This window comes from Acidithiobacillus sp. HP-2, assembly GCF_015100155.1.
Taxonomy (GTDB): domain Bacteria; phylum Pseudomonadota; class Gammaproteobacteria; order Acidithiobacillales; family Acidithiobacillaceae; genus Acidithiobacillus.
Genome location: NZ_JACKZA010000005.1, coordinates 1 through 113,201, shown reverse-complemented (window position 1 = coordinate 113,201; position 113,201 = coordinate 1). Strand labels below are relative to the sequence as shown.

Annotated in this window: 119 protein-coding genes, 4 tRNA genes and 5 pseudogenes; 88 read left to right on the top strand and 40 right to left on the bottom strand. The window is 53.3% G+C overall.

Translation table 11 applies throughout. The features are described 5' to 3' along the window. Positions 1 to 134: 134 nt before the first annotated feature. The 5 genes from H7F11_RS05360 to H7F11_RS05340 all read left to right on the top strand — a co-directional run bounded on the left by H7F11_RS05360 (position 135) and on the right by H7F11_RS05340 (position 4,724). Complete coding sequence (locus tag H7F11_RS05360; RefSeq protein ID WP_227485280.1) at positions 135 to 698, top strand: C40 family peptidase; 564 nt, start codon at positions 135 to 137, stop codon at positions 696 to 698. 43 nt (positions 699 to 741) lie between these two features. Beyond that, positions 742 to 1,917: a lytic transglycosylase domain-containing protein gene (locus H7F11_RS05355; protein ID WP_193650122.1), complete on the top strand. Its 1,176-nt coding sequence runs from the start codon at positions 742 to 744 to the stop codon at positions 1,915 to 1,917. 100 nt (positions 1,918 to 2,017) lie between these two features. Then, entirely contained in the window at positions 2,018 to 3,364 is a 1,347-nt protein-coding gene (locus H7F11_RS05350) for a TRZ/ATZ family hydrolase (RefSeq protein ID WP_300252273.1), read from the top strand. Continuing rightward, the gene (ubiG, locus tag H7F11_RS05345; protein ID WP_193650120.1) at positions 3,361 to 4,053 is read left to right on the top strand and encodes a bifunctional 2-polyprenyl-6-hydroxyphenol methylase/3-demethylubiquinol 3-O-methyltransferase UbiG; all 693 of its coding nucleotides are present in this window, start codon (positions 3,361 to 3,363) and stop codon (positions 4,051 to 4,053) included. The genes H7F11_RS05350 and ubiG overlap by 4 nt, the downstream gene beginning before the upstream one ends. Further along, the gene (locus H7F11_RS05340) at positions 4,050 to 4,724 is read left to right on the top strand and encodes an HAD family hydrolase (protein ID WP_193650119.1); all 675 of its coding nucleotides are present in this window, start codon (positions 4,050 to 4,052) and stop codon (positions 4,722 to 4,724) included. Before ubiG ends, H7F11_RS05340 begins: the two co-directional genes overlap by 4 nt. On the opposite strand, the gene H7F11_RS05335 is transcribed toward H7F11_RS05340, so the two are convergent. Beyond that, on the bottom strand, positions 4,683 to 5,597 hold the full coding sequence (locus tag H7F11_RS05335) for a DMT family transporter (RefSeq protein WP_193650118.1): 915 nt from the start codon (positions 5,595 to 5,597) through the stop codon (positions 4,683 to 4,685). The two genes, H7F11_RS05340 and H7F11_RS05335, sit on opposite strands and share 42 nt — an antisense overlap. 141 nt (positions 5,598 to 5,738) lie before the next feature. Here H7F11_RS05335 and dapC point away from each other — a divergent pair, with 141 nt between their 5' ends. From dapC to H7F11_RS05305, 6 genes are all read left to right on the top strand, one after another. Beyond that, positions 5,739 to 6,956, top strand: coding sequence for a succinyldiaminopimelate transaminase (gene dapC, locus H7F11_RS05330; protein WP_142086730.1), 1,218 nt, complete (start codon positions 5,739 to 5,741; stop codon positions 6,954 to 6,956). Between the two features lie 22 nt (positions 6,957 to 6,978). Beyond that, entirely contained in the window at positions 6,979 to 7,803 is an 825-nt protein-coding gene (dapD, locus tag H7F11_RS05325; RefSeq protein ID WP_142086732.1) for a 2,3,4,5-tetrahydropyridine-2,6-dicarboxylate N-succinyltransferase, read from the top strand. A gap of 12 nt (positions 7,804 to 7,815) precedes the next feature. Then, positions 7,816 to 8,964, top strand: a complete 1,149-nt coding sequence (gene dapE / locus H7F11_RS05320; protein ID WP_193650117.1) for a succinyl-diaminopimelate desuccinylase — start codon at positions 7,816 to 7,818, stop codon at positions 8,962 to 8,964. Then, positions 8,957 to 9,778 carry a septal ring lytic transglycosylase RlpA family protein gene (locus H7F11_RS05315; RefSeq protein WP_193650116.1) on the top strand — a complete coding sequence of 274 codons (822 nt, stop codon included), beginning with the start codon at positions 8,957 to 8,959 and terminating at the stop codon, positions 9,776 to 9,778. Before dapE ends, H7F11_RS05315 begins: the two co-directional genes overlap by 8 nt. A gap of 11 nt (positions 9,779 to 9,789) precedes the next feature. Further along, entirely contained in the window at positions 9,790 to 10,713 is a 924-nt protein-coding gene (locus H7F11_RS05310) for a sulfotransferase family protein (RefSeq protein WP_193650115.1), read from the top strand. A 65-nt stretch (positions 10,714 to 10,778) separates the two neighbouring features. After that, positions 10,779 to 11,777, top strand: a complete 999-nt coding sequence (locus H7F11_RS05305) for a L,D-transpeptidase family protein (RefSeq protein ID WP_193650114.1) — start codon at positions 10,779 to 10,781, stop codon at positions 11,775 to 11,777. A gap of 245 nt (positions 11,778 to 12,022) precedes the next feature. On the opposite strand, the gene H7F11_RS05300 is transcribed toward H7F11_RS05305, so the two are convergent. The 22 genes from H7F11_RS05300 to mtnA all read right to left on the bottom strand — a co-directional run bounded on the left by H7F11_RS05300 (position 12,023) and on the right by mtnA (position 35,905). After that, on the bottom strand, positions 12,023 to 13,591 hold the full coding sequence (locus H7F11_RS05300) for a peptidylprolyl isomerase (RefSeq protein WP_193650113.1): 1,569 nt from the start codon (positions 13,589 to 13,591) through the stop codon (positions 12,023 to 12,025). Between the two features lie 166 nt (positions 13,592 to 13,757). Beyond that, positions 13,758 to 13,834: transfer RNA gene (locus H7F11_RS05295), tRNA-Asp, on the bottom strand. 10 nt (positions 13,835 to 13,844) lie between these two features. Continuing rightward, positions 13,845 to 13,920 (bottom strand) — tRNA-Val (locus H7F11_RS05290). A 12-nt stretch (positions 13,921 to 13,932) separates the two neighbouring features. Continuing rightward, positions 13,933 to 14,205 carry an HU family DNA-binding protein gene (locus tag H7F11_RS05285; protein ID WP_193650112.1) on the bottom strand — a complete coding sequence of 91 codons (273 nt, stop codon included), beginning with the start codon at positions 14,203 to 14,205 and terminating at the stop codon, positions 13,933 to 13,935. A gap of 278 nt (positions 14,206 to 14,483) precedes the next feature. Continuing rightward, positions 14,484 to 16,874 (bottom strand): endopeptidase La, encoded by a 2,391-nt coding sequence (gene lon / locus H7F11_RS05280; RefSeq protein ID WP_193650188.1) that lies wholly within the window; start codon positions 16,872 to 16,874, stop codon positions 14,484 to 14,486. 132 nt (positions 16,875 to 17,006) lie between these two features. Further along, positions 17,007 to 18,281: an ATP-dependent Clp protease ATP-binding subunit ClpX gene (gene clpX, locus H7F11_RS05275; protein ID WP_193650111.1), complete on the bottom strand. Its 1,275-nt coding sequence runs from the start codon at positions 18,279 to 18,281 to the stop codon at positions 17,007 to 17,009. A 19-nt stretch (positions 18,282 to 18,300) separates the two neighbouring features. Then, entirely contained in the window at positions 18,301 to 18,945 is a 645-nt protein-coding gene (clpP, locus tag H7F11_RS05270) for an ATP-dependent Clp endopeptidase proteolytic subunit ClpP (protein WP_193650187.1), read from the bottom strand. A 52-nt stretch (positions 18,946 to 18,997) separates the two neighbouring features. Further along, positions 18,998 to 20,275: a trigger factor gene (tig, locus tag H7F11_RS05265; RefSeq protein WP_227485279.1), complete on the bottom strand. Its 1,278-nt coding sequence runs from the start codon at positions 20,273 to 20,275 to the stop codon at positions 18,998 to 19,000. A 73-nt stretch (positions 20,276 to 20,348) separates the two neighbouring features. Continuing rightward, the gene (gene pyrE, locus H7F11_RS05260; protein ID WP_193650109.1) at positions 20,349 to 20,936 is read right to left on the bottom strand and encodes an orotate phosphoribosyltransferase; all 588 of its coding nucleotides are present in this window, start codon (positions 20,934 to 20,936) and stop codon (positions 20,349 to 20,351) included. A 72-nt stretch (positions 20,937 to 21,008) separates the two neighbouring features. Then, positions 21,009 to 21,707: an orotidine-5'-phosphate decarboxylase gene (gene pyrF / locus H7F11_RS05255; RefSeq protein WP_193650108.1), complete on the bottom strand. Its 699-nt coding sequence runs from the start codon at positions 21,705 to 21,707 to the stop codon at positions 21,009 to 21,011. After that, positions 21,704 to 22,864, bottom strand: a complete 1,161-nt coding sequence (locus H7F11_RS05250) for a tetratricopeptide repeat protein (RefSeq protein WP_193650107.1) — start codon at positions 22,862 to 22,864, stop codon at positions 21,704 to 21,706. The genes pyrF and H7F11_RS05250 overlap by 4 nt, the downstream gene beginning before the upstream one ends. Further along, positions 22,865 to 23,167 carry an integration host factor subunit beta gene (locus H7F11_RS05245; protein ID WP_010638105.1) on the bottom strand — a complete coding sequence of 101 codons (303 nt, stop codon included), beginning with the start codon at positions 23,165 to 23,167 and terminating at the stop codon, positions 22,865 to 22,867. A gap of 133 nt (positions 23,168 to 23,300) precedes the next feature. Continuing rightward, positions 23,301 to 25,013, bottom strand: coding sequence for a 30S ribosomal protein S1 (gene rpsA, locus H7F11_RS05240; RefSeq protein WP_193650106.1), 1,713 nt, complete (start codon positions 25,011 to 25,013; stop codon positions 23,301 to 23,303). An 80-nt stretch (positions 25,014 to 25,093) separates the two neighbouring features. Then, positions 25,094 to 25,774 (bottom strand): (d)CMP kinase, encoded by a 681-nt coding sequence (gene cmk, locus H7F11_RS05235; protein WP_193650105.1) that lies wholly within the window; start codon positions 25,772 to 25,774, stop codon positions 25,094 to 25,096. Further along, a complete protein-coding gene (aroA, locus tag H7F11_RS05230; protein ID WP_193650186.1) occupies positions 25,771 to 27,072 on the bottom strand; it encodes a 3-phosphoshikimate 1-carboxyvinyltransferase in 1,302 nt (433 codons plus the stop codon). The genes cmk and aroA overlap by 4 nt, the downstream gene beginning before the upstream one ends. Continuing rightward, positions 27,072 to 27,953: a prephenate dehydrogenase gene (locus tag H7F11_RS05225; protein ID WP_193650104.1), complete on the bottom strand. Its 882-nt coding sequence runs from the start codon at positions 27,951 to 27,953 to the stop codon at positions 27,072 to 27,074. The genes aroA and H7F11_RS05225 overlap by 1 nt, the downstream gene beginning before the upstream one ends. Position 27,954: 1 nt before the next feature. Further along, positions 27,955 to 28,971: a 3-deoxy-7-phosphoheptulonate synthase gene (gene aroF / locus H7F11_RS05220; protein WP_193650103.1), complete on the bottom strand. Its 1,017-nt coding sequence runs from the start codon at positions 28,969 to 28,971 to the stop codon at positions 27,955 to 27,957. A 4-nt stretch (positions 28,972 to 28,975) separates the two neighbouring features. Further along, positions 28,976 to 30,073 carry a histidinol-phosphate transaminase gene (gene hisC, locus H7F11_RS05215; RefSeq protein WP_193650102.1) on the bottom strand — a complete coding sequence of 366 codons (1,098 nt, stop codon included), beginning with the start codon at positions 30,071 to 30,073 and terminating at the stop codon, positions 28,976 to 28,978. Next, positions 30,073 to 31,155, bottom strand: a complete 1,083-nt coding sequence (pheA, locus tag H7F11_RS05210; RefSeq protein ID WP_193650101.1) for a prephenate dehydratase — start codon at positions 31,153 to 31,155, stop codon at positions 30,073 to 30,075. Before pheA ends, hisC begins: the two co-directional genes overlap by 1 nt. Before the next feature lie 11 nt (positions 31,156 to 31,166). After that, on the bottom strand, positions 31,167 to 32,255 hold the full coding sequence (gene serC / locus H7F11_RS05205; protein ID WP_193650100.1) for a 3-phosphoserine/phosphohydroxythreonine transaminase: 1,089 nt from the start codon (positions 32,253 to 32,255) through the stop codon (positions 31,167 to 31,169). Between the two features lie 3 nt (positions 32,256 to 32,258). Then, a complete protein-coding gene (gene gyrA / locus H7F11_RS05200) occupies positions 32,259 to 34,799 on the bottom strand; it encodes a DNA gyrase subunit A (RefSeq protein ID WP_193650099.1) in 2,541 nt (846 codons plus the stop codon). Positions 34,800 to 34,867: 68 nt separating this feature from the next. Further along, positions 34,868 to 35,905, bottom strand: coding sequence for an S-methyl-5-thioribose-1-phosphate isomerase (mtnA, locus tag H7F11_RS05195; RefSeq protein ID WP_193650098.1), 1,038 nt, complete (start codon positions 35,903 to 35,905; stop codon positions 34,868 to 34,870). A gap of 150 nt (positions 35,906 to 36,055) precedes the next feature. Between mtnA and H7F11_RS05190 the strand changes: the two genes are divergently transcribed. The 5 genes and pseudogenes from H7F11_RS05190 to H7F11_RS17205 form a co-directional block, all read left to right on the top strand. After that, the gene (locus tag H7F11_RS05190) at positions 36,056 to 37,270 is read left to right on the top strand and encodes a class I SAM-dependent rRNA methyltransferase (protein ID WP_193650097.1); all 1,215 of its coding nucleotides are present in this window, start codon (positions 36,056 to 36,058) and stop codon (positions 37,268 to 37,270) included. Between the two features lie 70 nt (positions 37,271 to 37,340). Further along, positions 37,341 to 37,416, top strand: a tRNA-Thr gene (locus H7F11_RS05185). A gap of 79 nt (positions 37,417 to 37,495) precedes the next feature. Then, a pseudogene (locus H7F11_RS16665) lies at positions 37,496 to 38,161 on the top strand (site-specific integrase). 80 nt (positions 38,162 to 38,241) lie between these two features. Beyond that, positions 38,242 to 38,616, top strand: a pseudogene (locus tag H7F11_RS16660) (LexA family protein); the annotation flags it as partial. Between the two features lie 12 nt (positions 38,617 to 38,628). Then, a pseudogene (locus H7F11_RS17205) lies at positions 38,629 to 38,808 on the top strand (IS5/IS1182 family transposase); the annotation flags it as partial. A 152-nt stretch (positions 38,809 to 38,960) separates the two neighbouring features. On the opposite strand, the gene H7F11_RS05165 reads toward H7F11_RS17205, so the two are convergent. Both H7F11_RS05165 and H7F11_RS05160 read right to left on the bottom strand, forming a co-directional pair. Next, complete coding sequence (locus H7F11_RS05165) at positions 38,961 to 39,533, bottom strand: MOSC domain-containing protein (RefSeq protein WP_227485274.1); 573 nt, start codon at positions 39,531 to 39,533, stop codon at positions 38,961 to 38,963. A 101-nt stretch (positions 39,534 to 39,634) separates the two neighbouring features. After that, positions 39,635 to 39,976 (bottom strand): hypothetical protein, encoded by a 342-nt coding sequence (locus H7F11_RS05160; protein WP_193650093.1) that lies wholly within the window; start codon positions 39,974 to 39,976, stop codon positions 39,635 to 39,637. A 158-nt stretch (positions 39,977 to 40,134) separates the two neighbouring features. Between H7F11_RS05160 and H7F11_RS17200 the strand changes: the two genes are divergently transcribed. Both H7F11_RS17200 and H7F11_RS16655 read left to right on the top strand, forming a co-directional pair. Further along, positions 40,135 to 40,284, top strand: a complete 150-nt coding sequence (locus H7F11_RS17200) for a DUF29 family protein (protein ID WP_193650092.1) — start codon at positions 40,135 to 40,137, stop codon at positions 40,282 to 40,284. Positions 40,285 to 40,522: 238 nt separating this feature from the next. Continuing rightward, positions 40,523 to 40,711: a hypothetical protein gene (locus H7F11_RS16655; RefSeq protein WP_227485272.1), complete on the top strand. Its 189-nt coding sequence runs from the start codon at positions 40,523 to 40,525 to the stop codon at positions 40,709 to 40,711. Between the two features lie 157 nt (positions 40,712 to 40,868). Here the strand turns inward: H7F11_RS16655 and H7F11_RS05145 are convergent, their stop codons facing one another. The 3 genes and pseudogenes from H7F11_RS05145 to H7F11_RS16650 form a co-directional block, all read right to left on the bottom strand. Further along, positions 40,869 to 41,111 carry a hypothetical protein gene (locus tag H7F11_RS05145; RefSeq protein WP_227485271.1) on the bottom strand — a complete coding sequence of 81 codons (243 nt, stop codon included), beginning with the start codon at positions 41,109 to 41,111 and terminating at the stop codon, positions 40,869 to 40,871. A 32-nt stretch (positions 41,112 to 41,143) separates the two neighbouring features. Continuing rightward, a pseudogene (locus H7F11_RS05140) lies at positions 41,144 to 41,812 on the bottom strand (type II toxin-antitoxin system HipA family toxin); the annotation flags it as partial. 37 nt (positions 41,813 to 41,849) lie between these two features. Then, positions 41,850 to 42,119 carry a helix-turn-helix domain-containing protein gene (locus tag H7F11_RS16650; protein WP_227485270.1) on the bottom strand — a complete coding sequence of 90 codons (270 nt, stop codon included), beginning with the start codon at positions 42,117 to 42,119 and terminating at the stop codon, positions 41,850 to 41,852. A gap of 481 nt (positions 42,120 to 42,600) precedes the next feature. Here H7F11_RS16650 and H7F11_RS05135 point away from each other — a divergent pair, with 481 nt between their 5' ends. The 12 genes from H7F11_RS05135 (at position 42,601) to H7F11_RS05080 (ending at position 49,692) form a co-directional block, all read left to right on the top strand. Continuing rightward, a complete protein-coding gene (locus H7F11_RS05135; RefSeq protein ID WP_193650091.1) occupies positions 42,601 to 43,815 on the top strand; it encodes a tyrosine-type recombinase/integrase in 1,215 nt (404 codons plus the stop codon). Next, the gene (locus H7F11_RS05130; RefSeq protein ID WP_193650090.1) at positions 43,808 to 44,062 is read left to right on the top strand and encodes a DUF4258 domain-containing protein; all 255 of its coding nucleotides are present in this window, start codon (positions 43,808 to 43,810) and stop codon (positions 44,060 to 44,062) included. Before H7F11_RS05135 ends, H7F11_RS05130 begins: the two co-directional genes overlap by 8 nt. Then, positions 44,059 to 44,247: a DUF2283 domain-containing protein gene (locus H7F11_RS05125; protein ID WP_193650089.1), complete on the top strand. Its 189-nt coding sequence runs from the start codon at positions 44,059 to 44,061 to the stop codon at positions 44,245 to 44,247. Before H7F11_RS05130 ends, H7F11_RS05125 begins: the two co-directional genes overlap by 4 nt. A gap of 112 nt (positions 44,248 to 44,359) precedes the next feature. After that, the gene (locus tag H7F11_RS05120; protein ID WP_193650088.1) at positions 44,360 to 44,779 is read left to right on the top strand and encodes a hypothetical protein; all 420 of its coding nucleotides are present in this window, start codon (positions 44,360 to 44,362) and stop codon (positions 44,777 to 44,779) included. After that, complete coding sequence (locus H7F11_RS05115; RefSeq protein WP_193650087.1) at positions 44,724 to 45,215, top strand: hypothetical protein; 492 nt, start codon at positions 44,724 to 44,726, stop codon at positions 45,213 to 45,215. The genes H7F11_RS05120 and H7F11_RS05115 overlap by 56 nt, the downstream gene beginning before the upstream one ends. A 96-nt stretch (positions 45,216 to 45,311) precedes the next feature. Further along, positions 45,312 to 45,572 (top strand): helix-turn-helix domain-containing protein, encoded by a 261-nt coding sequence (locus H7F11_RS05110; protein ID WP_193650086.1) that lies wholly within the window; start codon positions 45,312 to 45,314, stop codon positions 45,570 to 45,572. Positions 45,573 to 45,575: 3 nt separating this feature from the next. Next, positions 45,576 to 46,073, top strand: coding sequence for a CHC2 zinc finger domain-containing protein (locus H7F11_RS05105; protein ID WP_193650085.1), 498 nt, complete (start codon positions 45,576 to 45,578; stop codon positions 46,071 to 46,073). After that, positions 46,064 to 47,704 (top strand): YfjI family protein, encoded by a 1,641-nt coding sequence (locus tag H7F11_RS05100; protein WP_193650084.1) that lies wholly within the window; start codon positions 46,064 to 46,066, stop codon positions 47,702 to 47,704. Before H7F11_RS05105 ends, H7F11_RS05100 begins: the two co-directional genes overlap by 10 nt. Before the next feature lie 675 nt (positions 47,705 to 48,379). After that, positions 48,380 to 48,619, top strand: coding sequence for a hypothetical protein (locus H7F11_RS05095; RefSeq protein WP_193650083.1), 240 nt, complete (start codon positions 48,380 to 48,382; stop codon positions 48,617 to 48,619). Continuing rightward, entirely contained in the window at positions 48,616 to 49,002 is a 387-nt protein-coding gene (locus H7F11_RS05090) for a hypothetical protein (protein WP_193650082.1), read from the top strand. Before H7F11_RS05095 ends, H7F11_RS05090 begins: the two co-directional genes overlap by 4 nt. 10 nt (positions 49,003 to 49,012) lie before the next feature. Continuing rightward, on the top strand, positions 49,013 to 49,309 hold the full coding sequence (locus H7F11_RS05085) for a hypothetical protein (RefSeq protein ID WP_227485269.1): 297 nt from the start codon (positions 49,013 to 49,015) through the stop codon (positions 49,307 to 49,309). Then, a complete protein-coding gene (locus H7F11_RS05080; protein ID WP_193650081.1) occupies positions 49,306 to 49,692 on the top strand; it encodes a hypothetical protein in 387 nt (128 codons plus the stop codon). Before H7F11_RS05085 ends, H7F11_RS05080 begins: the two co-directional genes overlap by 4 nt. 70 nt (positions 49,693 to 49,762) lie before the next feature. Here H7F11_RS05080 and H7F11_RS05075 read toward each other — a convergent pair whose 3' ends face one another. Beyond that, entirely contained in the window at positions 49,763 to 51,115 is a 1,353-nt protein-coding gene (locus tag H7F11_RS05075; protein ID WP_193650080.1) for an IS1182 family transposase, read from the bottom strand. 190 nt (positions 51,116 to 51,305) lie between these two features. On the opposite strand from H7F11_RS05075, the gene H7F11_RS05070 reads away from it, so the two are divergent. The 3 genes from H7F11_RS05070 to H7F11_RS05060 all read left to right on the top strand — a co-directional run bounded on the left by H7F11_RS05070 (position 51,306) and on the right by H7F11_RS05060 (position 53,149). Next, positions 51,306 to 52,292 (top strand): N-acetylmuramoyl-L-alanine amidase, encoded by a 987-nt coding sequence (locus H7F11_RS05070; RefSeq protein WP_300251218.1) that lies wholly within the window; start codon positions 51,306 to 51,308, stop codon positions 52,290 to 52,292. A 72-nt stretch (positions 52,293 to 52,364) separates the two neighbouring features. Continuing rightward, a complete protein-coding gene (trhA, locus tag H7F11_RS05065; protein WP_227485268.1) occupies positions 52,365 to 53,024 on the top strand; it encodes a PAQR family membrane homeostasis protein TrhA in 660 nt (219 codons plus the stop codon). Between the two features lie 49 nt (positions 53,025 to 53,073). Then, positions 53,074 to 53,149 (top strand) — tRNA-Glu (locus tag H7F11_RS05060). On the opposite strand, the gene H7F11_RS17195 is transcribed toward H7F11_RS05060, so the two are convergent. Both H7F11_RS17195 and H7F11_RS05050 read right to left on the bottom strand, forming a co-directional pair. Beyond that, positions 53,109 to 54,629, bottom strand: a complete 1,521-nt coding sequence (locus tag H7F11_RS17195; protein ID WP_227485290.1) for a recombinase family protein — start codon at positions 54,627 to 54,629, stop codon at positions 53,109 to 53,111. The genes H7F11_RS05060 and H7F11_RS17195 overlap by 41 nt on opposite strands. Before the next feature lie 283 nt (positions 54,630 to 54,912). Beyond that, positions 54,913 to 55,272, bottom strand: a complete 360-nt coding sequence (locus H7F11_RS05050) for a helix-turn-helix domain-containing protein (RefSeq protein WP_193650078.1) — start codon at positions 55,270 to 55,272, stop codon at positions 54,913 to 54,915. A 96-nt stretch (positions 55,273 to 55,368) separates the two neighbouring features. On the opposite strand from H7F11_RS05050, the gene H7F11_RS05045 reads away from it, so the two are divergent. The 5 genes from H7F11_RS05045 (at position 55,369) to topA (ending at position 60,353) form a co-directional block, all read left to right on the top strand. After that, positions 55,369 to 55,623: a hypothetical protein gene (locus H7F11_RS05045; RefSeq protein ID WP_193650077.1), complete on the top strand. Its 255-nt coding sequence runs from the start codon at positions 55,369 to 55,371 to the stop codon at positions 55,621 to 55,623. A gap of 16 nt (positions 55,624 to 55,639) precedes the next feature. Further along, a complete protein-coding gene (locus H7F11_RS05040; protein ID WP_193650076.1) occupies positions 55,640 to 55,867 on the top strand; it encodes a hypothetical protein in 228 nt (75 codons plus the stop codon). A 213-nt stretch (positions 55,868 to 56,080) separates the two neighbouring features. Further along, the gene (locus H7F11_RS17090) at positions 56,081 to 57,466 is read left to right on the top strand and encodes a DnaT-like ssDNA-binding domain-containing protein (protein ID WP_193650075.1); all 1,386 of its coding nucleotides are present in this window, start codon (positions 56,081 to 56,083) and stop codon (positions 57,464 to 57,466) included. After that, positions 57,450 to 58,259, top strand: coding sequence for an ATP-binding protein (locus H7F11_RS05030; RefSeq protein WP_193650074.1), 810 nt, complete (start codon positions 57,450 to 57,452; stop codon positions 58,257 to 58,259). Before H7F11_RS17090 ends, H7F11_RS05030 begins: the two co-directional genes overlap by 17 nt. 15 nt (positions 58,260 to 58,274) lie before the next feature. Next, a complete protein-coding gene (topA, locus tag H7F11_RS05025) occupies positions 58,275 to 60,353 on the top strand; it encodes a type I DNA topoisomerase (protein WP_193650073.1) in 2,079 nt (692 codons plus the stop codon). Between the two features lies 1 nt (position 60,354). Here the strand turns inward: topA and H7F11_RS05020 are convergent, their stop codons facing one another. Together H7F11_RS05020 and H7F11_RS05015 are read right to left on the bottom strand one after the other, a co-directional pair. After that, positions 60,355 to 60,768 (bottom strand): type II toxin-antitoxin system MqsA family antitoxin, encoded by a 414-nt coding sequence (locus tag H7F11_RS05020; RefSeq protein WP_065974586.1) that lies wholly within the window; start codon positions 60,766 to 60,768, stop codon positions 60,355 to 60,357. Between the two features lies 1 nt (position 60,769). After that, a complete protein-coding gene (locus H7F11_RS05015) occupies positions 60,770 to 61,072 on the bottom strand; it encodes a type II toxin-antitoxin system MqsR family toxin (RefSeq protein WP_065974585.1) in 303 nt (100 codons plus the stop codon). Between the two features lie 74 nt (positions 61,073 to 61,146). Here H7F11_RS05015 and H7F11_RS05010 point away from each other — a divergent pair, with 74 nt between their 5' ends. From H7F11_RS05010 to H7F11_RS04975, 8 genes are all read left to right on the top strand, one after another. Beyond that, positions 61,147 to 61,413 (top strand): hypothetical protein, encoded by a 267-nt coding sequence (locus H7F11_RS05010; RefSeq protein WP_193650072.1) that lies wholly within the window; start codon positions 61,147 to 61,149, stop codon positions 61,411 to 61,413. A 90-nt stretch (positions 61,414 to 61,503) separates the two neighbouring features. After that, a complete protein-coding gene (locus H7F11_RS05005; RefSeq protein WP_193650071.1) occupies positions 61,504 to 62,058 on the top strand; it encodes a lytic transglycosylase domain-containing protein in 555 nt (184 codons plus the stop codon). A 192-nt stretch (positions 62,059 to 62,250) separates the two neighbouring features. Beyond that, entirely contained in the window at positions 62,251 to 63,072 is an 822-nt protein-coding gene (locus H7F11_RS05000; protein WP_193650070.1) for a hypothetical protein, read from the top strand. Positions 63,073 to 63,090: 18 nt separating this feature from the next. Beyond that, complete coding sequence (locus tag H7F11_RS04995; RefSeq protein WP_193650069.1) at positions 63,091 to 63,639, top strand: hypothetical protein; 549 nt, start codon at positions 63,091 to 63,093, stop codon at positions 63,637 to 63,639. Positions 63,640 to 63,737: 98 nt separating this feature from the next. Then, positions 63,738 to 64,451, top strand: coding sequence for a hypothetical protein (locus tag H7F11_RS04990; RefSeq protein WP_193650068.1), 714 nt, complete (start codon positions 63,738 to 63,740; stop codon positions 64,449 to 64,451). A gap of 6 nt (positions 64,452 to 64,457) precedes the next feature. Then, positions 64,458 to 64,955 (top strand): hypothetical protein, encoded by a 498-nt coding sequence (locus H7F11_RS04985; RefSeq protein ID WP_193650067.1) that lies wholly within the window; start codon positions 64,458 to 64,460, stop codon positions 64,953 to 64,955. Positions 64,956 to 65,209: 254 nt separating this feature from the next. Beyond that, the gene (locus H7F11_RS04980; RefSeq protein ID WP_193650066.1) at positions 65,210 to 65,836 is read left to right on the top strand and encodes a hypothetical protein; all 627 of its coding nucleotides are present in this window, start codon (positions 65,210 to 65,212) and stop codon (positions 65,834 to 65,836) included. Between the two features lie 686 nt (positions 65,837 to 66,522). After that, complete coding sequence (locus H7F11_RS04975) at positions 66,523 to 70,194, top strand: hypothetical protein (RefSeq protein WP_193650065.1); 3,672 nt, start codon at positions 66,523 to 66,525, stop codon at positions 70,192 to 70,194. Positions 70,195 to 70,545: 351 nt separating this feature from the next. Here H7F11_RS04975 and H7F11_RS04970 read toward each other — a convergent pair whose 3' ends face one another. Continuing rightward, entirely contained in the window at positions 70,546 to 71,469 is a 924-nt protein-coding gene (locus H7F11_RS04970; protein ID WP_227485266.1) for an AAA family ATPase, read from the bottom strand. 162 nt (positions 71,470 to 71,631) lie between these two features. Between H7F11_RS04970 and H7F11_RS04965 the strand changes: the two genes are divergently transcribed. The 22 genes from H7F11_RS04965 (at position 71,632) to H7F11_RS04860 (ending at position 90,451) form a co-directional block, all read left to right on the top strand. Further along, positions 71,632 to 72,654: a hypothetical protein gene (locus tag H7F11_RS04965; protein WP_193650063.1), complete on the top strand. Its 1,023-nt coding sequence runs from the start codon at positions 71,632 to 71,634 to the stop codon at positions 72,652 to 72,654. A 60-nt stretch (positions 72,655 to 72,714) separates the two neighbouring features. Then, positions 72,715 to 72,897: a hypothetical protein gene (locus H7F11_RS04960; protein ID WP_193650062.1), complete on the top strand. Its 183-nt coding sequence runs from the start codon at positions 72,715 to 72,717 to the stop codon at positions 72,895 to 72,897. After that, a complete protein-coding gene (locus tag H7F11_RS04955) occupies positions 72,867 to 73,121 on the top strand; it encodes a hypothetical protein (protein ID WP_193650061.1) in 255 nt (84 codons plus the stop codon). The genes H7F11_RS04960 and H7F11_RS04955 overlap by 31 nt, the downstream gene beginning before the upstream one ends. Beyond that, positions 73,121 to 74,365 (top strand): hypothetical protein, encoded by a 1,245-nt coding sequence (locus H7F11_RS04950; protein WP_193650060.1) that lies wholly within the window; start codon positions 73,121 to 73,123, stop codon positions 74,363 to 74,365. The genes H7F11_RS04955 and H7F11_RS04950 overlap by 1 nt, the downstream gene beginning before the upstream one ends. Beyond that, positions 74,362 to 74,700, top strand: coding sequence for a hypothetical protein (locus tag H7F11_RS04945; protein WP_319803341.1), 339 nt, complete (start codon positions 74,362 to 74,364; stop codon positions 74,698 to 74,700). The genes H7F11_RS04950 and H7F11_RS04945 overlap by 4 nt, the downstream gene beginning before the upstream one ends. Then, on the top strand, positions 74,701 to 75,612 hold the full coding sequence (locus H7F11_RS04940) for a hypothetical protein (protein WP_193650059.1): 912 nt from the start codon (positions 74,701 to 74,703) through the stop codon (positions 75,610 to 75,612). Beyond that, complete coding sequence (gene traL, locus H7F11_RS04935; RefSeq protein ID WP_193650058.1) at positions 75,609 to 75,887, top strand: type IV conjugative transfer system protein TraL; 279 nt, start codon at positions 75,609 to 75,611, stop codon at positions 75,885 to 75,887. Before H7F11_RS04940 ends, traL begins: the two co-directional genes overlap by 4 nt. After that, a complete protein-coding gene (gene traE / locus H7F11_RS04930) occupies positions 75,884 to 76,498 on the top strand; it encodes a type IV conjugative transfer system protein TraE (protein ID WP_193650057.1) in 615 nt (204 codons plus the stop codon). The genes traL and traE overlap by 4 nt, the downstream gene beginning before the upstream one ends. Next, a complete protein-coding gene (locus tag H7F11_RS04925) occupies positions 76,495 to 77,679 on the top strand; it encodes a type-F conjugative transfer system secretin TraK (RefSeq protein WP_227485265.1) in 1,185 nt (394 codons plus the stop codon). The genes traE and H7F11_RS04925 overlap by 4 nt, the downstream gene beginning before the upstream one ends. Beyond that, positions 77,670 to 79,232 carry a TrbI/VirB10 family protein gene (locus H7F11_RS04920; protein ID WP_193650056.1) on the top strand — a complete coding sequence of 521 codons (1,563 nt, stop codon included), beginning with the start codon at positions 77,670 to 77,672 and terminating at the stop codon, positions 79,230 to 79,232. The genes H7F11_RS04925 and H7F11_RS04920 overlap by 10 nt, the downstream gene beginning before the upstream one ends. After that, positions 79,229 to 79,741: a type IV conjugative transfer system lipoprotein TraV gene (gene traV, locus H7F11_RS04915; RefSeq protein WP_227485264.1), complete on the top strand. Its 513-nt coding sequence runs from the start codon at positions 79,229 to 79,231 to the stop codon at positions 79,739 to 79,741. Before H7F11_RS04920 ends, traV begins: the two co-directional genes overlap by 4 nt. 55 nt (positions 79,742 to 79,796) lie before the next feature. Further along, a complete protein-coding gene (locus tag H7F11_RS04910) occupies positions 79,797 to 80,204 on the top strand; it encodes a conjugal transfer protein TraA (protein ID WP_227485263.1) in 408 nt (135 codons plus the stop codon). Then, the gene (gene dsbG, locus H7F11_RS04905) at positions 80,204 to 81,034 is read left to right on the top strand and encodes a thiol:disulfide interchange protein DsbG (protein ID WP_193650054.1); all 831 of its coding nucleotides are present in this window, start codon (positions 80,204 to 80,206) and stop codon (positions 81,032 to 81,034) included. Before H7F11_RS04910 ends, dsbG begins: the two co-directional genes overlap by 1 nt. Positions 81,035 to 81,037: 3 nt before the next feature. After that, positions 81,038 to 82,240 carry a GspE/PulE family protein gene (locus tag H7F11_RS04900; protein WP_193650053.1) on the top strand — a complete coding sequence of 401 codons (1,203 nt, stop codon included), beginning with the start codon at positions 81,038 to 81,040 and terminating at the stop codon, positions 82,238 to 82,240. After that, positions 82,227 to 82,967: a disulfide bond formation protein DsbA gene (locus tag H7F11_RS04895; protein WP_227485262.1), complete on the top strand. Its 741-nt coding sequence runs from the start codon at positions 82,227 to 82,229 to the stop codon at positions 82,965 to 82,967. The genes H7F11_RS04900 and H7F11_RS04895 overlap by 14 nt, the downstream gene beginning before the upstream one ends. Then, on the top strand, positions 82,964 to 85,627 hold the full coding sequence (gene traC / locus H7F11_RS04890) for a type IV secretion system protein TraC (RefSeq protein WP_193650052.1): 2,664 nt from the start codon (positions 82,964 to 82,966) through the stop codon (positions 85,625 to 85,627). The genes H7F11_RS04895 and traC overlap by 4 nt, the downstream gene beginning before the upstream one ends. Further along, positions 85,612 to 86,127 (top strand): hypothetical protein, encoded by a 516-nt coding sequence (locus tag H7F11_RS04885; protein WP_193650051.1) that lies wholly within the window; start codon positions 85,612 to 85,614, stop codon positions 86,125 to 86,127. The genes traC and H7F11_RS04885 overlap by 16 nt, the downstream gene beginning before the upstream one ends. Continuing rightward, the gene (gene lepB / locus H7F11_RS04880) at positions 86,124 to 86,654 is read left to right on the top strand and encodes a signal peptidase I (protein WP_193650050.1); all 531 of its coding nucleotides are present in this window, start codon (positions 86,124 to 86,126) and stop codon (positions 86,652 to 86,654) included. The genes H7F11_RS04885 and lepB overlap by 4 nt, the downstream gene beginning before the upstream one ends. 9 nt (positions 86,655 to 86,663) lie before the next feature. Then, the gene (locus H7F11_RS04875; RefSeq protein ID WP_193650049.1) at positions 86,664 to 87,692 is read left to right on the top strand and encodes a hypothetical protein; all 1,029 of its coding nucleotides are present in this window, start codon (positions 86,664 to 86,666) and stop codon (positions 87,690 to 87,692) included. A gap of 67 nt (positions 87,693 to 87,759) precedes the next feature. Then, entirely contained in the window at positions 87,760 to 88,587 is an 828-nt protein-coding gene (locus H7F11_RS04870) for a hypothetical protein (RefSeq protein WP_319803340.1), read from the top strand. Beyond that, entirely contained in the window at positions 88,584 to 89,849 is a 1,266-nt protein-coding gene (locus H7F11_RS04865) for a TrbC family F-type conjugative pilus assembly protein (RefSeq protein ID WP_193650048.1), read from the top strand. The genes H7F11_RS04870 and H7F11_RS04865 overlap by 4 nt, the downstream gene beginning before the upstream one ends. Continuing rightward, a complete protein-coding gene (locus tag H7F11_RS04860; RefSeq protein ID WP_193650047.1) occupies positions 89,846 to 90,451 on the top strand; it encodes a hypothetical protein in 606 nt (201 codons plus the stop codon). Before H7F11_RS04865 ends, H7F11_RS04860 begins: the two co-directional genes overlap by 4 nt. Before the next feature lie 10 nt (positions 90,452 to 90,461). On the opposite strand, the gene H7F11_RS04855 is transcribed toward H7F11_RS04860, so the two are convergent. After that, positions 90,462 to 90,740, bottom strand: a complete 279-nt coding sequence (locus tag H7F11_RS04855) for a DNA-binding protein (protein WP_227485261.1) — start codon at positions 90,738 to 90,740, stop codon at positions 90,462 to 90,464. A gap of 70 nt (positions 90,741 to 90,810) precedes the next feature. Between H7F11_RS04855 and H7F11_RS04850 the strand changes: the two genes are divergently transcribed. After that, a complete protein-coding gene (locus tag H7F11_RS04850) occupies positions 90,811 to 91,278 on the top strand; it encodes a hypothetical protein (RefSeq protein ID WP_193650046.1) in 468 nt (155 codons plus the stop codon). Here the strand turns inward: H7F11_RS04850 and H7F11_RS04845 are convergent. Then, positions 91,245 to 92,021, bottom strand: coding sequence for a hypothetical protein (locus H7F11_RS04845; RefSeq protein WP_193650045.1), 777 nt, complete (start codon positions 92,019 to 92,021; stop codon positions 91,245 to 91,247). The two genes, H7F11_RS04850 and H7F11_RS04845, sit on opposite strands and share 34 nt — an antisense overlap. Positions 92,022 to 92,051: 30 nt before the next feature. Between H7F11_RS04845 and H7F11_RS04840 the strand changes: the two genes are divergently transcribed. From H7F11_RS04840 to H7F11_RS04785, 12 genes are read left to right on the top strand one after another with little or no spacing between them, the layout of a single operon-like run. Beyond that, the gene (locus H7F11_RS04840) at positions 92,052 to 93,380 is read left to right on the top strand and encodes a TraU family protein (protein WP_319803339.1); all 1,329 of its coding nucleotides are present in this window, start codon (positions 92,052 to 92,054) and stop codon (positions 93,378 to 93,380) included. Beyond that, on the top strand, positions 93,380 to 96,379 hold the full coding sequence (traN, locus tag H7F11_RS04835; RefSeq protein ID WP_193650044.1) for a conjugal transfer protein TraN: 3,000 nt from the start codon (positions 93,380 to 93,382) through the stop codon (positions 96,377 to 96,379). The genes H7F11_RS04840 and traN overlap by 1 nt, the downstream gene beginning before the upstream one ends. 9 nt (positions 96,380 to 96,388) lie before the next feature. Continuing rightward, positions 96,389 to 97,387, top strand: a complete 999-nt coding sequence (locus tag H7F11_RS04830; protein ID WP_193650043.1) for a hypothetical protein — start codon at positions 96,389 to 96,391, stop codon at positions 97,385 to 97,387. Continuing rightward, complete coding sequence (locus H7F11_RS04825; RefSeq protein ID WP_193650574.1) at positions 97,384 to 98,514, top strand: hypothetical protein; 1,131 nt, start codon at positions 97,384 to 97,386, stop codon at positions 98,512 to 98,514. Before H7F11_RS04830 ends, H7F11_RS04825 begins: the two co-directional genes overlap by 4 nt. Further along, positions 98,511 to 99,854: a hypothetical protein gene (locus H7F11_RS04820; RefSeq protein WP_193650573.1), complete on the top strand. Its 1,344-nt coding sequence runs from the start codon at positions 98,511 to 98,513 to the stop codon at positions 99,852 to 99,854. Before H7F11_RS04825 ends, H7F11_RS04820 begins: the two co-directional genes overlap by 4 nt. Next, a complete protein-coding gene (locus tag H7F11_RS04815) occupies positions 99,851 to 100,744 on the top strand; it encodes a disulfide bond formation protein B (protein ID WP_193650572.1) in 894 nt (297 codons plus the stop codon). Before H7F11_RS04820 ends, H7F11_RS04815 begins: the two co-directional genes overlap by 4 nt. Next, positions 100,737 to 101,102: a hypothetical protein gene (locus tag H7F11_RS04810; protein WP_193650571.1), complete on the top strand. Its 366-nt coding sequence runs from the start codon at positions 100,737 to 100,739 to the stop codon at positions 101,100 to 101,102. The genes H7F11_RS04815 and H7F11_RS04810 overlap by 8 nt, the downstream gene beginning before the upstream one ends. Next, positions 101,099 to 101,596: a hypothetical protein gene (locus H7F11_RS04805; protein ID WP_193650570.1), complete on the top strand. Its 498-nt coding sequence runs from the start codon at positions 101,099 to 101,101 to the stop codon at positions 101,594 to 101,596. The genes H7F11_RS04810 and H7F11_RS04805 overlap by 4 nt, the downstream gene beginning before the upstream one ends. Next, complete coding sequence (locus tag H7F11_RS04800) at positions 101,593 to 102,126, top strand: hypothetical protein (protein ID WP_193650569.1); 534 nt, start codon at positions 101,593 to 101,595, stop codon at positions 102,124 to 102,126. The genes H7F11_RS04805 and H7F11_RS04800 overlap by 4 nt, the downstream gene beginning before the upstream one ends. Next, a complete protein-coding gene (locus H7F11_RS04795) occupies positions 102,123 to 102,449 on the top strand; it encodes a hypothetical protein (RefSeq protein ID WP_193650568.1) in 327 nt (108 codons plus the stop codon). Before H7F11_RS04800 ends, H7F11_RS04795 begins: the two co-directional genes overlap by 4 nt. Beyond that, the gene (locus H7F11_RS04790) at positions 102,449 to 103,228 is read left to right on the top strand and encodes a hypothetical protein (protein WP_193650567.1); all 780 of its coding nucleotides are present in this window, start codon (positions 102,449 to 102,451) and stop codon (positions 103,226 to 103,228) included. The genes H7F11_RS04795 and H7F11_RS04790 overlap by 1 nt, the downstream gene beginning before the upstream one ends. Then, positions 103,225 to 103,623 carry a nuclease-related domain-containing protein gene (locus tag H7F11_RS04785; protein ID WP_193658019.1) on the top strand — a complete coding sequence of 133 codons (399 nt, stop codon included), beginning with the start codon at positions 103,225 to 103,227 and terminating at the stop codon, positions 103,621 to 103,623. Before H7F11_RS04790 ends, H7F11_RS04785 begins: the two co-directional genes overlap by 4 nt. Positions 103,624 to 103,676: 53 nt before the next feature. Here H7F11_RS04785 and H7F11_RS04780 read toward each other — a convergent pair whose 3' ends face one another. Next, entirely contained in the window at positions 103,677 to 105,776 is a 2,100-nt protein-coding gene (locus H7F11_RS04780) for a putative bifunctional diguanylate cyclase/phosphodiesterase (protein WP_193650548.1), read from the bottom strand. Positions 105,777 to 106,053: 277 nt separating this feature from the next. Here H7F11_RS04780 and H7F11_RS04775 point away from each other — a divergent pair, with 277 nt between their 5' ends. The 3 genes from H7F11_RS04775 (at position 106,054) to H7F11_RS04765 (ending at position 107,289) form a co-directional block, all read left to right on the top strand. Next, a complete protein-coding gene (locus tag H7F11_RS04775; RefSeq protein ID WP_227485260.1) occupies positions 106,054 to 106,302 on the top strand; it encodes a thioredoxin family protein in 249 nt (82 codons plus the stop codon). Positions 106,303 to 106,387: 85 nt separating this feature from the next. Continuing rightward, on the top strand, positions 106,388 to 106,846 hold the full coding sequence (locus H7F11_RS04770; RefSeq protein ID WP_193650547.1) for a hemerythrin domain-containing protein: 459 nt from the start codon (positions 106,388 to 106,390) through the stop codon (positions 106,844 to 106,846). After that, the gene (locus H7F11_RS04765) at positions 106,843 to 107,289 is read left to right on the top strand and encodes a glycine cleavage system protein H (protein WP_193650546.1); all 447 of its coding nucleotides are present in this window, start codon (positions 106,843 to 106,845) and stop codon (positions 107,287 to 107,289) included. The genes H7F11_RS04770 and H7F11_RS04765 overlap by 4 nt, the downstream gene beginning before the upstream one ends. 200 nt (positions 107,290 to 107,489) lie before the next feature. On the opposite strand, the gene H7F11_RS04760 is transcribed toward H7F11_RS04765, so the two are convergent. After that, positions 107,490 to 109,211: a chloride channel protein gene (locus H7F11_RS04760; RefSeq protein ID WP_193650545.1), complete on the bottom strand. Its 1,722-nt coding sequence runs from the start codon at positions 109,209 to 109,211 to the stop codon at positions 107,490 to 107,492. A gap of 31 nt (positions 109,212 to 109,242) precedes the next feature. Next, positions 109,243 to 109,803 (bottom strand): HdeD family acid-resistance protein, encoded by a 561-nt coding sequence (locus H7F11_RS04755; protein WP_193650544.1) that lies wholly within the window; start codon positions 109,801 to 109,803, stop codon positions 109,243 to 109,245. Positions 109,804 to 109,876: 73 nt separating this feature from the next. Between H7F11_RS04755 and H7F11_RS04750 the strand changes: the two genes are divergently transcribed. Further along, entirely contained in the window at positions 109,877 to 110,386 is a 510-nt protein-coding gene (locus H7F11_RS04750) for a rhodanese-like domain-containing protein (RefSeq protein WP_193650543.1), read from the top strand. 527 nt (positions 110,387 to 110,913) lie between these two features. After that, positions 110,914 to 111,102 carry a TSUP family transporter gene (locus H7F11_RS04745; RefSeq protein WP_227485259.1) on the top strand — a complete coding sequence of 63 codons (189 nt, stop codon included), beginning with the start codon at positions 110,914 to 110,916 and terminating at the stop codon, positions 111,100 to 111,102. Positions 111,103 to 111,140: 38 nt separating this feature from the next. Here the strand turns inward: H7F11_RS04745 and H7F11_RS04740 are convergent, their stop codons facing one another. Beyond that, a complete protein-coding gene (locus tag H7F11_RS04740; RefSeq protein WP_193650542.1) occupies positions 111,141 to 112,475 on the bottom strand; it encodes a transposase in 1,335 nt (444 codons plus the stop codon). Between H7F11_RS04740 and H7F11_RS04735 the strand changes: the two genes are divergently transcribed. Beyond that, on the top strand, positions 112,468 to 112,617 hold the full coding sequence (locus tag H7F11_RS04735; protein WP_193651472.1) for a hypothetical protein: 150 nt from the start codon (positions 112,468 to 112,470) through the stop codon (positions 112,615 to 112,617). The two genes, H7F11_RS04740 and H7F11_RS04735, sit on opposite strands and share 8 nt — an antisense overlap. Before the next feature lie 238 nt (positions 112,618 to 112,855). Beyond that, positions 112,856 to 113,201, top strand: a pseudogene (locus H7F11_RS04730) (transposase); the annotation flags it as partial.

The following is a 113,201-nucleotide window of genomic DNA, read 5'->3' as shown; positions in this document are numbered from 1 at the left end:
CCAATCGCAGCCATTCAGGTCAACCAGCAGTTTGTCTCCCATGGTTAGCCTCTCTTGCCAAATCACAAGAATTAGGCTATTTACTTTCCTTAGAAAAAAGAATGAGGAAGACGCCTATGTCAAGGCAGTACTTTATGTTTGCGAATAGTCCCCTCAAACGGGGGGGAGTAACTCTTCTGTTTTTGACATTGACGCTCAGTGGCTGTGCCAGCATGGCCCCCAATAGCCCTTCTTCTTCCCCACTCCCACCCCAGCCCCCGGTACGATCCTCCGATTATGTGCAGCACGCTGAAGCTACTACTCTGGATGCTGTTCTGGTACATGCCATTTCGGAAATCGGCAAGGACTACCGATGGGGAGGAGACACTCCCCAGACCGGCTTTGACTGCAGTGGCCTCATTCAATATGTGCTGGAGCAGGCTGGCGTGGATATTCCCAGAACTTCTTATGCCCAGGCCGCTGCCCTGCCGTCCGTTCCCTTAAGTCGTATCCGCCCTGGTGATCTGGTGTTTTTCAATACCATGGGACAACCTTTTTCACATGTAGGGATTTACATCGGTGGGCAACAGTTTGTCAGCGCACTGAACCGACGCCAGGGTGTCGCCGTGCAAAGCCTGCAAATCCCTTACTGGGCTGAACGTCTGGATGGTGTACGACGGCCCATGCCCAGAGAATTACTGGCCATGCGCGATAACTGAACACGTATCCGATCCAAATTTCAACAAGACAACGAGTGAGCACATGCACCTCAAATCCATCATCCGAAGCATTTTCAGTACCAGCATCATGGCTATCCTGCTTTCGGCCTGTGCCACCGAAGTCGGGCCTACTGGTACCGTCAGCAACCCTACCGCCCAGACCATGCCGGGTTCCAGCGCTTCAACTTCCACAACTCAGCCATTAACCGTCCAACAGGCGCAAAACATGCTCCCTGCTCCGCCGGTTTCCTGCGTACGGGATGTTTATTTTCCCAATTTCCCTCAGCAATACCAACGGCAACTCCAGGAAATTGCCTGTCATTTACAGATAAACGATGACCTGCCGGCCAGTTATGTCATTCCAGCCATGCAAAACGCCCGCTTCAATGCCCGCGCCGTAACGCTGATGACCCCGCCGCCACCCAGCCAGCAGCCCTCAGCCCCGTATCCGTGGTGGCGCTATCGAGACCGTTTTCTGCATCCTGACCGGATTAACCGGGGATTGCAGTTCTGGAATGCGCACAGTGCCCTGCTTGAGCAGGTCAGCCAGAAATACGGGGTTCCCGGATCGATTTTGATGGGTATTCTCAATATTGAAACTGGCTTTGGTTCCTTCATGGGGAACTTTTCGGTACTGAACAGCAACCTTAGCCTCTCACTGGCTTTGCCGGGGCGCCGCCGGTTTTTTCTGCATGAAACTGCTGAAACCCTGAAATTGGCCCAAAAGCTGGGGGTGTCACCAGCAACCCTGATGGGTTCTGAAGCCGGGGCCATGGGGATGTCGCAATTCCTGGCCAGCAGTTATTTGCGTTACGGCATTGTCTGGAATGATCCTCCTGGCGGTCCTCTGCCCAATCTCTGGCAATCTCCCGCCGATGTGCTGGCCTCTACGGCCAATTTCTTTCTGGGCCATGGTTGGCAGCCAGGGCAACCGGTCATGGCCAGAGTGGCGGGTTCCAGCGGGGTTGACGCTACCGCCTTCCTGCACGGCAAGCATCCCTTGGGGCAACTGCTGGCCGCCGGAATTCAGCCGGAAGAACCCGCATCCTTGCCTGCTGACACCCCTGTTGGTCTGCTCCGCCTGCAAACTGCCGAAGGTCCTACACTGTTTATTGCCTACCCCAACTTCTACGCCATCATGGGCTACAATCCCAGCGTGTATTATTCAGCCACTGTCTGGGCTTATTCCCGGGCCATTCAACGGGCACTGGATGGCTGAAGCCGAAAACGGCACAGGACCAACCAACGGGACAATTGCCTCACGCCAGCGCCCCCGTGTTAAGATGAGGCACCCCTAATATCAGGTCATGAGGTCGGGTGTGCCATCACAACACGCTGCAAAACCAGTGGTCGATCAAATTATCAGTGCGCGCTGGGTCATTCCGGTGCGTCCCCGCGTACTGCTGCACCATCATGCACTGGCCATCCAGCAGGGGCGCATTGTCGCTATCGGTCCCCGGGACGAAATTCATGCGGCATATAGCGCAGCAGAAAACACGGCACTGGAGCAGCATGTGTTGATGCCCGGTTTCGTCAATGCCCATACGCATGCAGCCATGACCCTGATGCGCGGGCTCGCCGATGACCTGCCCCTGATGACTTGGCTGAACGAACACATCTGGCCCGTGGAAGGACGTTTTGTCAGCCCGGAATTTGTCAGCATGGGTACGGAACTGGCCATCGCAGAAATGCTGCGTGGCGGAACCACCACTTTCAATGATATGTATTTTTTTCCCGAAGCCGCCGCCCGGAGTGCTCAGAACATGGGTATGCGTGCCCACATCGGGCATGTCATCATCGATTTCCCCACGGCTTATGCCGCAAATGCCGATGCCTGCCTGCAAGCGGCCGCTGATCTTCTCCCCCGCCTGCAGCAAATGCCGCTGATCCGCCAAAGTCTCGCACCCCATGCACCTTATACCGTTGCTGACGCCGGTTTACGGGGTACCAGAGAACTGGCCGAAGCCGAACAACTGCCCGTCCACATGCATGTCCATGAAACCGCCCATGAGGTGGAAGAAAGTCTCGCTCAGCATGGTCGGCGTCCCCTTGCGCGGCTCGCGGAGCTGGGTCTTTTGAATCCGCGTTTTCTGGCGGTACACATGACCCAACTGGACGCTGATGACTTGACGATTTGTCGGGATAGCGGGCTGCACATCGCCCACTGCCCGGAATCCAATCTTAAACTCGGTTCCGGCATCGCCCCCGTGGCCCGTATTCGTGAGCAGGGTATCGCTGTAGCCATCGGTACGGATGGTGCTGCCAGCAATAACGATCTCGACATGCTCGGTGAACTGCGCACTGCGGCCTTGCTGGCCAAAGGTTTCAGCGGCGATCCGACGGCCTTCCCGGCCTGGGAAGTTCTGGAAGCAGCTACTTTGGGAGGTGCCGAAGCCATCGGCTGGGGGGACCTGACCGGCAGTCTGGAACCCGGCAAGGCTGCGGATTGCATCGCCATTTCCCTCGACCACCCGGCCACCTTCCCGGTCTATGACCCGGTATCCCAGGTCGCCTACTGTGCCGGACGCGATCAGGTTACCCACGTCTGGGTGGATGGCCAAATCCGTATTCGTCAGGGTCAGGCGGTGGATTGGGAAGAGCAGGCATTATTCAGCCGCGCGCAAACATGGGTTAAGCGCATTCGCGACAAGGATCAAAATACATGAACATGGATCAGGCCGAAGTCAGCAAATTTGATGCGCTCGCCAGCACCTGGTGGGACCCTGCCGGACCTTTCCGGACACTGCATGAAATCAATCCGTTGCGCGTGGACTTTATCGCCCGGGGCTGTCAGGGTTTGCGCGGTAAGCACGTTCTCGATGTGGGTACCGGTGGCGGTCTGCTGGCAGAAGCCATGGCCCGGCTGGGTGCTCACGTTACGGGCATTGATCTGGCGGCAGATGGCATTGCGGCGGCGCAGGCCCACGCCGAACTCGGGCGCTTGCAAGTGCAGTACCGCAGGGTGGCTGTAGAGGAGCTGGCCGAGGAACAGCCCAGGTCCTACGATGTCGTGACCTGCATGGAAATGCTGGAGCATGTCCCTGATCCTGCTGGCATTGTTGCCGCCTGTGCAAAACTGCTGAAGCCCGGCGGCAATGCTTTTTTTGCGACTCTCAATCGCCATCCCAAAAGTTACCTCCTGGCTATTGTGGGTGCCGAGTATGTGTTGGGTTTGTTGCCACGCGGCACCCACGATTATCAAAAATTCATTCGTCCCAGCGAACTCATTGCCATGACCCGCAAGGCACAGTTACAGAGCCTTACATTAAAGGGCATGCATTATGATCCCATCCGTCATTTGGCGCGCCTGAATGATGACGTGACCGTGAATTACCTCCTGCACACCCGAAAATGACCCAATTTGGCGCAGTACTTTTCGATCTCGATGGTACCCTGGTAGATACAGCCCCGGATCTGGCGGCGGCGGCCAACCGGCTGCGTGAAAGTCGCGGACTATCTGCCCTGCCCTTGGCTGACCTGCGCCCGGCAGCCTCCCAGGGCGCACGTGGACTTTTGCGGGTCGCGTTTGGACTGCAACCTGAAGACCGTGAATTTCCGGTCCTGCGGGAAATATTTCTGGAAGACTATTTGTCGCGGATTTGTGAACAGAGCACCCTGTTTCCCGGCATGGTGCAGGTTCTTCACTGGCTGGATGAAAGCAAAACCCCCTGGGGGATCGTCACCAACAAACCGGGGTTTCTGACCACGCCCCTAGTGGCGGCACTGGCGTTGCCGGTGGCCCCCGGAGTCGTCGTGAGTGGCGATACCACCGCCCGTGCCAAGCCCGATCCTTTGCCAGTTCGCTATGCCTTGCAGCAACTGGACGCCGAAAACACACAAAGCCTCATGATTGGCGATGATCATCGCGACATACTGGCGGGCCGCGCGGCGGGTACGCAGTGTTGGGCAGCTGGCTGGGGTTATGTGGAGGCGCAACATCCCCCGGAAAACTGGGAGGCTGATCAAATCATTACCCGTAGTGAATTACTGCAGCCCGCCCTTTTCCATGTCCACACCGCCCAATGAAACCGGATGCTGTTGGCTTTGGGTGATTTGCAACAGCGCGGCGGAAAGAATCAATACGCCGCCCAGCACTTCCAGCAAGCCGGGCTTTTCCCCTGCCAAGCACCAGGCAGACAGTGCCCCGACAATCACCTCAAAGGGCATGATCACGGCAGACACACTGACCGGCATGCGCGCCACCCCGTACTGAATGGCTATTGTTGCACCGGCAATCCAGAGCCAGGAAAACCCCAGTAAATAGGGATATTGCATTGGGGAAAGACTGGGCCAGGGTTGGAACCAGACAAAAGGCAGCGCCAACAGGACACAGCCCCACCACACCGAAGTGGCACGATGCATATCTCCCAGCGACTCATCGGCACGCAGCACCACGTTGCTCAGGGCAAAAGCAAAACCCGAGGAAATGGACAAAAGATCGTTGGTACTCAGATCACTTACAGAAAAGCCCTGACCATGACTGACAACCAGCGCCGACCCGCCAACCGCCAGGGCGGCAGCCAAAGCACCACGCCACCCCACTGCTTCCCGCAAAAAAATCCGGGCGGCAAAAATTGCCCAGACCGGCGAAAGATAAAAAAGCAAAAGGATGCGGACTACTTCACCATGGACCAGTGCCAGCATAAAAGCCACATTGGTCCAGCCCCCAAAAACCAGCAGTCCGATCAGGGTCCAATGATGCCCCCGCAAATCCCCGCGACGCTTCCAGGACCACCATCCTGCCGGCAGGGCCAGCAGCAGATAGATGGCCAGAATCAGCCAGGCACCATGCAGCCCCGCCGCATTAAAGTAGCGCAAAGGCAGCCACAGCACGCCCCACAGGCTGGAACCGATAAGTAATGCCATAATCGGCAAGTTCTGGATGATAATACGTGGCATCAGTCTGCTGAGAACCTGTCCCAAGGAGAATTTCGGAAAGAATTTTTCGGATTATATCGGGATTGGCAAGCTGCGTCTCAGTTCCTCCGTCGCTGATCAGGGCTTGTCATAAACGCCATCCATGCCCCAGAATCAAAACCTATGACAACACATTCCATGAATCCATTATTGGATACCCTGCAGGCTTATCCTTTTGAGCGGTTGCGGCAGTTACTGGCCGGAGTGACAGCTCCCGACCGGGAACTGATAGATTTTTCCATTGGCGAGCCGCGCCATCCGGCACCGGGGATCGTCAGTGAAGCGATTATTGAGCATCTGCATGGTTTGACGGAATATCCCAAGGTGTTGGGTGATCTGCGGCTGCGTCAGGCGATTGCCCAATGGGCCAGCCAACGCTTTCATTTGCCGCCCGGTTTTCTGAATCCCGAATCTCAGGTCATTCCTGCCAATGGCAGTCGTGAGGCACTGTTCAGTATTGCCCAGGCCGTGTTACCCGCCCGCGCAAAGCCTCAACCGCTGGTATTGCTGCCCAATCCTTTTTATCAGATTTACGAGGGTGCGGCTCTGCTGGCCGGAGCAGAACCCTATTATCTCAATTGTGGCACGAATGGTCAGCCCGATTTTAAAACGATTGATGAAGCAGTTTGGGCACGCTGTGCCCTGCTCTATATCAATTCACCCCATAATCCGACGGGAGCAACGCTATCCTGCGAAACCCTGCAGTGGCTTATTGAGAAATCCCGTCAGCATGAATTCGTCCTGGCCGCAGACGAATGTTACAGCGAGCTGTACACTGTTCCAGATGCCCCCGCTGGCATTCTTGAAGCCGCTGCACAAACCGGCAACCTCGACAATGTGCTGGCTTTTCACAGTCTTTCCAAGCGTTCCAGCATTCCCGGCGCGCGCAGTGGCTTTGTGGCCGGTGATGCCAAAATACTCAAGGCTTTTGTCCTGTATCGGACCTATCTGGGTGCCGCAATGCCGCCTTTTATTCAGGCAGCGTCCATCAGTGCCTGGCAGGATGAAACCCATGTCATTCAGACCCGGGCCAGTTATGCACAAAAATTTGCGGCAGCCCGGACTATTCTCGGTCAATATCTACCCATTGAAATCCCGGCTGGCGGCTTTTATCTCTGGCCGCTGGTCGGAAATGGCGAAGCCTTTGTGAAGGCCCTGTTTGCTGAAGAACATGTACGCTGTCTGCCGGGAGCTTATTTATCCCGGGAGGCGCAGGGCTGTCATCCCGGTCAGGATCGGGTACGCATTGCCCTGGTTGGCAGTCATGAAGACTGTGTCGAAGGACTGGAGCGGATTCGGCATTTTCTGGAAACCCATCCATTATCTTCATTTTCCATTTGAACCACTTTGTGAAGGAGCTTTTGTGAGCCAGAGTCTTGAAACCATTATTGATGCTGCCTGGGAAAATCGGACGGAAATTTCACCCAAACAGGCACCCGCCGATCTGCGTGATGCCGTTCACCAGACCATTGAAGGGCTGGATAAAGGCGTGCTTCGGGTTGCCGAAAAGCGTCATGGCGAATGGGTGACCCATCAGTGGATCAAAAAAGCCGTGCTCTTGTCTTTCCGCCTCCATGATAATAGCCGTGTCCCTGGTGCGGAGACCAATTTTTATGACAAGGTGCCGGGCAAATTTGCCGACTATAACAGCAACGACTTTCGCACCGGGGGCTTTCGCGTGGTGCCTCCTGCCACCGCCCGGCGCGGGGCTTTCATTGGCCGCAACTGCGTACTGATGCCTTCCTTTGTGAACATCGGCGCCTATGTGGATGAAGGAACCATGGTCGATACCTGGGCCACGGTCGGATCCTGCGCCCAGATTGGCAAAAATGTGCATCTTTCCGGAGGCGTCGGCATTGGCGGCGTACTGGAACCGCTGCAGGCTAACCCCACCATCATTGAAGACAATTGTTTCATTGGTGCGCGTTCCGAAGTTGTGGAAGGCGTCATTGTTGAAGAGGGCTCGGTGATTTCCATGGGCGTATTCATCGGTGCCAGTACCCGTATTTTCAACCGGGCAACCGGCGAAATCAGCTATGGAAGGGTGCCTGCCGGTTCGGTTGTGGTTTCCGGCAGCCTGCCATCTCCGGATGGTAGCTACAGTCTCTACTGTGCGGTTATTGTCAAGCAGGTCGATGCCAAGACGCTCAGCAAGGTGGGCATCAACCAGATCCTGCGCGACATCTGAAGGAAGCCGTACATGGAAAAAAGCAGCGTGCTGGCCCTGGCGGAAGACCTGATCTCCCGCCCTTCGGTGACTCCGGAAGATGCCGGCTGTCAGGATCTGATGATAGGGCGGCTGGAAGCCCTGGGTTTTCAGGTGACCCGTCTGGCAGCGGGAGGCGTCGAGAATTTCTGGGCAGAGCACGGGTCTTCCGGGCCTTGCCTCTGCTTTGCCGGACATACGGATGTGGTGCCCACCGGCCCGCTGGAAGCCTGGCACAGTGATCCCTTCACCCCCAGCATTCGCGACGGCATGCTCTATGGACGCGGTGCCGCCGACATGAAAGGCAGTCTGGCGGCCATGATCGTGGCGGCTGAACAGTTTATTGCCCGACATCCTGATCACCTCGGCCGTCTCGCGTTTCTGATCACCTCTGACGAGGAGGGTATTGCTACCCATGGCACCCGCCACGTCGTGGATTGGCTGCGTGATCAGAATACCCAGATTGACTGGTGCGTAGTGGGTGAACCTTCTTCGGAAAACCGTCTGGGCGATGTCATTAAAAACGGGCGGCGCGGCTCCCTGAATGGACGTCTGACCGTGCAGGGTGTGCAGGGTCATGTAGCCTATCCTGACAAGGCCGACAATCCCATTCATCGGGCTTTTCGCCCGCTGGCCGATCTGGTGGATCAACAATGGGATACGGGCAACCAGTTTTTTCCGCCCACCCGTTTACAGTTTTCCAATATTCACGCAGGCACCGGCGCCAATAATGTCATTCCTAGTCATCTGACTGCCGACTTCAACTTCCGTTTTTCCACAGAGTCCACCCCGGAATCCCTCCAGGCTGGCGTCCATGGTCTTCTCGACTCTGCGCAAATCCATTATCAGATTGACTGGCAATTGTCGGGACCCCCCTTTTTTACGGCTCCCGGCACTCTGGTGGCGGCCACCCAGCACGCTCTGGAAAAAATTCTCGGTCATCCGGCCAGCCTTTCTACGGGTGGAGGAACCTCTGACGGACGTTTCATTGCGCAACTGGGCGGCCAGGTTGTTGAGCTTGGCCCCATCAACAGTACCATTCACAAGCTCAATGAATGTGTGGCGGTGGCAGACCTGGAAGATTTGTCGCGGATTTACGGCGAAATCATGATTCATTTATTGGGGCCCCGCCGGGATGATTAAGCCCGTAGCGCACTCACTATATGGTCTGCTAAGCGTCGCTGCGTTGCTGATCAGTGGGTGCGCCGGCGTCAGCCAGAAGGCCCCTCAGGGCAAGCTCACCGCCCCGGCGGCTGCAGCAAGCTGCAGTGCGCCGGCTCCCAACCTGCGGGCTGCCTATAATCGCAGCTATCAGATTCATGGACGGTTTTATCACCCCCTGCAAAGTGCCGCCGATTACAATGTGCGTGGACTGGCTTCCTGGTATGGCTGGGAATCCGGTTCCAAAACTTCCATGGGAACCCCCTTTCGTCCCCGGGCTTATACGGCGGCCAGCCGTGACTTGCCGCTCCCTACCTGTGCCCGGGTCACCAATTTGAGTAATGGCCGGAGCATCGTTGTTCTGGTGAATGATCGCGGACCTTTTGTGGATGGACGCAAAATGGATCTCTCCTATGGAGCCGCCAGCGCCTTGGGGATGACCCGCCAGGGCACGGCGGCAGTGCAGATTGTCGCGCTCGCCCCCTCCAGCATAACCCCGACCGGGGTAAATAATTCCGAAGCCAGCCCAACAACCATGCATACCCAGGAAATTCAGGGGCCAACCCAAACCTATTTGCAAACCGGCGCATTCAAGGTATTAAACCACGCCACGCTGGAGCGAAATCGTCTTTATGCTGCGGGTTTCCGGGATGTACTGGTTGTTCCCGGGCTCGTTAAGGGACAACAATATTACAAGGTGCAGGTAGGCCCCCTTCCCGATGGCGTTGCTGCCGTACAGGCTGTCGCCGCCATGAAAAAAATGGGTTTTCATGATTTTTATCCGGTGGAACAATAAGCGGCTTGGTAATGCGTGACTTCATCTGGCCGAATTTTTATATTGTTGGTGCGGTAAAAAGCGGTACGACTTCCCTCTATGCCTACCTGAAGCAGCATCCTCAGGTTTTTCTGCCTAACATGAAGGAACCGCACTATTTCACCCAAGCCCATCCGCGTCCCGAACAGGATCACTTAATCCAGCGGGTGTCCAGCGAACGTGAATACCAACATTTGTACCGGGGATCCGAAAATTATATACGCATAGGAGATGCCAGCCCTTCTTATTTATGGTGCCCTGAAGCTGCAGAACGTATTCATAAAGTAAGGCCGGATGCCCGGATTATTGTCATTTTACGCGATCCGGTGCAGCGTGCTTATGCCCAATACCTCATGGACTATAATGAAGGCGTTATTGACTTGCCATTTCTAGACGCTTTGAAAAAAGACTGGACGCGCCCTGACAAGGGTTGGGGAGTGTCTCAGCTATATCTGGAACTCGGCCAATACGCCGCACAGATTTCCCGATACCAGCAGCGTTTTGGTACTAAAAACGTCCATATTTGCCTGCTGGAAGACCTTAAGAAAAATCCCGCAGATGTCCTCAAAAATATCTGCGAGTTTCTGGAAATTGATCCGCAAGCTATCACTCACATCAATCTGCAATCTATTCATAATGCCTATCGCCTGCCACGGGGCAACTGGGCCCGCACTCTCGCCAGCCATCCCATCAGTCGCCGCATTGGCGAAAACTTTTTCCCCCGGCGTTGGGGTGATTACATCTGGCGCCACATTTTCCTGATGAAAAGCCACAAACCGCCTATGGATGCGGAAGCTCTGTATTTTTTAAAGACTTTTTACGAACCAGAAATCCAACAACTGGAAAAACTGCTTATTCGACCACTACCGGAGCTGCGTAAATCCTGGGAGATGAAACAAGGAACTTATAAGTACTGATTTAAGACTAACAGTCATCTAGAATTTGACTGACAACCACCGCAAACACTTAGGGAAAAACCGATATGCTGGTATCAGCACCCCCCACTGCTGCAGTAATTTCCAGTGCATCCCCAACGGTCCTGCAAGCCCGAAAAGTTCGGCATATTCTCATCCGTCTCCATTATCTCCCGCTGATTCCGGAAGATTATCTGGGCGCGCATGGTCATATCCATAAAACTTACCAGTGGCGTTTTAAAATCCCGCGTGCCTTGCAGGCCCTTGCCGCATCTGATTCATGGCAAGATCCCTGGAATCCATTGGTACTGGGTGCCTTGTACCAGTTCGAAGCTGTGCATAATCTGCCGATAGTACCTGGCGGAATGGGCATACGTGGATTACCCCTGAACATAGAAAAAGCCCTGTTACACGCAAAAAAAACTGATCCGGATCCCTGGACCTGGATTCTGGTGACCAAATTTCCCCGCCCGGAAGAAATTCATTTGTTTATGGGCGGACATGGCTGGATTTTCCAGAGCAAAGCTAATACCGGCGTCATGCATGCCACTCCGGATGGGACCTGGCCGGTTTATGCCCGTGATACCCATACCGCCATGGTTGGCCGCTTTCCCATACCAGTATCCCACGCGCAAATACGCTTATATGAAGCCGCGAAGTCGGCAGGTTATGCCCTCCAGTCCGTGCATTATTCGCGCTATCATCACCACTGGGTGCAATACCAACATTATGATGACCCGGATATCCGTTGGGTCAATTATTTCGACAGAGGCCGTGCCGTACATTTTTATCCCCGGACCAATTACGGATTTCCGCAAAGTGCGGGCTGCGTGGAGCTTCCCAAAAGCGCGGCACGCAAAGTGTACGGACTCATCCATTATGGAACACCGGTTACTGTCAGCCACGGCGCAATCGGCCCCTGGGATCCGCCAGGAAGTAAATACCTGAAAGAAGCTCTGAACATCAAACCCATCCATTTGGTTTATCGAGAAATCGCTACCAAATCCACAGCACTTAGCGTACATCTGCAATTGGTGGAAACGAGCGCTTCAGAAAAGCACCAGTAGAGCGCAAAACAGGCAAAGGTTTCGTAAGCTTTGCAGCGACTTTGGCCCGCGCCGCTGTTGTTCTTTGTGAAATCCTGCGCCCGTCAGGAGAGCTGTTTGAGCCCAAAGGGCGAGTTCTCTCTTGACTGCAGGATGAACCTTATAACAACAGGCAAGGGGCGTTGGAGCAAAAAGCTTACGAATCCTCTGCCTGTTTTGGGGAGATAACCTGTATGCGACCTCTGACGTGGATACTTTACCGATAATTATTGGCTGGTAGCAGCCGCGAGCTTCGAATCGTCAATTTTTACCTTGGCATGATCGCGCAGATCACGCAAATAAGCTGCCGACAACAATCTGCCCCGTTGTTCTTCCAGTGAGGCACGAATTTCAGCCGTCACCTTGGGATTGACAGCTACTGAAGAAGGTGCAATCACCTGAGTCACCGCAAATATCGTGTATCCATCCTCCCCACGAACCATACCCATGGAAGGTATATGCTGGACAGGAGCTGGAGCATCAAATGCTGCGCTCAGCAAAGTTGGAGACAAACCCCGAGCATCTTTCCGGGCAACATTCAAATGGACTTGGACAGGATAAGCGCCATCCGCACTCAACACCTCCACCTTACCGGCTTTCCTGGCCGAAGCCAGCAAGGCTTCTGCTTGACTTTTAGCCAGTTGCGTGGCTTTTTTTGCCGTTAATTGAGCCACAATCTGATTTTTGACTGCCGCTAAAGTCTGGGCTCTACCCGGGGTGTAATGGAGCAGATGGACGGCCATCAAATCTCCATTTTTCAGAGTCAGGGCTGAGCTGTTTTTACCAGCCAATACGGCTTTACTAAAAGCCAGATCCAACGCCTTAGGATCAGAAAAGGGACCACTGGATAATTGTTTTCCGGCGGTGAGCTGCCCACTCGATTCAATGGTTAAGTGATACGCTTTCGCCACTGACTGAAGTCCATCGGGACTACTGAAAAGGCGATCCTTAAAGTTTTCAACCTGGGCCTGAAAAGCATTTTCAGCGGCCTGATCAGCCTGTTCTGAATTTTTGCTTCCGGAAGCAGCGGCTGCAGTAACATCTTTTGCCGATGTCTGGTTCGCGCCAAGGAAAGTCTGCGGTCCCATAACTACGTAGTGCACTTCAACTTCAGCAGGCAAATGGAATTCGGATAAATGCGACTGATAAAATGACTGCACTGCCGCCGCATCTGGCTTGGCTTGCTCAGCAAAATGCGCATCACTGATGGTCACTGTGCTTATATCCCGATATTCCTGCGACCAACCCCATACTTCAGTAGCTGCCTGATCAGAAGCATTGGCAATAATTTGAGGAACAACCTGAAGTTGCTCCAGCCGCATACTCTCCCGCAACATACCTTCAAATTGTGCAGGTGTCATCCCGTTGGCGGCCAATAATTTCTGGTATTTTGCCTTGGAAAAAACGCCTTTTTCCTGAAAGGCAGGAATAGCTTCAACTTTTGTGGCCAAGGCCGTATCTGGCACCTGTAAGCCCAGACGTCCAGCTTCGGTGCCCAATAATATATTATCAATCAATCCATTCAGTACATCATGCGCAAAGCTGCTCTGCTGTACCATTTTAGCAGCCGTTGCCGCTCCAAAAACATGACTATAACGTTCTTGCGCTTCTTCGAGGCGCTTATGAAATACTGCTTCAGTTATTTTTTGGCCATTTACAGAGGCCACAGCGGCAGGTCCGGAACTACCAGTCATCAAATAGCCACTAACGCCCCAGAGGACAAAAGACAAAGCAATGAGTACCATAATTATTTTGGCAATAAATGATTGTCCAAAATTACGAAATACATCCATCATAATTACAATCCTCGCGAAACGTCACTCTGGTCTACATGACCACTGTAAAGGTTGGTGAAAGCCCCTCTGACTACGAATTACACCTGAATATAACCGCAGCGAATCAGGAAATATCCACCTTAAAATAACAGAAAGGCGCCCGCTTGCGAGGGCGCCTTTCTTCATTTGGCGGGGCGGACGGGGCTCGAACCCGCGACCTCCGGCGTGACAGGCCGGCATTCTAACCAACTGAACTACCACCCCAATAAATTGGTGGTGGGCGGTGAGGGGCTCGAACCCCCGACATTCGGCGTGTAAAGCCGACGCTCTACCAACTGAGCTAACCGCCCTAACCAGACGCGCTAGTTTACTGCATCACGCAGTGCTTTACCAGCTTTAAATTTAGGTGTGCGACTAGCAGAAATCATGATTTCTGCACCTGTTGCAGGATTCCGACCCTTGCGCGCTTCGCGTTCAGAAACCAGAAAAGAACCAAAACCTACCAGCGTGACCTGATCACCCTCTTTCAAGGCAGCGGTAACCACTTTGATGGCGGCATCCAAGGTATGTCCTGCGGCGGCACGAGTAACACCTGCTTCTTCTGCAATTTTTTCGATCAATTCGGATTTGTTCATAATTTCTTTCTCCTGTTATAGACCCAGATACTGCTGTAAAACTACGAACCAGCTAAAGCTAGTAGAGGTTATAGCAGGGTAAAAAAACACTTGTCAAGATCATCAACAAAATCTACAAACGATTTCACATGTTAGACCCTATCCATCTTACAGTTTTCGTCGTGATTTAGCGACGGTCACGCATTAATCAGCAGCAAATTATCAACAACGCCAGTTAATAGCAGAACATAATATAGCCTCTGAAAATAATCATATTCCCAGAGGCTGATAACTACAGCCTAGTGAGCTGTCGCCTTATCTTCCGCGTTATCTCCACCAACTGGTGGTACGACACCCAGTAGCGGCTCTCCTTCATCAGGCAATGGCGTTGGTGACGTTTCCAGAGCAATCGCTAACACTTCGTCGATCCAGCGTACCGGCTTGATCGTGAGTGCATCACGCACATTTTTGGGGATTTCCTGCAAATCCTTTTCATTTTCTGCCGGAATCATCACCGTACTGATGCCTCCGCGATGTGCTGCCAACAGTTTCTCTTTCAAGCCTCCAATAGGCAGAACCTCACCACGGAGGGTAATTTCACCCGTCATAGCCACCGTAGCTTTGACCGGAATACCGGTCAGCGCAGAAACCAATGCCGTGGCCATGCCGATGCCAGCGCTGGGGCCATCTTTGGGGGTCGCACCTTCTGGAACGTGAATATGGACATCCCGATTCTGATAAAAGTCAGCCGGAATCCCCAACGCACGTGATCTGGCACGCACCACACTCATGGCTGCCTGAATGGATTCCTGCATAACGTCACCGAGTTTGCCCGTAATCAGGAGTTTACCCCGACCCGGTACAACCACGGCCTCAATGCTCAGCAATTCACCCCCGACTTCCGTCCAGGCCAAACCGGTGACTTCGCCAATACGATTTTCTATTTCCGCTTTGCCATAATCAAAACGCCGAACACCCAGATATTTGTCCAGATTACGATCGGATACCTGAATTTTGGTGCGCTTCTTATCCAGCAATAGCTCTTTGACGACTTTACGACAAATGCGCGCCAGCTCCCGCTCAAGATTCCGCACCCCCGCTTCGCGCGTATAGTAACGGATGATGTCCCGAATTACGGTTTGCGAAACCTGCATTTCCCCGTCTTTCAGACCCGCTTTCTCGATTTGCTTAGGAAGCAGATATTTAGTGGCAATGTGGATTTTTTCATCTTCGGTATAGCCGGAAATCCGGATGACCTCCATACGATCCATCAGCGGCGCCGGAATATTCAGGGTGTTGGCGGTGGTGACAAACATCACCTCAGACAAGTTGAAGTCCACTTCCAGATAATGATCATTAAAAGTGGCATTCTGCTCCGGATCGAGCACTTCGAGCAGCGCAGAGGCCGGATCGCCCCGAAAATCCATCGCCATTTTGTCGACTTCATCCAGTAACATCAGCGGGTTGCGAGTTGCCACCTTAGCCAGACTCTGGACAATTTTTCCTGGTAATGCGCCGATATAAGTCCGCCGGTGTCCGCGAATTTCTGCCTCATCACGCACTCCTCCCAGAGACATCCGCACAAATTTGCGATTGGTCGCTTCCGCAATGGAGCGGCCCAGACTGGTTTTACCAACACCGGGCGGGCCAACCAGACATAAAATGGGGCCACGACTGTTACCCACACGTTCCTGCACAGCGAGATACTCCAGTATCCGCTCCTTGACATCTTCCAGACCATAGTGGTCGGCATCCAGGATGGCCTTGGCGCGCTTAAGGTCTTTAGTAATTTTGCTACGCTTACGCCACGGAACACCAACCAGCCAGTCGATGTAATTACGCACCACCGTCGCTTCTGCAGACATGGGGCTCATCATCCGCAGCTTCTTTAATTCGGCATCTGCCTTGGCCCGCACATCTTTGGGCATTCCGGCTTTTTCAATTTTACGGGCGAGCTCATCCAGTTCACTGCCGCCCTCTTCGGAAAGATCGCCGAGCTCCTTCTGGATGGCCTTCATCTGCTCATTCAGATAATACTCGCGCTGGCTTTTTTCCATTTGCCGCTTGACGCGTCCACGAATCCGCTTCTCTACCTGCAGCAGATCAATTTCGGATTCCATCATGCCCAGCAGATGTTCCAGCCGCACACGCGTATCTGCTTTTTCGAGAATATCCTGTTTTTCTTCCAGCTTGAGACTGAGGTGGGCAGCCACCGTATCCGCCAGTCGCGCCGGATCATCCATACTGGCCAGAGTAGACAAAATTTCTGGCGGTATTTTTTTGTTGAGCTTTACATAGGACTCAAACTGCGCACTGACAGAACGCATCAGCGCTTCCAGTTCACGATCATTGGCGGCACCACTGACCACCACCTGAACCTGGGCGCGGAGTGATTCGTCGGCCGGCAAAAAAGAGACGATCTTGGCCCGGTCCGTACCTTCCACCAGGACTTTTACCGTTCCATCAGGCAGTTTCAGCAACTGCAAAATGGTGGCCAAGGTCCCGATGCGATAAATATTTTCCGGCTGGGGGTCATCATCAGCCGCATTTTTCTGAGAAACCAACAGGATTTGTTTTTCTCCTGACATGGCTTCTTCCAGTGCGCGTATGGACTTCGCACGACCTACAAAAAGCGGGATCACCATATATGGAAAAACCACCACGTCCCGTAACGGAAGTACGGGCACCATCAGGGATTCTTCTTCTACCAGGAGACTTTTATCTATTTGCGCCACGGTTCACTCCAGAAATTCGATGATAACCATCATTAGGAAAGCAGATTGGGGCGCATGGTCGAGTTTTCAACGCGCCCCTGCTTTGTTTCAGGCAGGATGAGACATATCCACCTTGATGGCATCGTCATAAACCAGAAGCGGCTTGCCGCCACTTTCCACCACAGCAGCATCCACCACCACTTTTTTGACGCCGGTCATGGAAGGCAGCTCGTACATGGTGTCCAGCAAAATCTGCTCAAGGATGGAGCGCAAGCCACGAGCACCGGTTTTACGCGCAAGGGCCTTTTTGGCAATCCCCTTGAGCGCCTCTGGACGGAACTCCAGGGTAACACCCTCCAGGGAAAACATTTTCTGATATTGCTTGATCAGGGCATTTTTGGGTTCAGTGAGGATGGACATCAGCGCTTCTTCGTCCAACTCTTCCAAAAGTGCCAGAATGGGCAAACGTCCGACAAACTCGGGAATCAACCCATAGCGCACCAGATCTTCCGGTTCCAGATTCTGCATGAGCATGGCGGCAGTGGCATCTTTGTCCCGTTTTTTGAGAGGCGCGTTAAAGCCCATACCGCCTTTTTCGAGACGGGAAGAAACGGATTTTTCAAGGCCCGCAAACGCACCCCCGCAAATAAACAGAATGTGACGGGTATCCACCTGCAAAAATTCCTGCTGCGGATGTTTGCGGCCTCCCTGAGGAGGAACCGAGGCAACAGTGCCTTCAATCAGTTTCAGCAAGGCCTGCTGCACGCCTTCTCCCGATACGTCGCGGGTAATGGAAGGGTTTTCAGATTTGCGGGTGATCTTGTCGATTTCGTCAATATAGACAATTCCCGTCTGGGCTTTCTCCACGTCATAATCACATTTCTGCAGCAGTTTTTGAATAATGTTTTCCACATCCTCACCGACATAACCGGCTTCGGTGAGGGTCGTGGCATCGGCCATGGCAAAGGGCACATTCAAAAGGCGCGCCAAGGTCTGTGCCAACAGGGTTTTGCCGGAACCGGTCGGACCAATCAACAAAATATTACTTTTGTCGAGCTCTACTTCATTGTCCTTACCGCCATGCTCCAGACGTTTGTAATGATTATAGACCGCCACGGAAAGCACTTTTTTGGCACTGTCCTGACCAATGACATAATCATCCAGCGTCTTGCGTATTTCCATGGGTTTCGGCAGTTTATCCGGCTGATCACCGTGCAGATCATCCAGGATCTCGTCCTTGACGATATCATTGCACAGTTCAATGCATTCATCGCAGATGAACACCGATGGACCCGCAATCAGCTTCCGGACTTCGTGCTGACTTTTTCCGCAAAAAGAACAATACAAGGTCTTTTCGCCACTTCCCTCATGCTTTCCAGCCATAGCTGTTCTCCTGCCTGTTTCAGGCGGTCTCGTCATCACCGCGATGGGTAATCACGGCATCCACGAGATGATAGGTTTGGGCCTCTTCGGCCGACATGAAAAAATCCCGGTCGAGATCCTGCTCAATGCGTTCACGACTCTGTCCAGTATGGTGGACCAGAATATCGTTGAGTCGTTCACGAATGCGCAGAATTTCTTTGGTGTGAATTTCGATATCATGCGCCTGCCCCTGGAAACCACCGGAAGGCTGATGCAACATGATTCTGGCGTTAGGTAATGCGTAGCGTTTGCCTTCCGCACCAGCGGCCAGCAGTACGGCACCCATACTGGCGGCCTGGCCAATACAGACCGTGCTCACCTTGGGACGGATGAACTGCATGGTATCATAAATAGCCATACCCGCCGTCACCGAACCACCCGGGCTATTGATGTACAAAGCAATATCCTTGTCAGGATTTTCCGCTTCCAGGAAAAGCAGTTGGGCTACCACCAGGTTCGCCATCATGTCTTCTACCTGACCCACCATGAAAATAACCCGTTCTTTCAGCAGGCGGGAATATATGTCATAAGACCGCTCACCACGACCCGTTTGTTCCACCACAATCGGAACATATCCCAAACCCTGGGGGGCGGACGTAACTGGATCTCCTGCTTGTTTCCACATCATTGCTGCTCCTCGATTAAGGGACGCTGCCACATTCGTCTGAATGCCCGATTTACTCCGCTGGAGTTGCCGGAGAACGGCCAATCAACTGATTAAAGTTCACCGACTCTTCGGTCACTTTAACACGCTCCAGAAGCCATGCCACCACTTTATCCTCCAGCACCATGGCCTCGGCCTGTTCCAGCTGCTCCGGTTTGCTGCGATACCAGGCCACAAACTGGTCGGGATCCTCATATTGCTCGGCCATGTCGCGAATGACTTGCGTCACCTCGGCAGAACTGGCCTGCAGCTTTTCCCGACGCACCACTTCACTGAGGACCAGACCCAGCACTACCCGACGCCTGGAGATATTTTCCAGGTCTCCAGCAGTACTGGCATTGGGGTCTTTCTGCAATTGTTCCAGTTCATGGGCCAGCATTTGTTTGGGCAGGTCTGGCTGATTACTTTCGACCACCAGATCCAGCAGTTGCGATTTCACCTGGGCATGACTCAGCCTTTGGGCTTCGCGTTCCAGATTCTCCTTGACCTCCTGACGCAAGACAGCAACATCGCCGTCTTCGATACCCAGCGCCAGAGCAAATTCAGTGTTTAATTCGGGCAACTGTGCTTCAGCCACTTCCTTGACCTGGAGATGAAATTCGGCATTTTTGCCCGCCAGTTCGGCCACATGATAATCCGCAGGAAACTGTACAGAAACGTTTTTTTCTTCACCGGCAGAAAGCCCGATGAGGCCCTGTTCAATGTCAGGGAGCAGCCGCCCAGCGCCCAGGACTACCTGATAATCCACCACATCGCCGCCGGGCATGGGTTCGCCATCCATAAGTCCCTGGAAATCTACCGTAACCCGGTCTTCATTTTGTGCCGCACGCTCGGTTTTAACATAAAAACGGCGCTGCTGGCGCATAATGTCAATAGTGGCATCTACATCACTTTCCGTAACAACGGCACTTTTGCGAATCACCGTGGCAGTGGGAATTTGGGGTTCGAATTCAGGATAGACCTCAACAACCGCCGTGAACACAAAGTCTTCTCCGCGCCCGCCTTTTTCAACCTGCACTTCGGGACGCCCTACGGGACGCAGGGATTGTTCACGTACGGCCTGGGAATAGCGCTCATTAATCAGCTGGTCAAAGGTTTCCATGAGGGCATCTGAACCATAATGGCGTTCAACAATAGCCAATGGTGCCTTGCCCGGACGGAATCCCGGAAAACGCGCTGAGCGGGCCTTGTTACGTAAACGTTGCGTGACACCACTTTCTACCTCACTGGCAGGAATGGTCACATGAATGTGGCGTTCCAGAGGCGCAGCCTCCGGTGTGGAAATTTGCATGAACTGATCCTTGTTTTTCATTTTGTCTAAGCCTAAACACCCATCATAAACACAAGCCCGCCGCCCCTCAAGTTCAGCGCAGCCCCCGACTGCCCGGTTTCACCGGGACACCCCCCGCCGCGCAGAGCGGACAATCTTCAGCGGACCAGGTCCGCACCGGCAAACGCAGGAGTGGATAAAACGGAATATCATCAAAATCCTGGAAGCCAGCGCTACGATCAATAATTGCAGAACTAACCAGTACCTTGCCACCTGCTGCTTCTACCGCAGCAATGCATTCACGGGTCGATCCACCTGTCGTGGTAATATCTTCAACGACCAATACCCCTTCACCTGGAGATAAAGCAAAGCCCCGGCGCAGGACCATCTGGCCATTTTCACGTTCGGTAAAAAGACTGCGTACCCCCAGCGCTCTGGCACATTCATAGGAAACCAATACGGCACCCATGGCTGGTCCCACGACACAACGGATCTGCTTCCTGACTGCTTCTGGAATACCGGCAACCATCGCGGCACAGAGGCGAGCGGCATGTTCTGGATGCTGCAACACCCTTGCTGACTGCAAGTAGGTATCGCTATGCAATCCGGAAGACAGTAAAAAATGACCTTGCAGCAAGGCACCATCGTTTTTGTATAGATCCACTACTTCATCTGCTGTCACTGGGCCTTTTTCTCCATCAATAGCCATCCCCATTCAGGGCATATTAGTCTGATTTCATAAAATGGAAACATCTTAGCTTATACAAGCAGCCAACATGGCAGACAAGGCTTCTGCCGGATTGGGTGCCGCAGTGATGGGACGACCGACAACCAGATAGTCTGAACCTGACGCCAGAGCCGCTCCAGGCGTCATGGTCCGCTTCTGGTCATCGGCGCCATGCTGGGCGGGCCGGATACCCGGGGTCACCAGACAAAACTCCGGATGCAATTGTTTGAGCCGGGAAGTCTCCTGCGCAGAACAGACCAGTCCATCCAGACCAGCCTCTGCACTGAGCGCGGCTAACCTTTCTACCTGTAGCTCAACGGGGTCATGCACACCCAGCTGCGTCAGGGCATCGGCATCCAGACTGGTTAATACCGTCACCGCAATCAGCAGCGGCTGATGCCCGGAAACCGTCACACCATCAACAGCCTCCCGTGCGGCCTCCAGCATCGCCTTACCCCCACTTGCATGCACATTGAGCATCCACACTCCCAAGCGGGCGGCAACCTGACAGGCTTTGGCGACCGTCTGCGGGATGTCATGAAATTTGAGATCCAGAAAGACCTCAAAACCCCGGCTCTGAAGTTGTTCAACCACTTTGGGTCCGGATGCCGTAAAGAGTTCCTTGCCCACTTTGACCCGGCATTGTCGGGGATCCAAAAGTTCAGCCATGGCCAGTGCTGCTGCCATATCTGCGTAATCCAGTGCGACAATAAGTGGTGATTTCACAGCTTTTCCTCCCCTGAAAAGACACCCCACTGGCGACAACTGGGGCAGCGCCAGTAATACTGCGTACTTTGATAACCACAAGACTGACAATGAAACAGTTCAGGTTCCAATTGCCACTGACGCACGGCCAGAGCCATTTTTTCGATCAGCTCCGCTTCCGGGGCTTTCGGGTCCATGCTTAACAACAGCTGAAATACCCTAAGATCAGGTTTTTTGATCAGAATATTGCGCAAAAAACTGCTGGCAGATGCCTGTCCCTCTATTTTCTGCAAAGCTTCTGCCAGGCGTTTTATGGCCAGCGGCGAACGACAGTGAGCCTGCAAACGCTGCAGATGATCCTGCTGCTGCCCCCCCAAGTGCCGCAAAACCTGCAGAAAGGGCTCCAGCACCAGTAAAATCGCCGAATCAGTGGGTAGTGTCAGCAATTTATCCCAGTATTTGAGGGCACCCTGCCAATCTTTTTTGTCAAAGGCCAGACGCCCGGCAATCATCAGGGCACGCGGATTGTCGGGAATCTCCCGGCGCGCAGCATTCAGATACTTTTGTGCCTGAGAGTGATCCTCACTGCGCAGCGATTCTTCAGCCAGCTCACCGTACAACAAGGCAATTACCGTTTGCTGTTCGGACATTCCTGATTGGAGCAAACGCTTGCGAATGGCGATAGAGGAAGCCCACTCACTACCCAGTTCATAGAGTTCTGCCAGCGTGGCAAGCCCTTCGGTATGCGCGGGCTGACTTTCAAGCAATTCCTTGAGAATGCTTTCTGCCCGATCCAGAATTCCGGCTTTCAAATAATCGCGGGCAATTTCAAACAGCACACTTTGCCTTAGCCCCTCAGCCAGGGCCGGCTGTTCCAATAAGTACTGATGCACCCGCAATGCCCTTTCCAACTCGCCACGTCGGCGAAACTGACGGCCCAGGGCCAGGAGAATATCGACACTCTCCGGGTGCTGGCGCAAGGCTTCGAGAAAAACCTCTACCGCTTCGTCCTGACGTTCACTCAGAAGGTAATTCAGACCCTGAATATACACCTGAGGGATGGCTTTGCCAGCGGGGGCTTTTTGGGTACGCCCCATCCAGAAGCCCAGCAGGGCAGCAAAGCCTGATACTATCCCCAGGACGAGGACAACCGCAGAATCCACGCCCAGAATGGTCAATCAGGCTTTGCCGGATGTATTCTCTGGATAATCGACCTGCTCGCGCAGTTCCTTACCCGGTTTGAAGTGCGGAACCCGCTTTTCCGGCACCATGACCGATTCGCCGGTCTTGGGGTTACGCCCCTGTTTAGCCGGGCGCACATGCATGGAAAAACTGCCAAAGCCACGAATTTCAATGCGCTCACCTTCAGCAAGTGCATCACTGAGGTAATCCAGCATATGGCGGGTGGCCATTTCAATATCACGCACACTGAGCTGCGGGTATTGGGCGCTGATGTTTTTGATCAATTCAGATTTAGTCATGATTTTTAGCTTCTTCAAATAAGCACTGATTGGAAAACTTGTAAAAACGTCAGACGGCAAGAATTTCGGCCTGACGCTAAAAAAAGGGGCTCCCCGGATACTCAATAAGGGCATCACGGGAGCCGTCTTGCAATTAACCCTCTTCTTCCTGCTTACGCTTGAGCTGCTCTTTAATCAGGTCACCCAGACTGGTGGTGCCTGTTGCCGCGCTGCGGGCATACTGCTGGGTAGCAGCAGCCTGTTCTTCAGCACTTGGGGCTACGGCCACATCGCGCGCCTTGGTACTCAGGGTCAAGGTGCGGTTTTTACGATCTACGGCGGCAATGGCCACCTCAATCTTGTCACCCGCAGCCAGGGTCTGGCCCTTGCTCAACTCACGCTGCGGCAGGTGGCCTTCAACCCCTTCACCCACGCGAATTTCTGCGCCACGACCGTCTACGGAAATGACTTCACCTTCTACCAGCGCGCCCTTTTCATTGGCGACGACAAACTGAATGAAAGGATCCGTTTCCATCTGCTTGATGCCAAGGCTGATACGTTCACGTTCCGGGTCAATGCTGAGCACCACTGCTTCCAGCGTATCGCCTTTCTTGAAGTCACGCACGGCTTCTTCACCGGTACGATCCCAGGCAAGGTCGGAGAGATGAATCAGGCCGTCAATTCCACCATCCAGACCCACAAATACGCCAAAGTCGGTGATGCTCTTGATCTGGCCGGAGACCCGATCGCCTTTCTGGAAGTTCTGGGCAAAATCATCCCATGGATTAGGCAGACACTGTTTGATACCCAGAGAAATACGGCGGCGCTCTTCGTCAATATCAAGAATCATCACCTCTACTTCCTGACTGACATGCAGGGCCTTGGCCGGATTAATGTTCTTGTTGGTCCAGTCGATTTCGGAAACGTGCACCAGACCTTCCACGCCTTCTTCGATTTCAACGAAGGCACCATAATCGGTGACATTGGTGACCTTACCGAAAATGCGGGTAGATTCAGGATAACGACGGGCAATATCACGCCACGGATCTTCACCCAACTGCTTCATGCCCAGTGAAATACGACCTCTTTCGCGGTCGAACTTGAGGACCAGGACACGCACTTCGCCGCCAACGGTAACCACTTCGCTGGGATGCTTGACGCGACGCCAACCCATATCCGTGATATGCAGCAGACCATCAATTCCACCCAGATCAATAAATGCGCCGTAATCGGTGAGATTCTTCACCACACCGTCGAGGATGGCACCTTCCTGGATGCTTTCCAGCAACACCCCACGTTCAGCGCTTTGTTCCTGCTCAACCACGGCGCGGCGCGACACCACCACGTTGTTACGCTTGCGATCCAACTTGATGATTTTCATCTCGAGATCTTTGCCTTCGAGATAAGCCACATCACGCACCGGACGGACATCCACCAGTGAACCTGGCAGGAAGGCGCGGACACCATCAATGCTGACGGTGAAACCGCCCTTGACCTTACCGGTCAGGAAGCCATGTACCACTTCATTGTCATTGAAGGATTTTTCGAGATCGACCCAGGTCTTGGCACGCCGGGCTTTTTCACGCGAAAGACGGGTTTCACCCATACCATCTTCGACCAGTTCCAGACAGACTTCCACCGAGTCACCGACCTTGACTTCGATTTCACCTTCGGCATTGCGAAACTGCTCGGCAGGAATGGGTCCTTCGGATTTAAGGCCGACATCGACGATGACAAAATCATTATCCACGCGGGTGACAATGCCGGTGAGCAACTCACCAGGCTTCAGACCCTGGGTACTCTGGCTTTCTTCAAACATCTCGGCAAAACTGGGTTCAACAAGCATTTCAGCGTTAGGGGTGGTCATAAATTTCAATAGGCCTCATGTACCGGGAGCACCGTGGGTGTCCCTTTTGATTACAGCTCAATGCCAAATCAATGGCGGTTTCAATTCTCCTGCAACGCGGTTTTTACCCACGCCTGCAAGACCGTATAGGTTTCGACGACTGTTTGCGCACTGGTATCCAAAATTCGGGCATCCGCAGCGGGCCGGAGCGGCGCGACACTGCGTTGTTGATCCCGGGCATCCCGTTCTGCAATTTCCGCCACAACGCTCGCGAGATTAGCACTAATCCCCTGTTCCATCAACTGATTGAGGCGTCGTTTACCACGTTCTTCGGCACTGGCGGTCAAAAAAACTTTCAAGACCGCTTCCGGGAAAACCACCGTACCCATATCCCGACCATCGGCCACCAGACCCGGAGCCTGGGCAAAGTCTCTTTGCCGCTGCAACAAAGCCGTACGCAGCGCCGGGATGACGGCAATTTGCGAAGTCAGTGCGCTGATCCGTGGAGTACGAATAGCCTCGTCCACCGGTTCATCGTGCAACAGCACCAGGGTCTGGTTGCCATCCCCCCGGAAGCGCAAGGGCAATTCCAGCGCCAGCCGAACCAGGTCGGCTTCATCATCTTTTGCGATTCCTGATCGATCTGCCGCCAGCGCCAGGGCACGATAAATAGCCCCGCTATCCAGCAAGTACCAGCCGAGATCATGCGCCAGCATGCGTCCCAGCGTTCCCTTGCCGACACCACCCGGACCATCCAGCGTCACCACAGGAATCCGGCTCATGCGTTGAGGACCTCCAGGCGCAACCCTGCCTGACGCGCCAGCACCGGGAAACCGGGAAAAGAGGTGGCGACGTTGGCACAATCCAATATTTCAACATCTCCGGAGGCTACCTGCCCGGCCATGGCAAAAGCCATGGCAATGCGATGATCGCCATGACTATCGACCTGCCCACCACAGAGGGTGGAAGGCGTAATCACCGCCCCGTCAGGCTGCTCTTCCACTGCAACACCCAGAGCGCGCAAACCGGCCGCCATCACGGCAATACGGTCACTTTCCTTCACCCGCAATTCTTCAGCCCCCGAAATGGTAGTAGGCGTTTTCGCACAGGCGGCGGCAATAAACAGGGCCGGAAATTCATCAATGGCCAAAGGCACCAAATGGGGAGGAACCTCAATGCCTTGCAGTGGGGCATAACGTACCCGGATATCCGCCACCGGCTCACCACCAATTTCGCGCAGGGCCGTCAAATCTATCCGCGCGCCCATCCGGGTGAGTATTTCAATGATTCCGGTGCGGGTGGGATTAATGCCTACCCCTTCAAGCAGCAGGTCCGAACCCGGGGTGATACTGGCACCCAACAGAAAAAAAGCTGCCGAAGAAATATCGCCGGGTACCTGGATGCGTTGCCCTGTGAGCTGACCACCACCTTCCAGGCAGGCATGATTTCCCTGTCGGGATAACGCATAACCGAAACCTTTCAACATTCGTTCACTATGATCCCGGGTAGGTGCCGGTTCGGTGACACAGGTTTCGCCCCGGGCATACAATCCTGCCAACAACACTGCGGATTTCACCTGGGCACTGGCAACCGGCATCTCATAATGCAATCCCTGCAAGGGCTTGCCGTGAATAAGCAGGGGTGCTTTACCGTCTTGTGACTGAATATCGGCGCCCATGGCCGTAAGTGGTTTCAAGACCCGGCCCATGGGACGCTTCTGCAAACTCGAATCACCCACCAGGGTGCTGGCAAAAGTCTGCCCGGCCAACACTCCGGTCAGGAGACGCATGGCCGTGCCGGAGTTACCACAATCCAGGGGCGCTTGCGGCGCCTTCAGGCCATGCAGACCCACTCCATGAATGCGCAGGTAGCCATTTACCGGTCCTTCCATCTGGACCCCCATGGCCCGAAATGCCGCAATGGTTGCCAGTACGTCTTCGCCCTCCAGGAGCCCTTCTACTTCGGTCACGTTTTCGGCAAGGGCACCGAGAATGACGGAGCGATGGGAAATGGACTTATCTCCCGGAACAGGGAAGCGGCCTTTGAGCGCATTGCCAGGTTTGACGAGGTAGCGGGTAATCATTCAGAAAGCACCGGTGGAAAATGAAATTGTTGGCGAACCGTTTTGCCACGCGCCAGCCAGGACTGCAGATCGGGCGTTGCTTCGTCCATCAGAAGTTGTTCAGCCAGACTTAAGTTCTGTTGGAGTTGTTGCAGTTGCTGACGTACTGCCTGCTGGTTTTCCTGCAGAATTTCGGCCCAAAGTGCGGGGTTTGAATCGACAATGCGCGAAAAATCTCGCAAACCGCCACCCGCCAGATTTTCCAGACCGGGAAACTGCGGCGCCAGTCCGGCCAAATAGATATATGCCAACAAATGCGGCAGGTGACTGGTAGCTGCCAGCGCTGCATCGTGAGCCTGGGGCGACATTTCCTGCACCTCGGCACCCAAGGCCATCCAGAACTGCCGGACTTTGTCCAGCGCCAGCTCATCCGTCCGGTCTGCCAGCGGCGTAAGAACTACTTGTGCAGCACGATACAGGTCCTCACGCGCCGCCGGAAAGCCAGTCATTTCACTGCCGACCACCGGATGACCCGGTACAAAGCGCGCCCCGAAAATTTCCGTAGCCCGGCAGGCAATAGTATTTTTGGTACTGGCCAGATCGGTTATTACCGCAGCAGGGCCTGCCCAGCGCGCAACCTCTGGCAGCTGGGACAGTAAGACTTTGGGCGGAGTGGCCAGCAGGATCAGATCGGCATCCACCAATACCTCCGGCAACTGATGACCCAGTTCAATTCGCCAAGGTTCTGCACTGGACTGCAGAGCGGCTACGGCAGCGGCACTGGGCAACACGGCATGAATAGGACCCTCATACCCAACAGCGCGCAAGGTCTTGGCAACACTGCCCCCCATCAGCCCGAGGCCCACTATGGCCACCCGCTGAAAGGGAATCTCCGGCATCTTACAGTTCGCGCCCTATGGCCGCTGCGACTTTATGCAAATCATCCATCAAGGTCATCAACTGCTGGGGACTAAGCGCCTGATCGGCATCACACCAGGCTTCTTCCGGACAGGGATGGGATTCCACCAGCAAGCCATCAGCTCCAGCGGCAATGGCGGCTTTTGAAAGTGCCGGAACCAGCCAGGACTTACCACCGGCGTGGCTGGGATCGACGATCACTGGCAGGTGGGTTTCCTTCTTGAGTACCGGAATAGCCGTGACATCCAGCACATTCCGGTAGGAAGTTTCGAAAGTACGGATGCCCCGCTCGGCAAAAATGATTTTGTGATTACCATGGGCGGCAATATATTCCGCTGCCATCAACCATTCCTTGACCGTGGCGCTGTGACCCCGTTTGAGAATGACCGGCACATCGAGACGTCCCACTTCTTTGAGCAGATCAAAATTCTGCATGTTGCGGGTACCAATCTGAATGATATCCACCCCTTTTTCCAGGAAAAGGTCGATTTTCCGGACATCCATCAATTCGGTAACAATGGGCAGACCCACTGCATCAGCAGCCGTCCGGAAATAGTCCAGGCCCTCATCACCAACACCCTGAAAGGTATAAGGACTGGTGCGCGGCTTGAAAGCACCACCGCGCATCAGACGGCATCCAGCGGCTTTCACTGCCTCTGCAGCACTGCGCATCTGCTCCGGCGTTTCTACGGAACAGGGGCCGGCAATAATCTGGATTTGTTTACCACCAAAGGGAATTCCCCGCACCTCAACGATGGTATCGGTGGACTTGAATTCACGACTGACCAACTTATAGGGCTTGAGAATGGGCATAACCTGTTCCACTGCGGGTAAGGATTCCAGGGCGCCTTCCGGCAACAAGCGTTCGTCGCCCAGCAGACCTACCACGGTCCGTTCCGAGCCAGTACTGACCATAGGCTGCAGGCCGAATTGGCGAATCCGCTCCAGCAGCTGTTCCATCTGCTCTGCGCTTGCTTGTGGTTTGACGATGACGATCATGGGATTACAGGACCTCGCCCAGCATTTTCAAAAAACGTTGATTTTCCACCGGCAGGCCCACACTCACCCGCAGATGATCCGGCATGCCGTAGGGGCTGAGGGGGCGCACGATCACACCACGCTGTAACAACGCCGAATACACGCGCTGCCCTCCTCCCGGTACGGCGAAGGCGGTAAAATTGCCTGCAGGGGGCAGAATTGTCAATCCAAATTTATCCAACCCCTCCGCCAGAACCTGTCTTTCCTGGCGATTGTTGACGCGCGTTGCCTCCAGATGCCGGGTATCAAGCAAGGCGGCATGCGCAGCCACCTGCGCCAGGCTGTTGATATTGAAGGGCTGACGGACGCGTTCCAGCACGGCAATCAGGTCTGGATGCCCCATTCCATAACCACAGCGCAGTCCGGCCAAGCCATAAGCCTTGGAAAAAGTCCGGGTTACCAGCAAATTGCTGAAACGTTCCAGCCATTGGCGACCATCCGGATAATTTTCGTCGTCCATCAGTTCCAGATAGGCCTCGTCGAGAACCACTAGGGCATGCGCCGGGACACTGTCAATAAAGGTTTCCAGGGCCGCGCCGGACAATTGCGTGCCGGTTGGATTATTGGGATTGGCGATAAATACCAGTCGCGTCCGCTCACTGAGCAAGGCCGTCATGGCATCCAGATCATGTCCGTAATTGCGGGCAGGCGCGGTTCGTACCGTCGCACCACTGGCCTGTGCAGCGATAGCATAAGCGGCAAAAGCATATTGCGACACAATCACTTCCGTCCCTGGCCCGGCAAAGGCACGGACCGCCATTTCAATAACCTGATCCGAACCATTTCCAAAAATAAATTGCCGGGGGTCCAGGTCATGCATTTGCGCAAGACGCGCCCGCAGTTCCGGAGCGCCACCTTCTGGATACAGGGCCAGATCGGGCAATGCGTCACGTATTGCCGCCAGCGCCAAAGGACTGGGACCCAGGGGATTTTCATTGGAAGCCAGTTTGATGGCGTCGCGAATACCCAATTCACGTTCCAGTTCAGCCAGGGGCTTGCCGGGTTGATAAGGACGTAAATCCGCCACCCCCGGAGCTGCGTACTCCAGAAAATTCAGTGTCATTAAAAAACCGCCTTGGGATAACTTCCCAGACAACGATAAAAAGAAGACTGTGCCGCCAGAGCATCCAGTACTGGGGTCAAGTCAGAATCCTGACAATGCCCCAACAAATCCAGGTAAAAAACATATTCCCAGACCGCCGAACGCGCGGGACGGGATTCTATGCGGGTCAGGCTGATATGCGCATCAGCCAGGGGTGACAAGAGCGCGTGGAGACTCCCCGGCCGATTAATACCCGCCACTACCAGGCTGGTTTTATCCTGACCGGTGGGACGCGTAAAAATTTTTCCGATGACCAGAAAACGGGTGGTGTTTTCCGGGTTATCTTCAATGCCAGCCTGCAGAACATTCAGGGCATAAGTTTCGGCAGCCACGGTGGTTGAAATGGCAGCGCCTTGCGGATCCTGGACTGCCCGTTCTGCGGCTACTCCATTACTGGGGACATCCACCAACTCGACATGGGGCAGATGCGCAGCCAGCCATTGTCGACACTGGGCGCGGGTCTGGTAATGCACATAAACCTTGCGGATTTGCTCCATAGGAATATTGGCCACCAGATTATGCACAATGCGTAACTGCACCTCTCCGCAAATTTGCAGGGGATAATCCAGTAACAAATCCAGCGTCAGGTTGACAGAACCTTCGGTGCTGTTTTCCACCGGAACCACGCCAAACTGTGCCTGCCCGCCATCCACCATCCGAAAAATTTCAGGGATACTGGCCGTCGGTTGAAAAGATGCCGAACGGCCAAAATGTTTTTGTGCGGCCATCTGCGAGAATGTCCCTGCCGGCCCCAGATAAGCGACTTGCAGGGTTTCTTCCTGAGCCAGTCCTGCCGAAATAATCTCCCGATAAATGCTGGCCACCTGGGCATCTGTAAAAGGTCCGGGATTTTCCTGCATAATCCGTCGCAGGATTTCTGCCTCACGATCAGGATGATAAAAACGGCTTTCGCCCTCAGCGCGCTTGAGTTCACCCACGGCGTGGGCCAGTTGGCCCCGCTCGCTCAGCAACGCCAGAATTTTGCCATCGACGTGATCAATGGCGGCACGCAATTCCACCAGGCTGCGCGGGGATGTTTTCAAAAGCAACGCTCCTAGCTGTGCTTGCGGGCAAAGTCCCGCATGAAATCCACTAACGCCTGCACACCGGCCTCGGGCATGGCGTTATAAATGGAAGCGCGCATCCCACCCAGCAGACGATGACCTTTGAGCTGCAGCAGGTGCTGAAGCTCGGCTTCCTGCAGGAATGCCTTGTCCAGATTGGCATTTTTCAGGGTAAAGGGCACATTCATCCATGACCGGTTACGCGGTTCAATCGGATTGGCATAAAAACCCGCTGATCCGTCTATGGCCTGATAAAGCAATTCCGCCTTGCGCGCATTGCGTTCGGCCATAGCCTGCAGGCCACCGGTCTTTTTTAACCACTTGAACACCAGACCGGCCACATAAATGGCAAAGGTAGGTGGGGTATTGTGCATGGAATCTTCTTTGGCCTGCACGGCATAATCCAGCATGGTGGGCGTATTGGCCGGGGCCTGTCCCAGCAAGTCTTCACGCACAATGACCAGGGTCAAGCCAGCCGGACCAATATTTTTCTGGGCACCCGCATAAATCAGCCCGAACCGGCTGACATCCACGGGGCGCGATAAAATATGGGAAGAAGCATCGCTGACCAGCGGAATCTCTCCCAGCTCCGGCACAAAATCGAATTCCACACCACCAATGGTTTCATTGCCGGCAATATGCACATAAGCAGTGTCTTTGCTGACCTGCCATTCGGACTGGGGCGGTACCAGACGGGCCTGACGATCGGCATTACTCGCAGAAACTTCCACCTCAGCAAAACGCCGCGCCTCATTCAAGGCTTTTTCTGACCAGATGCCGGTCTGCACATAGCTGGCCTTGTGATGCCCACGTAACAAATTGAGCGGAACCATGGCAAACTGGAGGGTGGCGCCGCCTTGCAGAAACAGGACCTTGTAATTTTCCGGGATGTTCATGAGATCACGGAGATCCTGCTCGGCTTCCGCAATAATCTGCATGTAGTCTGCACCACGATGGCTCATTTCCATGACGGAAATACCACGACCATGCCAATCCAGCAGTTCCGCCTGCACTTGCTCCAGCACTGCAGGCGGCAACATGGCAGGACCCGCACCAAAATTATATACCGGCTGATTCATGATTTATTCCTGGGGCAGTTCGGACTGCTCCCCCTCCTCTTCATCTGTTTCTGCAATAAGCGCCAAACCGGCAAGCTGCTCGCCCTCGCCCAGATTAATCAGACGCACCCCCTGGGCATTTCGACCGGTGCGCCGGATGCTGTCCACCGCAATGCGAATCAGGGTGCCGTGGTCGGAGACCAACATCAACTCGTCCCGTTCCGTCACGGCCAGAGCGCCAACCACATTCCCGTTGCGATCATTCGTCTGGATGGCAATGACGCCCTTACCGCCGCGATTGGTCCGCCGATATTCCTCGACCGTCGTGAGCTTGCCATAACCATTGGCTGTTGCTGTCAGTACAATCTGATTTGCATCGACCAGTTCCGCAGAAATTACCCGATCGTTTTCTGCCAGACTGATGCCCCGTACACCCCGGGTATTACGCCCCATGGCCCGGACTTTTTCTTCCGGGAAACGGACCGCCATGCCGTGACGGGTAAAGAGCATGACTTCGCGTTGCCCATCGGAGAGGCAGACGCTTACCAGACGATCGCCATCATCAAGATTGATGGCATTAATACCCTGACTGCGCGGTCGGGAATAATCCATGACCGGGGTTTTTTTGACGACCCCATGGGCAGTCACCATGCACACAAATTGTCCTTCCGTAAAATCGCGCACCGCCAACACCGCAGTAATATGTTCGGTGGGAGCCAGCGACAGCAGATTCACAATCGGCTTGCCCTTGGCGCCGCGACCCGCCTGGGGTAACTGATAAATTTTTTGCCAGAACACCTTGCCGAGGTTACTGAAAAACAGGCAGTAGGCATGGGTAGAAGCGCAGAACATCCGCTCCACGAAGTCTTCTTCCTTGGTGGTCGTCGCCATTTTCCCTTTACCACCGCGACGCTGGGCATTAAATACGGTGACCGGTTGGGCTTTGATGTAACCGGCATGGGTGAAGGTCACCACCATTTCTTCTTCGGCAATAAGATCTTCATTGGAAATATCGCCGGTATCGGCCACAATTTCACTACGTCGGACATCACCGTACTGATCAAGAATGGCGACCAGCTCTTCGCGAATGACTTCCATCAAGCGCACATGAGACCCGAGAATCTCCAGTAATTCCTTGATGCGATCCAGCAAGCCCAGATACTCATCACGGATTTTATCCTGCTCCAGACCGGTCAGCCGATGCAGACGCAAGTCGAGAATTGCCTGTGCCTGGGTTTCGGAAAGGTGATAACCATCAGCCTGCATCCCGTCAGAGGGTTCACCACGCTCGGCAAGCAGGGAAGCCACCATCCCCGGTTCCCAGACCCGCTCCAGCATTCTGGCCTTGGCTTCCGCTGGATTGGCCGCTGCACGAATCAGACTGATGAGCGGATCGAGGTTGACCAGAGCCACCGCCAGACCTTCCAGAATATGGGCACGATCACGCGCTTTTTTCAGTTCAAAAATGGTGCGGCGGGTTACTACTTCCCGACGATGCTGAATGAAGGCATCGAGCAGTTCACGTAAACCCAAAGTCCGGGGCGCACCGTCGAGCAAAGCCACCATGTTGATATTGAAAACACTTTGCATGGCCGTATGCTGAAACAGATTATTGAGCACCACATCGGCGTTGGCATCGCGCTTCAACTCGATGGCAATGCGCATGCCCGACTTATCGGACTCATCGCGCAGGTCACTGATGCCTTCCAGACGCTTTTCCTTGACCATTTCGGCAATGCGTTCAATCAGACGGGCCTTATTCACCTGATAGGGCAATTCCGCAACAATAATGCTCTGCCGATTGGTTTTTTTGTCAGTTTCAAATTCGGTACGAGCACGCATGACCACGCGGCCCCGACCACTGCGGTATGCTTCGATACTCCCGGCCCGTCCAAGAATGTAGCCGGCAGTCGGGAAATCTGGTGCAGGCACCAGATCGAACAAATCTTCATCACCTATCTGCGGATCATCCACCAATGCCAGACAGGCATTGATGATTTCGGTCAGGTTGTGGGGAGGAATATTGGTGGCCATGCCCACCGCAATACCGGCCGAACCGTTGATGAGCAGGTTTGGAATCCGTGCTGGCATGACCAGCGGTTCCCATTCTTTCTCGTCGTAGTTGGGGCCAAAATCCACCGTTTCCTTTTCCAGATCGGCGAGCATTTCATGGGCAATACGCGACATGCGTACTTCGGTATAACGCATGGCCGCCGGACTGTCACCATCCACCGAACCAAAGTTACCCTGCCCGTCAATGAGGGGATAGCGCATGGAAAAATCCTGGGCCATCCGCACCATGGTGTCATATACGGCAGTATCTCCATGCGGATGATATTTACCAATGACATCACCCACCACGCGGGCAGATTTCTTGTAGGGCTTGTTCCAGTCGTTATTCATCTCGTGCATGGCAAAAAGCACCCGACGATGTACCGGTTTCAGGCCATCACGGGCATCAGGAAGCGCCCGCCCGACGATTACGCTCATGGCGTAGTCGAGGTAAGACTGGCGCATTTCCTTTTCGAGACTGACGGGAATGGTTTCTTTGGCGAACTCTATCATCTGGAGACCGGATATCCTTGATTATTTTAACGCTGTATTATGCCACAACAGGACGCTTTCTGCATGTTTCAGCCACGCAGATTGGCAAGACTGTGCAGGTAGTCGGGCCGGGCCACCCCTTTTTCAGTAATAATCGCCGTAATGAGGGCGGCGGGCGTGACATCAAAAGCCGGATTCCGCACTTTAACACCCGCAGGAGCCACATCATGACCCGCACACTGCCGGACTTCGCTGTCCGGACGCTCTTCAATAATGATTCCTTCTCCGGCAGGCATGGCGAAATCTACCGTACTTAAGGGCGCTGCCACATAAAAGGGAATCTGATGATATTGCGCCAATACTGCGAGACTATAAGTTCCGATTTTATTGGCTGCATCACCATTGGCGGCAATCCGGTCAGCGCCTACGATCACCGCCTGAATCAGCCCCTGCTGCATGAGATAGGCCGCTGCACTATCCGCATTCAGGTGAAAGGGAATGCCGTCCTTCTGGAGTTCCCAGGCGGTCAGGCGCGCACCCTGCAACCAGGGCCGGGTTTCGTCGGCATACACCTGCAGTTGTTTTCCGGCAGAAATGCCCGCCCGGATGACGCCCAGCGCCGTACCATAGCCCCCCGTGGCCAAACTCCCGGTATTGCAGTGCGTGAGGATGCCGCCCTGCTCGGGCAACAAGGCGGCGCCATGGCGACCCATCTGTTGATTGTCGGCGATGTCCTGTTCCAGCAAGTCATGGGCGGCCTGCAGCAATAATGCCGCAGCCCGGTCAGCAGCTCTTTCGCCTTGCGCCAGCGTTAATTGACGATCTGTTGCCCAGGCTAAATTGACGGCGGTGGGCCGCGCCGCCTTGATTTCCGCTGCTGCTCCTGCCAAACGCTGCTGCCAATCAGAAAATTGCCGCATTTCCTGTGCCGCCAATGCCATGGCATAAGCCGCAGTCACGCCAATCGCCGGCGCCCCGCGCACTACCATTTGCGTAATGGCCACCGCCACCTCGCGATAGTCACCCAGCTGCAACCAGATTTCCTGTTGTGGTAACAAGCGCTGATCCAGCAGGTAAAGCTGATGGTCTTCCCAACGGATGGCACGAATATTATCGACTATAGGCACAGAGAATCTCCTGAGTGGCGGGTTTCGGACAGCACCGGATAAAATACACGGCGCGCTCAATATACGGATCAACGAAATATCTGTAAAATGCAGGACCTTACCCGCCCCCGAAATGCCGGGGCAACTTTCCTTTTCCTATAGGTTTTGATCATGTCTGCCATCCACCATTACCCTGTTCTGCGCCTGCGCCCCAAGGAAGACCGCCGTTTGCGTGCCGGTCACCTCTGGATTTACAGCAACGAAGTCGACGTCGCCAAAACGCCTCTGCATGGAATTATGCCCGGCAGTGTCTGCAGAATAGAAGATGCCCAAGGAAAAGCCATCGGCCTGGCGCATATCAATCCGCACACACTCCTTTGCGGGCGCCTTCTCAGCCGTGATCCCCACCTACTGATCAATGAAGCATTTTATCAGGAGCGGCTGCAACAGGCGTTGCGCATGCGTGAAAAATTGTTTTCCGCGCCTTTTTACCGATTGGTGCATGGCGAGGGAGATGGCCTGCCCGGCCTGATTATTGATCGCTATGAAGATACCTTGGTCATACAGCCCGGCAGCCTGGGTATGGATCGGGACATCGCCCTGATTGTCAACGCCCTGCAAGCACTTTTACACCCGACGGGTATATTATTGAAAGCGGGCGGCGCAGCGCGGCGACTGGAAGGTTTGGAAGATCGGGTAGAAGTTCTGTTCGGACAGGTTCCGGAGCGTCTGCAGATTTGGGAGAATGATTGCTTATTTGAGATGGACCCGCGCGGCGGTCAAAAAACCGGATGGTTTTACGACCATCGCGCCAATCGTCGACGCCTGCTGAGCTACGCCCCCGGTAGGCGCGTGCTGGATTGCTTTGCCTATCTCGGCGCTTTCAGCATTCCCTTGGCCAAGGCCGGGGCGCTTGAAGTCACCGCAGTAGACAGCTCGGCACCCGCTCTGGCCTTACTGGAAGAAAATGCCCGACGCAATGCCGTAGCTCCTATTCGCATTATGCACGATGATGCCATGGAAACTTTGGCCCGACTTCGGGACCGTGGAGAGCAGTTTGATCTCATCGTCCTCGACCCCCCGGCATTGATCAAATCCAAAAAGGATTTCAAGGAAGGCAGCATTGCCTACCGGCGCTTCAATGATCTGGCCATGCGCCTGCTCGCGCCGGGCGGTATTCTGTTCACGGCCTCCTGCTCCCATCATCTCAACCGCGAGACGCTGCTCGGCCAGATTGCCTTTGGCGCGCAAAGAGGCGATTACGCCATCATCGGCGAAGGGACCCAGGACATGGATCACCCCATCCACCCCGCTGTGCCCGAAAGCAGCTATTTGAAAGGTTTTTACGTACATCGCCGGGAATTGATTACTGACGAACCGGAGTGATTTTCACGATGGGGCGGGCATGGGGTGGATTCTTGTCGCGCTGCCCCATGACAGGTACAATCGCGCCCACGCCGTTGTAGCTCAGTCGGTAGAGCAACTGATTCGTAATCAGTAGGTCAGAGGTTCGATTCCCCTCAACGGCACCAATAAAACATTTACTTAGCGATTTTTGCTCAAATAATGCCTAAACTGTACCCAGATTGAGTGTCAGAAAAGAGGGCAACAATGGAAGCCGAAGGCAAATTCCCCAATACCATTCGCCTGCATCTGGCCTTCTTGCTTTCCCATCTATTCAATATGGCCCGCAAGGAATGGGGCATGGAAGCTCTGAGCAATCCGGTAGGACTGATCCGTAAACCCAAACTGCCCCAATGTCGAGATAAACGGTTGGTTGGTAATGAAGAATCTCGTTTGCTGGCAGATATTGTGATTTTCGCCATTGAAACCGTCATGCGCCAAGGGGAAATCATGGACTTGGAATGGTGTCACATCAACTGGCTGGACCATACTGCTTATCTACCCGAAACCAAGAATGAGTCTGCAAGACTGGTGCCCTTGTCTGAGCGCGCAGAAGAAGCCTTACAACGGCAACAGGTCAGGGCGACGGGACAGTATGACAAGGTTTGGTAGTACACGAATGATGGTATGCGGGCTGTTTATAATCGGGCTGTCAAACGAGCGGGTATTGAAGGGCTGACTTTTCATGATTTACGCCATGAAGCGACAAGCCGTTTGTGTGAGAAAGGCATCCCGATAATGACCGTACAGGTTATCACCGGCCATAAATCTACCCAGATTCAGAGAGGATACTGGTGGATGCGGTACGGGGGCAACACCCTGCCTGATATGGAAAGCCGCGCATTTCCGAGACTGGTACGGGGATTCGGCTAGGTGGATATCGTCAGCGGCTAAATTCAGGGGCCGTGAGATTTTCCTGTAAATCGCAACCTGGTAGATTGCAGACATGCGCAATGACCAATCAGCATCCGTATCTGGCTGCCAAAATTGTAAAAGTCATTCAAGTTGATTCTCTGAATAGGATTGCCATGGCGCTGGATACAATAACCATAGAGAAGCCTGCCAAGGTGGGGCTGACCGTGATGTGGCCTGATGCGCATGCATCTTTATCAGCAGCACCATTATACATTTCCAAGGTCGCGGCAGGCATGCCATCCCCCGCTGACGATTATGTAGAAAAGACGCTCGATTTGAATACATACTGCCTGCCCAATAGTGGGGCATTCTTCTTTTTGCGGGTATCCGGTAACTCCATGACGGGTGCGGCCATCCATAATGGGGATATTCTTGTGGTGGATCGCAGCATTAAACACCAAAGCGGCCAAGTGGTGATTGCAATCAAAGTGCGGGCGCGGGTAGAGCACATATTTGCAGCTATAGAACAAATGGGTGGCAAGCGTATTCGGACCATCGGCCAGGTACGCGCAAACTTCGCGATGACCATGATGGTCGTGACCTCCAACATCAAACGTCTAACCTTTCTCGAAAAGGGGCCGATCAGAGCAGAAGTATGCCCGTAATGTGGAAAAGCGTGGAAATATGGCCTTGAAAAATACTGTTTACTAAAAATCCGTAGTAAAATGTCCTGAATCCTGATTTTTGAGCTTATCATTCCTCAGGGAAGCGGGTTTTTCGAGCTGTCCTTTGGACGTTACTGCGAAGCCAGGAGGTTTTATCGGTGTGAATTTTTCAGATACCCTATGCGCTTTTCAATTTTCACTCGAAGATTCTCGGCAAGGCCAGGTGCTTCCATCCATTTTTGCAACGCACCCCCAGTCTCTGGATCGTCGCGTCGCATCTGTTGCAGCAATGAGCTCAGGCGATAGCATTCATTCACGGATTCCAGCAACTCCAGTCTGTCGTACTCCTTAACCATGCCCGCCTTAAGAACACGAAAATACCATCCCGTTATGGAGGTTTCGGCGATATAGGCTGCCACACCTTGGCAATCCAGTTTCTCGTCAATTTTCCAGCAGGGACTGCGAGGTTGCGATATTTGCAAGAGCCCTTCACCTAATCGCCAGATATCGCCGATATGCACATCATGTTCATCCAGATCAGGGCATGAAATATTTTCGCCAATAGCACCTGGAAACAATTTTCCATGCAGTGTCGGAAAGCGCTCTGCCAATGCTTCATAATGTTTAACGGGATATAACTGAACAGCTTTATCCGGGCCACCATGAACCCGTAGGTCTGCCTGATGATCGCCTTCAAAACCGTTTGTATCCAGTTTTACCGGCATTTTTGCCGGGATTTTGTATATGCCGCTGGGTCGAGCTGATTGGGGTAACAACTGGATAGTACCCACAAAAACCTGCACGGCTACGGATTTTTTGATGGGTGTCATTGGATCAGTACCTGTAATGAAAAAATGGCTGATACGCGTTCAATTTGTATCCTGAGCACTGTATATTCTGGTAACTCAGTTTCTGGTGCCGGATCACCCTGACAGGCGCAACCGGGTATGGTGCTGGCATAACTGACGCCCAAATCCATGCAGAGTAACTGGTTATTTTCGCGGCGATTCAGCTCCATGAGCGTGACATCATCCAGTAGTGCATAGCTGCCATGCTCTAAAGCACTTTGTAAGGGCGCAAACAGAACGTCCTGTGCCAGTAAATCGGCGCGCAACAGGTACAGAAATTCAGACTGCCCCCAAGCCCTGAGTGTAGAACTGGAAAGCATTGAGTTCAAAACCGATACCAACTATCAACTGATGGATTATTCATGGTCATTTTCAATATCCTTCATTGAACGCCGCTGATCAATCAAAATTGTGACGGTGACTTCAAGTCCACTTTCTGCTCTTCGTCCAATCTTATTGCCATCTACGGATCTTGCCTATGCGCTTGATAAAATGGCAACCTCAAAAACAGAGCAAAAGCTGGGCGACCACCATAAAAAATCAACGGCTTGATCTCAAGTATCTCCTCAAGGATTCACCAAGCCTCAAGAGGCTGATTCCTGAAATGATGCCGGACGCTTGTAAGTAATGCCACAGACGAGGCGGCTTTTGAAACCGATCTACCGCTCTTCACCTTTCCAGAGCCGTGCCCTTGGGATATCGACACGCAAATTCTGGCTAACTGGTGACCAGAATAAACACGATCACCGTTTTACATACAGGTCCGGAATAACCGCTATAATTTCTAACGAAGCTTTAGATTTAAAGCAAACGTCTCCTCGTCATGACATTTCGTGGAGACTCCGGGTTGAGTCAGGAGCCGTGTCATGCCAAAACTTAATATTGTTATATTACTCACCATAAGCGGTTGTTTTTCTTCTATGGCTTGGGCGGCGCATACAGTCGGACCCAGCCCTGAAGCTCTGTGGAAAGAAGTACAAATATTGCAAAAAACGCACGCCATCATGACCGGAAGCGTGTCTTATCAAGCGGGATCTCGGACGGTTGATCCTTAAACCGTGGACTTGGCCAACCCTTTGGCAATATCTGGCATCCAAAAAGCCGGTGGGATACTGAAAGTGACCCGCGATAGCAACGGAAGCCTGGTAGTCAAAGAAAATCACAATGCCCAGACTGAAAAGCTTAATGATACTGAGGCACTATCGGGCTTACTTAATGCAAAGTCAGCGTTTTTGGTGAATATACGTAACCCGGCGGCGGGTTGAATTCCCGCAGCTTGGTGTCGAGCAGGTTATCGAAGAAGAGCAAACGGTTCTTGGCGCGGTCGGCGAGAGGTACATCCGGATCAAAGCCGCGCCGCTGCTCGGCTTCCTCGCGGGGCACAATCGTCCGGCCGATGGCCTCGGCATAGCCGAGGATTCGGGCCCGGACGGTTTTGTGTTGGCCCGGTTTCATAAATAGGGCTTCAGATTCAAGGTGCGCTGGATTCATTCGCGCACGCTATCAGGCACGCCGACCTTTTCTGCAAACGACCCCCATTTCGATACCGTCGCCTGCACCTCGGCAACGATTTTCGCAGCGCGCCCCCGTTTCATCGAAGCGGTCTTTGCGCAGGCGTTGAAGTCCTCCAGCGTGAAATGGTCGCGTTTTCCATTCATCGTTATCTGATGGCTTGGCGTCCACGCGCCCGCAGGATTAAAGCTGTAGGTCATATCAAAGGCCGGCGACAACGACCACTCACCGGCCTTGTTCATCAGGAAGGCAATATTCTTCACGCGGTCATCCTGATTGCGGGCCACGATATTGAATACCATGCGCAGAAACAGTTGCTCGATGGCCTGCATCGGCAACTGCAGTTGCCGCATCACCAACAACGCCTGCTCGTAGCTGTAGGCACCCGCCATATTGAAATCATAGTGCGCCAGGGCACAGAGCGACTGCATGTAAAGTTTCTCGCCGGCAGCCAAACGATCAAAGCGACGTGTCATGAAATGCGACCGGCCATTCTCCTTGAATAGCCGGCATTCACTGATATTGATGCCGCATTCAAGCGCCATCAGGTAATGCGCATACTCAATCACCCCGTAGCCTTGCGGGTCTTCCAGTTCCTTGTCCTTGTTGCCACTGACACCATCAAATTTCAGCAGCCAGTGTTCAAATCCCTTGCCGGCCTTGACCTAGTCCGAGCGCACTTCATTGGTTTTCGGGTTCCATGCGATGACCGCCTTCGCCCGCGCGCCACCGGCGGATGTGTCCACGCGCAGAACATCCCCCAGCGCATCCCCCTCCTGTCTGCAGCCGCAAAATTTGCCCAGCCTCCATGCGCTCGAGGGTGCGCTTGGCGACACCCGCCTGTTCGGCCACCGCTGCCTGGGTCAACTGCAATTCAACCCGACGGCCAGCAATCCGTGCGCCCAGCTCGGCCAGCACGGCTACATCGGCGTGTAGACCAGTGATTTTCATAGTCGTAATCTATCGCGAATATTCCGGTTGAACCGCTGTATATCGTCAGTCATTGCGATATTCGTAGACCAATAAACTACTTTAGTCAACTCGCAATAAATAGCGAGATAGTGATTTTATTAGTTCTTAGTCGCAATATGGTGCGGTAAATACCTGATGCTGACAGATGGCAAACGAATGACGCGGATTAACAATTACGCTGCAAATTCAATTGGGCAAAGAAAAAGGGCTTAGACATAATTCTAACCATTTGATTTTATTGGTGCGATCGGAGAGAGTCGAACTCCAGACCTACTGGTTCGTAGTCTCAAGTCCCAGCATTTACGGCGCTTTATCAACCCCCCTGTATATTGACGCATCAAACACTTAGGCAGATACTACCTTTACCAACATTCACGGATTTACCGGAATTAGGTTAGCCCAAGGTTAGCCCAAGGTTAGCCCGGCTAACTGGAGCCTCAGGGTCCAAAAGGAGTACACCATGCCCAACAAGATGCAGTTCACCAAGGCCCGTATAGCCGCGCTGGAGCCAGTACCCGGCAAGCGCGTCACCGTCTATGACCTGGAACAGAAAGGCTTGTGTATTCGTGTTACCCCAGCCGGAGCCAAGGCGTTTTATTGCGTTAAAAAGGTAGATGGCCGGGTGGAATGGCTACGCATAGGCGATGCCGCCGCCGTTACCATCGAGAACGCCCGACACACAGCCGCGAAGATCATCAACGATATTGCCGCAGGCACGAACCCCGCCGAACAGAAGCGCATCAAGAAAGCAGAGATGACATTCTCTGATCTGTTCGCTGAATGGGTGAAAGAAGGCAAGGCCAAGGGTAAAAAGAGCCTGGGCAACGATGAGCGCAACTATCGTCTGCACCTGGGCACCCTGGCAAAAAAGAAGTTGTCCGATATTACGCGCCAGCAAATCCGCAGTCTGCATAACAAAATCAGCAAGGGTTCAGGACTCTATCAGGCTAACCGGGTGCTGGAGTTAATCAGCGCCGCTTTTAACTTCGGTATCAAGACGCTGGATATTCCCAGTCTGAGCAATCCCACAATAGGCATAAAAGCCAACCGCGAGGAAAGCCGGGACCGTCGCCTGCACCCCGACGAGATGCCGCGATTCTTTGAAGCACTGGCCGCAGAGGAAAACCCCGATATAAGGGATTACGTCATGTTATCTCTACTGACTGGAGCGCGTCGCTCCAATGTGCTGACGATGGCCTGGAACGAAATCCACCTGGAGCGCAGGACGTGGATCATTCCGGGCAGTAAGGCCAAGGCGAAGGACAATATCACCGTACCCCTGAGCAGTGCCGCCATAGAGGTGCTACAGGCCCGCGCAGAGGCTACAGGGGCGCAGGGATGGGTATTCCCCAGCACAGGCAAGACAGGGCACCTTGTGGAGCCCAAAAAGGGCTGGGCGCGATTACTGGAGCGGGCAGGCATCGAGGATTTGCGTATTCACGACCTACGCCGGACCCTGGCAAGTTTCCAGATCGACGCCGGGGTATCCCTGGCCGTTATCGGCAAGGGACTAGGGCACCATTCCCAGCAAACCACTGCCGTTTATGCAAGACTCGCGCAAGACCCGGTTGCCGATGCCTGGCAGAAGGGCACCGATGCCATGCTCGTGGCTGGAGGGATTAAAAAACCTGCTGAGGTTGTACCCATAGGCAAAAAGGGCAAGCGCAGTGCATAGCCGCCGCTTTGAGCGTCCCATCGTGTTGACGCATCATGCAAGAAAGAGGATACAGGAACGCCGTATCAGCGATGCCGATATTATGGAAATCATCGAGACAGGGACTATCCGCGCCAAGGATGAGCGCCGCGCGTGGATATACCGAGAGTTCCCGGATCGGCAAGACAATTTGTTGTGCGTGGCCGCTCTGCTGGATGACGCCATTGTAATCAAAACCATCATGACCTTTTGGGAGGTATCCCCATGAAGACCGACTATGACCCAACCGATGACATTCTGGTGCTGCACTTCACCGATAAGCCCGTCACTCGTGAGGTGTCGCAAGACTGGAACCTGAATATTGCCTATGCCGATGACGGAAGCATTGTGGAGATCGTGATCCTGGACGCCAAGGCATCCGGCGCATGGCCGATACCACAGCACGCCGCCTGATGATTTGAGTTGTACCGCCATGTTCTAGGCTGATCCCCGAAAAGGTGGGCACCCTTCCCGCTCTGAACATGGCACCTATTTTTGAAGGGGCGCAGATAGGGAGCGCGATGTTATGGCTAGACAGATACTAGAGCCGGAGTATTACAAGCTGGCTGAAGTGGCGGAGAGGTTGGAAGTCTCGGAAGATATACTGTTGAGGCTAATCAAAGAAGGGAAGCTACTTGCCGCCTTGCCTGGAAGGTTTGTCGTATCCGTTTGTGCTGAAGATCAGGACTATGCGCCATTATCCGAAGATGAGATAAGGCGGATTTTGCCAGAGGGTGTTTTTATTTCGCCTGGAATCACACAAGAACAATACAACAAAGAGCGCATGGGCCGGGAAGAAGCGTATAACCTGATCGCCGCCGAACATGGGGATGATTGGGCTGATAGGGCCAAGCGCTTTGATGATTTGTTCCCGCTTCCATTGCCTTGCAATGCAACCCATTACAATAGACGGGGTTGGGTATCTTTTACCCGACTGCTTGTGTGAGCCGGACGACAAAGACCCTGAAAAATACCCAGCATGGTTTTCTGGAGCGTCCCATTTTTATGGGCTGGAGGGCAAAACGCCAGGGGTGCGATGGGATCGCAACTATTACCTAGACGACCTAGAGACGACATTCACAGCGGATGCAATCGTTATCCCAACTTCCGAAATCCACCGCATAGAGCACCAGCACGAAGTCGCGCAGAAGGCCAATGCCGAGGATGTTCTGGGTACCAAGGAACGCGAAACCATGCAGGCAATTATTGCTGCATTTGCTGATGTGTTGGCAGAAAAAATCCCACAATATCGAAACGGGAAAAACCCGAACGCTATACAGATTGCGAAGTTGCTAAATCCCAGAATCCCCAGCCGGACGGACGAGGGAATCCGCAAAACTATAGGCAATGCAATCAAGGCCGGGCTTACTGTTAAGCCCTGATTTTGTCAATTGCCAATGGCATTTGGCATTTCCCCGACTTCCCCGAAATATCCCCGCACCATGAGCACCATCATTCATCACGATAGGTGCTTAACCATGCAAACCGAAACTGAAACCGTCTCCCAGATCATCGCTGAGATCAGCCGCAACCTGGGCTATCCCCCGGACGCCATACCGACGCAGGTTGACGAAAAGAGCGCGTCGCTTGTCCTGGACGTAAAGCCCGCAACGCTCTGTAACTGGCGCTGCACAGGCCGCTACAACCTGCCGTATGTGAAAACTGGACGCCTGGTCCGTTACCGCGTCGCTGATCTTGCCGCATGGATCGCCAAACGTCGCACCGGGGCGGAGGGTTAAGCCATGCAGGAACAAAAAAGCCGCCCGGCGCAGGCGGCATATCGAAACGTCCAGAGTCATGATAAGCCAATAAATAAAGTGCTGTCATCCCTTGATTCCGTAAAGAAAACCGCACCAGACCGCTGGATGGCGAAGTGCCCGGCGCACAACGACCGTAGGCCAAGCCTTTCTGTTCGGGAAACCGAAGATGGGACCGTATTACTCCACTGTTTTGCTGGTTGTGGTGCTCAGGAAATCACCAGCGCCCTGGGCCTGTCCGGTTCTGATCTGTTCCCGCCCTCTGATCGTTACAGCGTAACGAACACCGGACCAACGCGCCGGACGGTAGATTACAAATCCGCGTTACTGGGTATTCACACTGAGGCCGTTGTAGTCGCCAGCGCCGCCGTTGCCCTGGCAAATGGTGAGGCTCTCGACGATAGCGCAGTGGAAAGACTGCTGACCGCTGAACGGCGTGTATCCGACGCCATTCTCATGGCAGGGGGTGGCGTATGGGCTTGAGTGTCGAAGATTTAGAAGCCGGACCGCACAACTATCCAGACCCGGAACCGCTACCGACTGGACTACCACCCGTTGCGCCCTTCAGTGCTGATCTGTTGCCTGGTTCACTGCGAGCTTACGCAATGGACATTGCAGAGCGTTTGCAGTGCCCGCCCGACTTCCCCGCCGTGGCTTTTGTCACCGTGTTTTCCGGGCTGATTGGATCGCGTCTGGGGATACGCCCGAAGGCTCAAGATGATTGGCTGGTTGTCCCGAATCTATGGGGCGCGATTGTGGGCAGACCTTCGATCATGAAAACGCCCGCATTGCAGGAACCTATCAAAATGCTGCAACGTCTGGGCGCACTGGCCCGCAGTCTGCACGATGAGAAGATGCTTGCACACAGCGCAGAGCTTCAATTCCACAAGGTGCAATCCGCAACCAATCGTAAAAAGGCCGAATCCCTAGCCAAGAAAGGCGACGCAGACAAAAGCAAAGTCATGGAGCTTCTACGACCTGAGCAGCCACCAGCACCACCGAAAGAACGCCGCTATCTGGTCAACGACGCAACCGTGGAAAAACTGGGCGAACTCTTGCAAGACAACCCAGAAGGTGTCCTTCTATTCCGTGATGAGCTTGTGGGCTGGCTCAAGTCTCTTGATCGGGATGGCCGCGAAGGGGATCGCGCCTTTTATCTGGAATCCTGGGCGGGTTCTGGCTCTTTCACCTATGACCGCATAGGGCGGGGCACTGTTCATATTGAGCGCATAACCTTGGCTATGTTGGGCGGTATCCAGCCGGGACCACTGCGAGATTATGTGAGTTCTGCCGTCAAGGGCGGAGCGGGCAATGACGGGCTGCTGCAACGCTTCCAGTTGCTTGTCTGGCCGGACGTAAAAGCAGACTGGCACAACGTGGACCGATGGCCGGACACCGAGTCTAAAAACGCCGTGTGGCGGATCGTGGAGCGTATCGCCGCGCTGGATGTTCCCCATGAGGAGGGAGAAATATCCTTCACCCGATTTGGTCCTGAAGCGCAGGAAGCATTCAACACATGGCGGGCAACCCTGGAACACCGCCTGCGAAATGAGCCAATGGCCGAAGTTCTGGAAGCGCACCTGGGGAAATATCGCTCCCTGGTCCCCAGTCTGGCGCTGATCTTCCACCTGATCGACGAGCAAGTGGCCGTGTCTCCCGTTAAGGTAGAACACCTGAACCGAGCGATTGCCTGGACGGAATACCTGGAAACCCATGCACGAAGGGTTTATTCACAGGCGCTTGATCCGGGTATGGCCGCAGCCATTGCGCTAGCAGATCGATTGACAGAATTGCCCGAAGTATTCACCGCCCGCGACATATACCGCCGCTGCTGGGCTGGGCTGGATCGTGAGCATACAGAGAAAGCGCTGACCGTCCTGCTGGATTATGGGCAAATCGTCCTCGTTGATGGTGGACGAGACACGGGACGACCTAGCCAACCATACCGCGTCAATCCGAAAAAAAATAATTCTGAATATGCAAGTCAGAGGACTGCCAAAACTGACAAAAGTACCGAAAAGGGGGGTTCTGGCAGTTTTGTCAGTACCCCGTCTGGGGAATATGAAAATATTTTTCCTGATGACGACGACCTGGCCGATGAGGTGCGGATATGAAGGCTGCACAGATTATCGTGGACATCGTGGACGCTGGCGGGTTCATCGTGGCAGAAAAAGGCGAGATCGTCGCAAGGCGTGTTCCCCGCCATCTGATCCCGCATATCCGAGAGCACAAGCCCGCACTGCTGGCGCTTCTATCCCCGCAGCCGTTTGTGGCCCCACTCCCGTCTGAGCAATGCGCTGATGATTACGCAATGGTCGAGCGCTTGGCGATTCAGGCCGAGAGCATGGATAGCACCACCGCACTCGCTCCGACGCCGTACAGGGCAGATATAGCCCCTTCCCGCGTGTCTTGTGGATCGTGTGCCCGATTCCAACCTGGACCGCAACCGCTGTCCATTGGCGTCTGTTTAGCGACTAGTCACGGATTACCACCGGAAGGCGGATCAGGTTACAAGGCCGCTTTCCCAATGGCACAACGTCAGTGCCCTGAGTTTTCGGGGGTGGCGTCATGATTACACGTCCGAGGATTACGCTTGCCTACGTCCGAGAGCTGCGATCAGGACGCCTATCCCGCAGGGTGTCCATTCTGGATAGGCTGGTTGATGAGCCAGCCCTACGCACTGAATTAGTGGATGCTGCATTGCGAGCCGATAAGGGCAAGAAGCACACGATGTTTTACTGGAGAGGGCATAGATGCCGCCTGGGATACTCGACTTTTAGGGCGCTGGTATGGGTCAAGGTCCGTGGCCGCTGGTGTCCCGCTGTTTGCAGGTGGGGGTAATCATGACCCGGCATATCCGCGAATTACAGCGCCGCTTCCCCGGTATCCAGATCAACCGGACCAGAGGCGGGCACCTGGTCGCCACAGTAGGCACCAGCCGCATATTTATGGCCGCGACACCTTCCGACCATCGAGCCATTCACAATATCCGCGCCATGATTAAGCACGAAGCGAGGAAACAATCATGACCATCACCGCCGCTTGCGTTATCACTCTGAAGAAACCGCCGACCTATCGACTCGCTCAGGATGGTAAGTTGCCCGTCTGGAGTGGCTACGGAATATCGGGTAAGGATGCTCTGAGCATCACCGCCTTCCGTGGATTGGCTGAAGAACTGGAAGCCTTGCACCTGGGCGAAGGGGATGCACTATCCGTTATTGGTGACGTGTCACTGAATAACTGGGTCGGGAAAGATGGCGCTGAATACTTCGGATTGAAGCTGATTGTCAGTAAAGCGGAAGCCATTACCGCACCTGTACCGAAGCGCAGAGCCACCAGCAAGCGCACACCACCGAAAGAGGCACCAGCGCAGGATGAGCCGCCTTTTTATGATGACCCGATACCGTTCTGAGGGGGTAACCATGACCAAGCCAACCAAGCCCGGAATTGTCCAAGCCATAGCGCCAACCAAAACGCTGCAACTCGTGGACCCTCAAGACATAAACCGACACCCTGCCCCCCGGCTGGGCACCGCTGCCGAGGTTCGCATGGAAATGGCCCGGCTCTATCGGGATGCACGATCTGGACGTGTTGAAGTGGGCGATGCCACCAAGCTGGCCTATATCCTCAGTCAGCTTGCTAATCTCATGCGGATTGATGATCTGGAGCAGCGCACCGCTGCCCTGGAGCGCGCACTTAAAGCGGAGGCCCGAAAGTGAAAAGCCTTTCTGATAGCCTCTTGAGCAATCTCACCCCCGCGCAACGATGCAGCGTTATTTTTTCTGCACTCGGTAGGGAGGATCACACCGAAGCCAACCGCCTGGCTGATACCGCCCCGACCGCGATATATGCCGCTGGCGATTTTTTCCAGATGTTCACTCGTGCCATGCTGACCGCTGCCCTTGCCCGTGGCGATATGGAACAGGCAACCGCTCAGGAATGGGCCAATCGCTGTTTCTGGGTAACGAGACTGCACAGCGATGGGGTAGACGATCCCACCCTGGATATATTTTGGAATGCTGCCACCGAGAGCAGGGACCGCGCTAGCAGCCCGTCGGTTTTAACTTCGGACTACTGCCAAATTTCGCCACGATTTTTTTGAAATCACTCGTTTTGAGTCTTTTTTGGTCATTATTGCCCTGTTTTTTGCGGTTTATCTGCATTTTCCTGCCCTACAGACGCAATACGGCCATGCGTTTTATGTTCCACGCCAGGCAGACCAGACTCCATTCTCCTTGAACCTGACGCAGGCCGCGCAAGGAGAACTGCCGGAATCCTATCACCGATTTGATAATCCCGAAGACCGGTTCTACCGTTTGTTTGCGCAGACGATAAACGCTTCGGCCTGCCTGCGTCTTCAGACGATGTATCATCGCCTGCATGCGGGTTGCATTTTCAGGGAGGGCTTCCGGTTCTGTATGCCGTTGCCGCCAGTCGGGATGGTGTTCTTCTCGGGCCACGGCAATGAATGGGGTAATCCCCAGCGCTTCGCAGGCCTCCACATTCTTTTCGCTGCAGTAACCCGTATCGGACACCAGCGCTTCTATGGGCCCCAGTTGCGCTGTTTGTGCCTGGAGGGTTTCCAACATGGGGATGACCTGTTCCTTGTCATTGGGGGCCTGGCTGACTCCGGTGGCTACCACCAGCATTGTCTGGTCATCCACGGCGGCTTGGGCATTATAGGTTTGTTCAAAGCCACCGCCTGAGACCGGCATGATGCGGGATTCTTCATCGGTGAGATTGATCTGGTCCTGCGCTTTAGGCGCCGGGTCCGGTGCCTGGGGGGCTTTGCCTCGGGGCTTTTGTCCCAGGGCTTCTTGTTCCGCACGGCGTGCCATTTGCGTGTCGTACTGCGCTTTCTCTTTGGCATAACGGACCTGTGCCCGCTCGGCAATCTTCGCCTTGGCTATTGCCATCACGGCCAGCCGGTCTTCTCGGCGCTGGATCTCTTCGGGCAGATTCACGCCCTCGGGAATCCCGGACTGATCCGCCTGTTCTGCCAGTGCAAAGAGTTCCTGTACTTCGGCCTGGAGATGACGCTCCATCTGTTCGATATGCCCATGGGACAGGGCTTGATGTTTGGAAGCATTGGCGTGGATCTTGGTGCCATCCAGACACACCCGGCCGATCTTCAGCAGTTTCATCTCCTGTGCCAGTTCCAGGACCTGCACGAACAATCCTTGCAGTTCGCCCAGAAAACGGCGACGGAAGGTGGCCAAGGTATCGTGATCCGGATGGCTGCCGGCCGCGAGGTAACGGAAAGCCACGGAATCATAGGTGGCTTGTTCCAGTTTACGGCTGGAAAAGACCCCGTTGGCATAGCCGTAGACCAGAATCGCCAGGAGGGTGGCCGGGTGATAGGCCTTATGGCCACGACCTGCATATTGTTGGACCAGTAGCGAGAGATCGAGCTGATCAATGACTTCTACAATAAATCGCGCCAGGTGCCCTTCCGGGAGCCAGTCGTCCATGGAGGGGGGCAGAAGATAATCGGTCTTGCGGTTAGTATCGAGGAAGTGGGCCATGAAATCACTCATCACATTGAATTATAAGTAATTATATGATAATTCGACGCAAAGGGAAAGTCCGACAAGCTGCTAGAGCAGAATTCATCCAGTAAAACGGCAAGCCATCATCTCTCTAGCTTGACTTCTTTCGAATAAACACTAAATTAGCTCTATAACTTGATACTTTAAAACAAGTTGGGGGCGTGTTGTGTGTGATTCTTCCAGAGCTTATTCCAATCGGCGTCAATTTCTTCAGCAGTTAGCACTGGGTGGAACTCTGCTCGGAACCTGGAAAATAGCTGATGCGGGTAGCCTTCTGCTCAGCCGAGCGAAAGAACGTCCCATTGTGGTTTGCCTGGATCCTGGCCATGGGGGCCATGACCCTGGCGCGGTTGGTTTGCGTGGCACCCGGGAAAAAGATGTGGTGCTCGACGTCAGCCTTGCTCTGGCCCAACGTTTGCGCGAAACCCCGGGGATACAGGTCGTCATGACCCGGCATACGGATCAATATATTCCGCTGTTGTCACGTATGCATCTGGGTTCGCAACATCGGGCTGATCTGTTTATTTCCATTCATGCGGATGCTTTTCCTGACCCCGACGTACGGGGCTCAACGGTCTGGGCATTGTCAGGGAAGGGCGCCAGCAATGCCGCAGCGCGCTGGCTGGCGAAAACCCAAAATGCAGCGGACCCCTTACTGAGCAGGTTACCTGCAGGCAGCCCGAATCCCATGCTCAATGAAGTATTAATCAATATGACCCAGACGGCTGCCATGAATGCAGCGGCAGCGGCAGCAGATGTGATGATTCGTGGGCTGGTGGGGGTGGAAGGGCTGCATAATGCGGCCGTGCAACATGCTAATTTTGTGGTGTTGCGTGCGCCCGATGTACCCTCCATGTTGGTCGAGACCGCCTTTATTTCCAACCCGCAGGAAGAACAACGACTGCGTGACCGGGAATTTCGTCAGACTCTTGCACGCAGTATGCACGATGCCATTGTTGCCCACTTTGTGAAGGCACCACCCACTGATAGCCGTTGGTCATCGGCCAATCATATTCTGGGCCATCATGAAACCCTCTCGGAAGTCGCGCGTCGTTATGGCCTCAGTGTTGAAGCGCTCCGCCTCGCCAATAATCTTTCTCATGGTGAAGAGCCGGCAGGCACTCATCTGCGCGTTCCGATCATGGGTGCCTGAGATCAGCTTCTGTGCAGTTTTACTGGCAAGTGTTATAACTAAGCAGTTGGCCGACAAAACCATAGGTGGACATTGCAGTATTCTCAGACAGAACCCCGGACAGAAAGAAATCAGACGCGGCTCGAAGAGTGGATTAACGGACTCTTGCATGGTGCTGGAGCCATGGGTGCCTTGCTGATATTTATTATCTGGTTGCTGGAAGCGGCGTTGCACAGTAAGGCGCTGGCCATTGTCAGCGTTTCGGTATTTGTGGCTACCATCCTGATTTTATATGCTGCGTCCACCATCTATCATTTGCTGCCACAGGGACCCGCCAAGCTGTTTTTTCAATGGGTGGATCGTTCGGCCATTTACCTGTTGATTGCCGGCACCTATACGCCCGTGACCCTGATGGTTTTGCACGATGTCTGGGGGATGATTCTTCTGGTGCTGGAATGGGTGCTGGCGTTGGCGGGTATTTTACTGTTGGTGTTCACCGGAAAGCGCTTTTATACCCTGTCTCTGATGCTCTATTTGCTGATGGGTTGGATGGCAGTGTTTGCGGTGCTGCCTTTGTATCGCGCCTCTCCAGGCTGGTTTTTGTGGCTGTTACTGGGTGGTGGTGCTGCCTATATGCTGGGAGTTGTTTTCTTTCTGTTGGACCGACGTAAATACTTCCATTCGATCTGGCATATTTTTGTCATTGCCGGTACGGCTCTGCAATTCTGGGCTATCCTGCAGTTTGCGGGTTGACCTGATTGTACTTGCTATTATTCGTCGGATCCTTATAATCTGTGGCCCTGCTCCCATCGTCTAGCGGTCTAGGACACTGGCCTCTCACGTCGGTAACAGGGGTTCGAACCCCCTTGGGAGCACCACCTTACCCCCGCTTTCTGTGAGGTTGATTTGGTAGGTGATGGTTGCCTGGAAGGTTTCCGGGCAGAGTTCGACTTTCTGAATCAGCCGGTGTAGTCCGGCGCGTAACTGTTCAGGCGCTTCCTGCTGCATGTTTTCGATCAGATTGCTCAAGGTCTTTTGGATAACCGCCGGTGTGACGTTTTTATAAGCGGAAATGCCTTCTAACTGGTTGAGTAAAGCCGTTTTTGTAGAAACAAGGACATCCCTGTCCTTTTCCATTCCTTCGATGTTTCTGAGTATGGGGGCTGGCGAACTGGTTTCAGCCAGATAATCCACCAGTTTGCTGATTTTTTTATCAAATTCATTGATTTTGTTGTCAATTTTATCCAAATTCCTTTTTTGGTACTGCTGCTCTGCCCTCATTTTCTGGTAGTGCTTTGCAACAGCCTCAGCGACCGCTGGGGAGGTCGCATACTCGCGGACGTTTTCCAATATCGCCTTATCGACATTATGCGCTGCCACACGAACCGTCTTTCCGAGTCGATAGTACCCGCAGTCGCCCCACCAGGCCTCGCCTTTCGGGGCGAATAGTATTCCCGAAAGCATATAGGTGTAATTGTTTCCATTGCGTTTTCTTCGCTTGCTGGTGGTGGCCAGCATTTCCAGGATTTGTTGCGCTTCCTCTTCGGAAATCAACGGTTCATGCGTGTTTTTGTGAATCACCCACTCTGATTCATCTCGTAAAACAGAGCTATAGTCCTTGCTCCCTTTTTCCTGATGCCGATTCCAGATCGTATGGCCGGCGTAGGTCATTGCGTTTTTTTTAATGCCTAACAGGGTGGTCCCCGTTTTGCCGTAGATTCCTGCCAGTTTTGCCGCATCATTCCGGCTGACCCCACGCGCCCTGTTTTGTAGGTAGGCGCGTATTTGCAAGGCATTTTCATCGGGGATCAGCTTGGACTTGGTTACGGGAGCGCCTTCACGAATAGCCCCCGTTTCGATACGCTTTATTCGATAGCCGGTAGGCGGCGTCCCACCCGCTCGATAGCCTTGTCGGATATTCTCGGCCATGCCTGCTAACCCTTTGGTTTTACTGGTGAGCGAGTGCCATTCATCCATCGCCTGCAGGATGGATTTGAGGAGCATTTCGGTAATGGGATCGGCGTCCGGCAAGGATTTGTAGAGGATGCGAACATTGTAACGACGACATTCCTGTTCCTCGAAGATAACGGCGTGCAGCCTTCTGCGGCTGATGCGGGCTGTATCGAGGACCAGGATCAGGTTCCAGGTACGACTTGGGGATCGTAGGTCGCATAGAAGATTTTGAAAGCCCGGTCTATCTTCATCCTTTCCGGATTCTACAGCGTCGGCATACTCTCCAACGATAATGATTTCACGCGCTTTGGCCAACACATAGAGTTCTCTGCGTTGCGCGTCGATGGAGACATCGGAACGATCTTTGGAGGAACGAAGATAGAGGACGGCCTGTTCTCTGGGCATGGCTCATTTTCGCCCTGATGGGGTGGTTAAAGCAAGCTAATGCGGGGTTTTCGGAGGGGCTACATGCTGCTTGGGGTTGTCCATCGCACTGTTTTTCTGGTCCTCAGCCGCCAACATCTCCGCCAGCATTTGAGCTAGCAGGTTCAGGTTAGGTTCACGGGCAACCTTCACGGTAATCGTGGGAGATTTGCGACCGGGACGGGGCAATGGATCGTCCTCGAAAGGGTGGAACACCTTGAGGATTGTAATGTAGGCCTGTCTTAAAAGTCCAACATGATGGACTTTAATATTTTTGCTTGGCTAAAAGTTCTTTCATGATTGTGTCAAAGTACGATTTTTTGTCTTGAAGAGTTTTGAAAAATTCCTTTTGTTCTGATTCCGGCAGAGATTCAAACAGAGTGAGCAGGCACTTTTGTCGCTCGGATAGTACCCGAAAAGGATTCTGATCTTCGCGCATTTCCCCTTTCCCGTAAACTAGCCAATCTATTGAAATGCCAAGGACATCACGGATAGCGAGAGTGTGTATCAGCTTGGGATCTTTTATGCCCCCGTTCTCCCAGGCCCATACGACTTGCTTGGACACGTTTAAGCGGCGGGCCAATTCTGTCATTGAGAGGCCTGCAGCTTCACGGGCGATTTTCACTCTGTCACCTAGCGTTGTAGTCATACCCCATATTGCAATATCCAGTTAAAAAGTGGTAAAACATAGGGAACGCAATCTGTCACTGGAGTTTTTACGATGAAAAAAGCGACGGCAGTGAAGATGTTTGGGACCGCATCACGGCTGGCGAAGGTGATCGGCATAAGCAAGGCCTGCATGTCAGCTTGGCCTGATGTCCTTACCCCCAGACAAAGTAACGAGGTCATTGGTGCTGCGTTGCGAATGGGCATCCCTATTCAGGATATATCCAAAGCCATGGATGAGCCTGAGGCGATTTATAAAAACTATAAACTGAGGACCGTTCGTGAATCTATGGAATCCTTAACTGGATGACTCAGGAGGCGACCCAATGACAACTCACGCAACACAATCGCAACACAAAAAAACAAGACCATATCAGATCTACAGTATATCAGATACTTACGGCATCCGGCGATGGCCGGGAAAGAATTTTGCCACCCGCAAGGCGGCAGAAGATGCACGAGAAGATTTGGGATACATGCGCGTCCCAGGGACGGTCGATGACATCGAACGATTTGTGGTAGTGGACAGTCGCCAGAATGACCGCTATTTCTGAGAACCCCTTAAAAAACAAAACCCCCGAAGACCTCGTAAGTCGTCGGGGGGTACATCTGTTGGCTCGGCAGCCTTGGTACGATCAGCGTCGCAACAACAACGTGACGATCTTCAACTCAAACCCAACCTGGACCAACCAAAGAACCAAGCTAAGTCATAGAAGAAAGGATCACAAAAATGAGCACTACAAGAAAAAGAAGGAGCACTACACAACGTGACCGATCTTACCGATTCCATTATAGAATCTGGTCAGATCGGTTGCAAGTCTGATTCGATTCCAGAAAACACCCAGGTCACATTGGATCTGGGATGCCCGGATGCGCTTCCGAGCAAACGCAGGCCGCTGGATGCTCTGGGCTTGTCACCAGACCTGAATATTCCCTGTATTTTGTCCCAACCACTGTTCACGCTGTATAGGTTGGCGCACTTAAAAATGACAGAGCGCGTTGTTTTGCAGGCGCTTTTACTGCACGCTCGTTATGATAATCTCGCCGAGCCCGTATTCCCCAGTCTGGAACGCATAGGCCAGATGATTGGCCGGGGCGTCTGCACTGTCAGCACGGCACTCCGCAATCTGGTACAGGCTGGATACATCGTCCGGCAGGTCCGGCGCAAGGCGCATGGCCGCTACCGTGGCGTTACCCATACCTACTTTACCCCGATGCTGGCAGAGCTTGTGCAGATGCCTTACGAGCCGCACCACGTCCACCAAAAAAGCCTGTTTGAACAGGCCATGTCCGGCTTCAAACAGGTCTGTGGCCTGGTTGCTGAAAAATTAGACGTAAAAAAATGGACCGCAGCATGGTTCCGGCACCGTGAATCGGTGGCTAATAGCCAGCTATTACAGAAACTTTCCCTGCCTGCCGAACTGCTCTTCCTGCTGGAAAGAGGGGTGCGGGCCAGTGATCTTTTCCGCTGGCAAAAGGAATTACGGAAAAACCGATCATCACTGGATCTATCCGGCATAGTTACCCGCAAACGCTTTGCGCTGGAAAAAGCCAAAAATGTCGGAGGCTATCTCCGATCACTGGTCCGGAAAGTCCTGAACGGCGAGAAGATTCAGGAAGGCTGGGAGTGGGAAGCAGATCAACAGCAAGAATCAGAAAAGCCATTGAATATCAACAGATACTATTCGTCATCCATCCCTATTTCAGCCGATTGGGAACCGTCCAAAGTCTTTGTCGGAATGGCAAAGCGGGCTGGCCTGAAGATGGACAGCCCGGACTATCCGAAGGCGCTACAGGAGTTCGTCGCGTACTGGTCTTTAAGACCAGACGAAACCCGCAGTCAGTCTCGCTGGGAGAAGTCGCTCATCTTTAGTTGGAAACGATATTTGGCAAAAAGCCATGAACCCGGAAAACCCGACAGGAAAAAAGAGGTATCTACGCGGCATAACTGGTCGCAGATCAATACTAACTATGAAGAAGGCATTACCGACGACGGTTCCATTACGGATGCAGCATTCAACGGAACTACGTCCCCCCCAGGTTACTGGGATGAGGCCGTGATTACATCGGACGGGGACGTGAGATACAGGCACGAAACAGAAGAATACAGAGGTATTCTGGAAAAAGGAGACAGTTATGACACGGTTGATTAGCGGATCAGTTATTGAAACCGAAGAACGTACCTGCGAAGTCCACGGGGCGTACACTGCGAAAAAACTTTGCTTCGGCAGCCGTGAAATCTGGTCCGGCTGCAAAGAATGCCTAGAGAATGAAGATAAGGAACGTATGCAGGCAGTGGACGAGCGCCGCAAAAAGGCCAGCATGGATGGACTGCTCCATCGCGCTGCGATTCCGCTGCGATTCCAGGGGTGTACGCTGGATAATTACCGGGTGGATGCGACTAACCCCAAGCAGCAGCGGGCGCTGGATTTTGCACGGGAGTATGCGGCGAGTTTTGATGAGGCGGTTCGCTCAGGACGCTCCATGATATTTTTGGGGCGGACGGGGACCGGAAAAACGCATTTGTCCACAGCCATTGCCAACGACATCATCCGGCGCGGTTACACGGCCCTGTTCACCTCAGTCATGGAAGCGGTTTTGACGGTACGGGAAACCTATCGTCGAGATGCGGAGAAAAAAGAGCGTGAAGCAATAGCGGCCTTTACCCGACCGGACTTGCTGATCCTCGATGAGGTGGGTACGCAGTACGGCACAGATTCCGAACGGCTGATCATTTATGAAATTCTGAATGCCCGGTATCAGATCAGGCGTCCCGTGCTTCTGATCGGCAACGCACGGATAGTAGAAATGCAGCAGGCTATTGGCGATAGAGCACTGGACCGTATCCGATCCAATGGCGGAATCGCCGTCCCGTTCGACTGGAACAGCTACCGCACCAGAGTCGGCATTGAAGATCTCGATACGGCCAACGCTGTCGCCCACTAAACAGAGGAAACATCCTTGGGAAACTTACTCATCGTCGAATCACCAAAGAAAGCCAGCCACATCCGGCACATGCTGGGCGATGGCTGGAATGTGAAAGCCACACTGGGGCACATCCGGGATCTGCCGTTGACCGGAGAAGCCGCTTATATCCGCCCGCCGGACTTCGCCATGCGCTACGAGATTCTGGATACGAAGCACAAGGAAATCGTATCCGGCCTACGCGCCGCCGCGTCGAGCGCTGATACCGTATTCATCGCCACTGACCCGGATCGGGAAGGGGAAGGCATTGCCTGGCATGTCTGCCAGGTGTTGAAGATCAAACCCGGAGAAGCCAAACGCATTTCTTATCAGGAAGTGACTGAAAGCGCGATCCGCAAGGCACTGGCCAAGCCCAGGCCGGTCAATATGCGCCTGGTGGCGGCCCAGGAAGCCCGTCGCGCCCTGGATCGGATGGTCGGCTGGGAAGTCTCTCCGATTCTGAGCCGCGCCATCGGTGCCAAGGCCTCTGCAGGCCGGGTACAAAGCCCCGCACTCCGCCTGATCGTCGAGCGCGAACGGGCCATCAAGAGCTTTAAGCCCACGCCCTTCTATCAGGTAGTGGCCCACATGCCCGGAGCAAAAGGTGCATGGCGAGCGATCTGGCAGGACGGGACCAAAGAGGGTGAGTATTTCCAGGACAAGGCCTTTGCCCAGGCACTTGCTGATGCGATCCCCGCGATGCCGCTTGCAGTATCCAAGGCGGAATCGAAACCGACTCGCAAATCCCCCGCCCCGCCCTTTACGACCAGCTCCATGCAGATGGACGGTGCCCGTGCCCTCAAAATTGGCGTTGATGACATCATGAAGGCAGCGCAGGCACTCTTTGAGGCGGGTGCTATCACCTATCACCGTACCGACTCCCCGAATCTCTCTGAGGAAGGGGAAACCATGCTGCGGGAAACCCTGAAGAAAATCGGGCTACCCGTTGTGGAAACGCCCCGGCGCTGGAAAGCCAAGGGCGATGCCCAGGAAGCCCATGAAGCGATCCGACCCACAAAATCGGATCGGGAAAACGCCGGCGAAGATAAAAACCAGCAAGCCCTGTATGACCTGATTCGCAAGCGGGCACTGGCCAGCCAGATGCCGGACGCGATTTATCAGCAGACTTCCTGCACGCTGGATGGTGGGAAGTTTCAGGAAAAGCCCGCGATATTCCGTGCCGTCGGATCTGTCCTGACGGATCCCGGCTGGCAGGCACTCTATCAGGAATCCGAAGAGGATGCGGAAGAGGACGGTAAGGGGTCCGAGAAAGTGGCGGCCAACCCGGTACCCAGGCTCTCCGTCGGTGACAAGCTCCGTGCAGACCGGGGTGAGATGCTGGCCAAGAAAACCAAGGCACCGCCCCGCTACACGGAATCCACGCTCATCAAGGCACTGGAAGATCATGGCGTCGGCAGGCCTTCGACCTATGCCAGCATCATCAATGTGCTCTACAAGCGCGATTATATGAAGCGCAAGGGCAAAGCCCCGGCTCTCTATGCCACCGAACACGGCGAATCCGTGTCGGATGCGTTATTGCCCTTTGATTTTTCCAGTCTGGATTACACCCGGCTTATTGAGGACAGCCTGGATGATATTACCCAGGGAAAGATGCCGCCGCGTGATCTGCTCTCCAAATCCTATGCGGATTTGAAAAGCACACTGGATGCCATGCCCGGAGATCCAACCGCCCAGCCCTGCCCGGTGGACGGCTGTGACGGTATTGTGACGCGCCGGGAGAGCAAGAGAAAACCCGGTGCATTCTTCTGGGTCTGTTCCAACCGGGACGCCCACGATTTACTGACCGATAAAAACGGAAATCCCGGAGAACCTTTCGGGGAAGCCGGATCAGGACCAGCCAACACCAATACCGATGGTCCTGCCTGTCCGGAGTGCGGGGATCCTACAGGGAAGTACGAAACCCGCAATGGTCATCCCTATTACCGCTGCAGCAAGGGCCACGGTACCTGGTGGGACGATAACGGCGCTATTGGTAAGGCCTGGGAGCCGTTGCCAGCAGGAAAGGGGAAGAAAGCGGGAAAGAAAGCCAGTGGTAGCAGAAGGAAAAAATCATGACCTACTCTGCCCGTCGAATTTCCTGCAACAGTTCAGGATGCTGCCCAAGTAACTTCAGCAGTAAAACCGTGGACTTGTGGGGCTGGGTTTTGCCGCGCTCATATTCGGAAAAGGCTGATGCCCCGCCGCCAAAGAGCGTGCCCGCCTCTTTCTGGCTAAGATGCAGGCGCTTTCTGGCATTACGCAGTTCCTCGCCCCGGCGCTGTGCGACTTCCCTGCGTAATTGCTGCAGCGTGTCGGCATACCGGTGTGCCTCGCCCGCATCAAATTCGCACTCTCCACAGACCGGGCAATGCCATCCGGAAACCTCTGCGATATTGGCGGTCCTGCCTTCAATGAAAACGTGCATGTCCCTGCGCTCATGCACAAGTTCCGTACCGTCATCGCACTGCAGACAGAAGCGTTTTTCGGTCATATCAAAGCTCCTTAAACTGAATCACGACGGCTCCAGATCGCAGCGTGACTTTAATGTAGGCCATTTTTCCGTTTGGACAGGGCGCATGGTACACGTCCTGCCATACCCGATGATCGGCAAAGGTCGTCATGCTCTTAAACAGCATTTCCGATTGCAGGCCCAATACAACCGCCATTCCCTCAGCAACCGTAAGGCCCATCAGATCTATTCCCCGCAAAGCAGTAGCGGTAAAAGCATCCAGGCCAAGATGAGTGATGGTCGCTTTAATCTCCGCCAGAGAGTAGTGCGGTTTACGTTTCTCCATCACTTAGAGTTTATGGATTCCATAAACATTTTTCAATATAGTGCAGCAGTCCCAGACACAAAAGGAGCAACACCATGCAGATAGATACGAAGTCCAGAACGGCCATCGAAGACGTGATCAACCGCCGGGCAGCCATCGCCTCGATGCAGGAGCAACTGAAAGAGGATGTGAAGGCCATTGCGGAATACCTAGACATCAAGCCCGCCAAGCTGAACAAAATCATCAGCCTGGTCGAGAAAGAGCGCGAGTCCGGAGATGTGGTGGAAGAAGAACGGGATACGCTGGATACAGCGGCGGATCTCGCAGGGAGTGGGGAATCAAAGCAGGATGAGGGGGATTAAATTGCAGGCATTGTGGATCACGCTGTTCTGTCATCAGTTTGCGACCTTATCCGGTAGGTTATCCACAGAAAATGTGGGTAATGCGCGATCATGACCCGCTTATCCACAGGGATCGCGGGTGGGATTTCCTACGCGGGACTAGGTTTGGCCATCCTGTTCGGTGCCCATTGCGCTATCGCGCAACAGGCATCACAGGCGGAAGCGGCAAAGCGGGCAGAGCTATTGGCTCATGCGGCGCAGGTGAAGCGTCTGACAAAGCTCGCAGGGCCATACGCGCAGCAGGTCGTGACCGAAGCACGCAGCTTTGATCTGCAGCCGCAGCTCGTGGCTTCCGTGCTCTATGTCGAGAACGGCGGGGATTTTGCGGGATCAGCACATCGTATCAGCCAGGCCGGAGCCATTGGCCCCATGCAGCTCATGCCGGTCACGGCCAGACTGCTCAGTGTGAATCCATACAAGCCCCGGCAAAATATCCAGGGTGGAGTCCGGTTTCTGAAGAGGATGCTGCATCGTTTTCATGGGAATACCCGGCTAGCTTTGATGGCCTATAACGAGGGGCCGACGGCGGTGGCGGAAGGAACCCGGTATGTGCAGGCCGTAGCGTATGCAAAAAAAGTGGTGCGGGTTTGGAGGGGGGATGATTAAAGCGAGAGTGTTACTGAAATGGTCAACATGGGGCTATATCACCGGACTTTTTATTTGCTTGCTGGCGACACTCGTTTTTGGACGGATATTCATCCAGTCCGGTGGAGCGCGGGTATGGCTATTCGTTTTGGTGCCCGCGTGCCTGGTCCTGACTAAATTTATTCTGGATGCTTTTAGTGTGCTGAGGGGCTTATGACAACAACAATCTGGATACTCCTGTTGGCTTTTTGGATGTATTGGGTACTAATCCGCGAAAAACCGGTTTATCTGGATGGTCCCAGCGTTGGATTCTGGACTTCCTGTTTGGAAAACTTCAGAACGCAAGGTCCAGTAGGCAAGTTGCAACCAGAACTGAACGCGGCGGCTGCACAATATGTGGCAAGCGTTTATGGCTACCGTGCCGCAGGAAAGTTTTGGCGGCGATGTTTAGCCTCTTTCGTAATGGGCTGGGTGGTGACGCTCTATGTGTTTATCTTGTTACTGCTTGTCGGCGCAGCGCACTCTTTGACCGAATGCTTCTTTGTTGCGTTTGCCCTGTTCTTCTTGTCTGCTGTCATTATCTGGACGGTAGTTTTGTGGAAGCTGAAACAATCGGGAGTGCCGTTGAATAAGAAAATGCTGGCGTTGGAGGAGATAAGCAAAATCAGGCAAGGCCCGCATGGATCCGCCATAGATGCAGCCCTGTCTGAAGTGCATCCACCTTCGATCTGGTGGTGGCCATACCCGCAAGGACGTGGCCGGTTTTTCAGGAACATGCTGAAGCTGCTGGCGGTTTGTCTGCCAGCGGCTTGGGCAGTCGTGCATTTTATTCAGGCGCATGTGGCCTGTTCTCCCTATTTTGAAGAACACAATCTCATCAGTTCCATCCTTTTGATTCTGGCGATGGGCGTGGAGTGGATGCTTTTTGTTTCCGCTCTGGTTTGGTGGGGAGATTGGCAGGGTAGCTCGAAATCATCCTGGGAAACTTTCCCGCTGTATATACTGATCAAAGATATAGCGGATCTTACTTGCTGACAAAAGGAGAAATATGAGATGAGCGTTTTCAAAAAAACCGAAAATCAGGAATCACCGGAATCCAAAATACCGTTCCAGCCGGATCCGAAGTGTAGAGGCTTCGTTTATACGATTCGGCCCGCGCAAATGCAGAGTATCTTCAGCCCTGCCAAAAATATCATGCCCTGTCGCGTAGGCGTTTTGGGCAGCGCAGCCGCTGCAAATGTGTATATCGTGGATCCTTCCGAAGATGAAACACCTATTTTTTTGAACGTAGGCGATGATCCGGATGCGATGGCGCGAGTTGGAATGGGTGATCCGTTTTTTCTCGATCTGATCCGGGCTTTTGCTGAAACCGCTGTCGCCCTGGAAACAAAGTATCCCTGTAGGATTCCTGAAGACGAGAACACGGTCTGTCTGCTCGTGCGGAATGAATTTGTTTATGGACAGGACCAGGAATGGGACGGCTGCGGTTTCGATTGCAGCATAGGAATGGCATCGTACAAGGAATTTGCAAAGTGGTTCCAGAAAGTATTTCCGGCGGGATCTGCGGCGAAAATTCAGGATGCTGGGGTAACACGGCATTAGGGGTGGCTCCAAGCCTTGGATATTTAAGTATCCTGCATTGTGGGTGATATATGACTGATGGAATAGTTCCCTTTTTGATAATTGTAGGAGTGTTTTGGATGGGGCAATTTGCTTTCTTTCCGGACGGGGGCAGGCTTCTGATTCTTCTTGAAAACAATGCCAGTCCACCCAGCAATCCTATGGAAACTTGGGCTGTGCAGATGTATCAGGAAACATTTTCTCCTGACTGCGGCTATCGGTGGGTACAAAAAGCGATAGCACCTGTCGCCTGGGCATCCTGGGTCTTTTTGTTGGCGATTTCGGTATTTTTTAGTGTTTTTATTGTGGGTCTTTTACCCAAAGGACCAGTAGTTATGTGGTCTGTTGCAGGCATTACTTCGCTTTGGGCCCTGTCTGTTCTGATTTTACTGTTTTTACTTATTACAGAGATGATATTGTTGTGGCGAAAAGGGATACCGTTAAACTTTCGTAAGCGAAAAGCACAGTGGCTTGCGAATAATCCGGCTCCCTCATCACAGATCTCTAGTGACGAACGATTACCCTGGTGGTTCTGGGTGGATACGGGTGTGTTTACCACCCTGCTGCGTGTCGCCGTTTTTCTGGGTGGGTTTTTCGTGTCGCTGGCGGTGGTTTTTTATGTGTTGCATGTAACCAATCCTGTAATGATCACACCAAATCGATTCTGGTTGGTGGTTTATCTTTGGGGGATGACTGTGTTTTGGTTCGCACTTTCTTTGCCAACGTGGTTATCACACATAGACTGGACACACCGTAACCGTGAAATCCTGATCTTGTGGGCCAAAAGGAGGTAACATTCAATGCGAACAATAAGCGATTTGGAAAACATGATTCATGGAGAGGCGAAGGTAAGAATCGGGTTAAAGAGTGGGATTGGGGTGGGCAGCATCAGCGCGTGGCCATTCCCAAAAGTGATCTATATGCACCAGAATTGGTTAGATACGAGGGAGGCAACGGACGCAGAAGTAAAAGATTGTTTGCTGCGCCAACTTGCAATGCGAAAAGACTGGTTATTCACGGCAATTACCCTATTGGCTACGGCTGGACTCTTTTGGATGTTAGCTGCAGGGCTCTGGAATATCTATGTGGCCCCGATACTGAATGCCAATCTAGGAACAGAATTGCCAATAAACAAGATGTGGATTGCTTATGGTGCGGCGGTGATGGTGGCAGGCGTCCTAATGCGCTTGATCCTGAATCCAGTGTTGAAACACAGGGCGGATTATTTTCGCAAGAAAACGTGTGCATTAGGACGGAGCGATGTGGTCACACCAATTCGACCCCGGACCCGAAACTAAGGGTGGCACACAATCGGAATCGCAGTACGAAAAGCTGGGCTGGCACCCCAAGGGCCGCGACAGCGGCCCGCACGTTCCCGGACGTGCCCAGCGCCCGTTAGGGCGTGACCCGGCTCGAAGAGCCTGAACCGGCCCGCATGGGCCTGATACGGTCCCGGCGTAAGCCGGGAACCTGTACCCGCCCCGATAGGGGCTGTTAAAACCAATATCCTGCGATCTTTGGGTATCAGAGATAGAAATACGGAGGCACAAAAATGGGCGTATCGGAAGAAAACTGGGAGAACCGGAATCACAAACGGATGTCACGCGCAGCGCAATACTTCAGCACGCGGCGGGAGTGGATGCTGCCCGATCTGCTGGTCAATCCGATTGGTACGCTCATTATCTGGGACGGGAAAGGATGGCAGACAGCACCGTGGCTGGACAACTTTATGCAGGTGCTGCGAAGCGGTCTGCTGGATTATGAGGATTTGAGAACCATGATCTCGCTCCCTATCCGCCAGAATGTCGCCGAATACTGGGATCTGGTGTTGCTGACTTCCGGATTGAACGGTTGCTTTGGCGACAAGAAGAAAGCAACACTCTGGCCCCAAGAACCGCCCGTATCAAGCATTCTAGCAATGGACCAGATGGCCTATCCGCCAAAGATTACGCCAAACATTTATATCGACTGTGTTTCTGAAAGGATGATCAATACGTTGAATCAGTGTGTCGAGATGCCCGAAACCGTCATTTATTGGCGGCCATCACAAGCAAACATCGCTGCGATGGAAGCATTTGGCGTGATTTGGGATGATATGGAAGAGGCTCTAATCAACGTACCGGAAGTGCAGTTTGCGGGTCAGCCTGAAGATGTGATCTCGATTCTTGGTAGAAAATAGGCACCCCCCCCAAGGCCGAAGCAGTGGTGTGAGGGTAGAATCGAAGGGTCCGAAGACTTGGCCTGCTCAGGCAAATGTACGGAATACTCCGATCAGTCCTGCGGATCCTCGAAAAAAATAGGTTCAACGTGGGTAGAGACCATCGCGATGCAAGAACATGGCTTGCGGGGATGACTCCCCACTGCGTCTGTCAAGTTGTCGCGTCAACCATTTCTCAAGTAGCCTTTTTGTCCTGCCGCTGCGGATTCAGATCTACCGCTCCGACGGGTGTCCAATTGCGTGTGCAGCCCGACCATCGCGCTGAGTTTTGAAAATCTCGCAGGCTGGTGGACTTGCACCGAGCTGGATGGATACTATATAAATATATAGTATGTGCTGATGATGAGTATCTAATGCGCACCATCCACGAAAGTTCTTCCCAGAAATGCTTGAAGATGCTGAGTTCCATGCTGACAATCATCCCTACCTGGATACTTGCCGGTTGGCTTGAGCATCCATCTACCGGAAATGCTCCCGATTGGCATTGGCTGTTCGCTTAGATTTTACCCGACTGAATTTTGAAAAACGCCCTTTTTCTGTCAGGCACTACTTACCTTTGTGGGGCTAGTGGCCGCAGTGGGGATGCTCGGTTGTAGAACAAGTACTACACTCAACGTTGGCGTACAATTTCTAGACAGAGCATTTTTATGGCATTACCCAATACGTCAACTGCAGAAATGCTATCTGCTATTACAGATTCGGGACTTTTTGAACGCTTGGCGACGGCTATACTGAGAGAAGCCGAGCCTGCATGTAAAAATTTGGTCCACACAGGTGTGAATGCCAAGGGCCAGACTGTCAAATCACCAGTAGATGCGATCTGCTACGAGATGGGCGCGAATCCTCCTCATTTGATTGCCGTCCACCATACGACTGTCGCGCGCAGTGCGCTGGAACATAAATGGCTAAACGAACCTCAGAGTCCTCGGCGATCACCTCCTGGCGACCTGATCAAGACCTCGGCATTGGTGGCAGAGGAACGGCTGAGGACTGCTAATTTGCGTGCCACACTGATCCTCACGACCAACCAGGAGCCAGACGAGGCATTGGTCCGCTCTGTCGAGGCTAAAGGGCGCGAACACAATCTGGAGGTGATTATCTGGTCACGCTCTAGGCTTTGTCATTTCCTTGACAACGACCCCACAGGCCAGTGGATTCGATATTCCCACCTGAAGATTTATCAGGAACTACTTTCTCCCGATCTGCTCCAGAAACTTTCAAAAAAAAGTTGTGAAATACAGATCGAACGCCTCATGGATAAGCCCGCAGCCTGGATTCCCCGATCGCTTGATGCCGATCTGAGATTAAGTCTTTCTCGCGACGTCACATTCCTGATTGCCGGATCAGGAATGGGAAAATCAGTGGCCTGCATTCGTATGCTCGAAAATCATTTGAAATGTGGCCTGTTCGGGATGGTTATATCTCCCGAGACGATTGCTTCAGCTAATACCATTGATCAGGCAGTAGCGACGACTCTATTACAACTCGACCCGCATCTAGCCCCAATAAGGCCGATGGCTTTTAGTTTTTGTTCGCCAGACAGGCCGATGCTTCTTTTGGTAGAGGATATAAATCGTTCAGGAGACGCGCAGCGTCTGGCCGAAAAGCTAACCAGCTGGAGCCGCGTGGCACAGGCAGGTGCCACCTCACCTTGGCGCCTTATCTGTCCGCTCTGGCCAGAAGTAATCGCATCCATGGGAGAGCAGGCCCAAAAGCGGATTGGTTCATTGGTCCATGTGGTCGGCACGTTCACCGACAGTGAAGGGCGCGATGCCGTCATAGCACGGGAACGGCTTAATGGCCGCGAAATGAGTCACCTGCAGGCAGAAGAAATCTCGTGCGCGCTTGGTAAAGACCCGCTTCTCATTGCACTCTATGACCAACAAACAGCACTACACTCACACCATGTCATCAGTCAATTCGTGGATACGTCACTTTCACGAGCGGTAGCAGGAAATAAGACTCATCTAGCATCGGATTTTCGTCTAGCCCTAAGGCATGTTGCAGAAGCGATGCTCAGGAATCGCAATCTTGAACCACGTTGGGGCGAGCTTGTCGAATGGCTGGGATCACGATCTGAAACTTTAGAATCTCTCCGTCTCCTGATACACAGAGGTGAGTTGATACGTCTATCCGGCACATCAGCGAACGAGCAGCTTTCATTCCGGCATGACCGTGTACGCGATTGGATACTTGCGGATGCTGCAGGCGAGCTTGTCAAGCTAGGGGATCTGTCGAACGAGTTAATCGCCGAGCCCTATTATGCTGGAATATGGGGTGCAGTTCTCGTATGGGGACACCAAGACGTAAATTTCCTAGAAAGCGTCGCCACATCTAACCCACTTGCGCTTTTCTATGCACTTCGCATTTATGGTCGAAATAACCCACCTTATCGGCAAACCATTTTTGATACAGTCACCGCGCTCCTGGATTGTTCGGCTATCCGTAATCAGTCCTGCTCTCATTTAAGATGGGAAGCGCTGGCACTGTTATCTGAAACCGACTCACCAAGCGTTCCCATGCTTGTCCGTAAATTCCCCGGCCACTCCACAGCTGGACAGCTTGCACGGCTTCGCAACGGGGATGTCTCTGGAGGAATAGAACTTCTTCAGGGAATAGCCCCTGGCGTGACAGCAGGGTGGCTGGATGCTCACATTGAACACGCGAAGAGCCATTACGGCAAAGGCATCTCTAATGCCTTGAATAATTTCCTAAAGATCACTGAGTTGAATGGTGCAGTTAGGATTGGTGCCTTGAGGTTGGCTGGTTATATGGGCACCCCGAGTCTAGTATCAGCTATTGAAGAGTGCTGGAATGCCGACGCAATGCGTAATGATCATCTAGCGGACTACCTTTGGGCATTCGGGCAGTGCTGTGAACATGATCCTGCACGCTATCTTGGACCAGTCTGCAATGCCTGGGCAGAACTTCCAAGCAATGCTGCTACCGGAACATGGCCATCACCGCGCGAGGATCTGGCAGCCCATGAACTTCGCTGGGCTTTTCGTAAAAACCTCCCCCGTACTGCGGCTATCGAATATTTTGCCCAACGGGGAGCGCAAGACGATCTCAATGGGCCGATTACGTTCATGCTCCACAGTATGGATCATCTTATTGCAGTCCAGTTTGTTGTGCGTGAACTCGCCGCCATCCAACAGCGATGCCAGGAGGCCGGCTCATTTTCACCATTTGTCGACCTCGTACGAAGCGAATGGCAGCGCGCACAAGAGGAGTACGCTCGACCGATGTCAGCGGCTTCCCGCATGCTCCTGCTTGAACTTTGGCAAGATGAATTTACTGACAGCCACTTGTGCGCCCAAGCTTTTTCGCTGTGGGCCGCAACGCAATATCCAGAAGACATTGAAATACTGCGCACTGCAGCGCCGTCGGATAGATTGGCTGACGACATTCTTAGAACACGCCTTTCCCGTGGCGACCAAAGCGCAATCCCTGCAATGATTAAGAAGCTGGAGACGGACACACGCGGCTTTTGGTGGCAATTCGGGCGCCATATCTGGTCGGCCGATCTGTCGAATGCCTTAGACGAGCATTTGGAGACACGCGGCAACAGGGTGGAACATATCTGGGGGGCTTCTTTTGAGAGCGACTGGATTACTTCTGAACTCATCATGCGCCTGCCCGAGAGAGAGGCAGAGCAAATCCTTTTGAAACACTGGGCTCACCTCCAATTTAGTTCATGCTTTGTGCAAGCTGCCCTATATGTTGCCACGCCGCGCCTAGTTGAAATGGCGCAGACTGCAGTTAACACTTGCACTGAACCACGTCAGATGATGGAGCATCTAGGTTTTCGCTACGGTATCCGCACGACTGGACGTATAGGTGTTACTCGTGAGGATCAAGTCTATGCTCTCGAGCCTTTTTTAGAGCATTTATCAGCTTGGGATGTCCTGATGCTATGGGAGACGTGTAACGACCATGGATGGTATGCATTGCGACGGGATCTGCTGGATGATCGCTTAATTCCACCCTTCACATTACGCAAATGGGATCCTGAACTCGCAGTGATTGATCTCGATAAGATGGTTTCCAGAAAACTACCTACCCCGATTGACCATTGGATTGATGAATTCGTAAAGACTGGCATATCGTGGGAGGAAATTCGCGATACTATACATAAATGGTTGTTACAACGACTTACGTTTGAGGCTTTAATTGTATTTGCCTCCGCGATTCAACATAAAGGATCACGGCTGGATTTGGATGTACTTGAAGATCTTGATGGCTTGCCAGAGGTTCAAGCGCGAGAAATTATACTAGATACTATATTCGCAATGCAACGACGCAGTCTTCGTTCTTGATAAGTATAATAATAAAGTAATTATGGGAATAATGGGCACTTCTCTGACGACAGGTGATAACCTTGACAACCTGATCTTATGTGCCACTATTACGGCCGGTGTGCGAATAATATAAAAACTTCCTTAGCGTGATCCAACAAGGGGGTTCTTTGCAGGAAGGCGAACTCTAATGTTTTTACAACTAGCGCCGATTCTCAGTTCCCGCTGTTTGACATGCATACAGAATTTTGCGAATCGTCTCGGTATATCCTTTCTCGAAGATCGTCCTTCTTGGGCTGGACAAGAAGTATGGAAGTGTCCCCCGGTGTAGACAAAGAAAACCCCCAGGCCGAAGCATGGGGTGGGGTAGAATCAAACTGAGGCTGGAAGCATAAGCGTTTCCAATATTTGCTTAATGCCCTCACTTTCGTCAGGGCCAAGACCGTCGGCAAAGCCGAAGGCAATGCTCTCCCAAAGATTTGCATCCCCCAGTTTGGCGAAAACTCCCGCTTCCAGAATGGAAGCAATGCGGACTAAGCCTCTTGTTGAGATCGGGGCTGAAAGCTCCCCGGCCATGTGCGCGTTGCGCGTTTCTCCAGCCAGTTGCACCAGAATGGCAGCCACATCTTCTGGAAGGTTGGGGCACTTGCCAGCGATGATGTTCAATTCCTCTTGTGAAGTGGGATAATCCACTTCCACAAAGAGGAATCTATCCAAAACTGCAGCATCCTGGACGTTTCTGGACCGAAACTGACCAGTTGTGTCGCCACGACCACGGGTGTTTCCCGTGAAGGCCACACGAAAGTCGGCATGGGGATAGATCACATCACCCGTTTCAGGTATGGCGAGTGGACTGCCTTCCAAAACACGGTTCAGGGTAATGGTGACAGAAGGGGGCAGGGCATCGCCCTCATCGAAAACAATCCACTCGCCTTCACGCATGGCCCGAACCAGTGGGCCTTCAATGAAAGCCGTTTTGGAGTCTTCCAGGCCGATATAGCCAACAATATCGGCTTTCTCGGTCCGTGAGTTACACGACAACGTAGTACAGCCATGCCCAAGACGAGCGGCCATCTGTTCAGGCAGACTCGTTTTCCCTGCTCCGGCTGGACCGGAAAGATACAGGCTGGTGGTAATGTTGCCCGATGCCCAGGCTAGCATCTTCCGCAAAAGATCAATGCGGAAGATGTACTCGAACACCGGGGCCGGGGTTCGATCCCCTGCCTTTTTTGCGGGAAACTGCTTTCCTGCCAGTTCTTGTATCCCGAATGCTGCGCCTAAATCTATGGTGCTCATAGCCATCTCCTTTTGAAAGTAATAAAAGAATCCGAACAGGATGTCCGGAACAGTTCCGGAGATAAGTGGCTGGACAAAAAGTATGGATAGGCAGGTAGGGACTTGTTGTTATAGTGTGTTACGATCAGAAGAGAAACGAAAACCGAGAATCGAGATTTTTGGATGCACAGAACGTACAAGTACAAAGCGTGGATTGTTTGCCCGGACGAAGAAGTCGCTCTACAAGAGGCGCAGCGGGTGTTTTATGAGTTCGAGAGTGCGGCACGACTGGATGAAATCGTCGAAGCCCGCAATCATGTTTATAAAAGCCTCGCGGACTTGTGGACACCGAATCGCCAGGATCCAATTCGCTGGTTACAGACCGAGCAGCGCAGAGTCATGGCCAGACGCAAAAAGACAAAACCCTTAAAAACGCTGGAAGAACGCAAGGAAACAGGAGATAAAGGCGTTATTTTCGGGGTGTTTCATACCAAAGCCGAGCAGAAAACCTGGAAACAGGTCATCGAGCATAGCCAGAAAAAAGGGAATACCGTACTGGTAACAACAGCCCTCGTGGATGAAAAAAACGGTCATCCGGTCTATGAGGTGCAAATGCCACTCTGGATGGACCGGGAAAAAGAACCACTACGGTTCCGGTTTATCATGCACAGGCCGTTTCCGGACAATGGAACCATGTATCGGTTTTTTCTGGTGGCCTGGCCCAAGATTCGCCAGGGGAAACGGATAGGCTGCCGCTGGGAAATCGGAGTGCGGGTCGAAATGCCGGAACCGGAACCACGTCAGCCGCGCAGGGTAGGGACGTGGCAACCGCGCTGGCACGCGGAACCAGATGGTAGTGTCCTGGTCGGTGAATTGCATATCGACTATCTCGACCGGACATCCAAAGACATCCAGTATCATCTACCCGCAGGCGTCATCAGCAGGGCCAGAAAAGCCCATCATCTTTCGATCACCGGCGAAGATACCGAGATCTACCATCATTTCGTGAACTGGCGGCAGGATCTGTATTTCAAGATCGCCAAAGACATTACACATCGGGTGGATCTGCTCAAGGTGGTTACGGCGAATACCAATCTGGCGGCCCGGAATGATCAGCCAAGATACCGGGCTTTTGTCTCATCTGGGAAGCTCTCTGCCATGATTGTGGCTACCTGTCGGCGCGAGGGACTGATTATTGTCAAATGACAAGTGTAGGGCGATCTTGTCTTGTGTAATCTTTAATATTATAGTGTATAGGTTAATTAAATGCAGAAATGGTCCGTGGAAACCATCCATCATAAGATCCCGGAAAAGGCGAAAACGCATCATCGCTACGGATGGATTTTGTTGGGATTGGGTGGCGCGAGTCTGGGGCTTGCCATGGGACTTTTCTGGGTGCTGCATACGGGGATACTGAATTGGATCATGATCTTGATCAGAAACTCTTAGAAGAGGAAGCGCAAAAACTGGTCGGGCTTCCGCCGGTTCAGTTTGCAGGATTCATACTGACCATGTTGTTCACGAAGATTCTGCATCCCAGGGGGATAAAAGATATGGTCGTGATAGTTAATGGTAGTGTAATTTCTATTGGAGAAAAGGATGTCCTGCAGAACTTGCTCAACGCGAAAACCGCGCTGGCCGGAGAAATTGCTAAAACCAGGGAGAAATTTTGATGTTCGGAAGGAACAAAAAAGCACCCGTAGAAAACGTAGAAAATCCGGCAGAACCGCAAGCAGAGGCTAATCCCTCTGAAGAAAATGCCTCTGAAGCAAACGAAAAAAGCACCGTACCGGAACGTACACCGATCAGTGGTATCGCAGGCGGAAGCAGCAAGGTTAAAGCCAGCAAGAAAAAGCTGATCTGGGGCGGCCTCGCGGTTTTCGTGGTGGCCATCATGATCGCCAATAAAGTGATGGTGCCCAAGCATCCCGATGATGGGGTGAAAGCCAGTGCTCAAACTACCAGCGCACAGAACGCGGCATTGCCCACCATGCACATCAGTATGCACCCCGCACAGCCTCCCAAAGCACCGCAAAACGCCGCCCTGCCAGCGGCCCCTGCCAATGGTGCGTTGATGGCGATGAAACCGTTGCCGACTGCAACGGCGCAAGAACCCGCGACAAACGCTGTTCCCATACAGGCTATCCAGAACATTTTGGGGGCTGCCAGTAACGGGACCGCTACAGTGGTTCAGGTCTGGCAGGGACCGGGAAATCTCATGGGCGTCATTTACAAGGATGCCGATCAGGAAGAGGGCGTAGCATGGGTCAATGTGCAGAACAAGCTCGTCCTGATCGGGACACTGGTCGGCGCAAACGGAATAAATTACAACACCACCGCCACGTTCGGGATGGCGGCACACCAGCCGATCACGGGTCATGTAACCGCGCCGGCATCTTCGGTATCCGCGACTACGGACACCTCCAAGAATACGCTCATGCAGCTTAAAAATGGTGGACAGGGCATCCTCGTGGGATCCACCGGACCCGTCATCACCGCTTACATCGATCCCAACAGTCAAACCAGTCATCGTCTTTATGATGCGCTGGAAACCGCCGTGGATACCGGAAAAGTGCGGGCGCGTTATGTTCTGGTTGCGCTCAAAAATCAGGGCAGCATCAAAAAGGCCGAAGAAATCCTCTCCGCACCCTCTCCAGAAAAGGTCTTGAGCCAAGACGAACGGCTGGGGAAAAAGCGGGCGAATGGTTCCTGGTCGGGCGGGATTCCGGGCATTCGGGGCAGTCTGTATATGGCGCAGGAAATCAACAGCAATACCGCACTACTCGCTGCAGCAGGCTATATCGGGGATCCCGTGGTGATCTGGTGTGACAAAGCAGGCAAAGCCCAGGTTGCGACCAATGATGGTGCCGTGGGCGACATGGACGCGATTCTCAGCGCCGCCGGAAATTGTCGGTGAAAAAGCTGATGGAATTTTTCGCCGGAACCCTCGTCGCCATGCTGGTTTTGTTCGTGGCCTGGGTCTTTCTTGCAGGAGCACCCGATGAGCGTATTGCACGCGCCTGTCGGCCAACCGTGTGGGTCGGCAAGGTGTTCAGTTCGGCTTCCATGGCTGCCGATACCGATTACAGCGGCGGTATTAGCAGCGGATTCAGCAACTTTGACAAGGGATGTCAGCTCACCATCTGGGATTATTTCTATGCCCAAAAGTGGTGTCTGTCCCATCCCGGAGAATTGATACCTGGAGATCAGTATGACCGTTGCCCTGTTGCAGAGAATCAGGAGGGCCGTTAAGTGGCGATTCATCGTTTTGCTGTTGGCCGCAGGCTTCGCTTGGCATACCTGGGAAAGCGCCTGGGTGCCCGGTGCCATGCTGCCCTGTTATCAGGATTATCAGCACGATCCTTACAAAGAGGCACTGGACTGGCAGATGAGCCACCCGCTCTGGACGGGCGTTTATTCGGGAATGGCCCTGGGATTCTGGCCGGACGGTTACGCCATCCCCAAGGGATGCAGCTACGTCAACGAGGGAGCGGGGGTGCCACCGTGGGCCTATACGCCCTTCGCTCATGCGGCATTTCCGGCTTTCCGCGTGTACGCCACAGCCTTCACGTTCTTTTTCGTGTGGCTTTATGGGGCAGTCTTGGCATGGGCCTTTCGGCCTGCGCCCAATTACAGCATGGGCTCGAAGTGGCAGCAGGTAACAGCCACCCTGCCATCCAAAAGACCCGTAGCAACGCCGGGGAAAACACCCCCATCCATTATGCTGCCCAGCCCAGGCTCGGAACCAGTTGGCAGGGAAGCGTCGGAAAAGCAGGACTCGCCCGCGTGATCGTCCAGAAAAATCCGGCTGTCGTGGTTTCACCCGCGCCGAAACCGCTCTGGTTTCAGGCCTATCCTGGCGGGTACCACCCCAATAATCATCAGAATCAACAGGTGACAGAGGTGATTCCGCACAAAGCGCATCCTTTCAGGATTCCAGAGGCTTGGTTTGTGGAGGGGCAAAAGCGTGCGGCGATTCATAAAAAGATCAACAAAAATCCCTGGCATTGCCAGCCTACGCATTTGCCTTGCGGAAAAACTGACACTGCTTATTGGGCCTGCAAAAAAACAGCAAAAGCTGCCCTGCAAAACGTCGTGCATCACTGTCAGACCAATCTTAAAAAATCCTGGGACAGCATTACTGCCCAAGGGGGTGCGCGTTGAAAACCGTACAGATCCCCGGCCATGTGGACGATCAACCCATGATTCTCTTCTGGGAAATGGATGAAGTAGCTGTGGGTTCGATGTTTTTTATCATTGGCTACGTCATGCGCGAACTCACCATCTGTATTGTGCTGGCCTTCATCATGGTCAAGCTCTTTCAGGGCTGGAAAAACAATCAGCTTAACGGGGTATTGGTCCACATGAGTTACAAGTTCGGCTGGTGGCGACTTAATGAGGTCTTCAAAAACGGCAACATTAAGGAGTGGATCTCTTGAATCTCGACCTGTTCCGTAAAAATCTCGATGAACTGGCTTCCAAGTCACGAATCCTGCTGGGCCTCGTCGTTTTGTTGGCCGTAATTATCGGGTTTGAGGGCTGGGTGATTGCCACACAAAGCACACGGATTGTTATTGTTCCGCCCTATCTGAACCAGTCGGTCAAAGTCGGCTACGCAACGGCAGACGATGCCTACTACGAAAGTTTCGGGCTGTATGTGGCCGAGTTGGTCGGTAATCTCACGCCGGGTGACGCGCCCTATGTCGCTCATGCACTGGGAAAACTTTTTGGGGCGGAGGCCTATGAAAAAGTCCGCAGCAAGGTGATGACTTCAGCGGCAGAAGAGAAAGCGGATGACGCTAATTTCTGTTTTTCTGCCCACAAGACCATCTGGCAGGCATCGAACCACACCGTCTTTATCGAAGGCGTGCTGCACCAGATCAATTCCAGCGGGGAAACCGTCGAAAAGTTGCCCTACACCTTCCAGATGCAAGTACGCATTGAGGCCGGACAGCCCGTACTGTCCAGCTTTGAGCCCTATCCCGGATCTGCCCATACGATTGCGTGGGAAATGGAACATCAGCCCAAGAAAACAGGGGGAGTACATTGAAGAAAGTTCTTGTTCTCGCGGTCCTGGCCACATGCCCCGCTCTGGCCTGGGCCGGGGTCGTCCCACCGCCCCCCGGACAAGCACCGACATCCGCCGTGGATGCGGGTGCGGTCATGGGGCAGCACACGCAAGCCGAATATGACCGGTTCTCCGGCCAGAAGGCTTTTGCTCAAGGGGCTAACGACGGGTCCGGGCAATTTCATCTGCCGACCAGCCCCATTCGCGGTGCTGCACCGGTTAGTCCGGCTTTTAAGGGCATGGGACGCATCCCCGCAGCGGCTCCGCCGCCGCCGACCAGTTCGCATTTTGATCAGGTCAGCCATCAACCCGCCCCTGCTGTCCCAGGTCGGCCCCCTGCGGCTTATCCGCATAACGGCTATGCGCCACCCCCAAGCGGGGCCAGTCCTGGGCAGATTCATCAGGCCGCCATGAATATCAATGGGTATAGCATCGACAGCGGAATGGTTCCGCACATGAGTTTTGCCCAGGCTAAAAAGGACAGCACACCCGTAGTCGGCAAAACCATCCGGGTGCAAAACGGCGTGACGTATGGCGTGCGCGTATCCGGGGTGTCGCCGAATCTCTTTATTACGCCGTTCAAGGATCCGCAGATTATTGTGGGTAGCACCCGATATGCCAAGCGTATCCGGCATGGCCGGGATCTGATCATCAGCTCGACGCTGAGTTTCCCGGTAGGTGTCTATATCACCGGCAAGAATCCCCATGATCCCGTGGTGTCCTTAACACTGATTCCAAGTAAAAGACCCGCGAAAACCTATCATCTGGTCATTCCGGGTTTTGTACCTGCACAGGCTCCGATAGTCCCCGAACATTCTGCTTATTCCAGCCAGATGGTCGCCCTCATGCGGGATGCCGTCATGCAGCAGGTGCCCGAAGATTATCGTCAGTCTCATCGGATTCCGCCTCTGGCTGCTGCCATTCCCTTGTCATGGGCCGCACAGATGCGCTGGGTCGGGAATCATCATCAGATTGTGGAATACCGGATCACCAACCATCTGAATCAGAAAGTGACACTGACAGAGAACGACTTTTACAGTAAGGGGGTGCTGGCAGTTTCGCTCTATACGCATCATCTTCTGTACCCCGGTGAAAGCACCAAGCTCTTTTTGATCGAAACCCTGCCGCCATCCAAGCATGGCCTGGGGGCCGTATGGCGCTGACACCCAAAGACCGTCTTCGGCTCTGGTGGAAAACCCAACCGCCAAAGCGCAAGCAGCAATTCAAATTTGCGGGGCTGGCGGCAGGCGTCATGGGGGCCGTCATTGTGGGCTCGCAAATGTCCGGGACCGGGAACCATGCGGCCCAGGAAGCGGCGCTGAAAAATGCCGAAGCTACCAACCATCAGGTGTATATCGAGCATCCCAAGTCCATGAGTCCGAAAGAGATGCAAAGCGAGATCAATAACCTGAGCGACCAGATGAAAAGGCTGGTGAAGCTCGACGAGAAGATGACCGGGCTGAAAGAGTCGGAGATCAAGGATCTAAGCCAGCACGTCAGCAAAAAGCTGTTGGCCCAGATCGCCAAGGATCGTGGAATAGCCGTGGCGACCACAACCAGCAATCCCGATATGAGGGGCATGAAAAACGATATTTCTGCCCTGCAGAACGAGATCTCCGAGTTGAAGATGGAAAAAAGGCGAGTGCCCTATACACCAACCACACCCGCGCAGGTCTTTTATCCGGCCCAGATGCCACAGGTGTTGGGCGCGAAGGTGCCCTCGGTGAATGAACCAACGACCATGCCCAGTAATGGGGTGCCGAAAGCGCCCGCAGCGCCCAGCAAGACCGCATTGCAGATTCATCCTGTCAGTAAGCTGAAGCATATCAGCCATGTAGTGAAGGTGAAAAGCAAAAAAGGCGTGTATCTCCCCGCAGGGACGATCCTTTCTGGCGTGTTGCTGACCGGCTTGCAGGCGGGAACCGGGCCACAGGCGCATTCCAATCCGCAAATCGTGGACATTCGCGTCAAGCGCCGTGCGGTTCTGCCCAACGGGGTCCGGGCCAATTTCTCCAGTTGTTTCATTATCGCGTCCGGATACGGCGATATGTCCACCCGCCGGGTGTATTTACGCTCGAACATGCTCTCCTGCGTGCGTCGGCGGGGTGGCAAGGTCATTACCGCCCCCATCAAGGCGGAAGTCGAAAGCGGCGGTTTACTCGGTGTGCCCGGCAAGGTTATTTCCCATCAAGGGCCAGTGATTTTGAAATCCCTGTTAGCTGGAATCTTCTCTGGGTTGGGCAATGCGGTGCAGCCGACCAGTGTACAGGGATTGAACCTCAATCCGACCAGCGGATCGGCGGCAGGATTCCAGTCTTTCAATCCGGCTTATCTGGGCGAAAGCGCCCTGGCGGGGGGCATCAGCACGCCTGCAGGTGAGATCTCCAAATTCTATCTGCACGAGGCGGAATCGCTCCTGCCCACCATTCAGATCAATCCCGGCGTGGCCGTGGATATGTTCCTGGTGTCGGGGACCAGGATCCATACCAATGGTGAAACCTCCGGACAACTGGCGGAAGCCAGCTATGCGGCGGCATCGTCCATGAATAACCAGGCGACGCCAGCGCCGCAACAGACATCCACGGCGGATGCCGGAACCTCTCCTTATGTCGGCACGGGACAATCCAGCGCGGTTAGCGCCGCATTCCCGGATCGGCAAACCGTGCAGCGCGAAGAACAGGACGGACAGACACCGAATCTAAGGGGGCAACCTTGAAAAAACATCATCACTTGAATCGTACCTGGATACTGCTGGGGGTGACGGCCATGCTCGCAGGCTGCGGTGCAGCACACCCCTGTATTCACGGAAAGGGCGGGGTCTGCCTCAATGCCCGCACCATGTACGGTGTGACCAATCATCGGGATCAGGTCAAACCTGACAAGGAAACCCTGCACGAAGACGCACTGGCGCGGAAGCTCTTGCGGGAATCGCCTACGCAGGCCGATAAAACACCAAATTTACACCCCGAATCCACGGTGGATTCCGGGTCCGTAGTCCATACATCCAACGCGGGTGTACCGGGTGGAACTCCCGGATCGTTGTTGGCTCCTCTGCATTATCCCAGGCCGCTGATTACGCAGCCCAGGGTATTGCGGGTGTGGGTCGCACCCTACCGTGGTCCGGGAGGCAATCTACATTTCCCGGGCATGGTGTATTCCATTCTCCATCCACAAAGCTGGGATTTTGCAGCGGGCTCTGCCCGTGTACCTGTGCCTGTGGATTGAGGGTGGGTTTCGTTGGCTTCCTTTACTTTTTTAGGAGGATTTTATGGAAGCAACAATGCAGTCAACCGCAATGCGGTATCAGTTGTTCATGGAGAAGGTGAATGGTCTTCTGAGCAACAAAAAGGTGGTCATCGCCGTCGTGTCGCTGTTCATCACGGCGCTGGCGATGCTGGTCATGGCCCATGCCGGTACGGGTGGTGCGTCTTTCAAAGACATAGCGAAACGAATTGAAGGTTGGGCGCAGGGCGATCTGGGGCTTACCATCGTCGCTGGTGGCTTGATCTTCGGTGTGGCCAGCATGGTCTTCACCGGTCGCGGAACAGTCCTCGCCGTCGTCGTCGGTGGTGCCGTGGCGTTGTATTACGGTATTCCGGTGTTGGTCAGCATCTTTTCCGCTACGGGTGGTGCCAGTGTTGCCAAAACCCTCGTGGTTCACGGCGCACACATGACCGGATTGCTCTAATGCGGTTGGGACCAGCGCGGTCCCTGGTCGGCGGCCTCGCCGCCGGCCTGCTTCTCACCTCGTCTGCCTGGGCGATGGCGGGAACCATACCGCATAGTTATCAGGCTGGAGCCAAGACCATTGTGGCTATGAGCCACGGTCAGGCGAAAATTCTTCGCACGTTTCGCGCAAAAGCGGGGCTCAACGGCTATACCGTGCAGCTTTCGCCAGGACATGCGCTCGTAATGTACACCAGTCCAAACGGCAAATATGTTTTTATGGGGGGGGTATTCGACAAGGCAGGCCATAACCTGTCGGTCGCCTATGCCCATCAATATCTTCCGAAAACGGATTTGCCCCAAAAGATCTCCCCGTCAGCGATGGGCAAGGCGGTCGAAAAGACCACGAATTTCCTGATTGGAAGTCCCAAGGCGACCAAACAAATCTGGTTCGTCGGGGATCCCAACTGCATTTTCTGTCACATGACCTATGAGCACTTGTTGCCTTATGTAGATAAAGGGGAACTCAAAATCCACCTGATCCCCGTAGGATTCCTGAAGCCCTCTTCGGCACCCAAGGCGGAAACGATTATTGCGTCAAAGAACCCGGCCAAAGCCTGGGCCTATGACGAAGCTCACTTCAACGTGCCAGAAGAAGAGGGCGGCATCGTGCCGCTGGCCAAAATCCCGGCCAATGATCAGAAGGATATTCAGGCAAATACCGCCTGGATGAGTCATCACGGTATCAACGGTACCCCGTTCCTGGTGTATCAAAATGCTCAGGGACACTGGGCCGTGAATCCCGGTATGCCGGAAGATACCAAAGCCTTTGTGCAAGGGATTGGGGGCTAACTCATGGCACAGGAATCACATGCCTTTATCTCCACCAGCGACCGGGATGGCCCGGTCGTCAGTCTGCTGAATGATCTGTTCTATCAGGGGGCGGAGGAGGGCTGGTCGGATCTGCATTTTGAAACCCAACTGGATCAATCCATGCGGATTCGTGCGCGGATTCGCGGAACACTGGCCGAACTGGAGGTGATCTCCCCACACAAAGCCATCCTGCTTCTGGCGAAGCTCCGCTATCGGTCCAAGCTCCCCGTCGATGAAACCCGCAAAGAGCAGGACGGCAGGTTCGTGCAGGAAATTGAAGGCCGGCGCGTAGAAGTGCGTCTGAACATCGTTCCGACGGTGAATGGCGTTTCTGCCGTATGCCGGTTACTGGACTCCAAAAACGCAGGGATGCCGATTGAAAAACTCGGTATGCCGCCAGCCGTTCAGGATCTCTATCGCTGGGCGCTGCAGCAGAAAGAAGGAGCCATCATTGCCGGTGGACCCACCGGATCCGGCAAGACCACCACACTCTATGCCGGGATCGGCGCGATCAGTCGTCCCGATAACAAATTTATTACCGCTGAAGACCCGGTGGAATTTGTTCTGCCGGGTATCCAGCAAATCCCCGTAGGATCCGGAACCGGGCGGTCTTTCGCCAGCGCGATTCGCGCCATGATGCGTCAGGATCCCGATGATATTCTGATTGGCGAAATACGCGACGAAGAAACCGCGCAAATGGCAGTGCGGGCGGCCATTACCGGACACAAGGTACTGGCGTCTATTCATGCCAATTCCGCCAACGGCGTTTATACGCGGCTGAAAGATCTGGGCCTGCCGATCCATCTCATGAAAGCCGCAATTCGCGTTGTCTTCGCGCAAAGAATCATCAAGTGCGTATGCCCACATTGCGCCCAGGCGCAGCCCGTCCAGCATCCGGAAATCTTTGAGGGTAGCGGTGTAGCGGTTCCTGATTCGGAGATGATCGGCAACGGCTGCGATCATTGCCACGCCACACCCGGCTACGCTTTGCGCCGGGTACTCTTCGAGGCAATCCGTTATGACAAAGCCTATCGGAACGTACTGGGCGATGAGGAAGCCATGCTTGCGGCAGCCCAGAAACAGCCGCAATTCGCGCCGCTCATTACCTGGGGATGCCGTCTGGTGCATGAGGGGATCACTAATAGCAAGGCCTTGATTGCGGGGTTGTCGGATGTCGAAGATTAAAAATAATCACAAAATCAGCGCGTTCATCCTGTGCATCGGTCTGGTTTGCGCGGCACCGGCATGGGCGATGGACAGTCTGGATGGTCTGAGCAGTCTGGATTCCTCTGCGGGTATGGCCGGGGCAGGGATGGGAATGTCGGGATCTGCGGGTCATGCCATGCCCCACTTTCAGCCCTACCGTACCGTACATCTTACCGGGATGAACAGTGCCGTGATCGAGGCGATGGCCTATGAATGCCCGTTCTGTCGGGCACTGAATGGTGAAATTCTGCGCTGGGCGCAAACTTTGCCCAGTGATGTGCATTTTCAGCAGATGCCCGCAGCAGTGGGTAAGTCCTGGATCCCCATGACTCGCGCTTTTTTTACCGTGGAAGGCTACAACCCCGCTTTGCTCCCGCGTTTTGATGATGCGGCTTTTGCCGAAGTTCAGGATCGTCATTCGCCCTACTGGAGTCTCGATACCTATCGGATTGCTGCAGAGGATGTCGGGGTGCCTGCGAATGTTTTTGCCATCGGCATCCATCTGGAGCCCGTCAAACACATGGTTTTTCGGGACGTGAAAATCATGGCAAAAGCCAGGATCCGCAAAACCCCCTCGCTCATTATTTGCGGCCATTACGTCCTGAATCCCGGCGACGTGCAGGGCAATTACAGTGAATTTTTCCAGATGGCCAATGCGCTGGTGTCGCGGTGTATTTCTGAAAACCGGTTAGGGGGACAGCCTTGAGCACGACACTGAACGACCAACTGTATCGGCTGCTGGAACGGCATAGTCTCGATACGCTCTTTCCCTGGTATGCCTGGGACGAAAATTTCAAACTGGTTTACATGGCGCATGGGTATGTCGGTTGTGTGATGGCCTGCAACCTGTTTTCGGGCATGGATGACAGCATTACTAATGAACTGGAATCGGCCTGGTCCATGAATCTGCCCCCGGACACCTTTATCCAGATTATCGGGATGAATGTTCCGGACGTGCAGCAACAGATGCTTCAATACCAGTCTGCACGCAGCGCCATAGGCCATGATACCGGATTAACCAAAGAACAGCGCAGCCTGCTCCATGGGATTACCCAAAAGACTGTTGAATACTTTGACAGTTATCATGCGGCGAAAGAGCCGGTCTTCCGGGATTCTGGCGTGCCGCTGACAGAGAGCCAGGTCTATATCGCCATCAAGATGCCTGTAGCGGAATATCCGACCGATGCCGAGATTCAGATGGTCCACGAGCGAATCACCTCCTTTCAGTCGAGTATGAACAGCTTTGCGCCGCAGCGTCTTTCCAGAGGGGAAACTCTCGCCCTGTGGCGGCGCTTCGTACATATCCGGGGGAACTGGTTTGACGGAGAGGATCCTCATCAGCTTTTGCGGGATCAGATATTGGGGCCGGGTGACGCCGTAGATGATCGCTCCGATCTGTTCTCTATCCAGCATGGCGACGGCATGAGCGATGTGATCAAGGTGCTTTCGATCAAAAGTTTCACCCGACCTATCAGTGTGGCTTCCACGAATTTCCTGATGGGGGATCCACTGGGTAAGGGGGGCCAACTCCTCACGCCAACCGCCGTGGTGTTGACCGTCCGCTTGCCAGATCAGGTGAAAAAACGGAATGAACTGAACAGCAAGCAGGTGATCACCAACATGCAGGCACGGGGCCGCATGGCCAAGTGGTCGCCTCGCCTCGGAATGCGAAAAGAGGGCATCGACTTCCTGATTAACGCGCTGGATAGCGGCGAACATGCGCTGGAAATGAATCTGACGGGGATTATCTGGGGAAAAACCCAGGAGGAAGCCGACAAAGCCGCCAAAGCGTTTATTACCAACGGAGCTAAAGGCGGTTTCACTTTTCTGGAAGATAATTTCCTTGCATTGCCCATGTTCCTCAATGCGCTCCCGTTGTTTCCGGATGAACAAAGCCTGTTCATGACCAAGCGGATGCTGTCCGGAACGACCGCGCAGGCAGCGGTCTGTGCGCCGCTTCTGGTGGATTGGACCGGAAACGTGCAGGACAATCAACGCATGACGGTACCCGGTGCAGGGACCATCTTCATAACGCGCCGTGGGCACCCGCTCTTATTTGATCTCTATGCTTCCGAGTCCGGATATAACTTTGTGCTGGCCGGACGTACCCGTTCCGGCAAGTCCGTGACTGCACAGCAGCTCATCACGGATCAACTCAGCCTCGGTGCTCAGGCCTGGGTGATCGAAATTGGCCGGTCCTTTGAAAAACTTTGCACCATGTTTGGTGGCGATCATATTGATCTGCGTCCCGATATGGAGATCGGACTGAATCCCTTTACCGTGGTGGAAAATCTGCACGATGAAATGGATGAACTGGTCGGCATCTTCGGGACCATGATCTCTCCCAGCGGCCAGTTGAGCGACCGCGACCTGAACATCATCGAACTGGCCATCGAATCCATCTTCGGCAACATGGGCAAAGATGCGACCCCAACCCACATGGCCGAATATCTGGTGGCCCAGGACAACGATCCTCGTGCCATGGAGATGGGCAAGATGCTCCATCGTTTCACCGACCACGGGGCTTATGGACACTGGTTCAACCAGCCGATGAACGTCGATCTCAATGGCCGATTCGTCAATCTGGAACTCAAGGAACTGGAAAATCGCAAGCATCTGTTGATGGTGGTTCTCATGCAGATGATGTTCGCCATTGGCCGGGAAATCGGGCGGGGTGATGCCGACGGGGAACATCGCCGCCGGATACTGTTCGTCGATGAAGCCAGTGTCCTGTTGCAGATACCCACGGCTGCAAAGTTTCTGGAAGGCCTTTCGCGGCGCGTTGCCAAGAATCGCGGTTCCCTGGGATTGGGCCTGCAAGGGTTGCGGGACTTGTATATGAACGATTACACGCGGGTTATTGCTTCGCAAACCGCACATTTTCTGGTGATGAAGCAACATCAGGATGTATTGGCCCAGCTTGAGAAAGATCAGCTCTTCTCCGTCGGGACATCCGCTTATGAAATGATGCGAAGCCTGAGAAAAACCGGCGAGTACGCAGAATGCTTCATCATGAGCGAAGACCAGATGGGGGTAGGGCGTCTGAAGCTCGATCCGTATCGCCGGGTGCTGTACGCCACAGACGGGCCGGAAAAGGAGGATGTCATTGCCGCCATGCGAAGCGGTGTATCGCCGGATCAGGCTATTCGGGATTTTCTGGACCGCGAGAAAACCTATATCGCCAAACAGGAATTGGCTCCTGAAGAAAACGATCCGAACGATGCCAAGGGAGAGGATCTGGACTACCTCAAATCCATCACGGATTTGGAAAATCAGATGGATCAGCAAAAAGCAGATCAAGAGAAGGTATCGCAAGCGGATACAACACAATCGGGCAGAAAGAGGCGCAAATGGAAGATCTTTTAACCAACAAAACTGATCCAGCAGAATCTTCGGCGGAAGTAGCAAACCCGCAGAATGCGACGCCCAACAAAAAGCCCTCTTTTCGGGAGCGTTTTGCCTATCCCATCATGTTGCTGGTCGGTGTAGTCGCTGCGGGGGGTATCTCTTTTCTGGTGCAGTCCGGCACACTCTCCGATCTGATGGCAGGGGGCGAGCATTCCCGTGCAGCGGCAGTCAGCGGTGGCCCGCGCAGTGTGCCGGTGGTGTATATCAATACCGGAAAGATCATGGCTGATGTCATCAAATCGCAGGTGGAGAATGGCGCGTTGACCCGTCATGAAGCCGCAGAAATGGGGCATGTTATCGGGCAGACGATACAAGCAGTCGCCGCAAACTATGCGCGTCGTGGCGATCTGGTGCTTTCGCGCAACGTGCTGGCCGCGCCGGAAACGAACAACGTAACCGCACAGGTGGAAAAGATCGTACAGGCGCGACTGGCCCAGGATTTTGGAGGGGCGGGATGACTAGCGGACTGACGCTGAAATCGAAATTCATCCTGATTATGGGCATGGGGGCCGTTGCCGTGTTTCTCGGCATGTTTCTGGGGCCGGGTATCGCCATGCACTACGGCATTTCCATAGATCCGCAGTACCAGTCCTGCCTGCCCTGGTCGAACTTCCTGGTGCAGTACGGGCAGACAGATCCGAAGCCTGGTGAACTGGTCCTGTTTCATGACCGGAAGATCAACATCATCTCCGGTGGACAAAGGATCGAAGTGGTGAAAATGGTCGTGGGGGTTCCAGGGGACCGGGTGAAAATCAAGCCCGATAGCATCTGGATTGCTGGTCCTTCCGGTCCTTATCGCTACTGGGGCAAACGCTGGCTGATGCCGTGGGTGCATTACAAACACTTGAAGGTGTTGTCACCGCAGACGATCACCATTCCCAAAGGGAAATACCTGTTGATGGGCGTCACACCCGGTTCCTATGACGGTCGTTACTGGGGATTGGTGCCCGCGAAAAACATCACCGGAAGGGCTTGGGCCTTATAGGATACTAAGATGCTGGGTTTTTCTCCGATGATCTGCACATTCCAGGGCTGGGCACAGGGCGGCCTGGGGATGGCTGTCCTCGGCGCAGGCTTGGTTTTCGCCATAGGGCTTATGGTGTATTTACGCTGGTCCGGGGCCATTCCGTATGTCATTGGTGGAGCACTCGCCATGTACTACGGCGTGCCGATTATCGAGAGTATGTTCCACTGGGATCAAGACTGTGCCGTGGTCAGAGCGCAGTTTGCCCAGCAAGAACACTATGCGGCGAATACGCGGGTGTGCGAAAACAATCTGTTTAATACAGACGAGCAAACGGGAGAAGATTGTTCGTGTAATGGAAGGTCGGCTACGCCACAGTGCCAGACGTATTATTCGTCTTGTGAAGGAAACCTCCAAGGTTATGCGACATCAAGCAACACCTGTTCATGCAGTTTTTCTACTCAGGTTCAGGACGCAACACCAATTTGTAGTTCTATTCCGAACAATGCAAAGCCCGCATACTCCGCAACATGCACTCAATCCTCGTGGAATTCCAGTGCCGAGGCTTGTCAAGACCCGATATATTTTGAAAACGACAAATCGAAATGGATAGGGCCAACTGTAGGTTTTTCTAAAGGGAATATTAACGGGGCCGCCTTCTATACATACCAAACGAAGATAGATAATCCCACAGGAAAACCCAAAACCGTCTATTGGTTTGCAGAGAGTGATAACCAGGGTTGGTACGACCTGAATGGGGTGCAGGTGGGTTACGGAAACAATTCCGATAAGGTGCAACAAATACCTATTGTTCTCCAGCCAGGAGAAAATACCCTTTCGGTAACTGTTCATAATTTTCCACAGTCTTCATCAGCACAGGAGGAGTACGGACCGAATCCAAGTGGGACGATTGATCAGGTGGAAGGCTCCAACAAAACCGTTTACTCAACTACCGGAGGAAAGTCCTGGTATCAGGTACAAACAGTTTCTCCCTCTTCTTTGTCGCCACCCCCTTCCGGTCCAATCGTGAACTGCTACACCCAAAGCTGCGCTGGATAGGGTGCCTTGGAGAATTTTTAGAGATCATGTAAGATAATTAAATACACTACAACATAGGGGCTTGTTTGTGGGTATTTTTCCCTGGCGAAAAACATTATCTGGATTCCTGGCAGCAGGGATGCTGACCGTGGCAACCCAGGCGATAGCTGCGCCGACCGCGTTGCTCGCGCATGTGCTGGCCTCGCATCATGCCGGGAAGATCATCAAAACCTTTCCGGGGCCAGGCGGCCTGACCGGAATCGTGATGGAATACAATGGCAGCAAAGCCATAGCCTATCTCACGCCCGATGGGAAATACCTGATCAGTGGCCTGGTGGCCAACCTCGAAAATGGTCACAACATGACCAATGGCTATGGCCTGAAGTATATCGGCAAGGTGGACATCCTCAAGGGTCCAGCAGCCAGCCGGATAGCGTTCCAATGTGCTTCCCTTTCTGGAATCACAGTCGGAAACAAGACGGCCAAGAATTACATGATTGCCGTCTTCAATCCATCCACCCCGATGGGCTACAAGGTCATGGGAGCGATGATGGGAGAGGCTGGCCAGATGCAGAAAAAGGGCGCATTGAACGTCATGGCGTTGAAGCTCGTGCCCATTGGTCCTCTGGCCCCTGCCATCCTCTCGGCAGGCAATCGAGGCCGCGAGGACCGGCTTCTGAATGTGCTGCATCATCAACCTGCCGGTGCGCCGATTCCACTCGGATCCCGATTCGCGGCAAGAAATAAAACGGTGTTGAGTCAGATCCCTATGAAGCCGCCATTTCTGGTGATTTATTTTCCACAGGCGAATATGGAAGCTGCCATCCCCGTGCATAATCTGCTGCGCGTGGGATCCGCTGTAGGATCCGCTGAAGTGCTGGCCAACAGCGTCCAGAATCCGGCGGGGGCACGTTGATTACCCCGGCGGTCAACATGGCCCAGGTGCAGTCCATCGTGCAGCGATCCGATGGGATTATGCGTTCGGCGGGTAAGCAATCCGCACCGGATTGGGAAACGCACGGCGTTCAGCTTTCCGCGCAGGATACGCCTACCCAAAAAACCTTCATGCAGCCCGCGAAAAACGATCTGCAGCAATACGCGGCAGAGTATGCGGCAGAATCCAATGCCCAGGCGCAGGAGTTTCTGCGTAAGCGGGTAAACGGGGTGCCCGTTATTCCCGCCAATCTCCACGGAAAAGCTCTGCAGGAGTATGTGGATCATACCCTGATGAAAAAAGAGGAGATGCAGGCGAAAACCCTGGTGTTCATCTCCATGAATATGCCGCACAGCATACTGCGGCGATGGTTCAAGGCCGTGGCCGACAACAAAAAGCTCTTTGAGAGCACGGTGTTTGTGCTGCGCGGCTGGCCCAACAAGCCCGAAGGCCTGCCGGACATGATCAGCCAGGTCAACGGTCTGATGCCGTCGTACAAAAAGACCGCGAACGTCGAGATCAATCCAATCCAGTTCACGGATCATCATGTGAATCTGGCCCCGGTCATTATTCACCATGCTCCGGACGGGAAATGGGGAGCCATCGTCGGGGATGGTGATGGCCTACGCGGGGCGATCACAGCCATCAATCACGGGAAAGGGAATCCGCATAAGATTCACGGCCAAACGTGGAAAATTGCTGAACCCAACATGATCTCGGTCTTCGAGAAGAAGATTAAAACCTTTAACTGGAAAAAAACGGAAGAAGAGGCCAAGGATCGTGACTGGCAGGAAGTCCGTTCACGGATCGGGGATAAGCTGCCGGATTCAAAGAACGGTCGTCACTACACCTACAATCCCAGCATCATCGCTACCGCGACGATTCGCCTGCCATCCGGAAAGGTTCTGGTCCACAAGGGTCAGATCCTCGATCCCCTGACCGCCATGCCCTTTGGATGGACCCAGAGCTATATCGTGTTCAATCCCGCGCAAGCCTGGCAGGTTGCCCAGGTAGAGGCCTGGGAGAGCACCTATCCGAATGTCGTGATGATGGCCAGCGAGCTGCCCGATTCATGGCAGGCAGAAAATGCGCTGGTAGAGCGTCTGCAGCACCCCGTCTATGGCATTACCCCACATTTGGCACAGAGGCTTGGCATCAACCGGGTACCGGCGCTGATTCGGCCTGATGGGAAGGTTTTGTCGATTACGGTTCCGAAAGAACCTTTGGAAAGGAGGAAGAAATGACCAGTCAGAAACACGAGTTTTATTTCGATTTTCATTGCAATGCGGGAAACCATCAGCATCAGGTAGTTCTTGGAAAAACGAGGCAAGGGATGTCCCTGGCTGATGCTTTAAGCGTGCTGCAAAACGCCAAAGGCAAAATCGTTTTTGAACTGGATGCAGAAGATAAACAGGTTCCTGTAAGCAAAGCACATACAGAGGAAGAAATCTTGGCGATGTTCCCAACTTTGATCAGGGGAAGCAATCCCGGTGCTGATTATTACCTGAATAATACGCTTTCTGGTTACAGGCTGCTTTGTGCTGCCCTGGAAAAAGGCGGTTATTCGGTCGCAGACGAAGACGTAGTAAACATCTTGACTCATGCTGAAGTGATAGAAAACGTGCCCGTCTGGAAGGGTATATCGGGTACTGAGGAAGGGCATGATCTGGATGCCTTTCTGGACAAGTTCAGAGCCGAGACAGGCGCAGGATTCCGAGTAACGGAAGGCAAACTAAAGGATTGTTTTGGTGGATTAACTGCGCGATTGGCTTTGAATAGATTGGCTTTGCATTCTGCCTCGCTTGATGGAAAGGCAGAGCAACAGTCGGTTGCGGGCGCGGAGTAGCAGCAGAGTGTCAGGAATGCAAAACTTCCGTATGCAACCGCAGGCCCAGGCTGTTTATAATTCTGAGCACGGCGGCGAACGACGCATTTTCGCTTGCGGAAAGCGCATTCACCTGCTCTTCGTTCAGATGGCTCAAACCTTGAGCGCGGGCGATGTTTTGCAAACCCAGTCGAATCAGCGAGCCATCACCGGGATCATCTTCAAGGCAGGCATCGAAATAGGCCGCTATATCTTCGTCCGTTTTAAGGTAATCGGCGCTATTCCAAGGGGTAAATGCTTCACTCATCATTTAGTTACTCCACTGTTTCGCAATAACTATAGCACATTTAATGGGTCATTAGGGCTGTGAGGAAATGACTATGCTTCCCTGGAAAATTCAAGAAAAAGCGGTGTTTGATGCTGCCATAAATGTATTTCCGCTTCTGGAAATAAGAGAAGCGGAAATGACCTTGTTTTCAGGGTTGAAGCATCTAAATCCTGCGGATTTGCAAAGATTGCAGGCGAAGGAAACCCGCAATCATGTTCCCTGTGGCCCTGATGGGTATTGGGCACGATGGTATCAACGCCATATTCCATATCGTCCTCACCGTTTGGATGAGGTTTTTGTGGAATGGATGTCCGCCGTATGGGTTGGGAAAAATGCGCCAGGGTATCTGATCGTGATCTCTTCCGGGCCATACGGCGGATTGTGCGCGGTGTTCTGGAACGATATGCCCGTTTGCCAAGAAAAGATGATGCCGTTCCAGACTTTGGCAGAGGCGAAAGCCTGGGCCATGAGCCGCCCTGAGATTTGTCAGGGTGCTTCAACTTCATTGGGGAAGGCCTGATGCAATTTCGTGACGACATAATCTACGGCGGGACGATAATTAGCCTGAAGGAAGTTTCGGTCGATATAGAGAATTCTTGTATCTTCCAGGTGTTGCAGAGAGGGAATTCTGGCACGAGCTGGATTCTGGTAAGTGGCTTTTATGATTCTCGGATCACCCTCAGTGCGAATCCATATATCTTCAAACGTCCTCACCCTGGAGTCGAACCAGAAACGCAACCATTCCGCACGCAATATCTCATCCCTATTGTTTCTGACTGGGGGCCACTCTTTCCATGCGAGAAAAATATAGGTGATTTCCCATTTCTCGATTTGGTTACGGCTCCAAAGGCGATCAGCGTCTGCTTCTCTGATCAGCGCTATAAAATCGTCAACGTCCATGTATCCATTGAGAAGACGGCGCATGTGCCCGTAGTGAGCTTGCCAGTGCGCGAAAAAATCAGCACGCAAAAGGCGTCCACGTTGCGTGTCCGCTGGGACTGGCTGCAGGAATGCGTATCGGTGATCGGCCATGTTACGCAATGGGCACGACGGTGGATTTTCGTTTCTGTTATGCGAAAAAATCTGATCCTGAAGTGGACGATCGTTCCCTCTGATAATCAAAGGCTCAAGACAGCCAGGACAGCGAGCGTTGGGTCGCTCTCTATGGCGACCATGAGAATCCAATTTTGGTCCAAATTCTGCAGTATATGCTTGAACAGTAACTTCTTTTCTGTCGTTGTAAGGATGAAGAGCCGTTTTCATGGGAGTAACTCCTTTCTTGAGTATCAGGACGTGGAAATCCAAAGATACAAGGGGTTGGGGTCTCCCGCCATTTTCTTGCCTGCTGATAAGCCCAAGAAAACCAGCAATCCACTACGTCGCTGGCTACAGGGCGCATCGCTGGCCCTGGGGCTGCTTTGTTCTGTTCCTGCCTTGGCCTCTGGCGCACAGGTCGCAACCATGTGCCCGGATGCTGGCATTTTCAAGGAACTGATCGGCGGCGTGTGCTGGTCAGCCATGTTCCCGCTGCGCGTGGCCGGTATGACCTGGTTCGGCGGTAATTCCGGCGTGCCCAATGGCGCGGCTTCGGGCGCTACCTGCATCTGCGGCGGAAGTCTGCGGCATCTGCAGCTCCCGACTATTGGTATCCAGATTGGATACTGGCAGCCATCCATGCTGATCGAGGCGGTATCTCATCCGTTTTGCTCGCCGGTTCTGGGCGGTGTCAGCCTGGATCCGAGTTCTACGGTTGGCAGTCAGTGGACTGGCTCCTGGGGCGGCGATGTCGGAACCGGTGTCAGCACGTCTGAACACAACAGTACCTTTTTCAACGTCCAGCTCTGGACTTTTCCGCTGATCACCATGATGCAGCTCGCTGACATCCCGGATTGCAATACCGGCTACCACGGGATGAATCTTATGCTGATGAGCGAAGTGTTCCCGACCTGGAATAACGATCTGCTTTCGTTCCTGGCTTCTCCGGAAGAATTGCTTTATGACAATCCCATAGGGCTTCTGGGAGCCACGGAAGAGTGCGCTCAAGAAAGCCTCGGCGCACAGCCCATTGACGATGAATACTGGACTGCAGGTTGTTGGGGATTGCTCTATCCCATGGTCGGATCCAATCTCGGCGGCGATGATCCTATTCAGGCATCCAGTCTCGATGTAGCCCGGATGCTGGCTATGGGATTCCGCTTAGGATTTCTGGAGCGCACAACCGGCAACAGCGTGGTGTGCGGTCCCCGGCGGACCTATGTGCTGCCCAAGGCCCAGTATCGCTTCCAGATCATGTTCCCGAATGACGAAACCAATCAGGAGCCCAATGCCAGTGTAACCGCCCCGGATCTCAGCAACTCGCAGCAACAGGGCGGCAGCATACCGCCTGCGAACGTTGTTCATCCTGCGGCCAGCAATCAGGGTACCGTGGCGCAAAATGGTGGCGTAAACATTCAGGCTCCACCAACCCAGTCGGGTGAATGCACGCACTGGATGGGGCAAACACCTTTTCAGTGGGGTGAGTGGGACAGCCAGCCGGGAACGGGAAGCAACTATGTGTATCTCGTCTGGCAATGGACCAACTGCTGCCTGGGCGTCATTGGCCACACGGGGATGAGTGGCTGATGGCTTTCTTTTGCTGGATGGCGCATCCCACACGGCGCAGGCCGGTAGCCTCGGCCTTTATTGCCGCCATGCTTGGGATCGGCATTTATTACGAATCCACGGCAACCGCCATGGCCGGGCAGTTCGTCAATCAGGCTCAAGGCGGCGTGAACTTCGGGAATAGCCTGCTGCTGGGTGGACAGGAAGATGCGGCTTCTGGGGCCGGACAACAGGAAATGCAGGGCTTTGCGGGAAGCAATCCCACACCCGGAGAGTCGGGGGCTTCCAGCTATTACCTACCGGATAATGTGGGATTGACCCAAGGTAATGCCATCAACCAGGCCGACAGTGCCAATGCCGCCCTGATGAGCGATCCGACTTGTCCGAATGGCTGGCCGGGACCGCTGAACAGCTTTGACAGCACCGGGATAGGGGCCGTCACCCATGCTCAAACCGTCTGCCAGACGGCCCTCAATGCGGAATCTGCTTCCATTGAGGATGCAGAAAGTAGTGGAAGCAATGCAGCTTACACGGATGCGCTGGAGAACATACACCATTTCGGTACATCCCTCGCAGATGTGCATTCTGCGGGCAATGCCTTGCTCACCACCTGTGCGCCGGACATTCATAATCAGTACCAGTATGCGCCGGCCTGCAATCTGTTAAGTCGATCTGGAGTGCCGACTCTGAACAGTCTGGGCGATACCTGGGCCGGGACACTGGATAGTGTCGCTGACGAATGCAGTGATTTACCGACCAGCATTACGTCCCCTGCGGCGGCGGAAAGCCTGAGCGACAGCCTGAATGGTCTGACCAGCAAAGCTGACAGCCTGATCGGTCAGACAACGGGCACCGCAGAGGTCGGGGATAATGGCTCCATAGCCCTATCCAGCAACTATGCCAACACCACTACTGCATCCCAGCAATACCAGGAGATCTACGGGCAATGTAACGATGCTCAATCTTATCTGGAGAATATCTCTACCTATCCGGGTGGCTTGAACAGCTACACATCGGATCCCATGCTGAATAAGTTTCTGGCGAATCCCTCGAATCAGGGCATGATCAACAAGATGATGCCGTTTATCGAGAGTAATCCATCGGTATTCAGCCAGTATTATCAAAACGTCGCCTGTACCAACAACAATCTCGATATTGCCAATTCGGGCACGTCTTCCACGTCCGTATCGACAACCAGTACCAGTGCGCCCAGCATCCAGTCGAATCCAGTGGCCTGCGATGAGCCTTTGAGCACCTATACAAGCACGGGCTGGATTGATGCGGCTGACTGGCCGGATCCGAATGCGGAATGGATTTATGGGACCACAGGCGGTTGTGGTGCGGGTGTGCCTAACGGTCAGACCGACATGATGGAAGGAACTTACTCGAATACAACAGGGGCAACCATCGACGCTACGTTGTATCTCGCTGCAAACGATAAGGGCGTGGTGGACATCAACGGGACACAAGTGGCGAGCTATGACGATCAGGGAGTCACTGGAGCACAGACCTACCCCTCAACGGGCGGAGTGGTTTCGGTACCCGTAACGCTGGCCCCTGGCCCGGATGAAATTCTGTATTACATCACCAATGATCAAGCAGGCACGACGGCTGACAATACTTCAGGGGGAATACTCACCATCATTGGCACCGTCAATGGCACTCGTCAGGTCTTGATCGACACGAATAGCCACTGGCTATACACCCCGACCAATGGATCCTCTTCGAGCGGGACCGTGACCATAAATCCCGGCCAGACCGTGACCGGCACCAATCCCAATACGCACGCGCAGAGCATCCTCTGCAATAGCCCCATCAAGTGCATGGGTACCCAATGTCATGCGCTCTTTGGGAATCAGGATTTGCACTTTTCGGAAGCGATGACCGCGCTCTCGGCGCTTCAGCAGATGGAACAGAACATGCAGTGCGCCGATGGAACCAGTATCAAGGCTGGAAACTGCAAGCCGATTATATTTCAGGGGAAGGCGGATTATTGCCGGACCTGGCCGTTTGGTGGCGTGTTTACCAATAATTGCTGTAAGGAGGGATTACAGGCCGGGGCGAGTGGGCCTGGTCTGATGCAATATCTTGAGTTGACCAGGAATGTCTGGTCTGTAGCGAACAACTCCACAATGGACTCATGGATATTCGGATCCAAGGCGATTAGTCCGGATGGTTTTCTTTTTGGCAAGGGAAGCTGGTATGAAACGGCTTATAGCAAATTTGACACCTGGGCATCCGATGGCTGGAGCTATGTAACCGGGGCATTCAAAGGTGCGTCCGAGGCGGTAGAAAACGCATTTGGCGTCGGTGGAGCCAGTGCGGGAGCGCAATTAGGTGGGGATGTGGCAAAAGTAGCCCACGATGCGGCTAATGCATCCGGGGCAGCTTCAAAAGGTTTACTGAGCGGCCTGCAAGATCAAGTAGAAGGTTGGCTCAAAACAGCAGCTAGTTATGTTCTGAAACATCTTTTTGGGACAGCAATAAAAAACAAGATTATGCAGTTTGTCACCTCTAAGTTTATTACCGGGTTGGTTGGCGATCTGATGTTGGCCTACTCGGTTTTCCAGATTATTCAAATGATTACGGAAATCATGACTTCCTGTAAAAAAGAAGAGTTTGAATTGGGCGAAAGCCGTAAGCTGCATAAGTGCCAAAATATCGGCACCTATTGCACAGAAAAATTCCTGGGCTTCTGCCTGGAACACAAAGATATTTTTTGCTGTTACGCCTCTCCTTTGGACCGGATCATCGCGTCCCAGATCAAGATTGGTCAGCCCAGTGTAGCGGGTGGTTATGGCACGCCCAAGAATCCAAATTGCAACGGCTTCACACCGCAGCAGCTTGGTGACGTGGACTGGAATGAGGTATCTCTATCGGCCTGGACTGCGATGCTTCAGAAAGCGGGAATCGTCGCAGGTAGCAATGCCGCTGGAGCTGCAGAGTACACACCGGGGCAGATTGACCACCCCAACGGAGATGTAAATGCTGATTTGGCTCCACAACCGATAGAAGAATAGGAGATAACTATGCAGAAAGAAAACTGGAAAATCGTATTACGCGCTGGCGTGTTATTGGGCTGTGTAGGTTTGTTGGCCGGATGTTCTGTAAGAGAAGCGACGTTAAGCGTTGGACCATCACATGAGCGACCCAAAACCGGCTTAAAATCTGCTGAACTAAATGCCCTTCTCAAAACGAACTATGCGAATGCTTATGAGGCAACATCAAACAAGCTGGCCACACGTTTCGACCTAGAATATGACGGTCCTGGTGCGATTGTGTCCCATGAAGTCTTTATGCACGTATCCCCGACATCCATTGCGGAAAAGAAAGAAATCTCCGGTAACGGATTAGGCGGCGAGGCGATGACCGCTTTTGGTCCTGGGGTCGCTGTTCCCGTCCTGGGGCTGTTGTTCCAGGCTGCTTCCCGGACGCCTCACGCCAATCCCGTGGTTGTCGGGTACGAGCATTTACGCCAGGAACTCCAGAACGGAAAAATCTTCTGGGTCGCTCGTTACGTCCCCGATGGGCATAACGTGGATAATCGCATCGACAATCTGGCGCATAGGGCGATTCTCTGGGCCGGAGATCTGGAACAGGCGGGCTGGGCAAGTGGAACGTCGCCCAAAGCCGGAGATGCGATCTATAAAATTCATAAAGTAAGTTGGCAAAACTGGGCAGATGCGAATGTTGATTGGGCTTGGGAAGGATACGATGGCGTTGCTCCTGTTATCCCCATAGTTCCCGCCCGCATGGACTGGATCGTGCAGTCCTGGAAGAACGCCAGGAAGGATCCTTTCTATGTGGTGAATCCCCACAAAGCGGCCTATCCCTTCATGGATCTGACCAGCATTGAATACCGCATCCAACCCGGATTCAGTATTCCCAAGTGGATTCAGGTGCACGAAGCGGATCTCACATCTGGCGGCTGGATGGTGATCTATCACCAGGGCGATCACGCAATGGTCTGGAAAGACGGTAAAACACAAGCCTATCCAGAACCGAAGGATCTGGTACTCAAAAAATGAGTAAGCCCGTCGCCCATACCCGCTTTGCATGGCTTGCTGCCGGAATCCTCTTGGGATTCTCGGCGCAGGCCTGGGCGTATTCCGGCGACACCATTCAGGACGACATAGCCCGCGAATTTAGCGGGGCTACGTCCTACACCATTCCCTTGTCGGCACCAACCCAATCGGTGCCGACAACTCCACCCACGAATAACTGCGAAACGACCTTGCAGCAGGAAATGGGGACCGGAGAAATCCCGACAAATGAGGATTGCTACTGCCCAGTCGGAGCCACACAACCGGTTTGTTCAGCCCTTCCCGCATCGGATTGCCCGAATCTTTTGCAGATCGAGGAGAACCGTCTGGGGACGGATGCCCAGTATTATGATTGCACCTGTCCGACAGGGGCCACCAGCCCGCAATGCACGAGTTATTACAAGCTCTGCGAGGCGGCTCTACCCAGCTATCAGAACAGTACCAATGAATGCACCTGTTCGCAGACGGCAACCAGTGCGGTGCCCGAATGTACCAGCGATTACAGTATTTGTGAGAGTTCGGCAGGGAATTACGATAATTCCACAACATCCTGCTCATGCGACCAGAACAGCCCTGATCCTCTCTGTTGTGAAAAATCACCGATCACGGGAAGTATTAGCTACGATGGATACAATGGTGGAAATGCCTGGACCATAACGGGTGGAACGAGTTGGTCTTTTACTAGCCCGCAGGCAGCACAATATGGCGGGGAATACACTCAGACTATTCAATATGACCCGGCTACCAACACCTTTTCAGGATCTATCAACATTACAGGGACCGTCGAGGTCGGGAATTATTGCGGCGGAAATTCAGGTCTGATTGGCTCAGGAAGCAGTATTGAGGCATTTAATAATCCACAAACGGGTTCTTGCGGAACTACAGAGTCGAATCAGACCGCAACGGGGTCAGCTATTACGCTGGCATCAGCCCAGAACGGTGGAACATTTAGCGGTGGCCCTATTACCGTGAACACAGAATATGGCCCTTTTACCTTTTCCGTGGACTCCAGTAATCCCCGTTGTGTGAATGGGTATGCACCGACTAGCGGAGGTGTCGCGTATTTAGGCCAGTTGTGCGCGGATAACCAATGCACTCAGGAGCCCGGATGATCACGCGCCATGCCGCCCTGTCCATAGCTCTTCTGATGGCGTCAGCAGGCATCATCTTGCCCGCCCCGTCTCTGGCCGCATCCGTCTATGGCATCACTGGCGATGACCTGCAGATGAACACCCTCGGCAGCCAGTACATCCATTCCCGGCATACAGGTCTTATGCCGTATTGGGGGCCGTGTTATCGGTGCAAGAAACAGGAAGAGTGTTCTCCTCAGCCGTATCCAAAGGCCTCTTATTGCGCGGGTCCAGTAAACGGATGGGCGGGCAACGGAGATGCACCCGACGCTCAATGGATTTATGGAACAACAAACTGCAGAAACGCCGGATCTGGAGTAACGCAATACCTGGAAACTTTCTACAACAACAATACGGATAGCACCATTCAAGGTACTGCATGGTATGCCATGAATGATTTTGGCGCGGTCTATGTCAATGGCGCACAAGTGGCCAGCTACTCGGACGTGGGACATACCGGTGCTCACGCCTATCCCGGTACAGACGGATTGCTGTCGTCTGCCATTTCTCTGCCACCTGGAAAAGATACCATCGTGATGAGAATCACGAACGGTAGTGGTTCTTCCTATGGGATTCTGCAGGTCAATGCAGACATCAATGGTACCGAACAGCCGATTATCACCTCAAACCCCTCTACCTGGTACTACATAACGGGAGAATGCCCTGTTGAGTATGAACGGGTCTGCGGTCATTACGGCCCGCAATCCACGGAATGCACGACACCGCCCACGGATGAAACCTTATATCCGGATCCATCATCTTGGGCCTGCAATTTTACAGGAAACCCTCTTATCGGCGGTTGGTATCAGGATGTGTGTCAGAACCCGCAAATAACGGCGGCAAATGCTCAGTGGATATATGGCGCAAATGATGGAGCAACGGGTGTGCCTCAGTCAGCTTACAGCGTCATGCAGGCCACTTTTGATAATACGCTGGGGAATATCCAGGCTAATCTTACCTTTTTAGCAGACAACATTGGCTGGGTGTGGATAAACGGCCAGCAGGTTGCTTACGGCAACTGGGAATCAGAAAACAATTCCGAACCCTGGTCCGGCAATGTTTCTGTTCCGGCAGGACAGGACACCATTGATTACATGGTCATGAATTATCCTTCCGTGCCGTATTCTCCAACCGCCCCGGCTAACAACCCATCTGTAGGTATCCTTGCGCTCACGGCAAGCACCGGACAGGTATTGATCCAGAGCAATGCGTCGAACTGGGATGTGGTAACAGCACCGCCAACGACCCCTGATCCTACTCCCCAAAGCCTGCTCCCAGCAGGCTACACCCCGCAGAATTGTGCGGCTGGAGGGTGTGGATGAGTACGCGGAACTTTGCCGGAAGTGCCACCAGCCTGGGCAGCACCCTGGCGGCAGTATTCTCCGCCAGTGCCGGAGCCTGCGCGGGGGGTGTGTGCCTGGCCGGTGCCCAGGCGGGGATCTCGGCGTTTTCCGCATCGTCCACGAGCTTCGCGGCCATGGCTGCCGCCAGTAGTGCCGCAGAGGGCGTTTCTAGTGTTTCTGGATCCGGACTGGATACTGCTTTTCCCTGGTGGATGAAGCTCGCCATCGTCGCGCTCATGCTCTCGACCGTTTACACCACAGCCATACTCTCCGGGCATCGGAAATGGGCAGCTCTGGCCGCCTTGGGCGGGATATTCGCCGTGGTAGCCGAGCTGCATTGGTTGCCGATTGGCAAGGATGGGAACTTGTTGGCCATCGGTATCGGGGTGACGCCTCTGGTTCTGGGACCGTTGTTGCTTCGCTGGGAAAGATTCTTCACCCGGACCCGTATCCAGAATGGAATCCGCTTTGTTTCAGGAATCCTGGCCGGAATCGCTTTGATCTGGGTGTTCTCCCTGCAGATCTTTCATGGATGGGATCCCTGCGCATTGTGCTGGATCGAGCGCATAGGATTGTTTGGCATCCTTTTCGCGGCGATAGCACGGCGTCCGGACGTGGCATTGGCGTCCGGGGTTCTGGGAAGTACAGCGGTGCTTCTACAGCTCGCGGAGATCCACCAGGCCGCCCATGCCCTCACGGGCTTTTGCAGCCTGTTCTCGCACACATCCTGCGCGGTTGCGGGATCACAAACACTCGGTCCTTGGCCGATAGCCCTGGATGCGGGCGTGCTCTTTGCCGTGCTGCTTCTGCTGGCCCAGGTATCCTGGCCAAATCATCGTGAAAAGCCCAAAAAGGCTTCTCATGCCTGAGAAACTTGATAAAAACGGCCTGCCAGCCATTCCCGCCCTCGATGCCTGTCAGGAAGACTGGATTATGGCCTGGCGGAAAGCTCTGGGTGCTTATGCGGTCATGGCCGGGGTTATGGACCATTTGACCGAGCGATGGACGCAGGAAATGGCGCAGGCCTATTTAGCTCCGTTCTATCCGGGTGATTCTGAAGATCTGGCAAATATCCGGGCTGCCGCACAGCAACTTGGCCCCTTATTCCAAGCCCGTGAGGAAATAAAGGAATCCACATTGGAAACCGAACCCCGCCCTGCCACTCCTGAAAAATCGAAGCAGGATGCAGAAGCGCAGCTCGATATGTTTGAGGATCTTTTATTATGAGAAAATCACGCAACAAAAAAATAGAGGCTTATACGGACGCGGCAGTGCGCGTGGCGCAAATACGGGTCCATGCCCGCATCGCAGGGGTTTCTCCGGAGGATTATCTGGATTCCAGGCGTGATGATTCTTTGGAGATCATTGAACGACTTGCCCGCTATTACTGGAGGCGGGACATGGCCAAAGAACTGAATATGCCAAGCAGACTGGCGATTGCCTTTGAAAAACGTCGGCGGATTATCACGGATCCCGAAAAACTCATTAAAGACATCGAAAGCCATGTAGGTTCTTGTGGCCAATATTACGAGATTTGGCTGCCGCGCATGATGAGAGCCATAGAGAGTTGCATCCGTTTCTATGATCTGGATGAGCCATTGAGGGCTGCTTTATGGGCAGCCGTGGATTATCCCGCAACCGGGCCAACAGAAAAAGATTGGGAAGAGGTATCCGATATGGAATCGGATACCTGGGACACGATCAGAGAGGCGTCGATATGAGACTTTTTAGCTTGGATCTGGATGTCAGCATCGTCATGTTCTGGCGCTATTTCTGGCGCATGTCCGTGTTCCTGATGCTGGGCGGCGTGGTTTCTAACGAGGCGGCAAAAGGCTGGATCAGCCTGCATCACTACGATCCGGCGCAGGCACTTCAGGCGGGCCGGACATTTACCCTGATCTTTTTATTCATTCTGCTGTTTTACGGCGTGCTAATCTGGGCCGGCCACATGATCACCAAGCCCATTAAAATCCGTGGCGAACATATCCGCATGGAAGTCGTGCAGAAAGATGGCCAGCCAGTCTCTACCTGGCATAGAGCGTTTGCCTGCTGGTGGGGTTTTAACTGGCGCAGTAGCCTGCTGTTTGTCCTGTTGGTGATGGTTCTTGCCACCTTGCCGGCGAATCCCATGGCGATGGGCGTTGTTTATCTGCCTCTGTTTTTCATGATTGGCATTTTCTCGATGTGGTGGTGGATCTTTCATCCCATTGGCCGGGTGCATTTGGTATTGCACAAGGATCCGCTGTCATGAGCGCCTTAAAATCCTTCAAGGATTCCGTGATTCGGCAGGTGCTCTACAGTGTGGCTGCTGCTGTGCTGGTCTGGCTTCTGGCCTGCGCGGTCGTGATCTACAGGGACCGCTTCATGGGTTTTCATCCGGGGCATATTGCCTGGTTAGCCGCGCAACCGGCTTCCTGGGCAGATACGATACACCAGGCTTTGCATATCGCCGGCATCTGGGCCGTGCTTGCCCTGGGTGCGGGGCTGGCATTGATACTGGTGGCCAACCTGATCAGCGGGGTTGTCACGCTGCTGGGCATGGCCATAGCGAAAAACGGCAGGGGAGGGCTCTGATGGCGACTGTGCATACACTCGCCCCGAACCTGAACCCGGAAGGGCGCACGAAAGAAGTGCAACTGGCTGCTTTGGACTGGATTTACCGCTTCGGTAGTACAACGCGGGCATTCTTGCTGAACGATCTCTTTTCTCCAGAGGAATCGCGGGATCTGGACCGGACACTTTTCGCGCAGGGATGGGTGAGGAGCCTGCCTTGTGGAATCCGTGAAGGCAAAAAAGGCAAAAACAAGCCGGAGGCCGTCCTGGTACTCACCGAAAAAGGCCTGAAAATGATCCTGGACCGCTACCCGCAGCCCTTTCCGTATCCAGAGATGAATTGGGAAGAATGCCAGGATCCGCGTGTCAACGAGCGCATCTGGACACAAAAGCTCACCGCCGCCAATTACCATGCCGGGGGCATTGCCCAGTTCTGGACGCGCCGCATGTTTGCGGAGGATGACTATCCCTATCCGGACATGGAATGGGCCATGAGGGATGGCAGAATGCTCGCCATCAACGTGGATAATGGCGACTGCTTTGCGGCAAGACATAAAACCTGTGTCGCCCTGTGCCAGCGGGAAAGGCTGGCACGACGCTATGACCGGGAAGTGTTGATAGCCGATCAGTACGAAATCATTGATGACTATCACCAACGTCTGAAGCCGGGTTTTTTATTGCCTGTTTGGGAGGATGATCCGAAGGATTTTGTCCCGGTGGAGCAAATCCAGGTGCCGGACTTGCATCACCGCTTGCTTGTTTTTCTGTCAGACCCTTGGGGGGAGGTGTTGGTATCGTGATTATAGAAGCCATGGTTCCGGGCGCGATTTTGTTCATATTTGGCGGGCGCTTACTGCGTCGCCAACTGAAAGGCGACCTGGGCGAACAATCCGTATCGCTGACCATCCGGGGTATGGGCTTGCCCATCCAGAACAATGTCACGATTCCGGGGAAAAATGGACTCACCCAGATCGACCATCTGGTACTGACGCGCTCCGCCATCGTGGTCCTGGAAACCACTGGATGCATTCACGTTCCTTTTCTGGAGCTTTATAGCGGTCATATTGATTGTGTTACTGATGAAAAACAAAGCATGATTGTCAATACATCCCTTCCGGGCGTCACGCGTCGACGATTATGGTCTGTACCGCCTCCGGAATGGCCTTTTGCGGGTGTTTTTCTTCTTCACCCATAGGGTGGCCTCCATGTGCAGGAAAAGCCTCATCTTATCAAATGGATAATCTTATTTCAGTAGGGGTAACTGCTGTTTTTAGGATGAACCGAATTTTCCTCTGTCATTTTCTTATTCCAATAAGACTCTATGATGGCCTGCTCGAAAGCCCTTGCCGCTTGATCTGCTTCGCTCCAGTCACCATTACCAGAAAAGGAAATCAACTGTTCTCCCATAGCTGCCATAGTTCGGTGGTACTCCTGATGGAGTCGTTCCAGACGTTGGTTGTCATTCAGTCCTAAGCTGCGGATATAGTGATGGCCGGGGCAGGCGGTAGCGTCCGCCAATGTTCTATAGTCGGTTAGATGCGGGGCCTGGCAAATCACTTTTTTCAACGCATTATGGGCGGCGATTTGTTTGGCATAAAATCCAAGCAGACTGCTTGGATGCGGATGATCATAGCAGGGGTTACTCTGGAGAAATGCCTGCAATTCTGATAGCGGCATAGGTTTGGCGATGGCATAGCCCTGTAGAAACTGCGCGCCCGTGGCCACAATCGCATCCAGAATGTCCTCAGTTTCCACTCCCTCCACCACCAGATCCACGCCAATGCCAGCAGCGAGGTCCTGAATAGCTCCCACAAAATGCAGATCCTGGGGTCGCTGCTCCAAGGAGCGGATAAAGCCCTGATCCAGTTTGATCTCATCAATAGGAAGATCCTTGAGCCGCAGCAAGGAACTATAGGCGCTTCCCACATCGTCCAGGGCTAGCCGGACGCCTAATGCTTTCATTTCCAGAAGATGATCCAACGCCTTTTGCTGTTCCAGGAAATCATCTCCCTCCAGAATCTCCAAAGTGATGCGGGAGGGATCCACTTTGCTTTGGGCGATCATTTCCTGCAGGCAGATGATGCAGCCTTTCGAGACGGAGCGCGGATCCATATTGACAGAAACCCATAAAGACCATCCTTGTGTATTCAGAAGAGGCAGGTCGGACAAAGACTGTGCCAAGACTTTTTTGGTCAGGTCAGAAAGATCTCCAATCTGCAGTTGTGGCAGGAACTTCGCCGGAGGCCAGAGGGTACCGTCCTTATCCCTAAGCCGCGCCAGGGCTTCGACACCCACCACCTTGCGTGTCCGGGTATTCAGTACTGGTTGATACCAGACCTCCAGAGCCCCGGCATCCAGCAACTGTTGCGCAGGGGTCAGTGATACGGCTTTGTGGATTTCTTCACCAAAAAGTACCCAGAAGCCCTCTCGATCGGCCTTGTTTGCCTTACTCTCGTACATGGCCTGATCGGCCAGGCGCAAGAGTTTGTCTCCTGTGTCCGTATCCCCAAAGGGGTAAATGGCGACCCCCATGCTTGCTCCGATCTGAACGTTTTCGCCATGGCTCAGCGGAATAGGGGCGGAGATGACACTCTCAATTTTTTTCATGATGTTGGCAAGATCGTCCAGATCCTCAAGATCCTCCACCAGCAGGACAAATTCATCTCCTCCCAGGCGCGCGACAAAGTCGGATTTACGCAAGGCTTCGGGCAGACGTTTTCCCAGGGCCATCAGCACTTCGTCTCCGGCCTCGTGGCCATAGATATCATTCACGGGCTTGAAGCCGTCCAGATCCATCATGCAGACTGCCAGGAGCCGATCATGACGTTTGGCACGCGCCATGCTCTGTTTCATCAGGGTCTCCAGGAAACGTCGGTTGGGGAGAGCGGTCAGGTCGTCGTAAAACGCCATTTGCTTAATCCGTTCCTCGGCCGCCTTTTGTGCGGTGATGTCGCGACCGATGATCATGATGCCCGCGCGTTCACCATTTTCTTTGAATAAAGGCAGCTTCCGCGTTTCATAGGTCGCCTGATGGCCATCTTCACGGACCATTTTTTCTTCGACAACGATCAGTTGTTTGGCTTGCCAGGCTTTTTCGTCATCCGCTATGCAAGCCTCGTGAATCTCCCGAAAGTCCGGATGCAGTTCCGCCAGTTCCATATCGGTCTTGCCTTTCCATGGAATTCCTTCCAGGTGAAAAAGGCGTTTGGCGGGTTCATTGATGATCTGCCAGCGACCCGCGTCATCCTTGAAGAAAAATGCATCTGGGAGAGCTTCGAGAAGCGTAGATAGTTGCTCGCCGAGAGGGGATTGTTGTTGTGCCTGTTTGGTAAAAATATATTTCCTCATGTTTTTATGTTCTCAGAAGTTGCTGCAACCCACAATCTGCAGCGTATGATTTCCTAAAACTTACCAGTCATAAGGCGTCAGCGTATCTCGTATTTTAGTCACAAAAAAGCCATAGCTTAAATTGATTGCTAATTTTTTATGCCTCTTAACCCTTCTTGGTTGCCAGATGGACAGGGGTTTGTTCTATGCACAGATCCATTTTGACGTTTTTGCGCCCGATGGTTAGCAATGCTACGCTGATTCGCGACATGATCGTCTTTTTTATGTTGGGGATTTGATGATGAAAGTACAAATTCTGGTTTCGAAATGGTGCCCGGTTTGCCCGCAGGCTGAAGCCGTGTGGAAAGAAGCCGCAGAAAAGGTGCCGATGGAACTGCAGGTACTGGATGTGGCGGATCGCGAGGGGCGCGAAATCGTCAGCAATCTGCGCATTAAAACGGTCCCGGCCATTGTCGTGGACGGTGCCCTGAAGACAGTGGGCGCACAGCCTCTGGGCGAAGTGCTGAAAATGCTCGGCGCCCAATGAACACAAGCTCCTGAATACGCTTGAACAAAGCTTCGGCCATGTTCATGTCCCGTAGAAACACACCGCAACCTTTTTGGAGAATGTCATGACACCCATAGATCAGATCATGCAACATGACCATGAACGCCTGGATCAACTTTTGGAGCAGAGTGCCCAGGCTGTCGGCAAAGATGCGTGGCAGGAAGCTGCGCAGTTCCTGGAAGCCTTTCGCCATGGGATTGTCGATGGTCATATGGTCGTGGAGGAAAGCACCCTATTCCCTGCCTTCGAGCTACAGGAAGGTGGCGAAGATCATCCTCTGACCGCGCTACTTCGCAAGGGGCATCAGGATCTGCGGGTGTTTTTTGAAGAAATGGCGGAAGCCATTGCGGATCAGGATGCCGAGACCTTTGACGATCTGCTGAGTACCGTCCAAACCATACTCAAGCAACATGATGCCAAGGAAGAAACCGAACTTTATCCCTATCTGGCTAGCGCGTTGGCGGATCAGGGTGAAGCTGCGGGAAAACGTATTCTCGACTTTGAGGCGGAGGCCACATCATGAGTGAATATAATGGTTGTGAACTGCCTGAAGACCTATTTTATGATCTCGATTATGTCTGGGTACGTCCGGAAGAAGACGGTACGCTGACGATTGGCGTCACAGACCCTGCGCAGACCATGTCGGGCCGCCTGCAAAAAGCCCGTATTAAAAAGATCGGTACACATCTGGAGGCCGGACGGCATGTGGCTACGCTGGAAAGTGGCAAATGGGCGGGCGGCGTACCCGTGCCCTTTGCCGGTGAAGTCATTGCCCGCAACGAGCAATTGTTGGAAGACCCGCACCTGATCAATATTGATCCTTACAAAGACGCCTGGATTGCCCGCATCAAACCGGATGATCCCCAACATGCCCTGGACAACGTCAAAACCGGTAGTGAAGCTATTGAAGCACTGGAGGCCTGGATCAAACGGTATGAGGTGCAATGTATGCGCTGTTCGGAATGAGCCATGAATCAGGCCGCAAGCCGTTTTATGCTCAGCCCGCCTGCGTCCTTCTGGACTGGACCTGACTGGCTGGGGCGCTCAGGTGGTGGGATGTGTATGCATACGTAGTCGCGGATGATGATAGCGGTCGAATCTCCTCGCGCTACAAACTGACTGACGTTCACCCCGGTGCGGCTAGCCAGATGGATTACGATGAATAGCTATTTACAGATTATCGAAGATGACCTGACAACACCTATATATCGTTTGTTGACACAATCAATCACTGGCATCTCGGAAAAATAAGGTTGATCAAGAAGATCGATGACCTCTTTACGGCTCTGATCAGATCGAATAGCGGTAATTGGTATTTTCAAATCGTCGGCCGCTGCAACATTCAAGGTACGCGTCAGCAAGTCCGCAGTTCTTAGATTTTTCGAAAAAATCATACCGGCGAGTTGACCGCTGTGATCCACCACATAGAAATTGTGCGGGGGATCGTCAGTACCCATCAACTTTACAAGGTGGCTGTAGCTGGCAGAGATCGGCACGATATTCTGAAATGACGGCGTGATCAGGTCATCAAATGCAGTATGTACTGGGTGCGTAGAGACTTGCTCAATGAATGGCTCAATACCGGCAGGGCCAGAATAAATAGACCGCTTATCTAACAGGCGAGCAGTGAAAACAGCGGATACTATGGCTAACAGAACAGGAATCATAATGCCCATAGTATTGTGCGTGAGCTCCAGCAGCAAAACTATGGCGGCCAGAGGCGCTTGCATCGTTGCAGCGAGTAAAGCACCCGCGCCAATTACGGCGTAACTTCCAATAGCCGCTCCAGGCCAGATCAAAGACCACAAATCACCCATTGATCCTCCTAACACCGCTCCATAGGTAATACTGGGTGTGAAAAGACCACCCGGGGCACCACTTCCAAGACACCCTGCCGTCACCAAGGGTTTTAACACGACAAGAGTAAGCATTAGAAGTAAAGGAAGTTGACTATTAAAAGCAAACTCAGTGACATCCTTTCCATTTCCTAAGAGTTGTGGATAAGGAATGGCTAATATCCCAAGCAGGGTAAACATAAGCAGGGGTGCCCACATAAACCATCCCGACTGAGGCTTATGGAGATCCGCCCATATAATGAGACGAACAAACAAAACAGACATAACGCCGGCTAATGGTCCAAATAGGAGCGACCAGCACAGTTCTCCGAAATGAAACGTATAAATCGGAAGTGTGTACGTGGGCTGGTCAGGAAGAGTGATCCAGGATACTGCAGTAGCAATCAATGCCGTGGTAATGGCGGGCAATAGAAGAGGTAAAGTCACTGAACCCAGCAGGACTTCCAGCGCAAAAAGCGCGCCACCGAGTGGAACATTATAAACCGCTCCCATCCCTGCGCCGGCTCCGCAGGCGGCGAGGAAACGCGTCTCTGTCGATGAGAGCCTTCCCCACCGTGAAAGCAGGCTAGCGATTGCCATTCCTACCTGTTTGGGTGCTCCTTCCCTGCCAAGGGAAGCGCCCATGCCGACGATGGTCATAGAAAGTATTGCCTGAGCGATGGTATGCCAAAAATTCACGCTTCCAGATTGAAACCATATAGCGTGAACTACATCACTATTGGCACCATGCGACAATCTGCGTAACAGCCAGACTGCAAAGGTAGCTAATACTCCGGCAGAAATTAATACGCCCAAGCGATGTAAGCCGGAGACATGCTCTGCCGCCACCTGAAAATATCCATGTGCGTAGTGGTAGCTGAGATGTTGAACCGTGGAGAGTAGGAACATCAAAAAATCTGCACCCAACCCAGCACCGATACCGGTAAACACAATAAGCAGCCAAAATTTTGGACTGAAACTAAGGCCGGTTGAATCGAGGGTGTGAACGTGCGGATAAAAAAGTTGCCGCAACATACGGACAAGTTTATTCATGGAACCAGACACAACAATGGTTGGTTATTCTTTAGGACTTTGTTAGTCCGATGATACCATTACGCACTATTATCAAGATTATTCCATCAAAAATAAGGTTCACCCCGACAAAAATACCGACCAGTATCAGTGAACCTTGCGGCCAGGTGACGATAAAAAGCAACGCAATCAACACATCGATAATACCGCTGAAAAAAAACCAGCCACGTCCGACTCCACTCAACATCTTGGGCCGCGTAAAATTACGGTAAGCGTCAATAAAGAAATACAGAATAAAAAGCAAGCCAATGCTGGCGATGCCAGCGGCCGGAAGGGCTACCATAATAGCTCCGGTTATCAGCAAAAGAAGCGGTCTGAGCCAGTCTCCAAGCCCATGCGCATGCAGTTGATAGCTATGAGCTATCCATACTGCGCCACCAAGAATAAGAATCCCCGCCAGGATGCCATCAGTTGCTGCGGAAAGAATCACGGGACTGAGCAAGCCGAAAATGCCGATTACAATCAAGATTAAACCTACCACTAAAGTATATTTTCCGAGATGATGTTGTTCTGTCTTGATAATCGTCGTTAAATCTGGTGGTGTTATGTTCATGATGCCATCCTTTTTTAAAATAATGAACAATACCTAAATAAGGAGCAACTAGTGTATGTAAGCAACCGAAATTATGATGCTTAAATTTGATATTCAACCATCTCGAAAAATTTTTCTATTTCCTGTACTATTTACAAATGAATCCTACTACCTATGTGATGATATGTCTACGTTGAAAAGCCTCATATACGAGGCGCATGAAGCAATCCATGGGATGATGCCCAACGAGCTGCATCATCTGATCCTCTGCAAAGCCATAATCGTGATAGATGTCAGAGAAGCGGATGAGCTATCTCATGGGAGTATTCCGGGTGCTATAGCAATTCCCCGAGGTATCATAGAGATGGCCGCTGATCTAAAATTCAGAGGTCACCACAAATTGCTTGCTCCCGCGCGTCAGATGAAAATCTGTTGCATCTGTGACTGTCCATCTGCAGGTAGATCTTCATTGGCAGCGTTGGCGCTCAAAGAGATGGAATTTGTCGATGTCAGCTATTTAAAGGGAGGGATTCCTCTTTGGGTAGCAGACGGATATAACCTAAATAAAATCCAGACTGATATTTTTAGCGTTAAAAGGAGATGATTATTTTAATTGATGAATTATAAGCCAACTATCAGCTTCAGTTCTACCGCACCATGTCGTGGAATAAAGATATTTAAATTACTGGTAGATTAAAAAGACAATATTATTGATGCAGTCAAAGGTGGAGAGTTCTGATGCTGGCTTCTACGGAATTGGGACCAATCATAGCAGCTGTTTGACAGGCATGATATCAATGATATTGAAGAATAATAACGATTATATGATTCTTAAAGAGTTTGCTATTGAGGCGTAGTCGGGAAATATTCTTGATTTTGCACGGCTAGGGATCAGCAATTGTGAATTGCAGCCGCTGATTGATTGGGGTTAGACAGATGATTAGGAAGCATGGACATACGGTAATTAAAACCATAAACTCCAAATATATGGGAGACATGGTCAACGCTCCACTATGTATGGCTTACCTGATTCTGCTCAAGCTTATTCCCAGATCCATCGCCTAAGATGACGAGGGAGCTCTACTTTCTATTAGAAAAAAGTTATTCAATTGTTAGTCATGGTGAAACTTTATGATTGCATTGACATTAGGCCAAAATATTGATTGCATCCTGGCTGGTGTGATCGTAGGGTTTTCCTTGGGGCTGATAGGTGGCGGTGGCTCCATTCTGGCGGTTCCGTTGTTGCTCTATTGGGTCGGTGTACACAATCCTCATCTGGTTATCGGCACGACGGCGCTGGCTGTGTGTATCAATGCCTGAAGTTTCACCAATTTCCATGAGATACAGTTTGCCGAATGCTACGCCACCATACGCATAAGCATCTGCGTGAATGATTTATGAGGGGGTTGGCAGAGATGGGGCCAAAGTCCCAGAAAATGGTCGGAGAGTGCTTCATCTGCAATCAGTTTGCGGACATCGGAGAAGGCAAAACTGGTCCGTCCCTTGACGATATGGCGGCGCTTGGGGTCGGCCTTGATCCGGTCGGCGTAAATCCAGGTCAGGGTCGTGGCGAGCAGGCAGAAATGGAGGTGGTTGGTGACGGCATCAGCGGTCCGGTTCTGGCTGCGGGCGCTCCCGATTTCCTGTTTGATTTCTTTGAAGCCGGCCTCGATTTTCCAGCGGGCACCATAGTATTCGATGATCTGGGTGACGGAGAGCGTCAGATCTGTCGTGAAGAAAGCTACCCACTGGGTTTTGCGAAAGACCCAGACCACCCGCACCGGGCAGCGCAGGGTTTTGAGCAGGAAGATCTGATCATAGGCGCGTATCTCCCGCGCTTTGCCATAAAGCTGGGCCGAGTACTTTTGCGCCTGCGCCCGCAAAGACGTCGCCAGCTCAGTCACTGAACCGCAACGATCCCCATATTTGCGGGGCCGACCCTTGGCGGTCCGGGCCGCATCCGCTGGCTCTGCATATAGGACCGTACTACTGCGCAAGCGGGACAACAGGTGGATGGATGGTTCCGCTGCATTCAGGGGTTTCCACAGGCCATTGTTCCCGAACCAGCTGTCGCAGACGATCAGAGGAGAGTGGCCGCTGAAATGGGTAGCCACCGGCAGGATCATGGCCGCAGCCTGGGCCATTTTTGACTGAAAGACCGGCACCCGTCCATGACGGCGGACGTTAATCTTGCCGGCCGCAATGTCCTTCTGCCGATGGTAGAAGCGACAGCCCAGCGGCAGACAGGCCCAGCGGCCTTTGATGGGCTTGAGCAGGCCGAGCATGACGATATTCTGTGCCCAGGGATAAGTGGGATGATTCACCTTGGCGGTATGATCGAAGAAAAAGCCGCAGCCGAAGATCCGCTTGCCGGTTTTGTCGTTGAGGGTGTCATCGAGGGCCAGGATCAGGCGCCCATCGACCAGCGGGGACGGAATCAGATTCCAGGCAATCGGCCAGAGGCGATCCCAGGCCAGCTGGGTGGAGGCCATGAAGAGGTAGAAGCGGCGGGCGTTCACATCCAGACCAAAGAGGGTCTGCAGGGAGCGCAGCAGATTGCTGCTCATGGAGGAGGTGAAGGGGACCATGATAGCCAACAGGATGAAGGGGAACCATTGAGCCCGTTCGCGCCCTAGTCGCGAATCAGAAAATGCCGATTGGAAAGGGAGGAGTAAATCGCGTAGCATGGACATCGAACAGGGCCTCTTGCGTTTTATAATCAGTGAGTTAATGAACATTCATTATATCACGGAAGGCGGTTCTGTTCACCTTTATCTAACTGATTCACAAGAAATAAAACAAAAAAAACAGGGTAACAAAATAGCTCGCAAATAAGTATTATTCATGAATAAATCACGATATTTAATGACCGACATTTTTGTTAACCATGCCGATTTTCCTCGCGGAAAAACGGTGAAACTTCAGATTAAAATTACCAAATCAGGTGCGAAGAAACGTCTCCGTTACGGTGGACGGGAACGACAGCAAATCGGAAAAACAGGGTTGCTGTATAAGATGGCGCGCTCTAAAATGAAGTGCAACACCTCTGGTCGAAGGCAGACGGAGGTGAGAGATGGCCAGAAAATACAGGCAATTGATGCCCGATCAGCGAAACCAGATACAGCGTGGATTGAATCAGGGGCTGAGTATTCGTGGCATTGCCAGGCAGTTGGGCCGAAGCCCTAGCACGATCAGTCGGGAGATTCAGCGAGGTCGTGTGGAAGAGACCTATGACGCCGTATGCGCTCGGGAAGAAGCGCAGAGGCGCCGACGCAAGGGAGTCAGGAAGTTGACTGAAGGTTCGCCTTTAACCCTCGCGGTGACACACGCTATTCTGCAAAGGAAGTGGTCACCGTAGCAGATAGCGGGGAGGTTGCGGATGGACTATCCCGAAGACAAACAGTGGCACGTCTCTCATG

What these genes read in the sequence shown, in the direction of transcription:
- H7F11_RS05360 (WP_227485280.1), top strand. Translation starts at nt 135, where the DNA reads ATGTTTGCGAATAGTCCCCTCAAACGGGGGGGAGTAACTCTTCTGTTT.
- H7F11_RS05355 (WP_193650122.1), top strand. Translation starts at nt 742, where the DNA reads ATGCACCTCAAATCCATCATCCGAAGCATTTTCAGTACCAGCATCATG.
- ubiG (WP_193650120.1), top strand. Translation starts at nt 3,361, where the DNA reads ATGAACATGGATCAGGCCGAAGTCAGCAAATTTGATGCGCTCGCCAGC.
- H7F11_RS05340 (WP_193650119.1), top strand. Translation starts at nt 4,050, where the DNA reads ATGACCCAATTTGGCGCAGTACTTTTCGATCTCGATGGTACCCTGGTA.
- H7F11_RS05335 (WP_193650118.1), bottom strand. Translation starts at nt 5,597, where the DNA reads ATGCCACGTATTATCATCCAGAACTTGCCGATTATGGCATTACTTATC.
- dapC (WP_142086730.1), top strand. Translation starts at nt 5,739, where the DNA reads ATGACAACACATTCCATGAATCCATTATTGGATACCCTGCAGGCTTAT.
- dapE (WP_193650117.1), top strand. Translation starts at nt 7,816, where the DNA reads ATGGAAAAAAGCAGCGTGCTGGCCCTGGCGGAAGACCTGATCTCCCGC.
- H7F11_RS05315 (WP_193650116.1), top strand. Translation starts at nt 8,957, where the DNA reads ATGATTAAGCCCGTAGCGCACTCACTATATGGTCTGCTAAGCGTCGCT.
- H7F11_RS05310 (WP_193650115.1), top strand. Translation starts at nt 9,790, where the DNA reads ATGCGTGACTTCATCTGGCCGAATTTTTATATTGTTGGTGCGGTAAAA.
- H7F11_RS05305 (WP_193650114.1), top strand. Translation starts at nt 10,779, where the DNA reads ATGCTGGTATCAGCACCCCCCACTGCTGCAGTAATTTCCAGTGCATCC.
- H7F11_RS05300 (WP_193650113.1), bottom strand. Translation starts at nt 13,591, where the DNA reads ATGATGGATGTATTTCGTAATTTTGGACAATCATTTATTGCCAAAATA.
- H7F11_RS05285 (WP_193650112.1), bottom strand. Translation starts at nt 14,205, where the DNA reads ATGAACAAATCCGAATTGATCGAAAAAATTGCAGAAGAAGCAGGTGTT.
- lon (WP_193650188.1), bottom strand. Translation starts at nt 16,874, where the DNA reads ATGGTGCCCGTACTTCCGTTACGGGACGTGGTGGTTTTTCCATATATG.
- clpX (WP_193650111.1), bottom strand. Translation starts at nt 18,281, where the DNA reads ATGGCTGGAAAGCATGAGGGAAGTGGCGAAAAGACCTTGTATTGTTCT.
- clpP (WP_193650187.1), bottom strand. Translation starts at nt 18,945, where the DNA reads ATGTGGAAACAAGCAGGAGATCCAGTTACGTCCGCCCCCCAGGGTTTG.
- tig (WP_227485279.1), bottom strand. Translation starts at nt 20,275, where the DNA reads ATGCAAATTTCCACACCGGAGGCTGCGCCTCTGGAACGCCACATTCAT.
- H7F11_RS05245 (WP_010638105.1), bottom strand. Translation starts at nt 23,167, where the DNA reads ATGACTAAATCTGAATTGATCAAAAACATCAGCGCCCAATACCCGCAG.
- rpsA (WP_193650106.1), bottom strand. Translation starts at nt 25,013, where the DNA reads ATGACCACCCCTAACGCTGAAATGCTTGTTGAACCCAGTTTTGCCGAG.
- cmk (WP_193650105.1), bottom strand. Translation starts at nt 25,774, where the DNA reads ATGAGCCGGATTCCTGTGGTGACGCTGGATGGTCCGGGTGGTGTCGGC.
- H7F11_RS05225 (WP_193650104.1), bottom strand. Translation starts at nt 27,953, where the DNA reads ATGCCGGAGATTCCCTTTCAGCGGGTGGCCATAGTGGGCCTCGGGCTG.
- aroF (WP_193650103.1), bottom strand. Translation starts at nt 28,971, where the DNA reads ATGATCGTCATCGTCAAACCACAAGCAAGCGCAGAGCAGATGGAACAG.
- hisC (WP_193650102.1), bottom strand. Translation starts at nt 30,073, where the DNA reads ATGACACTGAATTTTCTGGAGTACGCAGCTCCGGGGGTGGCGGATTTA.
- serC (WP_193650100.1), bottom strand. Translation starts at nt 32,255, where the DNA reads ATGAATCAGCCGGTATATAATTTTGGTGCGGGTCCTGCCATGTTGCCG.
- gyrA (WP_193650099.1), bottom strand. Translation starts at nt 34,799, where the DNA reads ATGATAGAGTTCGCCAAAGAAACCATTCCCGTCAGTCTCGAAAAGGAA.
- H7F11_RS05190 (WP_193650097.1), top strand. Translation starts at nt 36,056, where the DNA reads ATGTCTGCCATCCACCATTACCCTGTTCTGCGCCTGCGCCCCAAGGAA.
- H7F11_RS05165 (WP_227485274.1), bottom strand. Translation starts at nt 39,533, where the DNA reads ATGCCGGTAAAACTGGATACAAACGGTTTTGAAGGCGATCATCAGGCA.
- H7F11_RS05160 (WP_193650093.1), bottom strand. Translation starts at nt 39,976, where the DNA reads ATGCTTTCCAGTTCTACACTCAGGGCTTGGGGGCAGTCTGAATTTCTG.
- H7F11_RS17200 (WP_193650092.1), top strand. Translation starts at nt 40,135, where the DNA reads ATGCGCTTGATAAAATGGCAACCTCAAAAACAGAGCAAAAGCTGGGCG.
- H7F11_RS16655 (WP_227485272.1), top strand. Translation starts at nt 40,523, where the DNA reads ATGCCAAAACTTAATATTGTTATATTACTCACCATAAGCGGTTGTTTT.
- H7F11_RS05145 (WP_227485271.1), bottom strand. Translation starts at nt 41,111, where the DNA reads ATGAAACCGGGCCAACACAAAACCGTCCGGGCCCGAATCCTCGGCTAT.
- H7F11_RS16650 (WP_227485270.1), bottom strand. Translation starts at nt 42,119, where the DNA reads ATGAAAATCACTGGTCTACACGCCGATGTAGCCGTGCTGGCCGAGCTG.
- H7F11_RS05135 (WP_193650091.1), top strand. Translation starts at nt 42,601, where the DNA reads ATGCCCAACAAGATGCAGTTCACCAAGGCCCGTATAGCCGCGCTGGAG.
- H7F11_RS05125 (WP_193650089.1), top strand. Translation starts at nt 44,059, where the DNA reads ATGAAGACCGACTATGACCCAACCGATGACATTCTGGTGCTGCACTTC.
- H7F11_RS05120 (WP_193650088.1), top strand. Translation starts at nt 44,360, where the DNA reads ATGGCTAGACAGATACTAGAGCCGGAGTATTACAAGCTGGCTGAAGTG.
- H7F11_RS05115 (WP_193650087.1), top strand. Translation starts at nt 44,724, where the DNA reads ATGCAACCCATTACAATAGACGGGGTTGGGTATCTTTTACCCGACTGC.
- H7F11_RS05110 (WP_193650086.1), top strand. Translation starts at nt 45,312, where the DNA reads ATGCAAACCGAAACTGAAACCGTCTCCCAGATCATCGCTGAGATCAGC.
- H7F11_RS05105 (WP_193650085.1), top strand. Translation starts at nt 45,576, where the DNA reads ATGCAGGAACAAAAAAGCCGCCCGGCGCAGGCGGCATATCGAAACGTC.
- H7F11_RS05100 (WP_193650084.1), top strand. Translation starts at nt 46,064, where the DNA reads ATGGGCTTGAGTGTCGAAGATTTAGAAGCCGGACCGCACAACTATCCA.
- H7F11_RS05095 (WP_193650083.1), top strand. Translation starts at nt 48,380, where the DNA reads ATGGGTCAAGGTCCGTGGCCGCTGGTGTCCCGCTGTTTGCAGGTGGGG.
- H7F11_RS05090 (WP_193650082.1), top strand. Translation starts at nt 48,616, where the DNA reads ATGACCATCACCGCCGCTTGCGTTATCACTCTGAAGAAACCGCCGACC.
- H7F11_RS05085 (WP_227485269.1), top strand. Translation starts at nt 49,013, where the DNA reads ATGACCAAGCCAACCAAGCCCGGAATTGTCCAAGCCATAGCGCCAACC.
- H7F11_RS05075 (WP_193650080.1), bottom strand. Translation starts at nt 51,115, where the DNA reads ATGGCCCACTTCCTCGATACTAACCGCAAGACCGATTATCTTCTGCCC.
- H7F11_RS17195 (WP_227485290.1), bottom strand. Translation starts at nt 54,629, where the DNA reads ATGCCCAGAGAACAGGCCGTCCTCTATCTTCGTTCCTCCAAAGATCGT.
- H7F11_RS05045 (WP_193650077.1), top strand. Translation starts at nt 55,369, where the DNA reads ATGAAAAAAGCGACGGCAGTGAAGATGTTTGGGACCGCATCACGGCTG.
- H7F11_RS05040 (WP_193650076.1), top strand. Translation starts at nt 55,640, where the DNA reads ATGACAACTCACGCAACACAATCGCAACACAAAAAAACAAGACCATAT.
- H7F11_RS05030 (WP_193650074.1), top strand. Translation starts at nt 57,450, where the DNA reads ATGACACGGTTGATTAGCGGATCAGTTATTGAAACCGAAGAACGTACC.
- H7F11_RS05020 (WP_065974586.1), bottom strand. Translation starts at nt 60,768, where the DNA reads ATGACCGAAAAACGCTTCTGTCTGCAGTGCGATGACGGTACGGAACTT.
- H7F11_RS05015 (WP_065974585.1), bottom strand. Translation starts at nt 61,072, where the DNA reads ATGGAGAAACGTAAACCGCACTACTCTCTGGCGGAGATTAAAGCGACC.
- H7F11_RS05010 (WP_193650072.1), top strand. Translation starts at nt 61,147, where the DNA reads ATGCAGATAGATACGAAGTCCAGAACGGCCATCGAAGACGTGATCAAC.
- H7F11_RS05005 (WP_193650071.1), top strand. Translation starts at nt 61,504, where the DNA reads ATGACCCGCTTATCCACAGGGATCGCGGGTGGGATTTCCTACGCGGGA.
- H7F11_RS05000 (WP_193650070.1), top strand. Translation starts at nt 62,251, where the DNA reads ATGACAACAACAATCTGGATACTCCTGTTGGCTTTTTGGATGTATTGG.
- H7F11_RS04995 (WP_193650069.1), top strand. Translation starts at nt 63,091, where the DNA reads ATGAGCGTTTTCAAAAAAACCGAAAATCAGGAATCACCGGAATCCAAA.
- H7F11_RS04990 (WP_193650068.1), top strand. Translation starts at nt 63,738, where the DNA reads ATGGGGCAATTTGCTTTCTTTCCGGACGGGGGCAGGCTTCTGATTCTT.
- H7F11_RS04985 (WP_193650067.1), top strand. Translation starts at nt 64,458, where the DNA reads ATGCGAACAATAAGCGATTTGGAAAACATGATTCATGGAGAGGCGAAG.
- H7F11_RS04980 (WP_193650066.1), top strand. Translation starts at nt 65,210, where the DNA reads ATGGGCGTATCGGAAGAAAACTGGGAGAACCGGAATCACAAACGGATG.
- H7F11_RS04975 (WP_193650065.1), top strand. Translation starts at nt 66,523, where the DNA reads ATGGCATTACCCAATACGTCAACTGCAGAAATGCTATCTGCTATTACA.
- H7F11_RS04970 (WP_227485266.1), bottom strand. Translation starts at nt 71,469, where the DNA reads ATGAGCACCATAGATTTAGGCGCAGCATTCGGGATACAAGAACTGGCA.
- H7F11_RS04965 (WP_193650063.1), top strand. Translation starts at nt 71,632, where the DNA reads ATGCACAGAACGTACAAGTACAAAGCGTGGATTGTTTGCCCGGACGAA.
- H7F11_RS04960 (WP_193650062.1), top strand. Translation starts at nt 72,715, where the DNA reads ATGCAGAAATGGTCCGTGGAAACCATCCATCATAAGATCCCGGAAAAG.
- H7F11_RS04950 (WP_193650060.1), top strand. Translation starts at nt 73,121, where the DNA reads ATGTTCGGAAGGAACAAAAAAGCACCCGTAGAAAACGTAGAAAATCCG.
- H7F11_RS04920 (WP_193650056.1), top strand. Translation starts at nt 77,670, where the DNA reads ATGGCGCTGACACCCAAAGACCGTCTTCGGCTCTGGTGGAAAACCCAA.
- H7F11_RS04910 (WP_227485263.1), top strand. Translation starts at nt 79,797, where the DNA reads ATGCAGTCAACCGCAATGCGGTATCAGTTGTTCATGGAGAAGGTGAAT.
- dsbG (WP_193650054.1), top strand. Translation starts at nt 80,204, where the DNA reads ATGCGGTTGGGACCAGCGCGGTCCCTGGTCGGCGGCCTCGCCGCCGGC.
- H7F11_RS04900 (WP_193650053.1), top strand. Translation starts at nt 81,038, where the DNA reads ATGGCACAGGAATCACATGCCTTTATCTCCACCAGCGACCGGGATGGC.
- H7F11_RS04895 (WP_227485262.1), top strand. Translation starts at nt 82,227, where the DNA reads ATGTCGAAGATTAAAAATAATCACAAAATCAGCGCGTTCATCCTGTGC.
- H7F11_RS04885 (WP_193650051.1), top strand. Translation starts at nt 85,612, where the DNA reads ATGGAAGATCTTTTAACCAACAAAACTGATCCAGCAGAATCTTCGGCG.
- lepB (WP_193650050.1), top strand. Translation starts at nt 86,124, where the DNA reads ATGACTAGCGGACTGACGCTGAAATCGAAATTCATCCTGATTATGGGC.
- H7F11_RS04875 (WP_193650049.1), top strand. Translation starts at nt 86,664, where the DNA reads ATGCTGGGTTTTTCTCCGATGATCTGCACATTCCAGGGCTGGGCACAG.
- H7F11_RS04860 (WP_193650047.1), top strand. Translation starts at nt 89,846, where the DNA reads ATGACCAGTCAGAAACACGAGTTTTATTTCGATTTTCATTGCAATGCG.
- H7F11_RS04855 (WP_227485261.1), bottom strand. Translation starts at nt 90,740, where the DNA reads ATGATGAGTGAAGCATTTACCCCTTGGAATAGCGCCGATTACCTTAAA.
- H7F11_RS04850 (WP_193650046.1), top strand. Translation starts at nt 90,811, where the DNA reads ATGCTTCCCTGGAAAATTCAAGAAAAAGCGGTGTTTGATGCTGCCATA.
- H7F11_RS04845 (WP_193650045.1), bottom strand. Translation starts at nt 92,021, where the DNA reads ATGAAAACGGCTCTTCATCCTTACAACGACAGAAAAGAAGTTACTGTT.
- traN (WP_193650044.1), top strand. Translation starts at nt 93,380, where the DNA reads ATGGCTTTCTTTTGCTGGATGGCGCATCCCACACGGCGCAGGCCGGTA.
- H7F11_RS04830 (WP_193650043.1), top strand. Translation starts at nt 96,389, where the DNA reads ATGCAGAAAGAAAACTGGAAAATCGTATTACGCGCTGGCGTGTTATTG.
- H7F11_RS04825 (WP_193650574.1), top strand. Translation starts at nt 97,384, where the DNA reads ATGAGTAAGCCCGTCGCCCATACCCGCTTTGCATGGCTTGCTGCCGGA.
- H7F11_RS04820 (WP_193650573.1), top strand. Translation starts at nt 98,511, where the DNA reads ATGATCACGCGCCATGCCGCCCTGTCCATAGCTCTTCTGATGGCGTCA.
- H7F11_RS04815 (WP_193650572.1), top strand. Translation starts at nt 99,851, where the DNA reads ATGAGTACGCGGAACTTTGCCGGAAGTGCCACCAGCCTGGGCAGCACC.
- H7F11_RS04810 (WP_193650571.1), top strand. Translation starts at nt 100,737, where the DNA reads ATGCCTGAGAAACTTGATAAAAACGGCCTGCCAGCCATTCCCGCCCTC.
- H7F11_RS04805 (WP_193650570.1), top strand. Translation starts at nt 101,099, where the DNA reads ATGAGAAAATCACGCAACAAAAAAATAGAGGCTTATACGGACGCGGCA.
- H7F11_RS04800 (WP_193650569.1), top strand. Translation starts at nt 101,593, where the DNA reads ATGAGACTTTTTAGCTTGGATCTGGATGTCAGCATCGTCATGTTCTGG.
- H7F11_RS04795 (WP_193650568.1), top strand. Translation starts at nt 102,123, where the DNA reads ATGAGCGCCTTAAAATCCTTCAAGGATTCCGTGATTCGGCAGGTGCTC.
- H7F11_RS04790 (WP_193650567.1), top strand. Translation starts at nt 102,449, where the DNA reads ATGGCGACTGTGCATACACTCGCCCCGAACCTGAACCCGGAAGGGCGC.
- H7F11_RS04780 (WP_193650548.1), bottom strand. Translation starts at nt 105,776, where the DNA reads ATGAGGAAATATATTTTTACCAAACAGGCACAACAACAATCCCCTCTC.
- H7F11_RS04775 (WP_227485260.1), top strand. Translation starts at nt 106,054, where the DNA reads ATGATGAAAGTACAAATTCTGGTTTCGAAATGGTGCCCGGTTTGCCCG.
- H7F11_RS04770 (WP_193650547.1), top strand. Translation starts at nt 106,388, where the DNA reads ATGACACCCATAGATCAGATCATGCAACATGACCATGAACGCCTGGAT.
- H7F11_RS04765 (WP_193650546.1), top strand. Translation starts at nt 106,843, where the DNA reads ATGAGTGAATATAATGGTTGTGAACTGCCTGAAGACCTATTTTATGAT.
- H7F11_RS04760 (WP_193650545.1), bottom strand. Translation starts at nt 109,211, where the DNA reads ATGAATAAACTTGTCCGTATGTTGCGGCAACTTTTTTATCCGCACGTT.
- H7F11_RS04755 (WP_193650544.1), bottom strand. Translation starts at nt 109,803, where the DNA reads ATGAACATAACACCACCAGATTTAACGACGATTATCAAGACAGAACAA.
- H7F11_RS04750 (WP_193650543.1), top strand. Translation starts at nt 109,877, where the DNA reads ATGATGCTTAAATTTGATATTCAACCATCTCGAAAAATTTTTCTATTT.
- H7F11_RS04745 (WP_227485259.1), top strand. Translation starts at nt 110,914, where the DNA reads ATGATTGCATTGACATTAGGCCAAAATATTGATTGCATCCTGGCTGGT.
- H7F11_RS04735 (WP_193651472.1), top strand. Translation starts at nt 112,468, where the DNA reads ATGGACATCGAACAGGGCCTCTTGCGTTTTATAATCAGTGAGTTAATG.
- H7F11_RS04740 (WP_193650542.1), bottom strand. Translation starts at nt 112,475, where the DNA reads ATGTCCATGCTACGCGATTTACTCCTCCCTTTCCAATCGGCATTTTCT.